Here is a 115,343-nt window from a genome sequence, read left to right as displayed (position 1 = left end):
TTTGATACATATATTATTAAATGTGCATGTAGGAGGAATATAATGTTTGTATTGATTAATGGAGCCTTCGGTAGTGGAAAACGCACTATAGCAGAACTATTGCTGGCTTTCTTTTTTTATTGAGCAGCAAAATAAATATTTTTTACATATAAAAAAGTAATGGAAACTAATAGATAAAAAAGTAATAAAAACTAACAGAGGGAGATTGAGATAATTATTTATGAATATTGTTTTAGAAAATGCAGGTACATTCTTTTTAATTATTTTTCTTGGATACATATTTAAAGCAAAACATATTTTAAAAAAAGAAGATAGTAAAAAAATAGCAAAAATTGTTCTAAATATTACTTTGCCATGTGCTTTACTATCTAGTGTTTCAAAATTGGAAGTTGGACCAACAATGTTTTTGCTAATTTTAGCTGGGATTTGTTTTAATGTGATAATGCTAAGTATAGGTTACATTATGGCTAAAAAAAGAGATAAAGAAACTCAAGCAGCTCATATGCTAAATGTTTCAGGATATAATATCGGAAATTTTGCAATTCCTTTTGCTCAATATTTTTATCCAGGAGCAGGAATAGCATATATAAGTATGTTTGATATTGGAAACGCCTTTATGGGGTTAGGATTGACTTACTCCATCGCATCTAGTGTTGTAAATAGAAAAGAAAAGTTTAGTATAAAGGAAATTATTAAGAAACTAGTATCTTCTGTCGCTTTTGATACTTATATGTTTATATTTTTAATTTCCATCTTGAATATTGAAATTCCTAAGTTTATTCAGGATATTACCTTTAGAATAGGTAGTGCAAATACTTTTCTATCAATGTTTACTGTGGGACTTTTATTAGATTTTAAGATTAATCGAAATGAAATAAAGGATGTAATCAATATAATTATTACACGAAATCTTATGGCAGTGATATTAGCTATAATTGTTTGGTTTTATATGCCTATTCCAGACCTTGCTAAAAGGATGTTGATGATTTGTTTATTTGCACCTACAACTAGTATATCACCTATATTCTCTTTAAAATGTGGATATAAAAAAGATATGCCAGCTATGGTAGGTTCTATAAGTATATTGATATCTATTATAACTATGTCTATATTAATGGCTTATTAATATATTAAATGTATAGTTTAGCAAATGAATTTTTACTGTCTCAGATGATATATATAGTAATATTAATAATGAAGTAAGTAAAAAGTATCCTATAAGATAGAAAAAGAAGAAAGTCTATCTTATAGGGTACTTTTATATGTAATAGAAAAAATAAAATTAAAAAATTTTTAAAGAAACTTTTAAAATAGATTTTCACCTACGTATATAAGATATGAGGAGGTGATGATGATGGCAGCGAATTCGATATTAGTTGGAAATGCTTTAGGATTAAGCTATCAAGTAGGTGTTGATTCTAAAGGAAATGATGTTTTTAAGGGACAAAGCTTTAAAAACATTTCAGCTGACGCAACAGATGAGGATCTAGTTGCATTAGCAGATGGTATAGAAGGAATCTTAGAATATACGGTTTCTACTATAAAAAAGGAACAAACTTATATAGTAACTAGAGGATAATATTTATCCACTGTTTATTAGTAAGTAAATTATTTAGGGGAAGGAGGATGTAATATGATTGAAAGAACTGCAAGTATGAGTTTTAAAGATGTAGCTGGCAAAAAGCATACAGTATCTGTTAGAGATGTTAAAGAAAATGTAGATAACCTATCTGTAGGAGCTCTTATGGATACTATAATAAATAAGAAGCTTATTAAAACTGAAGCTGGTGATTTAGTTGAAAAGCAAGCAGCACAAATAGTAGTTAAGGATACTACTAAAGTTGAGTTTTAGACTTTAATTTTAGATGAGAGTCTAATATATATGACTATAGTACAATAAATACAACCTATAGAGTAGACAGTAAAAGTCTACCCTATAGGTTTTATGATTTTGAGAATAATTTAAAAAAAGTACAACTTTAATATCAATTTTAAAAATATTCAAAAAAATACAAAATTTTTTATGAAAACATTTGCATTTTGAAAATGTTGTGATATTATATAAACATAACTAATATATGCAATAAATATATAAGATGGAAATTAGAAAGTTTAATAATAAAAATTAAAAAGAAAGTTGGAAAGTAAAGTGAAAAAGACTTTAAAAGATAAGGCTTATGATATTATTAAAAAGAAGATTATTAGTTGTAAATATAAACCAAATGAGTTTTTAAGCGAAATTGAGCTAATGAATGAAATTGAAGTGGGTCGTACTCCTATAAGAGAAGCACTTAACAAACTGGAGCAAGAGCATCTCGTTAAAATAATTCCTAAAAAGGGTTCTTTAGTTTCAGGAATTGCTTATAGAGATGTTAAAGAAATTTATGAAATACGTGAGTTAATAGAACCATACCTTATAAGAAAATATGCTCATAAGGTTGATAAAGACAAGCTTTTAAAATTAAAGGATGAATTCGAAAAGCAAAGAAATAGTAAATCATTTGACTCAGAAGAAATGTATGTAAAGGATGATTATTTTCATGAAATTATTTTTGAAAATAGTGAAAATAAATATTTTATTAACTTATTTAATTCAATTAATAATCAAAATCAAAGGATAAGAGTTTTGTCTGGAGAAGTAGATAAGAATAGGATGAAAGAAACATACGATGAACATATTGAAATTATAAATGAAATACTTGAAGATAATATTGACGAAGCAGCTAAGATTATGGAACATCATCTAAAGATGGGTAAAGAAGCTGGCCTAAAATTATTTATAGAAAACTAAAAAAAAATTAAATATTTTTTTAAATCAACTTGCATGCAACACATATACAACAATAAAACATGCAAGTTTTTTTATAGAATCAATCTGTTAAGCAAATATGAAATATAGCTTAATAAATCCTATCTAATATATTCTTAGGAGGGAAACATGGATAAAATGAAACAAATTGTAATTAAGGAACCTAAAAAAGTAACTGTAGAAGAAGTAGAAATACCGAAGAAAAAAGATGGTGAAGCTTTAATAAAAGTTTTATACGGAGGAATTTGTGGATCAGATTTGGGAACATATAAGGGGACATTCCTATATGCAGGTTATCCAAGAATTCCTGGACATGAATTTTCAGCAGAGGTAGTAGAAGTTGATGAAAATGAGTATGGAATAAAACCAGGAATGATTGTTACTGGAAACCCATATTACAATTGCGGTGAATGTTATTCTTGTGAAAGAGGATTTCTCAACTGCTGTGAAAATAATCAAACATTGGGAGCTCAAAGAGATGGAATATTTAGGCAATATTTCTCTATACCAGTTGAGCGTTTATATTATGGAAAAGGCCTAGACGCAAAAGAGTTAGCGATGATAGAGCCTTTTTGTATTGGATATCACTCAGTAAAACGAGGAAGAGTAAAAAAAGGTGACAAGGTTTTGATAGTTGGAGCAGGAACTATAGGATTACTTGCTGCAATGGCTGCAATTGGACAAGGTGCTGAAGTTTATGTAAGTGATATACAAAGAAATAGGCTTCAAAAGGCATTAGAAATTGGGGCTGCTGGAATAATAGTAACCGGTGAAGAAAATTTTAATGAAAGAGTTACTAAAATTACAAAATGTAAAGGTTTTGATGTTTGTATAGAATGTGTAGGGCTTCCTGAAACATTTCAAAATTGTATAGATGCCGCTGCATTTAGAGGAAGAGTTGTTGTTGTAGGTGTAGGTAAACGTAACCATGATTTTGCTTATACAAGAATTCAGACCAAGGAGCTTGATATATATGGGTCAAGAAATGCTTTAAAAGAAGATTTTATAGAATTAATAGACAGAGTCTCTAATAAAGAGTTTGATTTGAAATTACTTTTAACAGGTGTATATGATTTAGAGAATGCTGAATCAGCCTTCGAAGATTTAGTGAACAATCAAGATAAAATGATAAAATCCTTGATAAAACTAAACTAAAGCATAGTTTGATAATCGTTATATTAAGCTATTCAAATAAAAGGATATTATTTAATTAATATAAATAATATAAAAATAAATATAGGGGGTTCAATGATGAAAAGTAAATTAAAGAAGAAGGCAAGTTTATTGCTTGCAGGTGTTTTGGGTGTTTCTGCTGTGTTAACTGGATGTGGGTCAGGTTCTTCTGATGAGGTAATTAAATTAGGTGGAACATTTACATTAACAGGTAACTTAAGTGCAAGTGGTGAGTTTTGTAATCAAGGGTTGGAATTATTTTTAGAGGACATGGAAGGTGTCGAGGTACTTGGTAAAAAAGTAGAAATAATAGTTGAAGATGCTGGTTCTGATCAACAAACTGTTATTAATGCCACTAATAAGATGATTGCGAGAGAAGATATATCTGCAGTATTTGGAGTTGGAAATACAAGTGCTGATGCATTAGCTGTTTCAGATGTTATTAAAGAATCTGAAATTCCTCATTTTGTATTTGGTAGTAGTGCAAAATTGCATGTGGATAACCCCTATATGTTACTTGGTAGAATGAGTGATGACCATTCAGGAAAATTGTTTGCTTATGCTGCTGTTGAAACTTTAGAAATGAAGAAACCAGCTATTCTTAATGTATCTGATGCATTTGGTACAAGTCTTAGGGATGAAGTTATGAAAAATCTTAAAGAAACTTATGGGATAGAACCAGTTTTAGTAGCATCTTATAACGTAGATGAAAAGAATTATGTGCCTCTATTAACACAAATAAAAGATAGTGGAGCTGATGGTTTAATTGCTATAGGTCAAAACTTTGATGCTGCTCTTGTTGCAAAAGCAGCTCAATCAATGGGATTATCAATTCCTAAATTAGGATCTGCATCTTATTGCTCAGTTATTACAGCTGAAGCTGCTGGAGATGCTATTAATGGATGGTATTCAATAGGAGACTGGTCTCCAAATCCAACTAATGAAAAAGGTAAAGAGTTTGTTGAAAGATTTGTAGAAAAATATGGTACAAAACCAGATAAAGCTGCTGTTATTACTTATGATGCATATAGCTTAATGGTGGAAGCTATAAAGATTGCAGGAGCATCTGATAAAGCTTCAGTTTTAGAAGGATTAAAACAAGTTAAAGATTTTGAAGGTGTAATGGGAACTTATTCTTGGCATGATGACCAAAGTTTAATAAACTCACAACCTCTAGTAATAATGGAAGCTGGAGAAGCACAAGTAGTTGAGCAAGTATATCGTTAATAGAAATTGAGATTTAGATAGGAGCTGCCTAGGCAGCTCCATTAATAAAATAGAGGGAGATGAGAAGTTATGTTAAATACAGTTGTTCAATTACTAGTTAATGGAATAGCTATGGGTATGATTTATGCACTTATGTCTATGGGATTAATATTATTAGTAAGAGCTGTAGGTGTTTTAAATTTTGCTCAAGGTGATTTGCTTATGCTAGGAGCTTTTGCTATATTTCAACTTACTATGCAAATGGAAGTACCATTATGGGCTGCATTTATTATAGCACTAATATTTTTCTTAATTGCTGGAGCAGTATTTATGTTTACTTGTTATTGGCCGGTGAGAAGTTCAAAATGGACAGTAGCAGTTACGGTATGTACTATAGGAGCATCTATGGTTATTAAAGAAGCAGCTAAATTAATATGGGGAGGTTCTCCATTACCAGTAGATCCCCTTGCCATAGGAGTATTTGAAATAGGTCCTATATCAATTGAAAAGCAATATCTTATCATAATTTTAGTAGCAGCCTTTATGATTGCTTTAGTATTTACTATATTTGAGAAACTCTATTCAGGAAAGCTATTACAAGCAGCAGCTCAAGACCCTTATGCTGCACAATTATTAGGTATTCCTCCAGTTATCACAACTATGGTTACATATATGATAGTTATGGTAATAGTAGGTTTCGGTGGTGCATTAGTAGCGCCAATATTCTTAGCCTCTGTAAATCTAGCATCATTACAGCTAAGAGCTTTCGCAGGTGCTATTATTGGTGGATTCGGAAATTTAAAAGGGGCTATTTTAGGAAGTTTATTTATTGGAATTATAGAAGCGTTTAGTATAGTTATTACTTCAACTTATAAAGATGCGATAGTTTTCTTGATAATGTTAATTTTCTTAGTGGTAAGACCTCAAGGAATATTTGGTGAAAAAGTAGCAGACAAGGCTTAGGAGGTGAATAGGGTGAAAAATTTATTAAAATCAAAGAATTTATTAATAATATTAGGAGCATTAATCTTTGCTATTATTACTCCGTTGATAACTAATAATTATAGTATGGGTGTAATGAACTTAGTTATTATTTATTTTATAGCAGCTTTAGGATTAACTATATTAATTGGAATGGCAGGACAAGTTTCCTTTGCAGTAGTAGCTTTTCTAGGTTTTGGTTCATACAGCTACGCTATACTTACTATAAACTTTTCTCTACCTCCAGTTCTAGCAATTGTTTTAGCAACTGCCTTAACAAGTATATTTGGATATATTTTAGGTATGATACTCTTTAGATTAAAAGGAACTTATTTTACCTTTGCAACTATAGGTTTTGTACAGATAATGGCTAATATTTACTTGAATTGGGAACCTGTTACTGGTGGACCAAATGGAATAACAGGGATACCAAATTTAACTATAGCAGGAATTGGACCTAAAACTCCTATTCAATGGTTTTACTTATTAATGGTAATTGGAGTTATTGTCTTATTCTTAGTTGAAAATATAAGAAAAACATCACTAGGTAGAGCTTTGGCAGCTGTAAGAGATAATGAAATTGCAGCTAAGTCTTTAGGTGTAGATGTGTTTAAAACTAAAGTTATAGCTTTCGCAATTGCAGCAGCTCTTGCTGGACTAGCTGGAGCACTTCTAGCACCACATAATAAGGCTATAAGTGCTTATCTATATACTTATGATTTAACTATTAACTATATAATTATGGTAATGCTGGGAGGAGTAAATAGTACAGTAGGAACTTTTGTAGGATCTTTCTTAGTTACAATGTTGCCAGAAACACTTAGAGTGTTAAACGAATACATGAGATTAATATATGGAGTTACTATTATTTTATTAATGATATTTATGCCTATGGGATTAGCTGGAGGTTTAAAGTCATTAAAAATTATGCTAAGTAAGAGGCAAATTAAAAAAACATTAGAACCAGAAATAGTAAAATTAGAGCCTGAAATAGCAAAATCAGAGCCTGAAATAATAAAATTAGAAAATGAAATATCAACATTGCAGAAGGAGGCTGATTAATTTGGCAACAAAACTTGAATTAAAATCAGTATGTAAAAGATTTGGTGGTGTTGTAGCCGCAAATAATGTTTCCTTCAAAGTTAATGAAGGAGAGATTTTAGGACTTATTGGTCCAAATGGTGCTGGAAAAAGTACTATTTTAAATTTAATTAGTGGTATTTATGATGTTGATGATGGACAAATAATATTTGATGGAAAAGATATAACAAAAGAAAAGGCACATAATATAGCAAGAATAGGGCTTGGAAGGACATTCCAAACTCCTCGTTTTTTAGAAAGATCAAATATTAGAGAAAATCTGATGTTAGGTCAAGATTTAAGGTATCAAACAGGATATTTAAAATCTTACTTCCATGCAAAAGAAAAAAGTCTAAATGATGAATTAGATGAATTACTAAAAATTGCAGGCCTTAAAATAAACTTAGATGATGATATTTCATCACTTTCTTATGGACAGATGAAAATATTAGAGATAGTTCGTTCTATGCTTGCAAATCCTAAGGTTATGTTAGTAGATGAGCCAGCAGCAGGATTAAATAATAAGGAAATAGAATATGCAAATGCTCTTCTTAATTTAGCAGCAAAGGAAAAAGGAATAGGTGTTGTTCTTATTGAACACCAAATGGATATGGTAATTAATATTTGTCACAATATTGTTGTATTAAATTTTGGAGAAATTATTGCTAGAGGAAATCCGGAAGAAGCATTAAGTAATCCTAAAGTTGTAGAGGCTTATCTTGGAAAGGAATTAAATTTAAGTAACTAATAAAGGGGAGGTGTAGCTATGCTTCAAATAAAAGATTTGCATGCATACTATGGTCAAATTGAGGCTTTAAAGGGAATTGATATAGAAGTAAAAGATAGAGGAATAAGCTGCTTGATTGGTAGTAATGGAGCTGGGAAAACCAGCACATTAAAATCAATTTCAGGTATGATTTCAAGAAAAGGAAGTATTCTCTGGAACGGTGAAGAGTTAATTAATAAGAGTCCAATATATATTGCAAAGTCTGGAATTATGCATGTTCCTGAAGGAAGACATGTTTTTACTGGACTAACAGTGGAAGAAAATCTGGAAACTGGAAGTGCAAATTGGGTAGGGTTTAGAGGTGGAAAGGATTATAGTGAAGACCTTAATGAAGTCTATGAAATCTTTCCAAGACTAAAAGAGAGAAGAAAACAAATGGCATGGAGTTTATCAGGTGGTGAACAACAGATGTTAGCGATTGGACGTGCAATGATGGGAAGACCTAAGATACTTTTATTAGATGAACCATCTATGGGACTTGCCCCTGTAATTGTTGCTGAACTTTTTGAAAAGATAGTAGAAATTAATAAAAATGGATTACCAATACTTTTAATTGAACAAAATGCAAAGCTAGCTATGGATATATCTGATGAAGCGTACATTATTGATCAGGGAAAAATCAGTTTCCATGGTCCTGCTAAGGAGATGAGAAATGATCCACGTGTTCAAGAAGCTTATTTAGGGAAGTTTGCAAAATCAACTAAGTAATAAATAAAGTTCAGAGGGGTGAGAGATTTAAATGAGATTGAGTAGTGAATCATATAAGGATTATAAACAATATAAAGAAAGAATTATTCAATTTGGCGAAGGTAATTTTTTAAGAGCCTTTGTAGATTGGATAGTAGATAAAATGAATGATGAAATAGACTTTAATACTGGAGTTGTAGTAGTCCAACCTTTAAAAGAAGGAATGGTAAAAGAGTTAAATGAACAAGATGGCTTATATTCATTATATATACAAGGAATAGAAAATGGAGAAGAAAAAAGGGAAGTAAAAATAATAAACTCTATTACAAGAGGAATTAATCCTTATATTGAATATGAAGAATACTTAAAGTTAGCTAAGAATCCTTATATGAGGTTTATAGTTTCTAATACAACAGAAGCAGGTATCTCATACAACAAAGATGATAAATATGCAGATGATTGCCCTACTAGTTTTCCGGCAAAGGTAGCTGTGCTTTTATACGAAAGATATAAAGAATTTAATGGTGATATAGAAAAAGGATTTATATTTTTACCTTGTGAACTTATTGAAGCTAATGGAGAAAAGTTAAAAGAAGTTGTAATAACTTATGCAGAAGAATGGAATCTTGGTCATGATTTTGTAAAGTGGATAGATGAAGCTAATATTTTCTGTAATACGTTAGTTGATAGAATAGTTCCTGGATATCCTAAAGATAAAATAGAGGAAATTACAAAAGAATTAGGCTATACAGATAAGTTAGTTGATGAAGGAGAAATTTTTCATCTATGGGTAATTGAAGGTCCTAAGTCAATTAGAGAAGAATTCCCTGCTGACAATTTAGGATTAAATGTACTCTTTGTAGATGATTTAAAACCTTATAGAAGTAGGAAAGTACGAATATTAAATGGGGCACATACTTCAATGGTAGCTCCAGCCTTACTTTATGGAATAGGAACAGTAAAAGAAGCGGTAGATCATGATATAGTTGGTTCTTTTATAAATAGATGTGTATTTGATGAGATTGTACCAACTCTTGATTTACCAGAAAAAGAATTAATAGATTTTGCTAATGATGTAATGGAGAGATTTAAAAATCCATTTATTAAACATTATTTAATGTCAATTTCATTAAATTCAATGAGTAAATTTGAAACTAGAGTATTACCTTCAATTTTGGAGTATAAAAATAGATTTGGAACATTACCTAAGAATTTAGTATTTTCACTAGCTGCTTTGATTTACTTATATAGAGGAGAAATTAAAGGGAGAAAAATTGAGCTTAAAGAAGAGCCGAGTGTTCTAGAAGCTTATAGTAGAATTTGGAGTGCATGGGATGGTAGCGATAGCGGATTAAATAGTATTGTTACAGAAGTTCTATCTATGGAAAGTATATGGAAGCAAAATTTAAATGAGATAGATGGACTTAATAATTTAGTGAGTAAATATCTTAATAATATTTCTAGAAATGAAATTGAAAATGCAATTCAGGAGGTGGATAAATGAAAGATTTCATAAGAATTAATGATAATGACAACGTAGTTGTAGCATTAAGAAACTTAAAGTCTGGCACAAAAATCCTTATAGACGAAAGTGAAATTATTCTTTCAGAAGATATCACAGCTGGTCATAAAATTTCTATATATGATATTAAAGAAGATGAAAATATAATAAAATATGGCTTTCCAATTGGGCATGCAACTGAAAATATTCCTAGAGGAAGCTGGGTTCATACACATAATGTAAAGACTAATCTTTCTGATAAAATAGATTATTCTTATACACCTAAAGAGACAAAAATATCACATTTAAAAGGCCCAAAAACTTTTAGAGGATATAGAAGAAAAAATGGAGAAGTCGGTATTCGTAATGAATTATGGATAGTTCCAACTGTAGGATGTGTAAATGGTATAGCTGATATTATTATTAGAGAGTTTAAAGATAATGTTGATGTAGTTAATGTTGATGCAATTGAAGTTTTTAAGCATAACTATGGTTGTTCACAGTTAGGTGATGATTTAGATAATACTAGAAAGATTTTAGCTGATATAGTAAAGCATCCTAATGCAGGAGGAGTACTTGTACTTGGATTAGGTTGTGAGAATAACACTATGAATTCTTTTAAATCAGCAGTAGGAAAAGTTGATGAAGATAGAGTAAAATTCTTGATTTGTCAAAATGTTGAGGATGAAGTTGAGCAGGGAGTAAGTTTGTTAAATGAAATATATAATTCTATGAAAAATGATGAGAGAGAAGAAGTATCAATTTCTGAATTGAAGATAGGACTAAAATGTGGAGGATCTGACGGATTTTCTGGAATTACAGCAAATCCTTTATTGGGAAAGCTTTCTGACTATATCATATCAGAAGGGGGAACAACTGTATTGACAGAAGTTCCAGAAATGTTTGGAGCAGAAACAATATTAATGAATAGAGCAGTTAATAAAGAAACCTTTGAAGATATAGTAGATTTAATAAATAATTTCAAGGATTATTTTATGCAATATAATCAACCAATTTATGAAAATCCTTCTCCTGGAAATAAAGAGGGAGGAATTACAACTTTAGAAGATAAATCATTAGGTTGTACACAAAAGGGTGGACGTAGCAAAGTAACTGGAGTAATAAAATACGGAGATAGACTTCAGAAAAATGGACTTAATTTATTACAAGGTCCTGGAAATGATTTAATTTCGACAACAGCACTAGGAGCAGCTGGATGTCAATTAGTATTATTTACAACAGGAAGAGGAACTCCATTTGGAAGCTTCATCCCAACTGTAAAAGTAGCCTCAAATAGTAATATATTTAATAAAAAAGCTAAGTGGATTGATTTTAATGCTGGAAAAATATTAGAAGAAAAATCTATAGATGAAGTTGCTGAAGAATTTATTGAATATGTTATTAATGTAGCTAATGGTGAGAAAACTAATAACGAAAAAAATAAGATTCATGAAATATCTATTTTTAAGAGTGGGGTTACTGAATAGAGAATATAATTATAGCCTTTAGTAGGAGATATCAAATACTCCTAATATTTATATAGTATCCTTTAGATAATGACATAACTCAATTTCCCTTTTAATATATGAGCCCTTAGCGGAATTAGTATTAGTTCTACTAAGGGCGATTTATTTATATATGAAAATTTCGTTTGAAATTAGTTTGAATTAATTAACATTTTTGAAATGCAAAGAGCAGCTCCACCTATAGCTCCATTAATATTATTGTAAGGCTTAAATATAATATCTTGTTTTTTTCCTGTTGATATAAAACTAATATTTTGATTTATTGATTCCATTAATAAATCTACTAAAAGGGGTTCAGTAAATAATTCCCCATGAATTATGATCTTACTTGCATCAATTGTAACAGACAAATTATTTATTGTAATTGAAAGGTATTTGATTGCAGAATGAAGTAGATTTATTATTGCTTCATCTCCTAATCTGTAAGCCTTTAAAATAGTATCTATAGTTATTTTATTCTTTTCTGTAACTAGCTGATTTAGATATGTAATTTCTGAACTCTCAAAAAGTATTTCGCATTTTTTTATAATCCATTTCTCACTTGCATAGGTTTGAAGACAACCTCTCCTACCACAACCACATGGACATAGTTCTCCATCTGGATGAATAATTATATGCCCAATTTCACCAACAACAGGATTATCATTGGAATAGAGCTCGCCGTTATACATATATGAAGAAAACATTCCTCTACTTACATGAAGAAATATAAAATTATCGTTTGCATTACTAAATGAAAATAATCTTTCGGATAATGCCATTGATTTAACATTATTTTCGAAGGTAATTGGTAAATCAACATTATCTAATAAAAGTTTAATATTGAAATTCATCCAAAAAGGATAATTACTAATAATTGATTTATTTTTATAATCAAAATGCCCAGGAAGTGCAACTCCAATTCCTTTTGGAGTATAGCTAGCGCAAGATTTTATAAACTCTTTTAGTTCGTGGATATAATATTCTTCAGACAAAGTATCATCTAAATAATTAGAGTTTAGCTCAATAACTTTATCTTTAAAGATATTACCTACATTATCTGTTAAACAAAAGGATAAATATTTTGTAGATAATTCAGTACCTATATAAAAGCTATGATTAGGGGATATACCTAATAATACTTTCTTTCTTCCAGATTTAATTTCTTCAGGAAGTACTTCTCCAATCTCATGAATAAGATTTTCACTAATCATAATACCAGTAATTTCGCTAACTGTAGCAGGAGTTATACCAGTTTCTCTTGAAATATCAATTCTAGAAATTGGGCCCTTCGAGTATATCTTATCTAGGATTTTAAATCTTAATTCTTGTTGTTTTCTTGTAAGCTTCATAATCTCACTCCTTTTTAACAATATCATTATACATTATTAATTATAATTTATAAACAAATATACGGAATTATCAATAAAATAACGTTGACACGTTATAATTTATAATATATTATTTAGTTAATAAATAATAATTTATAAGCAATTAACTATGGTAAATGTTTTCTTAGGGTATAATAAATTATTTTTTATAATTAATTATTAAGGAGAGGTTATATGAAAAAGCTAAATGAGATTCTCGAGGAAAAAATGCTACCTATTGCTGCAAAGCTAGGGTCAAACAAGGTATTAATGGCAATACGTGATGGTGTCACATTAAGTATGCCATTAATTATTATCGGTTCTTTATTTCTTGTAATATCAAGTTTTCCTATCGATGCTTGGAAAACTTGGTTAACTGACGTAGGAATTAAAGCTTACTTATCTAAAGGAGTAGACAGTAGCTTTGGATTAATGGGTTTAATAGCTAGCTTTGGAATTGCTAATAGTTTAGCACGTCAGCATAAAGTTGATGGTATTTCAGCAGGTGTTATAGCCTTATCATCTTTCGTTGTAGTTACACCTTTTTTGACTTCTGATGCAGGAGCAGGAATTCCAGTTGCATATATGGGTAGTAAAGGCTTATTTATGGCTATGATTATCGCCATTTTTTCTGCTTTAATATTCAAGTGGTTTATACAACATAATATTCAAATTAAATTGCCAGAGGCTGTACCCCCTGCAGTTTCAAGAAGCTTCAGTGCTTTAATTCCAGGTGCAGCTATTATAACTTTATGGTTAGTTTTATTTGCAGTTCTTGATAAGATTGGAGTTACTAATATTCATGCTCTACTAGGAAAAATTTTAGGAGGGCCACTATCATTATTAACAAATAATATTTTCGGAATACTTGTATCAATTCTATTAAATAGTTTATTCTGGTTTGTTGGTATCCATGGAGGAAATGTCGTAAATAGTATGATAAGTCCATTGTGGCTAATTAATTCAGATGCAAATCGTTTAATATTCCAAGCTGATAAATTTGCAGAACTACCTAATATTATTACTAAAGAGTTTATGGACAACTTTGTATATATGGGAGGTGGGGGAGCAACACTTGGTCTAGTAATAGTAATCACTATTATCGCTAGAAGTAAGAAATCTAGTAAGCTTAGTAAAGCTATGGCACCACTAACTTTAACACCAGGTCTTTTCAATATTAATGAACCAGCAATTTTCGGTATTCCAATTGTTATGAATATTTCATTCTTAATTCCATTTATTTTAGCACCAATGGCAAATGCAATAATTTCATATGTAGCAATGGCAACTGGACTAGTAGCTAAAACAGTAGGTATTGCTGTTTCATGGACTATGCCACCAATTATTAGTGGATTCCTTACAACGGGAGGTAAAATTAGTGGTGCAGTTCTTCAATTAGTATGTATATTGGTTGATGTCATAATATATTGGTTCTTCTATAAAACAGTTGAGAAGCAAAACTTAGTATTAGAAGCAGAAGAAATGGAAGCTGATGAGATAAATACTAGCTTAATGAGCTAAAAATTAAAAGTCAGAGATATTTTGGAGGAGTAGTTATGGGAAAAAGATTAATAAGTGCAAATGCTTCGGAGATATTGCAAATGACCGCAGCAGAATTAAAACAAAGTATTAAAGCAAGTGAAGGTAGAACCATTCTTTCTGAGAATGTAGCACCAAGAGAATCTTTTATAGGAGATATTACAAATTCTGAAATTGCTAGAGCTTTTGGAGCTGATTTAATACTACTTAATGGAGTAGATGTTTTGAATCCCAACGTTTTCGGATTACAAGGTAAAGAAGAATCTTTTCTTGAAGAGCTACACAGATTAGTAGGTCGTCCAATAGGAGTGAACTTGGAGCCTGTTGATTTAGATGCAGATATGCAAGAAAATCGTAGAACAATCAGCGAAGGTAGACAAGCCAATCTTGAAACAATTCAACAAATAGAGAAGCTAGGTTTGGATTTTGTTTGCTTTACTGGTAATCCTGGTACAGGTGTAACCAATTCTGAAATAGAAAAAACAATTAAATTAGCTAAAGATAATTTTTCAGGGTTAATTATTGCTGGTAAAATGCATGCTGCAGGTGTTGATGAACCAGTAGCAGATATAAAATCTATAAAAGGTTTCATTGAGGCGGGTGCAGATGTTATTTTAGTTCCAGCAGTTGGAACAGTACCTGGATTTGATGATGCAGATTTAAAAGAGGTTGTAAAAGTTGCACATAGTAATGGAGCACTTGTACTTACTGCAATAGGCACTAGTCAAGAAAGTTCAGATGAAGATACTATTAAACAAATTGCAATTCGCAATAAAATTTGTGGAGCTGATATTCAACATATTGGAGATGCAGGATATGGTGGGGTTGCTCCTTTTGAAAATATTTTTGCGATGAGTAAGGCAATACGTGGTGTTCGTCATACAGTATCAATGATTGCTAGATCAATTAATCGTTAATTATTAATAAAAAGAGATAAAGTAGAGGTGGGTTAAAATTTTGACCTACCTCTACTTTATATAAGCCCTTAGTAGAATGATATTAGTTCTACTAAGGGTAATAATTTATTTACTATTATTTTAGTAGAGCAACGATAACTATTTATCATTAATTCTAAACTAAGTGTATCCAAGTATCTTCAAAAATCATTTAGTAATTACAAAAGTATTAAAAATATATATATTATTTTAAAATATTAATTATTATTTAATAAAAAATATTGACAATTATACATTTAATGATTATTATAATAATAATTAATTTTTGGAAAAGTATAAAAAGTGAATATAGAAAGTAAATTCTTATCAAGAGAGGCGGAGGGACTGGCCCTATGATACCCGACAACCGATACTTAGTACACGGTGTTAATTCCTACAAAGCAGTAGCTTTGAAAGATAATAAGGTGGTGCGCAATTTTTACATTAGTTTAAAGTAAGCTACTTTCTTTTTGAAAGTAGCTTTTTTATACAATAAAAGCTGTTTTCAAAATAACAAAATCTATAGATACAAAGTCTTATTTAATAAAGTTTAAGAAAAGGCATAAGCTTAGAGGCTAGAAGTATTACGAAGAGTGACTAAAGAGGAGGTAAGATAATTGAGTGAAGAAAATAATAATGAATATATACTTCAGGTTCAGAATTTAAAAAAATGGTACCCCATTAAGAAAGGTATTTTCTCGAGGGCAACGGGAAATATAAAAGCAGTTGATGGAGTATCATTTAATATAAAACCTGGTGAAACTCTTGGAATAGTAGGTGAGTCTGGATGCGGAAAGTCTACACTAGGAAAAACATTAATAAGATCTATTGAGCCTACTTCTGGAAGGGTCATTTTCGACGGACAAGATATAACAAAACTTAATAAAAGGAAATTAAAAATTGCCAGGAAGAAGATGAAGTTAATATTTTATGATCCTTATGATTCTCTAAATCCTAGGATTACTGTCAAGGATATTATTGCTGAGCGAATAGATATTCAAAAGACTTATAAAACTAGTGAAGAGAGAGATAAAAAAATCGAAGAAGTAATGAAGAGGGTAGGATTAAATAAAGAGTGTATGAATGCGTATGCTAATGAATTTTCAGGTGGACAAAGACTGAGAATAAGGATTGCAAGAGCTATGATTTTAGATCCAAAGCTAGTTATATGTGATGAGACTGTATTTGCATTAGATGTATCAGTTCAAACTAAAATCATTGACCTTTTAAAAGAGCTTCAAAAAGAAAAGGGGGTAGCTTATATTTTTATATCCAATAACTTAAGTGTTGTAGAGCATATTGCAGATAGGGTGGCTGTAATGTACCTTGGTAAAATTGTAGAGATATCTGGTAAAAAAGAGCTGTATAGAAATCCTAAGCATCCTTATACAAAAGCTTTATTATCTGCAATTCCAAAGATTGATGGAGCTTCAGAAGAGGATTTAGATGATGAAAAGGTTATGCTTTTAGAAGGAGATATACCTAGTCCAGCCAATCCACCAAAAGGATGTAGATTCAATACAAGGTGTCCTAGTGCAAAAGAAATTTGTTTTTTAGAAGAGCCAGAATTAAAGATAGTAGAAGATGATCATTTATGTGCCTGTCATTTTGAAGGGATAGGACATATTATACAAATAGTATAGAAGAAGGATTAAAGAAAGCATCAAAAAATGCAGGTTTAGAATATCAATTAGAAGTTTATGCAGCAGGATAAACAGATGCATCTACAATTCAACCAGAAAGAGGGGGAATTGCTTCAGGGGGAATATGCTATGCAACAAGATATGTTCATAGCTATGAAGTAGCACCTATAGATGATATAGTTGAATGTGTTGAACTATTATATCATTACAGCAAAGAATTAGTTTAGTATTATAAAGCCCTTAGTAGAATTAGTTTTGGTTCTACTAAGGGCAATTTTTTTACTATAGAAATCGGATAAATATATAATATATTGATTCTAAATAATAGAACTAAACAAAGAAATTATAACAAAAAATATAAAGAGATTTAAAAAAAGAATAATTTATATCTATTTTTTTTAGTAAATATATTGACTACGATTTCAAAAGGTACTATTATAATATTAACAGGTTAACATGTTAAGTTATTAAGTTCTAGGGAGGAGGAGGGTAGGAGTTAAAATTACTATGAGATAATCTAAACACATTGTAGCTTAAAATAAAAAGTCTATTATATGTCTAAGCCCCGCAATACTATTAAAATAGGAAGAAATAATGACATTTTTATTTAGATGATGTGTGGATGAAGCATAACACATGAAAATGTGCATACTAGATATGTATTACTTAAGTAGATTAAAAGTATTTTTAGCATGAGGTGCTTATAGCTTTCTAAATTAACATATCTTATATGGTGATTTTAGATATGTGCATCTATAGGATAGCAACCAAAGTATACAATTATTCTTAGTTAAACTTGAAGCAGGGAATAATATAACCTATAATACTTATTATATTAACATGTTATATTATTAAGAGGTGAAATTATGGTTGCAAAATATGAGATTATAAAACAAGACATTATTCAGATGATTGAAGAAAAAAAGTTTAAGCCAGGGGATAAAATTTATTCTGAGGGAGAATTGAAGAAACTTTATGATGTAAGTAGTACAACTGTTGTTAGGGCTCTTCAAGATTTAGTTTTAAGTGGGTACCTTATTAGAAAACAAGGAGAAGGCACATATGTAAGGAAAAATTTCAAACATAGACGAGCTTTCTTTGATGAAGGAAGTCCATTAATTGAAGAGATAAAAAGAAAATATTCTGAGAGTAAAATAATTGAAAGTAAAAAAATGCTATTTGTTAAAGAAGTAAAAGATGAAGAAATTGCTAAGAGATTGAAAATAAGGTTAAATGAAACTTTAGTTCACTTTTGTAGAGTTAGTTATATTAATGAAACTCCATGGCAAATTCAAAACAGTTACATTCCTAAGAAGTATTTAAAGAATTTTGATTATAATAATCTAAAAGAAAATGATAGATTATCTGATGAGCTAAACAAAGCTTTAGGTGTAAACTTAATGACTTTACCTATGAAACAAAAAATTCAAATTGAATTTCCTATTTCAAAAAAGGATGTATGTGAAGCTCTAAAGATAGATGAAAAAACTCCAGTATATAAGGCTGAAAGAATATCTTATTATCCAGCTCAAACACCATTTGAATTCGCAAGAAGCTATGTACATTATAAATATTATTCTATAGAAATCCAAACTGAGGATAATGTCTAATAAAAAGAATAGACATTAAGGAGTTTTAAAATATGCGAAACATTATAAAAGAACCATTACTTCCTAGTGATAGTCGTTTGAATTATGGTTTTTTATCAAAGGAAACTGTTAAAGAAGCATTAGATACATGTATAAAGAAAATCGATAAAAATATTGAAATATTCGGAGCAGAGTTTCCTTGTCCAGCAACTAAAGATAATAGTTATGATTCTATGGATAACACAGAATGGACTAATGGATTTTGGACAGGAATATTATGGTTAGCATATGAATATTCAAATGACCCAAAATATAGAGATTTAGCAGAAAAGCATGTTGAATCATTTTATCATAGAATAGCAAACAATATTGAAGTTGATCATCATGATTTAGGTTTTCTTTATATACCTTCATGTATTAGTGCTTACAAATTAACAGGAAGTAAAATTGCATACGATGCGGCTATTATGGCTGCAGATAAGCTAATTAAACGTTACCAACCAGTAGGTGAATTTATACAAGCCTGGGGGGAGCTAGGTGCACGTGATAATTATAGATTAATAGTGGACTGTCTTTTAAATATACCATTATTATACTGGGCAACAGATGTAACTGGTGATGAAAAGTATCGAGATATTGCAAAGAAACATTTTAAAACAACAATAAACAATGCAATTAGAGATAATTCATCAGCATTTCATACATTTTACTTTGATCCAGAAACCGGAGAACCTATTGGAGGGAAGACTAGACAAGGATATTCTGACGATTCAAGCTGGGCAAGAGGACAAGCTTGGATAATATATGGAATAGCACTAAATTATTCTTATAATAATAATTCAGAAAATATTGAATTATTTGAAGCAGTATCAAATTATTTTATTAATAGATTACCAGAAGATTTAGTTTGTTATTGGGATTTAATTTTCAATGACGGTTCTAACCAATCAAGAGACTCATCTTCAGCAGCAATAGCAGTTTGTGGTTTTAATTTAATGGATAAATTTTTACCAGAAACAAATAATATGAAGAGTGAATATAGAAATATACAACATTCTATATTAGGTAGTTTAATAAAAAACTATACTGATGAATTAAGTGATGGTGCAACAGCGCTTATAAATCACGGAGTTTATTCATGGCATTCAGGTAAGGGTGTAGATGAGGGAAATATTTGGGGTGACTATTTCTATATGGAAGCCTTAATTAGATTCTATAAAGATTGGAAAATGTATTGGTAAAAAATTTAAAATGTTAGTTTCACGCTAATAGAGGAGGAAATATTATGGGAAATAAACCGAATATAAAGATGGTTCGTGTAGATGAAAGATTAATTCATGGACAAGGTCAAATATGGATCAAAAGCCTTGGGGCTAATTTAGTAATCGTTGCAAATGATAAAGTGTCAACAGATAAAATTCAACAAACTTTAATGCAATCAATTGCTCCAAAAGAAGTTGGAATGCGTTTCTGGTCAATTGATAAAACTAACGAGGTTATTTGGAAGGCAGCTCCACATCAAGTTATTTTTACTGTAGTTAAATCTTGTCAGGATGCATTAAGATTAGCTGAAGGTGGCTTTCCTATAGAAGAGTTGAATATAGGTAATATTCATGCTAGCGCAGGAAAAGAAAAAATTTCTCAATTTATTTATTTAGGAGAAGAAGACAAAGAAGCATTACGTATATTAAGAGATAAATATAAAGTAAAGTTTAATACTAAGACATCACCAGTATCAAGTGATGGGGTTCAATCAATAGAGGCTTTAAATAAAGTACTTTAATTAGGGGGAAGGAATTATGGATATATCAATAACTCAAGCTATTTTAATAGGCTTAATTACTGCATTTTGTTATGCAGGACAATTACTAGGTATTTATACAAACCGTTCATTAGTTATGTCATTCTTAGTTGGAATTGTCTTAGGAGATATTCCTACAGCATTAGCTTTTGGAGCTTTAGCTGAATTAGCATTCATGGGATTTGGTGTTGGTGCTGGTGGTACAGTTCCTCCAAACCAATTAGGACCTGGAATAGTAGGAACAATTATGGCTATTACTATGAAGAGCCAAGGTGTTACTCCTGAATCAGCTCTATCATTATCATTCCCATTTGCAGTGTTATTCCAATTAGTTACAACAGCAATCTATACTTCATTTTCAGGATCAACAGAAAATGCTAAGAAGTTAATAAAAGAAGGAAAGTATAGTAAATTTAATTTACTTGCTAACAGTACTTTCATAGCATTCTTAGTAGTTGGATTTATTATTGGTATTGCATCAGCTGTTAGTTTACCTGCTTTACAAGCTTTTGTAAATGTTTTACCAGCATGGTTAATTAAAGGATTCTCAGTAGCTGGTGGACTTATTCCTGCAATTGGATTTGCAATGATAATGTCAGTTATGCTTAAGAAGGAATTTATGCCATATGTTTTATTAGGTTATATATGTGTAGCATATTTAGCATTACCAACAATGGCTGTAGCTTTAGTTGGAGCAGTATTTGCTTTAATTATGTACAACTTACATTCAAATAAGGCACAAAATGCAGTAGCGACAGTTAACTCTGTTAATGTTTCAGATGAGGAGGACTTTTCAAATGGAATCTAGAAAACCAGTATTAAAACAAAATGATTATTTAAAGACGACTCTTAGAAGTTATTTCTTACAAAATGGATTTAATTATAATTCTTATCAAGGAACAGGTTATTTATATGTAATCCTTCCAGCTTTAAAAAAGATTTATAAGAATGAGCCAGAAAAGTTAAAAGAAGTTGCAATGGAAAACATTGAATTCTATAATACAAATCCTCATGTTCTACCATTTGAAACTAGTATGCATGTTGCAATGTACGATCATGGCGAAAGCATAGAAGATTCACGTAGTATAAAAATGGCATTAATGGGACCATTAGCTGGAATAGGTGATTCAATTGCACAATTTGGTTTAGCTCCATTATTCTCAACAATTTTTGCTGGCTTGGCACTAGATGGATTAACTTTTGCTCCAATTGGTTTCTGGATAACTATGATACTTTCATTACTAGCTATAAAATTAGTAATGGGTCATTTAGGATATAAGCTAGGAACTAGCATAATTGATACTTTAAGTGAAAAGATTGGTCAAATTTCTCATGCAGCCAATATAATTGGTGTTACAGTAATATCTGCATTAGCTGTTACTTTCGTAAAAGCAAAAATAGGTATTCAATATACAACTATTATTGCATCAGGAGAAGAGCAAATAGTTTCTATTCAAACGATTTTAGATAAAATACTTCCAAATATGTTACCTGCAATTATTACTATTGTTGTATTCACATTAGTAAAGAAATATAATTGGTCAACATATAAATTATTAGCTTTATTATTCGCATTAGGAATAGTACTTTCATACTTTGGAATTCTAGTTTAGGAGGTTTTTAAATGTATAAATTAGTGGTTTTAGGACATGGCAATTTTCCAAGCGGAGTTGTATCATCAGTATCTTTACTAGTAGGAAACAATGAAAATATAATTGCACTTGATTTAGATGCAAATGAAACTCATGAAGGCTTTGAAAAAAAATTAAAAGAAATATTAGATAATAATGATAAGGTTATAGTTCTTGCAGATTTGACTGGGGGAGCACCACATCAAATCGCTGGTAGATTAATTTTAGAATCAGCAAAGTTAAATCAATATATTCTTTCAGGGATAAATCTTGCTTTAGTTGTAGATTTAGCAATGAAGTTTTGCTTTAGCGAAGTTGTAGATGAAAATATTCAATCAGCACTAGTAGAATCTAGTAATGATTCTAAAGAATCAATGACAGTATTATCTAATAGAATGCTATAAAGCAATTTTATCTAATAGGATGGTATAAAAATGAAGACTGAAAATATAATTTTTGTAACAATAATTGTTTTAATATTCGTAGCTTATTGCATTATTTCATTAAAGCTTAGATATAAGGGGATTAAAGAAAATAATGAGAAGCATTCTAAATTTCTTGATGAACTTATTATTGGAGATGAGGTAGTTTTAAGTTCTGGAATTTTTGGAACCTTAAAAGAGAAAAATAAAGAAGAATACTCTATTGAAATCAGTAAAGGTGTCATCATAAAAGTTTTGCCAAGTAGTATTATAGGAAGACGGTCATAATATATCATGATAAATTTTGATTTAGTTAATAAATATAGTAATGATTTTTTGGCAAATAACTGGATACACGAAGTTCAAGAGTGCTGTGAAAAAGAAATAAAAAGGGCAAAATTCCAAGGAAATTTACTTTCTAATAATGTAATAATTTTTAATGATCCTATGGATATGGAAGCAACATCTATTCCATATGTATTTGATGGGGTAGATTGGAATAAAACCGCTAATTTAGACCCAGAATGGACATTTATGCTAAATCGTAATGGCTTTATGATAGATTTAGCAATTTCATATAGGCTTACGGGAGAGACAAAGTATCTAGAAAAATGGAAGGAGTATCTATTTAGTTTTATAAAGTATAATGGTATTCCTTCTGATTACAATAAGAATTCTTGGCGTAATCTTGATACAGGAATACGATTATCTAATTGGATGAGAAGTCTAATATATTTAGGTAGTGATTTAAAGTTATCAAAAGAAGAACTAGAAAAATTTGAAGCGTCATTAAGAATACACTTAGAATTTTTATATGAAGATTATAAACCAAAGCAATTGTTAAGCAATTGGGGTGTGCTACTTATTACAGGAGTACTTTCAGTATCAATTTTATTTCCAGATTTAGTAGATGATAAACATAGGAAATGGGCATGGGACTTGTTAGAAGACCAACTTGATATACAGTTTTATCAAGATGGAATACATTGGGAACAAAGTCCTATGTACCATCATGAAGTACTATTAAGCACTGCATATGTTATGATGCATGCTGAATACACAAATAATAATATACCATTTAATATTAGGAAAAGATTAGAGCCTTTAGTTGCCGCATCACGATTTTATCTTAAGCCTAATGAAAAGCTACTTTCTTTACACGATAGTGATAATGTTGACTTTTCATATGTTTACAGTATATATAGATGCATCGGTTTAGCAACTGAGGCTCCTTTTTATAATGAAAAAGGGATTTTGTTTGTTGGAAATATGTATAAGGATAAGTATAACAATTTTACAAGTGCCTTAGATACTGGATGTTTTAAACAAATAGATAGTGGCTTCTTAGCATATAAGGACAATAAACATCTAATAACATTGTTTAATGGTAGACATGGAAGTGCACATGGACACGCATCACTTGGAAGTGTAACTATTACTTTAAATAAAATTGACATAATAGGAGATCCTGGAAGGTTTACTTATAGAAATGATTCTCCATTAAGAACAGGTTTAAAAAAGCAATGGATGCATAACACTGTTGATGTTGATGATAAAGAGGATTTTAAGATTAGTGGGGATTCGTCATATGATGAAGTCCAAGATCCAATAGGAAATAGCTACAATCAAAAAGAAAATTATATAGCCTTAGAGGGTATATGGTCAGGAAAAGTTAGTATCACAGAAAAGGAAGACATTCAAAATTTAAATAAGAATTTATATACAATCAGAAGAACAGTTTGTATAGATAATAAAATGAATATTGTAATAGTATTTACAGAAATTGATTATCCAGGTTTTCATAAATGGCGTTCAATTTATAATATAGAACCAATATGTAGTTGCATCTATGAAGGAGAAAAAGCAGTTATTAAGTATGAAAGTGTTAACTTTGTGGCTGAGGTTTTAGAAGGCGATGCCTTTGTAAAAATGAAGAGTATTTTTTCTAATAAATATAATCAACTATGTAATAATGATAAATTGATTTCTACTTCTTCATTTATCGATAGAGGGGTTAAGGTGGAAGCATTTTATGAAAAAGATACTATTATAATTAAACCTTTATATGTTCATCAAAATGGTAAGACTGAACAAGCGGAAAAGGATAAGATGATTGGATATGAAGTTAAGAGTTTAAAGAATGATGAAGAGTTTTCCGTATTCTATTCTGGATTTGATACATTTAAGGGAGATAAAGTTTATTATAGTGAAAAAGGACATGGTATTTACGGAAAGTTAACTGTTTTCGATAAAGATAATAAAAGAATAAAACTTTTATAAAAATAAATATATGAGGTGGTATAAATGAATAATGGGTTTATAACGGGAGTTGCGCTTCTTTTATCTACGACATATATGGCTCCTATGGCTATTAATAATGTGAATTTTTCTAGTCTAAATTCTAAAATCTCTACTGTTATGACTTCCATAACAGATACAGCCAAGGTTACAGATGATTTTTCTATTATAAAGAATAATTATAAATTATTTTTAATAGGTAATGAAGAAAGTAATTCAAACCCTTTAGTAAATAAAAAAATAAGCAACATAATTAAGAATGGTAAATCTGCATTAGATGCTTATGTTAAATCAGGAGATACTTTATTTTCAAATATTCCATTGGACAATCAAGAGACATCTACAAACATTTATAATTCTTATGTAAAATTATATGATATGGCACTAGTATATAGCACTCCTGCTGGATCTAATAGCTATTATAAAAATGAAGATGTAAAAAATAAGATTATCGATGGATTACAATGGTTATATGATAATTATTTTTCTGATACTAATTCAGGATATTACGGCAATTGGTTCAACTGGGAAATTGGAATACCTCAAAATCTTACAAAGACTTTAATGCTTCTAGAAGAGGAAATTAATTCAGCTAAACCAGAACTTATAACTTCATATGTTGATATAATGGATAATTATATTCGTGGAGGTATAAAAGAAGGAAATACTGGTGAGGATATAGATTTAACAAATCGCTTTCATACTGGTGCAAATTTAGCTGATATTGCTTTCAATAGAATAATTCAAGGTACATTAATAAAAGATGAAGAAAGAATAGCTAAAGCAGTAAGCAATATGATGACTGTCTATGAAACTATTGACCCTAATAATATTAAAAATGGGGTAACTGATGGTTTCTATGAAGATGGATCTTTTATACAACATCATAGAGTTGCATATACAGGTTCTTATGGCAAAGGTTTACTTCAAAGATGTATGCAAGCTATTTCTACATTAAATAATACTAAATGGAAAGATGAAACTTTAGTTGATAAAATGAGTACATGGGTATATGAGGCTTTTGCACCTATTATGTATGAAGGATATATAATGGAGATTGTTAAAGGTAGAGCTCTTTCTAGAGTAAATACTGGATTTGCAGATCCAGTTATATTAGAAGCTATGACTCAATTAAGTGAAGCTTTGGGAAATCAAGATGGTCAGATATTAAAATCTTATATAAAGTATATCAACCAAACTGCAAGCGCTATAGATACAAGTGGATTTACTTCTTTCAAAGCGATAATAGACTATGATTCTATTATTAAAGATGAGAAAATAATTCCTGAAAATGCAGTTGAATCTTCAAAGCATTATGCATTTAATTCTATGGATAAAATAGTTCATGCTAGAGAAAATTACTCCTTTGCTCTTTCAAGAAGTTCAAATCGTATAGCAAAATATGAATATATGAGTGGTGAGAATTTGAAACCTTGGTTCCAAGGAGATGGGGCTTTTTACTTATATCAAAGTGGGAATGATCAAAATAATTTATTTGGTGCAAATTATTATGCAACTATAAATCCATACCGTTTACCTGGTACAACAACACCTAATGAAGTACGAAAGACCATACCAGAACTTTATGGTAGGCTCTGGTATGAGAATCCTGGACACGAACTTAATTTTACTTCATCATCAACTTCACAAAATGATTATGTTTATTTTCCTGTAGGAACTAATAATTATTCAGGTGGAACAACTCTTGATGAGTATGGTATTTCTGCTATGCAACTTGGTGATGATAATGCTTATAAGGATAAGCAAGCTGGAATACTACCAGAGGATTTTGTTGTTTATAAAAATAGTAATGCTAATAAATCTTGGTTTATGTTTGATGATGAGATTGTTGTATTAGGTTCAAATATAAGTGATGATCTTAAGAGAGAGGTTACTACTACTATAGATAATCCTATGTCTTTACAAACTGAAAACATAACTTTACAAGGGAAAAGTAAATCTTCTGATGATATTCTTAATCTTGTAAATGGAAAGTATGAAGATTTAGATTGGATAAGCTATTCTTCAGATTCATCTAATTCAAATGTTGGATACTATTTTCCAACAAGCAAGGAAATTACATTAAATAAAGAATTAAGGACAGGAAATTTAAGAGATAGTAGAACTTCAAATCCAGATAAGGAAGTAACTACACAATTTACGACATTAACTTATGAACATGGAGCTGATCCACAAAAGGATAGCTACTCTTATGTTATTTTACCTGATTTTGATAGCGAAAAGACTAATGCTTACGCTAAAAATCCTAAAATAAATATATTAGAGAATAAGGATTCAGTTCATGCAGTAGAGCAAACTGAATTAAATATTAAAGGTTATAATTTCTTCAATAATGAAGAGACAACTGTTGGAAATGTTACATCTTATAATCAAGCTTCTTTAATGTTGAGACAAGAAGGTAAGACAATTAAACTTTCTGTTTCTGATCCAACTTTTGATTTAGAAACAATACATTTATCATTAAACATACCTAATGCTAAATTGGTTTCTAGTGATGAAGAAATATCTACAACTATAAATGAAGCTGGAATAGACATTATAGTTAATACAGCAGCTGCGAATGGATCTACATTTGAAGCAACTTTTGAAATTGATACTTTAGGAGAATTAAAAGAGATTATTTCAGAAGCAAAAGGCTTAAATGAAAATGATTATACAGCTACAAGCTGGAATAATATGATAACAGCACTTACAGTAGCAGAAAATATTCCTAATGATGCATCTCAAGATGTCATTGATAAAGCAATTTCTGATTTAAGAAAAGCTATTAGTAATCTTGAAAAAGTTTCTAGAAAAGAAATTTTAGAATTAATAAAGAAGGCAGAAAAGATATCTTCAAAGGATTATACTAAGGAAAGCTTTGATGCTTTTGAGGTAGCTTTAAATAATGCTAGAAAAGTAAATGAAAATAGAGATTCAAAACAAAAAGAAATTGATGATGCTGTACTTCAATTACAAGCTTCAATAGACAAGCTAGTATTGAAAGATAAGGATAATGGAAATGATGATAGCGATGATAAGGGTTCTCCTAATGATAATGGGAATTTACCTAAAACAGGTGGAACTTCAACAGCGGTATTATCAGGAATTGCGGCATTACTTCTTGGAGCAGGAGCTGTACTAAGAAAAAGAAAATAGAAAAATTTAGAGGGTACTTAAAAGTGCCCTCTTAACTTATGTAAATCTTCATTACTTGAAGATATAATAATTTATGTATATGGTTAATTTTAAACTAATAACAACATATTCTTTTAAGTAGTGCCACCTTCTAGTAAAGATATTGGAATAACATGGTGAGTATTATCTATTTTTTCACCATTCATTGAGTTTAACAATAAATCAGCAGCTTCTAAAGCAAGAGTTTTTTTATCTTGATAAATTGTTGTGATGGTTGGATAACAATATCTAGACACAGATATTCCATCAAAGCCTACAATTTTAACTTTTTCAGGCACAGGAATTCCATTCTGATTTAGAGCTGTTAAGGCACCATAAGCTCTCCAGTCGTTACATGCAAATATTCCATCGAACTCTATTCCTTTTTTCAATAAATAAGTTATAGTATCACGAGATTCTTCAAAGTTTGAACGAGTACCAGCAAGTTTTATTATAAAATCATCATTAATAGGATAATTGTATTTTATTAATGCATCTTTATACCCAGCAAGTCTTTGATTATTAACTGATAAACTTTTAGATTTAGTTAGAATTATTATATTTTTACATCCTTTTTTAATAAGTTCTTCAGTAGCAATAAAACCTCCTAAATAATGATCTGATTCAACATATATGGCATCATTATTATGCTTAGGTTTTCTATCTATACAAACAATTGGTATCTTTCTTTTTATAGAATCAGTAGGTATATCTTCACGACCAGATATACAAATAATTCCATCAACTAGTTTAGAATCTAAACTTTTAAAATATGTTCTTTCTTTATTATCATCTTGACTAGTGTTACATATAAAAACAGAGTATCCAATATTGAAGAAAAACTTCTCTATTTCTAATACTATTTCAGAGAAAAATTCGTTATTAATATCTGGAACTATCACACCTATTGTCTTAGATTTACTACCTCTAAGACTTTTAGCAGCCATGTTTATTGTATAATCATATTCTTTTATAATATCCATAACTTTTTGCCTGGTAGCTTCAGAAAAACGACCATTATTATTTATTACTCTTGAAACAGTAGCAACAGAAACCCCACTAAGTTCTGCTATTTGTTTGATAGATATCTTTTTACCTTTTTCCATAAAAAATCTCCTTAAATTATGAGTAATATTTTGAGTAAATTACATTTTATATACTAATAATACCAAATTAAATAAAATGTGTAAATAATATATTGACAAATAAAAAAGAGTTTGAGATAATGATTTTACGAAAGGGTAACCGATTACTCTGAAATATTATAAATTAAAAATTAATAAGTTTAGTATATGTGAGTAATCGTTAACTCAAATTGAGAAGGGAGAGATGAAATGGAAAGAATAATTTGTCCATCATTAATGTGTGCAAACTATGACTCACTAAAAGATGAAATAATGAAATTAGATTCAGCTGGAATCGATATATTTCACATAGATATAATGGATGGGACCTTTGTTCCTAACTTTGGAATGGGGATTCAAGATGTACAAGCTATCAGAAGAAATACTAATAAAATGGTTGATTCACATTTAATGATAAGTAATCCTGGAGAATATGTTGATTTATTTGCAGATTTAGGAGTTGATTTAATATATATTCATCCAGAAACAGACATGCATCCAGTTAGAACCCTTGGTAAGATAAAAGCTAGAAATATACTTTCTGGAATAGCAATAAATCCTGGTACTTCAATAGAAAGTATAATCGAACTTTTACCTATAGTGGATTATGTTATGGTTATGACAGTTAATCCTGGTTTTGCAGGACAAAAATACTTAAATTTTGTAAATGATAAGATTGAAAGATTGGTAAAGTTAAAATTAGAATATAAATTCAAAATTATGGTTGATGGAGCAATATCAGAAGAAAAAATTAATAAGCTCTCAGATTTAGGTGTTGATGGCTTTATATTAGGAACATCTGCCTTATTCGGAAAGGAAGAAGAGTATAAGGATATTGTTAAAAGATTAAAAACTATTAAGGAGGAGGCTAACTAATGAAAATCGGAATAGGAAATGATCATATAGCTTATCAAATGAAATTAGAAATTGTTGATTATTTGAAAAGCTTAGGTCATGAGGTTGTAGATTTTGGACATCACAACGAAGAAAGAGTTGATTATCCAATATATGGGGAAAAGGTCGCTAATGCAGTTGTTAATAAAGAATTGGACTGTGGAATTCTAATTTGTGGAACAGGGGTTGGGATATCTATTTCGGCTAATAAAGTTAATGGAATTAGAGCTGTTGTTTGCAGCGAACCATATTCTGCTATGTTATCTAAACAACACAATAATACTAATATACTAGCTTTTGGAGCTAGAGTGGTTGGAATGGAAGTTGCTAAAATGATAGTTTCATCATGGCTTAATGCTTCATATGAAGGGGATAGACATGCTGAAAGAGTTAATATGATTAAGGAAATAGAAGAAAGACAAAAAGTATAAGCAATATTATTAGTAATATAAGTTTATCATATACCTTCAGTAAACGTTACCTAAGATGAAATTATAACTTTTTTAGAGAAAAGTTATATAAATAGGTGGAATTAAATGAAATTATAAATATGGAGGTCTTATTTATGAAAAAATCAATTTTCGGAGTTCTACAACGTGTAGGACGAGCATTTATGTTACCAATAGCATTATTACCAGTGGCTGGATTAATGTTAGGGATAGGGTCATCTTTTACAAATGAAACTACTATAGCTACTTATGGATTAGAATCTATCTTAGGTAATGGAACTTTATTAAATTCATTATTAACAGTTATGAGTAAAGCAGGTTCAATTATATTCTCAAATTTACCAATTTTATTTGCAATAGGTGTTGCAGTAGGTATGGCAAAGAGAGAAAAAGAAGTTGCTGGTATTGCAGGAGCAGTTGGATTCTTTGTTATGCATGCAACAATAAATGCCTTATTAACAATTAACGGTAAATTAGAACCAGGTGCAATGTTAGATGGTGCATTAGGGGCAGAAGTTGGTATTCAAACATTATCAATGGGTGTATTTGGTGGTGTAATAGTTGGATTAGGAGTAGCAGCATTGCATAATAAATTCTATAATATTGAGTTACCACAAGTATTATCATTCTTTGGAGGAACTCGTTTTGTTCCAATAGTTTCAGCACTAACATATATGTTAGTTGGTATAGTAATGTATTTCATTTGGCCGGTTGTTCAAAATGGAATTATGGCTTTAGGTGGATTAGTAAATAGTACAGGTTATGCAGGAACATTTATTTATGGAATTATCGAACGTGCTCTTATTCCTTTTGGATTACATCATGTATTTTATATGCCATTCTGGCAAACATCAGTTGGTGGTACTATGGAAATAGGCGGACAAGTTATTTCTGGAGCCCAAAACATATTCTTTGCTCAATTAGCAGATCCGACAACAACTAAGTTTAGTGCGGAAGCAACTAAGTTTATGGCTGGAAAATTCCCCTTCTATCTATTTGGTATTCCAGGAGCAGCCTTAGCATTATATAATTCAGCTAAAGATAGTAAGAGAAAACAAGTGGCTGGATTATTAATATCAGCAACTCTTACAGCAGTATTAACAGGTATTACAGAACCAATAGAATTCTCATTCTTATTTGCAGCACCATTATTATATGGAGTTCATTGCTTATTAGCAGGATCATCATTTATGTTAATGCATATACTTGAAGTTGGTGTTGGTCAAACATTCTCAGGAAGTTTAATCGACTTTGTATTATTTGGAGTAATGCAAGGTAATGCAAAGACTAATTGGCTTTATATTGTTATAGTAGGTGTATTCTATTTCCCTATATACTATATAATATTTAAAACTTTAATAGATAAATTTAACTTTAAGACTCCAGGTAGAGAAGATGATGATGAAGAAACTAAATTATATACTCGTAAAGACGTAGAAGCATCTAAGAAGAATAAATCTAAAAATTCTATTGAAGTATCACAAAATATAGAAGTAGGATTAGGTGGAAAAGATAATGTTGTTGATGTAGATTGCTGCGCAACTCGTTTACGTATAACAGTGAAAGAAATAGAAAAAGTAGATGAAAACTTATTAAAATCAACAGGGGCAAAAGGTGTTTTCAAAGTTGGAAACGGAGTTCAAGTAATATATGGGCCTCATGTTAACAAAATTAAAACAGATTTTGAAGATTATTTAGATAACGTATGATTTCATAAAATAAAGGTCGCTATGTTAGCGACCTTTATTGATTCACAATAGTTTAAAAGATTTTAAGTAATTTATTATATATCTAGTTCTTCATATTTAGAAATAACTTTATTTACTATTCCATAATCAACTGCCTCATTAGCATTTAACCAATAGTTTCTATCTGTATCGTGTTCTACTTTTTCTAAAGGTTGCCCAGTAGCATTACTAATAATAGTATTAATTCTCTTACGAACTCTTATAATTTCTTTTGCTTCAATTCCTATATCTGTTGCCTGACCTTGGAAACCCCCTAATGGTTGATGTATCATATATCTTGTATTTGGCAATGAATATCTATTTTCTTTTTCTGCTCCAAGGTATATTGTAATACCAGCACTTGCAACCCAACCAGTACCAATTACAATAACACGTGGCTTAACAAACTTAATCATATCATGAATTGTATCACCAGCCTCAACATGACCACCTTGGCTATTAATAAATATTTTTATTGGTTCATCACTCATTTCTTGAAGAATTAAAAGTTGTGCGGTTACCTTTTCAGCTAATGCTTGATTTATTTCTCCAGAAATGATTATGGTCCTAGACTTCAATTGTTTTTCTACAACTAAGTTTGGAGTTTCTTTTACCTTTTCTTGTTCTTGTTGTTCTTCTTGGTTATTCATAATATCGTTCTCCTCTCTAATTTATACACCATATTTAAATTATATACATTATTTGTAATTCTATAATAATTACTTTCTTATTCTGTAGTTTTTTATATATTTAATATGAACTTTTTATAATTCCAATTACTATAATGCCAAGTTGTGTAAAAGCTATATAATTGATATTTACTTTTTCATAAGAAGCTCTTCTTCATAATCCATATCATTATATAATTTTTCTAAATCCTCAATAACTTCGGTATCTGTATATTCATATACAGAAATATTTGTATTTTCATCGGTATAATCATAGATATATATTTGATTTTTAGAAAATCCTATTGAATATAGATAATTTTTTTCTTTATCCATATTATCTATTAATGAAATTTGAAAGTCAGGGTCTTTTTCTTTCTTATTGCTTGATATACAATTTATTGGTTTTAAATATTCTCCTATAGTTTTTATATCAATTTCATCAGTAACAATTTTACTCCTTCCTAACTCTTTTTCATCGCTCGTAATGATTAGGTTTGAAAATTCGATTCTTTTAGTTGAGTCTATTGGAATATCATTAAAAGGATTTGTAATCTGATTGTTCTCAGATTTAACACATCCAATTAATAAAATTAATGAGAAATAAATTACAACATTAAAAATAACTCTTTTTTTCAAAATATCACTCCTAATATTTGATACGAACTAATTGATAACCTATTCATAAATATATTTCTTTCAAATTTATCTTTCAAAATTTGATATTGTCTTTAAGAAATCAATAGATACAAAATAAGGATTATCAAGACCACCTATTTTTTCAATTATTATGGCCTCACCATCTGACTCGATAACTCTATATTTATCACCTACGCTTAATTCCAAGCCATCTTCACTTTTCCCATCCGTAGTAACTTCATAAATCTCATCTGTATTATAGTATTCTACTTCTTTTTTGTTCAAATGCTTTTTTGCTATTTTAACACATTTTCTTCCACCAGCTTCAACCACTCTAAAAAGTAAATACCCACTTCCAAGAGTTAAAATCATTAAATTTTTTGGGCCACCTACTTTTTTAGCAAGTTTAGTCATTACTTGATAACCACCTAAATTACTCATAATTTTCTCCCCCTTTTTTATAAATTTACATTCAAAAAATTCTGGTTTATTAAGCGGCTTAATAGCCAACCAACTAATACAATTGAATTATATACCAAATAAACAATATTTTACACATACGTTTTAAATACCATACTATTCAATTTTCAAAGATCAAGTTTTTTTAATTAGTTCGTGATAGATACATAAAGCAAACTAAATAGACATGAATTACTTTGTAGTAAATCACTACTTAAAATTGTTATTAAGTCTTGAATTTTAATCTTTGTCAATATTCTCACCCTTCAATACTTATACTTATTCACTATTATTTTTTACCTATCATCATAATAGCATTATTTTCAAATATATTCCATTTATTATTTAGCAAACTGAATTATTTATAATAAAAATAATTTTAAATCAAGATAGGTATAATATGTTGAGTTAATTATTCATATAATTAAATATTTAAATGTATTATATTTACTTTATTTAATAATATAAAAGTTAATTAACTTAATAGATTTAAAAATATGTGGAGAGGAGATTGTATGAAAATTGAGGAGCTAATTAATAAACATTATGACAAATTAAACTATAATGATAAATATATTTGGAATTATATTCAGAAGAATAAGAAGAAGTGCTGTAATTTAACAATTAATGAATTAGCAGAGAAATGTAATGTTTCAAGAACTACAATATTAAGATTTGCACAGAAATTATCTTTAAAAGGCTACAGTGAGCTAAAGGTTTATTTACAATGGGATGTTGATCAGGATGATAAAATTAAATGCAATTGCATAGATATTGTTTCAAATGATTTTATAAAGTGTATCAATGATTTAAGAGAAAAAGATTTTAGTCCAGTATGTAAGGTGATGAAGGATGCAAAGAGAGTTTTTATATATGGAACAGGAGCAGTTCAAAATGCAGTAGCTTATGAGATCAAAAGAATATTTTTATCAGCAGGTGAGTATTTTCATGTTATAGAAGGAGTAGAGGAAAGAGAGATGTTATTAAATATGATTACACCAGAAGATATAATAATTATTATATCTTTAAAAGGTGAGTCAAATAAAATAATAGATTTTGCTAAAAAGCTTAATATATTGAATATTCCTATTATATCTATTACAAGACTTAAAAATAATGAGTTAGCTAGATTAAGCAATCAAAATTTATATATAACAACATCAAGAATAAATATAGGAACAGATATCCCCTATGAAGCAACTACTTCATTTTTTGTATTAATAGAGATATTATTTTTAAATTATATAAAATATAAAAACAGTATTGATTAGATTAAGAATGAATAATTAATAAAGATAAAGGTAAGGTGTCTGTAATAATATATTTTTATAGACTATTAATTATCAATTAATTTATAGTGTGAAAATTCACGAATAATGAACTAAATCACTACTTAGGTTAATATTTCCAATATATCCAAATATTATTGATAACGTTTAAGTGAATTGGTAATATTGACATTGTAAATTATAAATATTTTTGAGAGAGGGTAAAAATATGATTCAAAAGGTTATGCAAAAAGTTCAACGTTTTGGTGGAGCTATGTTTACACCAGTATTATTGTTTACTTTTGCTGGTATTATGGTTGGGTTATCAATTTTATTTAAGAACCAAGAAATAATGGGGACATTAGCTAATGAAAATGGCACATGGTATAAGTTTTGGCTCTTAATAGAGGAAGGTGCTTGGACTGTATTTAGGCAATTACCATTACTATTTGCAATTGGATTACCTATAGGTTTAGCAAAGAAACAACAAGCTAGAGCTTGTATGGAGAGCTTTGTAATTTACTTAACTTTTAATTATTTCTTAAGTGCAATATTACAATTATGGGGACCAGCTTTTGGGGTTAATTTTGCATTAGAAGCAGGTGGTGGAACTGGATTAGCAACTATTGCAGGAATTAAAACCTTAGATACTGGTATGGTTGGTGCAATTTTAATTTCAGGTATCGTTGTATATATTCATAATAGATATTTTGACACAGAGTTACCAGAGTATTTAGGAACATTTAAGGGATCTACCTTTGTTTATATAATAGGATTCTTTGTTATGATTCCAGTAGCATTTGCTATAGCATTAATATGGCCAAAGGTGCAAGGACTTATAGCTTCATTACAAGAGTTTCTAAAATCCTCTGGAGGAGTAGGGGTTTGGACATATACATTCCTAGAGAGAATATTAATACCAACAGGATTACATCATTTTATATATTCTCCTTTTATGTTTGATTCAGCAGTAGTAGAAGGTGGAATAAGTGTATATTGGGCAGCTCATCTTAGCGAGTTTTCAACATCTGGTGCTAGCTTAAAAGAATTATTCCCAGCAGGTGGATTTGGATTATATGGATTATCAAAGGTATTTGGAGCTATTGGTATCTCAACTGCTATATACTCAACAGCTAAGAAGGAGAAGAAAAAGTTAATTGCAGGATTATTGATTCCGGCCACATTAACAGCAGTAGCTACTGGTATAACTGAACCATTAGAATTTACTTTCTTATTTATAGCACCTGTACTATTCTTCGTACATGCATTATTAGCAGCTACTTTATCAACAATTTCTTTCTCACTTGGAGTTGTTGGTAATTTTAGTAATGGTTTAATTGAATGGTCTGCATTAAACTGGATTCCTTTATTTAAGTATCATGCATCAACCTATATTACTCAAATTATTATAGGGTTGATATTTATATTAATATATTTCTTTGTATTTAGATTTTTAATACTTAAATTTAATTTTAAAACTCCAGGTAGAGAAGAGGAAGATGAATCTTCTAAGCTTTATACAAAGGCTGACTTTAAAGAAAAGCAAAAAAATTCCGGTAGTGAAAAGGCAAGACTATTTTTAGAGGCTCTAGGAGGAAAAGACAATATAGCTGATGTGACTAACTGTGCAACAAGATTAAGATTAACAGTTAAAGATGAAAATCTAGTTAAGGATGCAAGTGAATTTAAAAGAGCTGGAGCACATGGAGTAGTGAAGAATGGAAAATCTATTCAAATTGTAGTAGGACTATCTGTACCTAAAGTAAGGGATGATTTTGAATCTCTACTTTAAGATAGACGAGCATATATATTAATGAAATAACTATTTAAATAAAATTACGGAGGGCTAAATATGGAGAAGTTTTCTATAGTTATTGCTGGAGGGGGAAGTACATTTACTCCTGGGATAGTGATAATGTTATTAGATAATTTAGATAAGTTTCCAATCAGAAAAATAAAGTTTTATGATAATGATGAAAAAAGACAAGATACAATAGCAAAAGCCTGTGAGATATTATTGAAAGAAAAAGCGCCAGAAATAGAATTTTTAGCAACTATAGATCCAGAAGAAGCATTTACAGATGTGGATTTTGTAATGGCACATATTAGAGTTGGAAAATATGCAATGAGGGAAAAGGATGAGAAGATACCTCTAAAACATGGAGTTGTTGGACAAGAAACTTGTGGACCAGGAGGAATTGCTTATGGAATGAGATCCATAGGAGGAGTATTAGAACTTATTGATTATATGGAAAAGTATTCACCTAATGCATGGATGCTAAATTACTCTAATCCAGCAGCTATAGTAGCTGAAGCAACTAGGAGATTAAAACCAAATTCTAAAATAATAAATATCTGTGATATGCCAATAGGTATTGAAACGCATATGGCACAAATAGTAGGGCTGAAGTCAAGAAAAAATATGATAGTAAGATATTATGGATTGAATCATTTTGGATGGTGGTCAAGCATTACTGATAAGGAAGGTAATGATTTGATGCCGAAGATAAGAGAACATGTATTGAGATATGGATATGATGTACCTTCAGATGAAAATCAACAAATAGAAGCAAGTTGGAATGACACTTTTAGAAAAGCTAAAGATGTATTAGAAATAGATCCTACTCACTTGCCGAATACTTATTTAAAATATTATTTATTCCCAGACTATGTTGTAGAACATTCTGATAAGGAATATACAAGAGCAAATGAGGTAATGGATGGAAGAGAAAAGTTTGTATTTAGTCAATGTAATATGGTAATAGAAAATGGAACAACAGAAGGCTGTGAATTGCATATAGATGAACATGCATCATATATTGTAGATTTGGCTAGAGCTATAGCTTATAACACTAAGGAAAGAATGTTATTAATAGTAGAAAATAATGGAGCTATAGAAAACTTCGATAAAACTGCAATGGTAGAGATACCATGTCTAGTTGGTAGAGAGGGTCCAGAAGCTATAAGGATAGGAGAAATCCCTCAATTCCAAAAAGGTTTAATGGAACAACAAGTTTCAGTTGAAAAGTTAGTTGTTGAAGCATGGATAGAAAAATCTTATCAAAAATTATGGCAAGCTATTACTTTATCTAAGACTGTACCAAGTGCAAAGGTTGCAAAAGAAATATTAGATGATTTAATAGAAGCTAATAAAGATTACTGGCCAGAACTTAAATAAATATATTATGTTTTAAATATGATATAAAAGTATTACCCCTAGTGGAGCTATAATAGTTACACTAGGGGTTTTAATTCAAAATAGTTTAAAATTGCAAAGCAATTTATTAATGAAAGAATTATAAAATTAAGGAATGAAAAATTAAGGTGAAAAATCCTTAAGGATTTTTGAAAAATAGTGTTTTTCACAACTTAACTTAAGTTTTGCAAAGCAAAACCTCCTTAATTCTTTCATTTTTTCATTCTTTCATTTTTCATTATTAAATACAATTGCACCAAGAGATCCATTTCTTCTAATTTATTAATATTGCCATAAATTAAATCACATTCAACACAGTAAATTTATTATATGAACATCTAAATAGTTCTTTATCCATACGACGCTCCTAATACATAGGTTTTTGTATATTTAATTCACATCTAGACAAAATAATCTTGAAAGGTGGTTATTATAATGAAAAAATATATTTCTATGTTTTTAATTTCTTTTTCTTTATCTTTTTGTATATTTACTCAATCAGCATATGCTGTAAATATATTTGATGAAGGAGTTTATCAAGTTTCTGACTTTAACTTATCTCAAGAGAATAAATACATAATTCAAAATATTTCTGATACTGAAAGTATTTATTTGCAAGTCTTTGATGAAAATCAAATAATCCTTCAAGCAATTCGTCTACCTCCTAAATCTGATAAGTTTAATTTAACTTCTTTAAAACCAGACTATAGAATTGTAATAGTCGGCAAGGGCAATATTTATATTTCTTAATATTTTCCTATTTCCAATAAAATTTATAACTATATAGAGTGGATTTTACAAGCAATCCACTCGTAATACTTCTAAATTACAAACTAAAAAATACCGCATATTCTTTTTGAATAGTACGGTACTAAAATAATTATTTAGTTTTATCATGTATTCTATTTAAGTACTCTAAGGAATGTCTCTCAGCTTCTACTCGTTTTACAAAATCATCAGTTGCAAAGTATTCTCTTAAGTCCAAATATAATGTATAATAAGAATATAAATTATTATGCAATATTTTTAAAAGGCGCACTTTATAATAAGCCTAATAAAAGGCTTTTAAAAAATTAATTATTCAGTTTTCTTTAGCTCAAATAAATGCTTACCAGTTCGTCCCGATTGGATTTTTCTATGCATTTTATTTATGTTGTGAGCCATAGCATGTAGTGTACTCTTCGTTAAAACATTTCTTTGACCACGACACATAAATCTTCTTTTCTTTCACGATTAAATTTTCTCGAGATTTCAAATTCGTAGTTCTTTTTTCTAAAGATGTTTTAAAATTAATTCCCTTAATGAATTTGCTTTTATAGTTGCAATTACTGCAATCTTCACATTCTTTTACAATGTCGGCTGTTGGCTAATTTAATTGCTAGGCTTTCCATATTCTTTATAACAGCTTTTTTCCAAACAGAAGCATATTTATTTGTTTATCAGAAAATGAGCTGTTCATTAATTTTTAGTACAAAAGTCCCATTTAAATTCAAAAAAGGAAAAAATGACCATAATTTTCCATTTCCCGATAAAAAGGAAATAAAATGTTATTTTTAAAAAAAGATAATTATATTAATATGATTATATTATAATTAGTATATAACAATAACAATAATATTATTAATCTCGTACAAGTTGTATATTAAATAATATTAAATACTATCATTAAATAATAAATACTACTTTAACAAGGCTTTTAATTCTATTAATAATAGGTTTATTAGCACATACTTTAAGAAGAAAAAATCACAGGTAATTAACAACTATTATGGTTAAACTAATATAAAATATATTGATTTTAAATATTGTAAGTCTTAAATTGATATATTCATATATAAAAATATAATTATATATAAATATATCAATAGTGAAAATGGGGGGGAATAGTATTGAATATAAGGTATATAGAAATATTAAATTTATTAAGTAATTCTAAAAGCGATATAAGCGTTGAGAATTTAGCTAAAAGGTTTAGTGTTTCAAATAGAATGATCAGGTATGATATTGATGTAATTAATAGTTATTTAAGGGAAAATAATATTAAAGAAATAGATAAAAAACCTAATTCGTCATTAAAGTTTTTTTTAACTCAAGGGGAAAAAGAAAAAGTAGTAAAGCTAATAAATAGTATAGGTATTAAAGGTTATATATTCTCAACTGAAGAGAGAATTGGAATAATACTATATGAAATATTAAGCTCAAGTAAGGGATTTAGTTATAATTATTTTGAAGAGAAGCTATCTGTAAGTAAGACAACTTTATCAAATGATATGAAAAAAGTGAAGTTATGGCTCAAAGATTTTAATATAGAAATTAATAAGGTTTCAAATAAGGGCTGTGGAATCAAAGGAACTGAAAGAGACATAAGGAAAGCTATGATTAGTTTACTTATTGATACAAATATAAATAATATTATTGATAACTTACATAAGATATATAATTATAAAAATAGTAAAACTTTAACTAGAATTAATGGATTATGTACGAATGAAGAAAATATGGAGTTTATAAGAGATATTATTAAAGATTTAGAAAAAGAAGTTGGAGTGTTTTCTGAAGAAGATTTTTTTTATCTAGTTGTTGCTTTATTTGTAATCATACGTAGATCCGATAAAATGTCAGTTAGTAAAGAAAATAATAATTTATGTTTAAATTATAAAAGGGAATATGAATCAGTTGTAAAACTTGCAGATAAAATAAAAGATAAGTTTTCTATAGTTTTGGGATATGAAGAAATTAATATGCTTACTAGAAAAATATTATCTGCAAGCAAAATTGAAGGAAATATACTTAAATCAAAAGATTATTTAGAGGCTTGTCATATAGCAGGAACGATTATGGATAATTTAAGAATAACCTTTGGTAGTGATTTTAGAATGGATGATAAATTATTCGAAAGTTTTATTAATCATTTGAAAAGTTTAATATTCAGACTTAAATATAACGTAATATGTAAAAACCCTTTATTATTAACTATAATGAGTAATTTTGAAAAAGATTTTAATTTAGTAAAAGAAGCGACTATTTTTTTGGGGGACAAGTATAATTGTGTATTAAGTGATGCTGAGGTAGGTCATATAGTAATGTATGTTGAAGCAACTATAGAAAAAACTAAAAATGAAGATATTAGAAAAAATAAAAATATATTGATAGTTTGTTCTGATAGTTTTGCTACTGGAAGATTATTAGAAGCCAAATTAAGAAGAAGTTTTGATATTAACATAGTCGACTTTACATCTATACACAATATAAGTAGTGTATTAAAAGGTAAAGAGAAAATTGATTATATAATTTCCACAGTTGATATAGAGCAAGATTACAATACACCTATTATAATGGTATCTGAGTTCTTAGATAATGAAGATAAAAGGCGTTTGAAAGAATACTTATATATAAAAGATCTTAAAATATATAAAAATTAGATCAATAAAGGATAAATAAAAAATATATGTGTGGTATATATGGAGGATATTGGAAAAAATGGTTAATTTAATAAGAATATTGATAAGTGTGTAATTGCCTTAGTGGAGAAATTACTCTATTAAGGCTTTTAATTAAGAGCTTTATTTTTTTAATAAGAATGGAATAATTAATATTAAAAAGTTATAATTATCTAAATTAAAATATTCAGAATATTTGGACAATATAAGATTGAAGCTTTACATAATCTTATTAAATATTTTAATATTTGTACTATTCATTGGAGGAGATAAGGGTGGAAGACCAATTTATGAGCTTAGAGCAATTTTTAGGTATATTAAGAAAAAGAATAAGGCTAATATTGTTAACAATATTAGTATTTACAGTGATTTCCATAGTGCTTAGCTTTTATGTAATAAATCCTAAGTATGAAGCAACTACTAAATTTTTTATAGGAAAAGAATTTAGTGAAGAAGAAAAATATTATAACCAAAGTGATGTAATAATGTATCAAAATTTAATTAAGACTTATTCAGAAATAATAAAAACACCAGATATTATATTGAATAGTATAGAAAAATCTAAAATAAGTTCAGAGGTTAAAGATGTCACTAATAGATTAGAGGTTGTAGCTATTGCTGATACACAAATATTAGAAGTTAGGTATAGAAGCATAGATCCTACAGAATCTAGAAAGTTAGTTAATAATCTTACTAATGAATTTATTAAGATATCAAGAGAGCTAGTTCCTAATGGAAGTGTAAAGATTATCCAAAAGGTAAGAGTTTCAAACGAACCAGTAACACCAAATAAACCAATAAATATTTTAATTGGAGTATTTTCTGGAATAGTTGTAGGTTTATTAATAGCCTTTATTGCTGAAAGCTTAGATAAGAAAATAAGAAGTAAAGAGGAATTAGAAAATATTATAGATATACCTATTATTGGAATACTTCCTTTGATAGAAAAATAGGGAGGGGTATATATGCTTGAAGTAGAAAAGAAATCTACATCGATAATTGCAGAAAGTTTTAGAAAGTTAAAGACTAATATTCAATATTCATCCTTAGATAAAAAATGTAAGGTTATAGCAATAACTAGTTCAAAACCTGGAGAGGGTAAGACTTTTGTATCATCAAATTTAGCATTAACTTTATCAGAAGGAAATAGAAAGGTTATATTGATAGATTGTGATTTTAGAAATCCAAACATCCATAGAAAATTCAATATATCTAATATTACAGGCTTATCAGAGACATTACTAGATAAAGAAAATTTTAATATAGCTATTAGAAAATATAGTGAGAATTTTGTAATAATAACTTCTGGAAATATGCCACCTAACCCATCAGAAACCTTAGCATCAGAAAGAATGGCAGAGTTTTTAGAAGAACTTAAAGAAAAATATGATTATATTATTTTAGATACTCCTCCATTATTAGTAGTAAGTGACCCACAAGTAATATCAATTAAGGCTGATGGAACTATTTTAGTTGTAAGAGTAGGAAATACTAAAAAATATGAAATTCAAGAGTCTTATAAAATATTGAAGAGTATTAATGCAAATGTTGTTGGAACTATATTAAATGGAATGAAGAATGAGGATAAAAAATATTACGGAAAGTATTACGTTAAGTAGGAGAGTTGTTTATGTATATAGCAGTTGTTGGGGTTGGCTATGTTGGATTAGTTACAGGATTATGTTTAGCTGAAAAAGGACATAGTGTAACTTGTATAGATATAGATAAGGATAAAATAGAAGATTTAAATAAAGGTAGAGTTCCTATTTATGAAGAAGGCTTAGAAGAATTATTATATAGGAATTTATTATTTGGAAGAATTAAGTTTACCACTTATTATAAAGAGGTTTACAAAGAAGCTGAAGCTGTATTTATTGCGGTTGGAACACCTGAAAGAGAAGATGGGTCTGCTAACTTAGAGTATGTATTTAATGCATGCTTGGATATAGCTGAAAATTTAGAGAAGGATTCATTAATTGTTGTTAAATCTACAGTACCTATAGGAACTAATGATAGGATAGAAAATCTTATAAAAGAGAATTTAAAAAAAGATGTACAAGTTATTGTAGCATCTAATCCGGAATTTTTATCTCAAGGGACTGCCATAAAAAACACTTTATATGGCGATAGAATAATAATTGGAGTTGAATCTAAGAAGGCAGAGGATATATTAACAGAGATATATAGACCTTTTAATCAACCTATAATATGTGTTAATAGAAGAAGTGCAGAAATGATAAAATATGCCTCAAATGATTTTCTAGCTCTAAAAATAAGCTTTATTAATGAGATAGCTAATATATGTGAAATAGTTGGAGCGGATATAGGAGAAGTTGTACAAGGCATGAGTTATGATTCTAGAATTGGGAATAAATTTCTTAATGCTGGAATCGGCTATGGAGGATCATGTTTTCCAAAGGATACAAAAGCATTGCATTGGTTAGCAAATGATAATGGATATGAGATAAAAACAATAAAGGCAGCAATAGAGGTTAATGAAAGTCAGAAATTGAAATTATTTAGACTAGCTAAAAATCGGTTTAAATCATTAAGGGGAAAAAGAATTGCAATTCTTGGTTTAGCTTTCAAACCTAATACTGATGATCTAAGAGAAGCACCATCAATATTTAATATAAGAAGGTTATTAGAAGAAGGGGCGATTATAACAGCATTTGACCCAATTGCAATAGATAATTTTAAGAAGATTATAAGTGAAGGTATTATATTTACAACTAAGATTGAGGAAGCGTTAATGGGAGCTGATTTAGCATTTATTTTTACAGAATGGGATGAAATTAAAGCTATAACATTAGATACCTATAGAGAGTTTATGAATGAACCTATTATTTTCGATGGCAGAAACTGCTATGACTTAGAAGAGATAATCAGTAAAAAAGTCGATTATTATTCAATAGGAAGAAAAGTAATTTTAAATTATTCTTCCAAGCAATTAATAAATAAGTAAATAAAGTTGGTGGTTATATGAAAAAAATTTGTTTTATAGCTTCAACAGGGGGGCATTTAGATCAACTTATGATGCTAAGCGTAATTATGGAAAAATACAATAGCTTTATTGTTACTGAAAAAACTACGTATAGTACCATAAAAAGTATAAATAAAATGTATTATATACATCAAGTAAATAGAGCAGAAAAGCTATGGACATTTAAGATGATGATTAATACATTTATAAGTATATATATATTCCTGATTCAAAGACCTGATTTAGTAATTTCTACTGGTGCCTTAGCTACTATTCCAATGTGCTTAATTTCAAAGGTATTTAGAAAGAAACTTATATTTATTGAATCTTTTGCTAAGATTAATACTCCGACATTGACAGGGAAATTACTCTATAAATTTGCAGATGAATTTTATGTTCAATGGGAAGATATGATTAAGGTTTATCCAAAGGCAGTGTATAAGGGGGGGATATATTGAAGCGGCTTTTAAGAAGGGTTTGTTGTTATTTACCAGATATGATTGTAATGCAATTAGATAACTTAAGAACCTATGGCAGATTATTAAATCTTGAAAATCCAAAATATTATGGAGAAAAAATTCAATGGATAAAGGCTAGAGGGAATATTGAGAGGTATAGGGATTTAGTAGATAAATATTTAGTTAGAGATTATATAAGGGATACAATAGGCGATGAGTATTTGCCTAAAATAATTGGTGTATATGATAAAGAGGATGAGATTGATTATAGTAAGTTACCACAGAAATTTTTTTTAAAGCTAAATGATGGCTCAGATAGGAATATTGTTTGTAGGAATAAAGACTTACTTGATATAAAAAAAACTAATAAGAAGCTTAGAGCGTTATTAGAAGAAGATTATTATAAATATACTAAAGAACCTCAATATAGAGGAATAAAGAAAAAAATTATATGCGAGGAATATCTAGAAGATAAAAATGGGAAATTAGTAGAATATAACTTACATTGTTTTTCAGGTAAAGCAAAGATAATAGAAGTTCATATTGATAGAAATACAGACTATAGTGAAGGATTTTTTTCAATTGATTGGGAAAAACTTGAATTTAAAGGAAAAGCAAAGAATGTTTCAAGGGAAATAGAAAGACCAAAGTTTTTAGAAAAATTAATTAGTTTTGCAGAAATTTTAGCTAAGGACTTAGAATATGTAAGAGTTGACTTTAATGCAGTTGATGAAAAACTATATTTTAGCGAATTAACTTTTACTCCTGCAAATGGTACTGATAGGTTTCATCCTCTAGAATATGATTTAAAAATTGCTGGACTTATAAATTTAAATAAATACAATAAACCTTTAGTATTAGGAGGCAATAATGAGTAGAAGGAGTGAAGATTAGTGAGCATCCCTAAAATAATACATTATTGTTGGTTTGGTGGAAAGAAAAAGCCAGATTTAGTAGAGAAGTGCATTGATTCGTGGAAATATTATTTAAAAGATTATGAAATAATGGAATGGAATGAGGAAAATTTTCCTATTAAAAATTTTAAATTTGCAAATGACACTTATAAGGATGGAAAGTGGGCTTTTCTAGCAGATTATTGTAGACTGTGGGCACTATATAACTATGGTGGAATATATTTAGATACTGATATGGAGGTACTGAAACCTTTAAATGATTTCTTAGAGCATTCTTCTTTTGGAGGGCTAGAGGATTACGAGATTAACATGGCAATTTGGGGATGTGAAAAGTATGACAGGTTTATTTCAGAAGTTTTAAAGTATTATAATAATCTGAATTATGAGGATTATAAAGAAAAACTTAGTGAATTAGCAATTCCAATTCATCTTACTATAATTGCAAAACATCTAGGGTATAAAGCAATTAACAATAAGGTCTCATATTTTTATGATGGGGTAGCAATTTACCCTAAGGAATATTTCTATCCTAAAAGACATTCTTGGCAAGAACCAATAATTACTGACAATACCTATACTATTCATCATTATGAAGGCACTTGGAGAAAACCACATCAGATATTTAGATCTAAGTTAAAAGGAAAAATATTGAGTTTTATTAGAGGTTTTAAATGAGTAAAGTTATGATTAGCATTATTTTACCTATATATAATGTGGAAAAATATTTACAAGAGTGTCTAGAGAGTATTTTAAATCAAAGTTATAAGGATTATGAGCTTATTATTGTAGATGATGGCTCTAAAGATAACAGCCTTAAAATTGTAAACTCTTATAAGGAGAAATTTAAAAACTTAGTAATTTTAACTCAAGAAAATAAAGGGGTATCAGTAGCAAGGAATTTAGCTTTAAGCTATGCGAATGGAGATTATATATCATTTGTTGATTCTGATGATTTTTTAGATGAAAAGATGTTAGAGAAAGTAATGAAAATAGCTTTAAAAACAGATGCAGAGATAGTTATTACTAATTACTATCTTTATTATAACAAAGAGAATATTATTAAGTTTTTGAAGGACATGCCTTATTTTGGTTTTTATGATAGCTCTGAAATAATAGACATGATGCTTAAATATAAAATTCAAGGACAACTTTGGAATAAGATATTTAAAAGAAGTTTACTAAATGATAATGGTTTTGAATTTGAGAGAGGAAGATATATTCAAGATATATTTCCAGTTTTTAAAATCATTTATAATGCTAAGAAAATAGCTTATATTGATAAAGCATTATATTTTTATAGGCAAAGGGAAGGATCAACCGTTCATAAAAAGAATGAAAAACTTACAGAAGATTATTATTATGCAATGCAATGCGTTATTAATTATATAGAAGAAAAACAAATTAATGTTAGTAAGAATAGCCTTAGGATATTTAAAATTTATGTATTGTCCTATTTTATTTATCATTATACTAATGAAAATATAAGAAACAGCTATAAGACGTATAAGAAATCACATTATAAAGATTTAAATATTTGTATAAAAGAGTTTTTATTTCTTAAGGAAGTTTATGTAAGGGATAAGTTAAGAATAGTTCTATGGAAATTAGGAATATTTAATTATTTAAAGAAAGTAAAGAAAAGTTATGAGTAATAAAAAAATTTTAAAAAATTATCTTTATAACATTGTATATGAATGCCTAATATTAATATTACCATTTATAACGGCTTCCTATATTTCTAGAGTACTAGGAGTTAATGGCGTAGGGGGAAGTGACTATACTTCATCCTTTGCAGTACTGTTTTCTTCTTTTGCAAAGTTAGGAATAGATAGATATGGAAGTAAACATATAGCTTTTAAAAGGGAATCTAAAACAACAATGAGTGAAACCTTTTGGAATATATGGAGTTTACAAGTATGCTCAAGCTTGATAGCAACAGTAGTATATATCATATTTTTTCTTACCTTAGGTAAATCATTAAAACTATTATTTTTACTTCAATTACCAATATTATTATCAGCCATTTTAGATATAAGTTGGTTTTATATAGGTCTTGAAAATTTTAAAAAGATAGTAGTTAGGAATACAGTAATTAGAGTTATATGTGTAATTTTAATTTTAACTTTTGTAAAGAGCTATGATGATATTGGAATATATATTTTAATAAATTCTACAGCAAGTTTTTTAGGTAGTCTTACTTATTGGATATCTATATTTAAACATGTTAATAAACTTGATATTTCAAGGCTTAACATAAAACCCTTTATAAAAGAATCCATTGTATATTTTATACCACAAATATGCATACAGCTTTATACTGTGGCAGATCAAATTATTGTAGGTTCATTAACTAGTATAACTGAAATTGGATACTATTCTCAAAGTTTAAAGGTCCCTAGGATGTCATTAGCTTTTATTACATCTTTAAGTACCGTCTTAATGCCTACAATAGCAAATTTATATGAGAAAAATAATACTGAGAGGATAGAAAGGTATTTAAAAAAGTCCTTACAAATTACTATTTGTATTGGAGTATTTGGAGCAAGTTCTATGGCAGCAGTAGCTAATAAGTTTATTCCATTATTTTTTGGAGAAGAATTTACTTTAATAACTCCATATATGATGACAATTAGTTTAATAGCCATAATTATACCTGTGGGATTAGTATTTTCTAATCAATATATAGTACCTACTAACAAAAATAAAGAGTATATCATTCCAATTATTTCTGCGGCTTTAGTAAGTTTGATTTCAAACTTTATACTAATACCGATAATTGGAATAACAGGGGCTGTAGTTGCAGTTATCTTATCAGAGTTAACTTCTACAACCTTAAAAGTAATTTTAGTACAGAAGTACTTGGATATAAGATTACTTTTTAAAAAAAGCAATATTTATTTTTTATTTGGGTTAGTTAATTTTATTTTGGTAAATTTTATTACTTCTTTACTTAAGACTAATATAGTGTCTTTATTAATTAGTTGTGGATTATGCTTTGTATTTTATGGAACATTAATGATTATTATTAATAATCCTATTAAGGAGGAGTTATATGATATTTATAACAGTTGGCACTCAAAGATTTCAATTCAATAGATTACTTATCGAAATAGATAAGTTGATTGAAGAAAATAAAATAAATGAAGAGGTATTTGCACAAATAGGATATAGCACATATAGGCCTAAAAACTATAAGTTTAAGGAATTTATAAATAAAGAAGAATATGAAGAGGCTCTAAAAAATTCTGATATAGTTATAACTCATGGAGGAACTGGAACAATAATTAAAGCTATAAAATTAAGAAAAAGAATAATAGCCATTCCTAGGCTTAAGGATTTTAAAGAACATGTAGATAATCATCAAATAGAAATAATTTCTGAGTTTAGCGAGATTGGATTCTTAAAGAAGATTAAAGACTTAAAGGATTTATGCTTTGAGATTGAAGCAATAAAAAATTTTGAAATTAAAGATTATATTTCTAACACAAATAATATAATTTCTGAAATTGAAAAGTATATAGAAGGAGAAGTTTAGTTTGAACATTTTATATGTAAATAGTTCAACTCACTTAGGTGGAGATACTAAATGTATTTTAAAACTTTGCAAAGAGCTTAAAAATAACAATAAGCTAGTGTTAGCAAGTGCTGGAGGTAAGCTTTTGCAAGAATTTCTTAAGATAGGAGTTAAGCATTATAAAGTAAAGGATCCAAGCTTAACTAATATTTTCAGTATATTATGGAATATTGTTAAGACAATAAAGATAGTAAGAAAGGAAAATATAGAGTTAATCCATAGTCATCATAGATTAACTACTCTAATTTCTAAGATAGCTTCATTTTTTACAGGGGTAAAGGTCATACACACTCAGCACCTATGTATAGAAGATAAGTTTTTTTTTACTAGATTAGCTCTTAAAAATATTGATGTTATTTCAGTTAGTAATTCTGTAAAGAAAGTTTTAGTTGAAAAGTGTAAGTTAGATAAAAAAAGAATTACAACAATATATAATACTGTAGAAATAAAAGAAGAGAATAAAAGTGTAGATAAGGTATTAGTGGATAATAAGAAGAGGTTTTTCACAGTAGCTCAAATTAGCAGAATTGTTGATTATAAGGGAGTATATGATTTTGTTGATGTAGCAAAAGAAGTTACTAAAACTAATAAAAATATTAAATTCTTCTTAATTGGAGAGGGTGAAGAATTGGAAGGACTAAAAGAATATATAAATAATAATAGCTTGAATGAAGATATATACCTTTTAGGTAGCAAGGATAACATAATAGACCATTTAAAATATATAGATGTAGTTTTATTATGTTCATATGTTGAGGGGCTTCCGCTAGTGCCTTTAGAATCATTTTCTCAAAGGGTTCCTGTTATAGCAACTAATATTCCAGGCACCAATGAGGAAGTAATTAATGGATTTAATGGATATTTAGTTCCTTTGAAAGATATAAAAGCTTTTAGTAGCAGGATAAATCAGCTATATGAGGATAAAGTTTTATATAAATCCTTGAAAAAAGGTGCTTATAGAACTTTTGCTATAAATTTTACAAAAGAAAAATACATTTTATCTCACTTAGAGATTTATAAGAAAATTTTAAAAAGTAGTAGATAGTATGTTGTCATATAAAAGAATAAGTGAGGAATGTTATGGATAAAGATGCCTATGCTAAAGCTATTTTAAACATTAATGAAAAACTAATATTATTTTTATTCTTTTGCATAGTTATTATAAGCCAAGGAATAAGAGGTTACTTAAATAATTTGACAGGTACAATCATACTTAATTATCATATAATTCCTATAGCAATAATTATCTTTATATTCGTAAGTAAAAACAATAAATTTAGTAAGAGTAGTATTATTATTTTTATATCTATAGGATCTATTATTTTTATAGGATATATAAAAAATAGATATAGCCTTTCAGATTTATTTAGAACTGTAATAGGCTTTATAGCCCCATTAATTATATTGTTACTAGATTATAGACAGATAAGAATGAATTTAATTTTTCCTAAAATAGTTAAAAGTTTAAATATATTTATTTATGTAGCTTTTATTGCTCAGGTTTTTATGTCTATAAATATAGGGCGAACTGGTGGTATTATTGGACATCCATTAACTGCAGGTTGGTATTATGCAATATTTATAAGCTTTAATATAATCTTCAATAAATTTTTTAAAAGGAAAAGTGATGCTTTAATAATTCTAGATATAATTATTGCTTTAATTGGAACAGTTTTGGCAGCAGGAAGGATATCATTATTCTCAGTTCTACTATTAAGTGTAATATATGCATTTTCATGTTGTAGAAGAAGAAGCATCCCTTATTTTATATTACCACTTATCATTATAATATTTTTAACGACTCCAATTGTAGATAAATATATATGGGATAAGTTTAAGGAAGCAGCAGCTTGGGGAGACGTAACTAATGGACGCTTGCTTGGCATTAGAGAAATGCAATTCTACAATAGGTATCCTTCCTTTCTAATAGGAAGAGGGATAGGAAATTCAAATTATGTTAGTCAATATGTTTTGGGAGTAGTTAATTTTGAAAATCCAATTTTAATGTTTTCTTATGATTATGGAATTTTTTCAACTATATTATTAATAATATTAGTAATCTTAAAGCCTATTATTAACTTTATAAGAGAAAGGAACTATATTATAACAATTGCTTTTATTCCACTACTTATTATACCTTTTACTTATAATGGCCTGGCAGAAACTGTTGGGATATTCATTATATTGATATTTATTATATATATATTTCTATCTCTAAACTCTTATATTTCTACTAAAAAACATATTAGATAGAAATGCTTCATAATTTATAGCACACAAGTTTAAAAACTGTCCATTAGTATATAAGGAGATGTATGATATTAAAATCACAAGTTATTAATAATAATTATGATGATGGAGAAGCAATGTAAAATTTGGAGCTGTCGCACAATGTAAAATAAATAATTAAAAATGATTTAAATCTGTATAAAAAAAATATAAAAAATATTTAAAAAATATTTAAAAAATGATTGACTATTGGAAATGTTTACGTTATCATAATCAATGTAAACGTTGAGTGTAACTGTTAATTCAGGCAAGATCAATGTCTTATTAGGCATTGGTCTTTTTATATTCAAAAACTAAATTTACAAAAAATAAAATAGGAAGGAGAATTAATTTAGAGAGTATAAAAACAAAAGATATATAAGAAACAAATGTTAAAGTTTTGGTGTACAAGTCACTTGTACATTAAAAAGGGTGAGAAATTGCAATAGCAATATTAAAAGACAATTTATTTTTAGAGAGGATAGAAAGAATGAGAAAATTAGGCAAGATAGTAACTACTTATTTATTAGCTATATGTTTTGTTTTTAATATGGCTACAACTGCTTTTGCAAGCACATTAAATGGAATCCAAGCAAGAATTATAGATAGAGTCACTGCTTCTCAAGAAGTAAAGAATATAATTGGTGAACTTATAACTCTTTATTCAGAAGGATATAGAGTAGATGTTATTGGACACTTAGAAAAATTAAAAGTAACATCACCAGAATATTATGAAATATGGAATTCAGTTATTGAATATTGGGACTGGATTGAAAGTGATATGATTGAAAACATTGGAGTTGCTCCAGATGGAATTGAAAATCCAGACAAGCATGCTTTCATAGTTTTAGGATTTGCATTAAATGAAGATGGAACTATGACAGATGAGTTAATTGGAAGATTAGAAGTTGCTAAGGCTAGCGCTTTAAAATATCCAGAAAGTTATGTTTTAGTAACTGGTGGAGTAGAAAAGAATGGCTGGACAGAAGGACGTAGAATGCGTGATTGGTTAGTAGCTAACGGAATTGATGAAAGCCGTATCATTGTAGAAGAGGCAGCTCCAGATACAGCAGGTAATGCAACAAACAGCTTCCAAATGCTTTATAATGATTATGATGTTGATAGCGTATCTTTAATTACATCTCAATATCACTTAAAAAGAGGAAGTCTTCTTTACTATGCAGAATCTTTATTAAAAGCAGAAGAATTAGGAGTAGAACCTATTGAGTTTATTGGTGAAGCAAATGCAGGATGGTACAGAGAAGATAAAACTTATGAACCATTATCATTAAAGGCTTTAAGCTTAAGATTAATTGGAAGAGTAGATACTATTGAAGTTTCAGATATAGTAGCAGGGCTTAATGGTATAAAAGTTACTGGTAAGACTGAATATGTTCAAGGTGAAGAACTTGATATTAAAGTTACATCTATAGACAACAATAACTATAATGTAGATTTAACTGATTATGTAACTGTAAAAGGTTTTGATACTGAAACTATTGGTGAGCAAAATGTAGAAGTATCTTATATTGAAAGAGGTACTACTTATAAAACAATATTTAATGTTAACGTTTCAGAACCAGAAAAAATAAACAGAGATACTGCAACTCAAAAAGTAAAGGATATCATTGGTGAACTTATAACTTTCTATTCAGAAGGATATAGAGTAGATGTTATTGAACACTTAGAACAATTAAAAGTTGCTTCTCCAAAATATCATGAAATTTGGAATTCAGTTATTGAATATTGGGACTGGATCGAAAGTGATATGATTGAAAATATTGGAGTTGCTCCAGATGGAATAGAAAACCCAGAAAAACATGCTTTCATAGTTTTAGGATTTGCATTAAATGAAGATGGAACTATGACAGATGAATTAATTGGAAGATTAGAAGTTGCTAAGGCTAGTGCTTTAAAATATCCAGAAAGTTATGTTTTAGTAACTGGTGGAGTAGAAAAGAATGGTTGGACAGAAGGACGTAGAATGCGTGATTGGTTAGTAGCTAATGGAATAGATGAAAGCCGTATCATTGTAGAAGAGGCAGCTCCAGATACAGCTGGTAATGCAACAAACAGCTTCGAAATGCTTTATAAGGATTATGATGTTGATAGCGTATCTTTAATTACATCTCAATATCACTTAAAAAGAGGAAGTCTTCTTTATTACGCAGAATCTTTATTAAAAGCAGCAGAATTAGGAGTAGAACCTATTGAATTTATTGGTAATGCAAATGCAGGATGGTACAGAGAAGATAAAACTTATGAACCATTATCATTAAAAGCTTTAAGCTTAAGATTAATTGGAAGAGTAGGTACTATTGAAGTTTCAGATATAGCAGCAGTAATTGAAGGTATAAAAGTTACTGGTAAAACTGAATATGTTCAAGGCGAAGAACTTGATATTACAGTTACATCTATAGATGATATGAACTATAATGTAGATTTAACTGAATACGTAACTGTAGAAGGCTTTGATGCTAATGTTATTGGTGAGCAAAAGGTAGAAGTATCTTATGTTCAAAGAGATACTACTTATACTGAAATATTTACAGTTAATGTATCAGAAGCAGTAGCTGATGAAGAAACAGACACAGAAACAGACACAGAAACAGATGCTGATACAGAAGTAGATACTGAAACAGATACAGATACAGAATCAGATACAAACAATAAGAATGAAGAAAATTCTGATTTAGTAGCTACATCAGATTCAAATAATATGGGAGTTCTAGCAGTTGCTTTAATGGCAAGCTTAGTTGGAATAGCTGTATTAACATATAGAAAGAAACAAGCAGTATAATATTAATACTAATAAAGCTAATTATAAAATTAAAAATATTGATTAAGAGGCATTTATATATGCCTCTTATAAACAATAATTATGCTGAATAAGATATGTAAAAAACAGTTTAAATTTTATTAATGAGTATATGTGTTTATTGGTAGAATACCAATAAATTGACAATTAGCAAGAAATCTATTATTATATTGTTATGATATTGTATAAAAATGTTAATTTAAAAGATTAAAGTCTATCAGATTTTAATCTTTTTATGATTTACATAAGAAAAAGGTAGTAAAGAGATTTAGTTTAATTAGGTATAAGAGAATTACAAAATAGCATTATAAAGAAGGGAAAGAAAAGGAGAGTTATGAGAAAAATATTATTTGTTTTATTTTCAGTGTTTTGTTTTTTATTTAATATGACTACAACTACTTTTGCAATAACAAAAAATAGTATTATAAATATAGGAGAAAATAATACAATCTTATTATTACTTATAGCTATAGGCTTAATTGGAATAGAGATTTTAATAATAGACAAAAAGAGAGAAATAGATTAAGGAGATGAATTTAATATCTTCTTAATCTATTTTTTTAATAACTATAAAGATGTATAATAAATACAAAAATAATTATAGAGTAACTAGGGGTCAAGTAAATTGAATTGAATATAAGATATTTAGAAATATTAAAATTTTTGATTAATTCTAGAACTTATATAAGTGTTGAAGATTGTAAGTAAAAATATATTGATAGTTTGTTCTGCTGGCTTTGCTACAGGAAGATTATTAGAAGCTAAAATTAAAGGAAGTTTTGATGATAATATAGTTGGAGTTACATCTATACATAATATAAGCAGGTTATTAGAATCAAAAGAAAAAATACTTATACTCAAGTGGTCTAAACATAGATAATATTAAAAATTTTGGAGCTAACTATTAGTTAGGTCTTTTTTATATATGAAGAAGTTAAATCTAAAAAAAGTCCTAAAATCTAAAAATAATATAAGTATTATAAAAAAGTAGAAAAGCAAATCTAAAAATATTAAAAGTTTTAATAAATATTTTTCTAAAAAATTCTTAAAGCCATATGTTACTATTAATACAGAAGTTGTAAAGCATTACAATATATTAAATAGGGATAATTATATATATGGAGGGGTTTAAATGAGAATTAAAAAATTGACATCAATTATCATGGCAGCAGTATTATCTTTTGGACTAGTTGCTTGTAGTGGAAATACATCAGGCGGGACTGATGAAAATACAGGAGATGCCGCAAGTGAAAAGATTACTATTTGGGCTTGGGATGAAGCCTTCAATATAGTAGCAGCAAATAAGGCAAAGGAAATATACTTAAAAGATAATCCAGATGCTGAAATTGAAGTAGTTACTATGGCTCAAGATGATATTGTAGCAAAATTAAATACAAGCCTTTCATCAGGTTCATATGAAGGACTTCCTAACGTTGTATTAGTAGAAGATTATAGAATACAAGGATACTTACAAGCTTATCAAGATGAATTTGCAGATTTATCTTCAGTAGCTAAGCCAGAAGATTTTGCAGAATATAAAACTGGTGTTAATTATATAGATGGAAAGTTATATGGAATCCCATTTGACAGTGGAGTAGCAGCTACCTTCTATAGAACAGATTTAATTGAACAAGCAGGTTATACAAAAGCAGATATGGAAAACCTAACTTGGGAAAAATATATTGAAATAGGTAAGGCAGTTAAAGAAAAGACAGGAGCTTATATGTTAACATTAGATCCAAGTGATTTAGGACAAATTAGAATGATGTTACAAAGTGCTGGATCATGGTACACAGGTGATGATGGAAAGGTAACTGTAGCAGATAATCAAGCATTAAAGGATGCAATTAAGATATATCAAGATTTAACAGAAGCAGGGATTGCAAAACAAACAGCAGATTGGGATCAATTTGTAGGTGCATTTAATAATGGTGAAGTTGCTTCAGTAGTTACAGGATGTTGGATTACGCCTTCTATAAGAAATGCAGAAGATCAAAGTGGTAAATGGGCTATAGCAGCATTCCCTAAAATGTCTAACAATGCAGATTCAGTAAATGCTTCATCTATAGGTGGAGCTGGATGGTATGCACTTAAGAATGTAGGAAATACAGATATGGCAGTAGATTTCTTAGGTAAGACTTTTGCATCAAATGTAGATTTAATGAATGATTTAGCTGATGCTATAAATTTAGTTAGTACTTTAAATGCAGCATCAGGAGCACCTAATTATTCAAAGGGAAATGATTTCTTCGCTGGACAAGAAATATTCGGAGATTTCGCTAAATGGACAAGTGAAGTTCCATCAGTAAATTATGGATTACACACTTATGCAGTTGAAGATATTATGACAGAAGCTGTTCAAGCTATATTAGGTGGGGCAGATGTTGATGAAACATTAAAATCATATCAAACTCAAATTGAAGCAGCAGTAGCTCAATAAAGAAAGAAGATAAATATTATATTCCTTGCTCCGTCGTAAACTCCAAGTCGCCGTCATATAATATTTATCTCTTTCAAAACTGAAGGTAATAATTCCTCATTTCATTCGGAATTATGAAAAATAGGGATTAATATTATATTCTTTGTGACCTCGCAGGCTCCAAGTTACCAGAATACAATATCTATCTCCTAATATACTGAAGGAAAGGAAATTATAAAAAATTATATACAGGGTAATATTTTTATAAATTTATAAATAATAAAAAATAGTCATTTATTAAAAATTAAATTAGTAAATGGCTATTTCTTTTAAAAGAGGTGATTAGTTTTTGAAAGGCAGTAGTAAAAATATATCTTTAAAAAATAGATTAGATAAAAAAGCATGGCTATTTATTGTGCCAAGTGTAATTTTAATAACAGTATTTGTGTTTTATCCTATGATTCAGGCCTTTATTATTTCGCTAAAAAGTGGGATGGGTAATAATTTAAGCTTTACGGGCTTAGATAATTATAAGAGATTGCTTACAGATTCTACTTTTAAAAAGGCATTATTTAATACACTTATGTATTTGATTATTCAAGTTCCATTAATGATAATTCTAGCTCTTGCTATTTCAGCCTTATTAAATGATAAGAAATTAAAGGCAAGAGGATTCTTTAGAACGGCAATATTCCTACCTTGTGTTACATCTCTAGTTGCATATTCTATCATCTTTAAAAGCTTGTTCGCTACAGATGGTTTTGTAAATGCAATTTTAATGAAGATTAATCTTATTGCAGAACCAATTGCATGGATAACACATCCTGTTTGGGCAAAGGTATTAATAATTATAGCTATAACATGGAGATGGACAGGATATAATATGGTATTTTACTTAGCGGGTATGCAATCTATTGACGATTCAATATATGAGGCAGCAGAAATTGATGGAGCAAGTGCTTTTATGAGATTTAAAAGCATTACTCTTCCATTATTGAAGCCAATAATTTTATTTACAACAATTAATTCAACGATAGGAACACTGCAATTATTTGATGAAACTGTAAATATAACTAATGGTGGACCAGCAAATGCAACTATAACTATTTCTCAATATATATATAATTTATTGTTTAAATATTCACCAAATTTTGGATATGCAGCTGCAATTTCATATATAATAGTTATAATTATAGTAGTATTATCCTTTATTCAATTAAAAGCTGGAGGTGATAAGGATGAATAAAAAGTTTAGTATAGTTAGTTTCTTAAAGTACACTTTTCTAAGTATAGTATCATTTATTTCTATATTTCCATTCATTTGGATGATAATTGCAATAACAAATAAATCAGTAGATGTAACCAGGGGGACACTAATACCTGGAGGATATTTTATACAAAATTTAAAGAACTTATTAGCTTCAGATTTGAAATACATTACTGCATTTAAGAATTCTTTTATAATTGCAATTGTTACAACTTCAATAGCTATGATAGTTTCATCTCTAGCAGGATATGCATTTGAAGTTTATAAAAATAAAACTAGAGATAAAGTGTTTAATTTCATATTACTTTCTATGATGGTTCCTTTTGCAGCACTGATGGTACCATTGTTTAGATTATTTAGTAGTTTTAAAAACTTTGGACCTTTAAAAGCAATAGGACTAAATACTAATGGTTCAGTAATAATCATAGCTGTTGCAACAGCATTTTTAATATTTTTCTTTAGGCAAAACACAAAAAGCTTTCCTAAGGATTTAATAGAAGCAGCTAGAATAGATGGACTTGGAGAGCTAGGGATTTTCTTTAAGATATATATCCCAACAATGAAGTCAACTTATGCAGCAGCAATTATAGTTACATTTATGGCAAGTTGGAATAGTTATTTATGGCCACTTATTGCACTGCAATCTCCAGATAAAAGAACATTACCGTTAGTTATTTCAGCTTTGGGTTCATCTTATACTCCAGATTATGGAATGATAATGACTGCTGTAGTTATAGCAACATTACCAACTGCAATAATATTTTTCTTAATGCAAAAACACTTTGTAGCTGGTATGACAGGCTCAATAAAGGGTTAATAATTGGTCCCCAGGGGAAAATCCCCAGGGGATTTTCCCCTGGGGATTATATAAAGGAGGAGGAAAATGTCAAAAGATATTAAGCCAACATTAGAATGGCTAGAAAACCCAGAAGTATTCAGAGTAAATAGATTAGATGCACATTCAGATCATTTATTCTATGAAAATTTAGGAGATATATCATTAGGATATGATATGCCATTAAAGCAAGATTTAAATGGAAAATGGAAATTTTCTTATGCTGTGAACCCAGAAAGAAGAGAAAAAGATTTTTACAAGGAAGATTATGATTGTAGAAGCTTTGATTATATAGATGTTCCAGGACACATTCAAATGCAAGGCTATGATAAGCGTCAGTACATTAACACGATGTACCCTTGGGATGGAGTAGAGGAGCTTAGACCTCCCCATATCTCAAAGGAGTACAATCCTGTTGGAAGTTATGTGAAGTATTTTAATTTGAAAGATGAATTAAAGGGAAAGAAGGTATTTATATCATTTCAAGGAGTGGAAACTGCTTTTTATGTATGGATAAATGGAAAGTTTATTGGATATAGTGAAGATACTTTTACACCTTCAGAATTTGAAATTACTGATTATATAAAAGAAAATGAAGAAAATAAATTAGCTGTAGAAGTGTATAAAAGAAGTAGTGCAAGTTGGATAGAAGATCAAGACTTCTGGAGATTTTCAGGAATATTTAGAGATGTTTATTTATATGCAATTCCAGAAGTTCATATAAGGGATATATTCATAAAATCAACTTTAGACGAAATATACGAAAATGGGAATCTAAATGTAAATTTAGAATTAATGTCTTCTTTAGATAATTATAAAAATTATAAGATTAAATCTTATCTTAAAGACGCTAATGATAATTTAGTTTATGATTTTGGAGATGTTAAACTTGAAAAATCTATAATATATTTTAATTCTGTAATTAAAGATGTAAAGCCTTGGAGTGCAGAAAAACCTTATTTATATACTTTATATATTGAAGTTTTAGATGAAGATAATAAGTTAATTGAAGTAGTACCTCAAAGAGTTGGATTCAGAACTTTTGAAATAAAGAACAATATTATCCATATTAATGGTAAAAGAATAGTTTTTAAAGGTATAAATAGACATGAATTCAACTGTAGAAAAGGTCGTGCAATAACTAAGGAAGATATGTTATGGGATATTAAATTTATGAAGCAGCATAACATCAATGCTGTAAGAACATCACATTATCCAAACCAAATTTTATGGTATGATCTTTGTGATGAATATGGAATTTATTTAATTGATGAAGCAAATCTAGAAAGTCATGGTTCTTGGCAAAAGATGGGGGCATGTGATCCAGAATGGAATATTCCAGGCTCATTACCAGAATGGAAGGAAGTAGTTTTAGATAGGGCAGAATCAATGGTTGAAAGAGATAAAAATCATCCATCTATATTAATTTGGTCTTGTGGAAATGAATCATATGCAGGAGAAAATATTTTAGAAATGACAAAATACTTCCATAAGAAAGATGATACAAGATTAGTACATTACGAAGGGGTATTCTGGAATAGAGAATTTGATGATGCTAGTGATATGGAAAGTAGAATGTATGCTAAACCTAAGGATATTGAAGAATATTTAAGTAATAATCCAAAGAAACCATATATTAGTTGTGAGTATATGCATGCTATGGGAAATTCCTGTGGAGGAATGAAGCTTTATACAGATCTTGAAAATAAATATCCTATGTATCAAGGAGGATTTATTTGGGATTATATAGACCAAGCTATTGAAGTAGAAAAGGATGGAGTTAAGACCTTAGCATATGGTGGAGACTTTGATGATAGGGCAACAGACTATTGTTTCTGTACAGATGGAATAGTATATGCTGATAGAACTATATCTCCAAAAGCACAAGAGGTTAAGAAACTTTATTCTAATATAGAAATTATTCCAGATAAAAATGGAGTAACTATAAAAAATAATAATTTATTTATAGGAACAAAGGATTATTATTTTGTTGCTTATATAGAGAAGAATGGGGTAAGAATTTTTGATGAAAAATTAGATAATGTAGATGTTGGAGCTGGAGAAAGCAAATATACAACTATAAATTACCCATTAATTGAAAGTGAAGGGGAATATAGTTATAATGTAAGTATGAGATTAAATGATGATAAATTATGGGCTAAAAAAGGTTATGAATTAGCTTTTGGACAATCTGTTTACAAGATTAACTGTAATGAATGTAAAGGTTATAATAGCATTGATGAACAGGAATTTAAAGTTATTCATGGAGATGTAAATATAGGGGTTGTAGGTAAAGACTTTAGGATGATCTTTTCCATCCAAGAAGGGGGATTAATTTCTCTTTGTTATGATGGAGTGGAATATATAACAAGAGCTCCAAGAACTTCTTTCTTTAGAGCTACAACTGATAATGATAGAGGAAATGCTCATAATTTTAGAACTGCAGATTGGCAAATAGCAGGATTACATCAAAGGTTAGTTGACTTTAAATTTGAAGAAAGTGATAAAGAAATATCATTAATTTATAAATTTGATCTGCCTACAAGAGTTAAAACTAGTAATACAGTTAAATATACTGTAACTCCAGATGGAAATATAAAAGTTGATATACATTATGATGGAGTAGAGGGATTATCAGAGATACCTTTATATTCTATGGACTTTAAATTGAAAAAGAATTTAAGCAATTTTGAGTACTATGGTTATGGACCAGAGGAAAATTATATTGATCGTAATAATGGTGCAAGACTTGGAATATTTGAAAGCACATCTAGGAATAATTTATCAAAATACTTAATTCCTCAAGAGTGTGGAAATAGAACTAATGTCAGATGGCTAAAGGTAAAAGATTCTCAGGGAAAAGGGCTTAAATTCACTTATACTGATAATCCATTTGAAATAAGTGTATTACCATATAGTGCTTATGAGCTTGAAAATGCAATGCATATATATGAACTTCCACCTATTAATTACACATGGGTTAGAATTATAGCTAAGCAAATGGGTGTAGGTGGAGATGATAGCTGGGGAGCTTTAGTGCATGATGAATTTACTATTTCATCTAAAGAAGATATAGATTTAAGTTTTATAATATCTAAGTTGTAAAAGGGTAATTATCCTCCTGGGATAAATCCCCTGGGGTAAATCCCCAGGGGATTTACCCCAGGGGATTTAAGAGGAGGTATAATGGGTAAGAAATATTGTAAGGTTCTGATTGTGGAAGATGAATTTATAATGCGACAAGGTATGAAGCATATGATTGAGTGGGAAAGAGAAGGATTTACAATAGTTGGAGAGGCAACTAATGGTCAAGAAGCATTAGAGTTAATTGAAACTTTAAAACCTAATATAGTAATATCAGATATAGTTATGCCTATTTTAAATGGGGTGGATTTTTCTAAAGTAATTCAAAGAAAATACCCAGAGGTTCAAATTATAATTTTAAGCAGTTATGATAATTTTGAATATGTAAAAGATACACTTCTTAGTGGAGCAGTAGATTATATTTTAAAACCTACCTTAAATCCAAATCAGTTATTAGTTACCTTAAATAAAGCTGTTGATAGAATTCCAGGATTAGAATTAATTAAAGATGAAGATATGTATTATAGTAATATACTTGAAAGGTATATTCTTGGCTTTGATGATTTCATTGATAATAATAGTTTTTATACCATTTTCCCTAATACATGCTTTAGACTTTTAGGAATAAATATTAAACAAGCTTATGGTAAAAATAGAGAAACTGTAAAAGAAGTAAAAAGTATAATTGAAGAATATTTGATAAATCATGACTATGCATTTATTAAGTTTATATTAAATGAGGAAGTTTTATCATACTTAATTAATTATAGAATGAATGAGGATAAGAAAATAGTTAGTGAAATTGAAAAATATATAGAAAATAAAATAATTCACAAAAATATGTTTTTTGTAATTACTTCAAAGTTTGATAATTTAGCTAATGTTAGAGAAATATATAATAAAAAATTAATTCCTTACTTATCATTGAAGTTTTACTATGAAAATAAAATTTTATTATACTCAGAAAAAATTTCTTTAGAAGAAAAAATAGAAAAGTTTGATTCAAGTAAGTATGATAACTTATTAAAGCGAAAGGATTTTACTTCTGCAATAAGCTTTATGGAGAACTATATTGATTTAGCAATATCATCTAAAATGGATGAATATAAGCTTAAAAATCTAGTTAAAAATTTACTTTATAATTTAATAGTAAACTTAGAGAGCTATGATTTAGAAGCAGAGGAATTAAGGCAAAACTATTTTAAAAAGATTGATAAGCTTCAGTATTTAGAAGAATTTAAAAGGGTAATTGAAGAAATAGTTTTGGAATTAAATGAGTTTATTAATAAGAATGTGAACTTAGATGAAGATAGAATTAATGTAATTTTAGAATATATAGAGGCGAATTATGATAAGACTTTGGAATTAAGTGATTTATCAAAGGCTTTTAATTTTAATTACTATTATTTATCATATTATTTTAATAATCATTGCAAGGAAGGGTTTTCAGAATACTTAAATAGGATTAGGATAGAAAAGTCTTGCGAATTATTAAAGGATAGTAAACTATATGTATCAGAAATTAGTTCAAGGGTAGGATATTCTGATCATAGTTATTTTTGTAGAGTGTTCAAAAAGATAACAGGGCATACACCTAGTAACTACAGAAGATTAGTTTGCAAACAGGGAGTGATAGAGAGTGATAAGGAAGCTGAAGCTAAATAGTTTATTTGCAAAAATATTATTGGTAGTAGTTATTGGAGTAGTATGTGTTTCATTTTCAGTGGGATATATTATTATTAATATTTCAAGAGGAATATTTACTGATAACTACAGTGAATCTCAAAAGAAAATATTTGATCAAGTAAATGATGAAATCTATGATTTTCATAGTGAAATAGTTAAAACGATAGACTCAATAAACTCTCATAAAGCATTTAGAACATATTTTACTGAGGGAAATTTATCTACAAGGGAATTATCTAAGACAATTTATGAATTAAAAAAGCAGATGAAGTCTGCATTAGCTTCGAACTCTTATGATATGAGTGTTTTAGTAGTTGGACTAAATGGACAATCTTACTTAAATAGCTCAGAGCTTCTAAAAATAGATGCTAAGGAAATAATAGACCTAGAAATAAATAAAAAATCTATTGAAAATAATAAAACTATAACTTATGAGTACCTTGAAAGAGGTATAACATCTTCAACTATGAATGAACCTGTAATAATTATATCAAAGGCATTGAATTTACAAGATGAAAAGCCTTATGGAGTTATTAATTTTATAATTAAAGAAAGAAGCTTCCAGAAGTTTTATGATTATTTTACAGTTGAAATAAATGATATAGTCTTGCTTGATGAGAAAAATACAGTATTATCTTCAAATAAGAAAGGTAATCTTGGAAAAGTTCAAGAAGACTTTAGAGAGAAAATAAATGAATTAATTGAAAATAAGCAGTTGAATAAAAGTTATGAAAGAAATGGCAATACTATATTTATTCAAAGATTACCTTATTGTAATTTAACTATATGTGGGACATTAGATAATACTAAGGCTTTATCAAAAATATATGATGTTAGGAATATAGTTCTCATATGTGTTTCCATAACCTTATGTATTTTAGCAGGTATATTTTTACTAGTAAGACAAATGACAAGGCCTTTATATTTATTGGCAGATAAGATGTCAAAAGTTAAGAATGGAAATTTTGATGAGTTTATAGAGGTTAGCGGACCAGAGGAAGTAAAAGAATTATCATCAACGTATAACTATATGATAAAAGATATTAACAAGTATGTAGATGAACTAGTAAAAGTACAAAGAGAAAAGAGGAAGGCTGAAATTCATGCACTCCAAATGCAAATAAATCCACATTATATTTTCAATACTTTATCTAGTATAAAGTGGCTAATTTGGCAAGGAAGTAAGGACAAGGCTGTAAGTGCAATAGATGCGTTTATTAATATGATTAGAAATACTATTAGTAAAACTGATGAATTTATTACTATTGAACAGGAAGTAGAAAACCTTAAAAACTATGTACTAATTAATAATATAAGATTTGGAGATAGGATAAAGGTTGAATATTTTATAATGCCCAATTGTTATAAATATTTAATACCAAAGCTAATATTACAACCATTTATAGAGAATTCATTCTTTCATGCCTTTCCTTCAGATGAAGAAGGAGAAATTCAAGTTTTTATCAAAGAAAATGACGATGATAGTATTAAAATTGAGATATATGATAATGGAGTTGGCATAGATGAAGAAAAGCTTGATGAGGTAAAAGAAAAGAAGGAAAATAAAAGCCAGCATTTTAGTGGAATAGGAATTAATAATGTAGACAGTAGAATAAAACTGATTTACGGAAATGATTATGGAATTAGTTTAAAGAGTAAATTAAACAAAGGGACAACAATAACCATTATTATTCCTAAAAAAGAAATTAAAAGCTAAAATAGGTTGAATAAAAGTATAGAAATAAAGACTAGCTGAGAAGGTGTTATTAGACTTTCTCAGCTTTTTATATGTTTTTTACAAATTAAGGAATAAAAATATTTATGAGGTAAATAATTAGCATTGATGGGAAGTTATGTAGGATAAATTATTTAAGACCAATTTGAAGGAGTACAAGTATGAGCACACCTAAAATTAAATGGCAAAATGGAGCCATATATCATGTTGGAACAAGGGGGAATCATAAAGAAAAGTTATTTAATGATTTAGAAGATTTCAATGTTTATTTAGGAAAATTAGAAGAAAGCTTAATATACTATAAGGAACTAAATTATACGGTAGTTGCTTATTGTTTAATGAGTAACCATGTTCATCTATTAATAAAAACAGATAAGGCGCCATTAACAAGTCTAATGAGGAGATTAAATTCTACTTATGCACTTTATTACAATCTAAAATACAAGTGTGTAGGACATTTATTTGAAGGAAGATATTTCTATGAAATGATAACTGATTATGGGCACTTACTAGAGCTTAGCAGATATATTCATTTAAATCCTGTAAGAGCTAATATAGTTGATCATCCTAAGAAATATAAATGGTCCAGTTATACAATGTTTGTTGGTAATAGAAAGCTTAATATTATTAACCCTGAAATAGTGCTTGATAGATTTGTTAGTAAAAAGAGATATAAAGAATTTGTTGAAAATGCAATAATTTCTAATAAAAAAATACCTATAATATAGGTTCCCCTGGGGAACCTAATAAAATAAATTTTCAAAAAACTCTTGAAAATGTATTCATAACATGTTACTATAAATATACAAAATATTGTACATTCACAAGGGAGTGATATAATGGATGTTCAAAGTAAGCTTATGCAGAAACTTGGAATTGCAATTACTTCTTTAGCAGTAGAGTTTTTACCTTTAAACAAGGGAGACAGGATAAAGACAGTTGCAGAGCTTGCTGATAGTTATCAAACAGCTAGGGGAACCATTCAATCGGCTATAAAGTTTTTAAAACAAGAAGAGGCTGTTACCTTAGAATCTAGGGGGCATCTTGGAACATTTATAAAGGAAATAGACTATATAAAACTTTTAGAGCTAACTGGTATTAAATCCTTAGTAGGGGTAATGCCATTACCTTACTCGAAGAGATATGAAGGTCTAGCAACAGGTATTTATAAGTGCTTGAATGATAATGGAGTTAATACTAACCTTGCTTTTATGAGAGGATCTAATCATAGATTAAAAGCTTTAGAAGATGGCAGGTATGATTTTGCAGTTACTTCTAGACTAACAGCAGATTATTATTTGGAAAATAATAAAAATATCCAAATAGTCAAAACCTTTGGTGATTTTAGTTATGTTAATGAGCATATTATAGTAGTAGCAAAAGATTTTAATGGAAAGTTCACTAAAGGAACTAGAGTTGGAATAGATACATCTTCAATAGATCAATTTATGCTAACTAAAACATATTTTAAAGATTTAGAAGTTCAATATGTTACATTAAACTATAGTCAATTTATTAATGCAATTAAGGAAAATGAAATTGATGTAGCTATCTGGAATTTAGACGATATCCAAGATAGGAAAGATGATATTAAATTTCTACCTCTAGATAGGGAAAAAAATAATATTAAAGATACTGAAGCTGTAATAATCGCAAATAAGGAAAATTCAATTGTTCCCGTGCTTTTCTCAAGAGTATTAGATACGGAAGAAGTTAAGGAATATCAAGAACTAGTTATGGAAAAGAAAATAATGCCTCAATACTAAGAGGTATTTACAATATGAAAATACAAAAAAATGTACATTGGAGGTTTGTCATGGAATTAGATATTAGATTAAATATTTTCAAGGAATCGGGAATGTTATCAGAAGAAAATTATAATAAGGTATTAAAGGTTATAGAGTATTTTAATGATATAAAGAATATAAAACTTGTAGAAGAAAATGCTGCAATGTTCATAACTCACCTATGTTCAGCATTGGGAAGAATGGACAAGAATGAAATAGTAAATGATATTGATGAGGAAATACTTGAATCTCTTAAATTAGAGGAAAAATACAATGAGTCCATGCATCTTGTAAAGGATTTAAAAGAAGTAATAGGTGAAATTCCAAAAGAAGAAATGAATTTCTTAGTAATGCATGTTTGCACATTATTAGCACAAGTTTAAAAATTAATTAAATAAATCATACATAAATAATTTAAATATGGAGGAATTAAAATGAAAAGAATAGTTATTGGTGGACAAATAGACAAGCAAAAAGTTGCTGATATTACAGCTAAAATTGCAGGCGATAGAGCAACAATAGAAATAAAAAGTGATATAGAAGCTGCAATGGCTATAAAGACTGGGACAGCAGATTTTTATTTAGGAGCTTGCAACACTGGTGGAGGTGGTGCTCTAGCTATGGCAATTGCATTACTTGGAATGGGAAATTGTGCAACAGTATCAATGCCGGGTCACATTAAAACAGAAGCAGAAATTAAGGCAGAAGTAGATGCAGGTAAAAAAGCTTATGGATTTACAGCACAACATGCAGAAGAAGTTATACCAGTAATTCTTAAATATATTCTTTAAGGTAAATGATAAGGCCAAAAAATAAACAAATTATAAAGATGGTATAAAGAAAAATATTAGGATTAGTTATTTATTAAATTTAAATAAAAAAATATAAAATTTTGGGAGGAATTATATATGCAATATCTTCAATATGTAGTAGTTGCACTATTAGGAGCACTAGCAGCAATCTTATCTAACACAGGAGTAGCCGTATTTAATGATGGTTTTAGACCAATCGTTCCTGAGTATTTAGATGGAAGAATGGATAAAAAGGCTTTAGCAGCAACATCATTTGCAATCAGTTTTGGATTAGTTATTGGTTTTGGTATTCCAGTTTCAATAGCTGCATCAATCATTTTAATTCACAGTATTTTATTAGGAACAGATATCATTGGAGCTTTTTGCCCAAGTGGTAAAAAAGGCACTATTATTTCAGGTGTAGTAGGAGCTATATACGGAATAGGTATAGTTTACGGATTACAATTTATAGTTGATTTATTTGCAATGTTACCAGTTAACTTCTTAGAACCATTAAAACAAGTTGGAACTCCAATTACTGTTGCTTTTGCAGTATTCCCAGCTCTAGTTGTTGCATATCAATTTGGAACTAAAAAGGGTTTATTAACAGGTATAGTTGCTTTAATAATTAGACAAATAACAGAAATATATGGAAAATTTACTTTGAGTAGTGGGGCAACAATTACATTAGATAAAGAAGGTATGGCTTTACTTGCTGGTATGATAATTATGATTATATTTGCAGTACAAGAAAAACCAGATCCAAATGCACCAAAGATTGATTTAGTATCAATATTCCAAGATAGAGTTAAGAGAATTAAAAAGAACTTACCAATATTAGCATTAATGGGTGGATTAATTTCAGCAGCAACTAGTTTAAGTTTAGTAGCTGGAGACCCAATAAGTTTAAATCTTTTAGCAGAAGGAAAAAATACTGAAGCTGCTATGACTGCTTTTGCAAGAGGTATAGGATTTATTCCTCTAGTAGCTACAACAGCAATTTCTACTGGAGTTTATGCACCAGCAGGTATGACATTTGTATTTGTAGTTGGATTCTTAATAGGAAACCCAATACTAGCTTTTGTAGCTGGAGCTGCAGTTATGGCTATAGAAATATTCTTCTTAGACGGATTAGCTAAATTAATGGACAAGTTCCCAGGAGTTAGAAAATGTGGAGATAATATAAGAACAGCAATGAGTAAAGTTTTAGAAGTTGCTTTATTAATAGGTGGTATGATGGCTGCACAAGCTATGGCACCAGGACTTGGACTATTCGTAGTAGTTGGCTTATATGTATTAAACAAGACTTCAAAGAAACCAATAGTAGATATGGCAGTTGGTCCAGTTGGAGCAATTGGAGTAGGAATATTAATAAATGTACTTTACTTAGTTGGATTATATGTAATACCAGCGTAAGTTAATGGATAATGCATAATGGATAATTAATGAAATAACTCGGCTTTGGCCGAGTTATGAAAAAATGAAGGAATGAAAGAATGAAGAAGAACAAGTAATGGATAATGCATAATGCAAAATGCATAATTAGGGAATAAACTCCTGCGGAGTTTAGGAAAATTAAAGAATTATAAAATGAAAGAATGAAAAAATAAATGATTAAATTCCTTCGGAATTTATAAATTTCATAATTCAGCTTTAGCTGAATTATATCTACAATTACGCATTATGCATTATCAATTATGCATTAGCAAAAAGGGGGGGGTTTAGATGGAGAAGGAAATAATTTATGCTCATGAGCATATAACAATAGATTTATCTGGTGTAAAGAAAGATAAGGATTGTTTCTTAAACAATAAGAATCAAACTATAGAAGAGTTTAAGGAATTAAAGAATAAAGGTGTTTCTACTATTATAGATGTTACTAATAGAGGCATGGGGAGAAATACAGAGTATGTAGCAGAAGTTATAAGAGAAACTGGTCTAAATATCCTTCAAGCAACTGGATATTATAAGGAGCCTTTCTTACCTGAAGAGGTTTATAGAATTAATGAGAAAGAAATGGCAAGGATATTAGTTGATGAAATTGTAAATGGAATTGATGGAACATCTACAAAGGCCGCTGTTATAGGAGAAGTTGGAACTAGCTTAAAAAGAATTGAAGATATGGAACTTAAGGTTTTTGAAGCATCTTCAAGAGCTCATATTGAAACTGGAAAACCAATAATTACTCATACGACTTTAGGGAAATTAGGTCTTGAACAAATTGAAATATTTAAAAAGTTTAATGTAGATTTATCTAAAGTAACTTTAAGTCATATTGATTTAAGTGGTGACTTAGAATATATGTTTAGATTGCTAGATACAGGTGTTAATATCGCCTTTGATACAATAGGGAAAAATAATTATCAACCAGATGAAGATAGAGCAAACTGGCTAAAGGAGCTTTGTGATAGAGGATATAGTAATCAAATAGTATTATCCATGGATATTACAAGGAAATCTCATTTTAAGGATAATGGAGGACTTGGTTATAGCTATTTAATAGATAGTTTCTTACCAAGATTATATGAAAAAGAAATCTCTAACAAGCATGTAGAAAATATGTTAGTTAATAATATAAAAAATATTTATGGCCTTAAATAGGAGGATATTTATGAGAACTTACCCATTACATTCGATAAGTTTAGAGGAAGCAAAGAAATTACAATTTAAAATAATAGATACTATAACAAAGCATTTTGATGGTAGAGAGATATTATCACTAGGTGATTTAGGGGTAGTAAAGGGATTAAATAAGCCTACCTATACTAAGAAAGTAGAAAATGTTTTTGCTGAAGTATTTGATGCAGAAGCTGCAATATTAGTAAGGGGAGCAGGAACAGGAGCCATAAGATGGGGGCTTATAAGTTTTATGAAAAGCGGGGATACAATTTTAGTTCATGATGCACCAATTTATCCTACTTCTAAGGTTACTATTGAAACCATGGGACTTAATGTTATTACTGCTAATTTTAATGATTTAGAAGATATTAAAAATGTAATTTCTAAGCATCCTGAAATTAAAGGAGCTTTAGTTCAAAATACTAGACAAAAGATAGATGATTCTTATGAGTTAGAAGAAGTAATAACAACAATAAAAGAAGGTAATGAAAATATAAGAATAATTACTGATGATAATTATGCAGCTTTAAAAGTAAAAAAGATAGGTAATCAATGTGGAGCTGATCTTGGAAGTTTTTCTTGCTTTAAGATATTAGGACCAGAAGGTGTTGGAGTATTAATAGGTAAGAAGGATTTAATAGATAAGGTTTATTCATTAAATTACTCAGGTGGAAGCCAAGTGCAAGGTCATGAGGCTATGGAAGCGTTAAGGGGATTAGTATATGCACCAGTTTCTTTAGCAATTCAATCTGAAGTTAATGAGGAGTTAGTAAGAAGATTAAGAGAAGGAGAAATTCCAGAAATAAAGGATGCCTTCCTTGCAAATGCTCAATCTAAGGTTCTTTTAGTAGAGTTTAAAGAGGAAATTGCGGAAGAAATCTTAGAATTAACTACTAAGTATGGAGCAGCTTCTCATCCAGTAGGCTCTGAATCAATATATGAATTTGTTCCAATGATGTATAGAGTTTCTGGAACATTTAGAGCAGCAGATCCAACTCTTGAAAAGAGAATGATTAGAATCAACCCAATGAGAAGTGGGGCAGATACTATAATCAGAATTTTAAAGAGTTCAATAGAGGAAGTAAGAAAAGATAAGTAAGGGGGAGCAAAGGTGTTTCTTGAAAAGACTGTAGAAAGAAATAAAGAATTAGTTCAAGCTGCATTTAGTCTCCATAGAGAAGGATTAATTTTACCAGATACTTATGTCATAGATCTAGATACTTTAATAGAAAATGCAAGGAAGATAAAAGAAGAAGCAGATAAGTATGGAATCAAGCTTTATTTTATGACTAAGCAAGTAGGAAGAAATCCTATTATATCTAAAGAATTTATGAAGCTTGGATATGAAGGTGCTGTAGTTGTTGATTTTAGAGAAGCAGAAGTTATGCTTAATAATAATATTAAGATTGGACATGTTGGGCACTTAGTTCAAATACCTAAGGCTTTAGTTGAAAAGGTAGTTAAATCTAGGCCAGACTATATTACTGTTTACACTATAGAGAAGGCTAAAGAAATTAATGAAGCTTGTGAAAAGCTTGGTCTTAAACAAAATATTATGTTAAGAGTATTAGGTGAAAATGATAATTTATATTCTGGTCAATATGGTGGGTTTAAATTAGAAGAACTTAAATCTGTTGGAAATGAGTTAATTAAACTTAAGAATATTAATATAGCAGGAGTAGCATCATTTCCATGTTTCTTATATGATACAGAAACTAATGAAATTAAGAGAACAAATAATATTGATACTATTAAAGAAGCAAAAGAAATTCTTGAAAGAGAATTTGATATAAAGATAGAACAGCTCAATATGCCTTCTGCAACCTGTGCAAATTCTATTAAGAAAATATATGAAGAAGGTGGTACTCATGGAGAACCAGGACATGGTTTAACAGGAAGTACACCATATCATAAATATAATAATGGGGTAGAGCTTCCAGCTATGGTTTATGTAAGTGAAATATCACATAACTTATTAGATAAAGGATATTGTTATGGGGGAGGTCATTATAGAAGATCTCATATGGAAAATGCATTAGTTGGAGAAAGTATAGATAATTCAAAGTTTGTTAAGGTGAACCCTCCAACTGATGAAAGCATAGATTATCATTTTGAGTTATCAGAAAATTGTAAGGTGTCTGATACAGTAATAATGGCATTTAGAACTCAAATTTTTGTAACGAGAAGTAATGTGGCTTTAGTTAAGGGAATACAAAAGGGAAAGCCAGAGATTATTGGTATTTATGACTCACAAGGGCAGTTAGTTAGAAAGTAAGTAATAGGTAAGAGTGAAGAGTTAAGAGGGAACAGCGAATAGTGAACAGTTCAGTGAGTTTTGATGTGCAAAATTAGGCTTGTTGAATATTTTATTAATTCATCTTAACAATTAAATTAATATTTATAGAAATAGAAATGGATGATAGAGGATGGCTTATGTTACGACTCTGCTGAAATTTCTTTTTTTTATATTGTGTCCCCAGGGGAAAATCCCCAGGGGATTTTCCCCTGGGGACACACAAAAAAAAGGAGGTTATTAAATGAATAAGTTTATAGTTATAGTTCTTGATGGTTTTGGGATAGGAGAAATGGATGACGTGAAAGATACAAGACCTCAAGATATTAATTCAAATACTTGTATGCATATATTAGAAAGAAGAAGTGATTTAAAGCTACCTAACTTAGAAAGATTAGGTTTAATAAATATACTAGGTAAAGAAATAAATGGGATGAAGAAAAATCCAAGTGCAACTTATGGTAAGTCTAATTTAACTCATTTTGGAGCAGATACTTTCTTTGGGCATCAAGAAATAATGGGAACTAAACCAAAGATGCCTTTTAGAGAGCCTATAAAAAATAAAATTGAAGAAATTTATATGGCATTAAAAGATGCTGGATATAAGGTTCAATATAAATATGGAAATAAAGAAAAATATCTTGTTGTAGAGGATGCTCTTACTGTAGCAGATAATATAGAATGTGATTTAGGTCAAGCTTTTAATATAACTTCTGCTTTAGATTTAATTCCTTTCAATAAGGTATTAGAAATAGGATATATAGTTAGATCAATAGCAAGAGTACCAAGAGTAATTACTTTTGGTGGAAGAGAGATAACTTTAGAAGATATATTAAATGCAGAAGAAGAAAAAGTTGATGGATATATTGGGATAAATGCACCTAAGTCTGGAGTTTATAATACTGGATATGAGTGTATTCATTTAGGCTATGGAGTTAACCCTAAAACACAGGTATCAACTATATTATCAGAAGAAAATGTTCCAGTTTACTTACTAGGAAAAGTAGCTGATGTAGTTATAAATGAAAAAGGTATAAGTATTCCTATGGTAGATACAGAGAAAGTTTTAAAGAAAACTATTGAAGTATCAAAGGAAGTAGATAGGGGATTTATTTGCTGTAACGTACAAGAAACTGATTTATCTGGACATGCTGAAAATGTAGATAGATATGCAGAGAAATTACAGATAGCAGATAGATTAATTGGTGAGCTAATGGAAACTATTCATGGGGATGATATTTTATTAATAATGGCAGACCACGGAAATGATCCTACTATAGGACATAGTAAGCATACAAGGGAAATGGTTCCAATAATGATCTATGGAGAAAATTTAAAGAAAGGCTATATTGGCGAAAGAAAGACTCTTTCAGATGTAGGAGCAACAGTAGCAGACTATTTTAATGTAAGAAGTCCAGAGAATGGAGAAAGCTTTTTAAAAAATATTATCTCTAAAGAAAGGCAGTAGGAATATGGATAAAGATACTAAGATTTTTAGGGCAAAGGTATTAGCAGAACAAAATTTATATAGGTCAGTAGTATCAATAAATAATAATTTAGAAATTGAAGCAAAAGAAAAAATTGAGGATGTTTTAACCTTTGGTGTAAAAAATACTGTGGATATCCCAGTATCAATAGTGGATAAATTGATGAAAAATTCAAAATATTTATTCTTATCTGTCGATAAGATGTCTCACTTAGGGAGAAGTATAGATACAGATTTAGTAAATCCCTTAACTTATAGATGTATGACTGGCTCAAGTAGTGGCACGGCGATTAATATAATTAAGGGAATAAATGATTTTGGAATAGGTACAGATGGTGGGGGCTCAGTTCTAGCCCCTGCCATTAGTACGAATTTATATTCATTTATTGGATCAGGAGTTAATTTAGTTACAGGTAAAGGAAGTTTATCCACAGATAACATATCCTTTAGTGGTGGAATTGGAATAATATCTAAGAATTTACTTATATTAAAGGAAGTAGTAGAAGATATATTAGAAGAAAAAATAAAAAGTATGGATGAAGTTATTAGAATTGTAATTCCAAAAGAAAACTCATTGAAACTACCTGATGGTTCAGATATGAGAGAAGAAATAGATAAGGCAATAGAGAATCTAGATAATATAAGATTTCAATTTATAGACTATAATTTTGATAATATATATGAAAGAAGTATTTCTATTAAAGAAATAAATAATATTTTTGATAATGATCTAGCAGATATAATATTAACCTATGAAGGACCAATAGATGTTTATGGTTATGATGAAACTATACAAAGAAACTTTAAGGGGATAGCAGAAAAAGAAATTACATCTGATGGTGGAAAAGCCTTAGTTAAAGCTATTAATATGTGTAAATGCACAGGAATAACAATTCCAGGAGAAAAATTAGCAAGTGGCTTTGTTATTTGTGGAAAGCATGGAAGAGAAGGTATGTTTAAGGCTTTTGATTTAGCAGAGGAATTAGATTCATTAATAGAGAAAAATCAAATTTTTCAAAGGTATTTTATTAGAAGAGATAAGTTTGTTGAACCTATAAAATTATAAATTTTAATACCCTAAGGAGTGATTTACCTCCTTAGGGTAATTTGCTTTAGATATTAGTAGATTATTTGTTTTATATTATATATATGATATAATTTAAAATGTTAATACTTAAATAAAGTTTACTTATGTATAAGGAAAACTTTGTAGGGGGAGCATTATTTTATGAATTCATATATAAAAAAGCTAAAAGGTTTAAGCATTAAAAAAATTAAAACAAGATTAAAAATAATTTTAGACGAAATTTTATTTTATTTATTTAGAATATTTCCTATAAAATCTAATAAAATAGTTTTTAGCAACTTTATAGGGAGAGGCTATGGAGATAATCCTAAGTATATTGCAGAAGAAATAATAAAACAAAATTTGAATTACGATATGGTTTGGTTAGTTGATAAAGAAATAGGTGATGTAAAGACAATTCCATCAGAAATAAGAGTTGTAGAATATGGAACTTTTAAAGCTATTTATGAGTTAGCAACAGCAGGAATATGGATAGATAATGTTAGAAAATCTGAATATATTAGAAAAAGAAAAAATCAATATTATATTCAAACATGGCATGGTGGGCTTGGAATTAAAAAGATAGAAGGCGATGTAGAAGAGGCCCTAAGTAAAGGCTATTTAAATATGGCAAAAAAAGATTCTAAGATGATAGATTTAATGATATCTAATTCTACATATTTAACTGACTTATATAAGAGAGCTTTCTGGTATGATGGGGAAATTCTTGAGTGTGGGTGTCCTAAAAATGACATACTTTTTAATTATAATAAGAACATATCTGAGAAAGTTCATAAATATTATGGAGTAAGTAAAGATAAAAAGATATTATTATATGTACCAACATTTAGGGTAGATGGATCAACTGACTGTTATAATATAGATTTTAAATCTGTACTAGGCACTTTAAAAGAAAAAACTAAGAGTGAATGGGTAGCAATTATTAGACTTCATCCTAATTTAATTGATAAAGTTGACTTTATAAGTTATGATGAAAATATAATAAATGGAACATTGTATCCAGATATGGTTGAGCTTGCAATTGCCTCTGATGCATTAATATCTGATTATTCAAGTTGTGTATTTGATTCAGAAATGCTTGGAATACCAACATTTATATACGCTTCAGATAAAGAAAGCTATATGAATGATAGAGGATTCTATTTTCAGCTAGAAGAATTACCATTTTTAATAGCTGAGGATAATGAACAACTCATGAATAATATTATAAACTTTGATATGGAAAAATATAAGTTAAAGATTGAAGAATTTCATAATAAAGTAGGGTTAAAGGAATCAGGGAAAGCAGCTAAATTAATAGTTGAAAAGATTAAAAGTTTAAACAATGAGGTGGAAGATTAATTATGAATATAGCACTTATAATAGCTGGTGGCGTAGGCCAACGTACAAACCAAGATATACCAAAACAATTTATTAATGTTAATGATAAGCCAGTAATAATATATACATTAGAGGCCTTTCAAAATCATGATGAAATTGATGCGATAGAAGTAGTATGTTTAGAAGGATGGCACGATATATTATCAGCCTATGCTAAACAATTTAATATTACAAAACTTCACAAAATAGTATCAGGTGGAGATAATGGGCAATCATCAATAAGGAATGGAGTATATAGCATAAGTGAAAGTTTTTCTCCAGAGGATATTATTTTAGTACATGATGCAATTAGACCTATGCTATCAAATGAAATAATTTCTGATTGTATTAAGACCTGTAAAGAATATGGCTCTGCAATAACATCAATTCCTTGTGCAGAGGCAATGTTATTTACGCCAGATAAGCTACAATCAGATAAGATAATTTCTAGAGATGAATTATTAAGAACCCAAACTCCACAAGCTTTTCCAGTAGGTAAGTTAAAACAGGCTCATGAAGAAGCTTTAAGAAGAGGTATAACTAATTCAGTAGCTAGCTGTACATTAATGATAGAGCTTGGAGAAAAAGTATATTTTTCTAAGGGGTCAGAAAAGAATATAAAATTGACAACTGCAGATGACTTTGAAATCTTTAGGGCTTTATTAACAGCTAAGAATGCTGATTGGTTTAAGTAGGAGGAGCTTATGTATATAAATATAGATTTATATAAAGAAGAGCTTGAATCATTATTTACGGCTAATCTTCCTTGGGAAAAACTTGATAATAAAAAGATTTTAATTACAGGAGCAAATGGATTAATATGTTCTTATCTAATAGATTTACTAATGTATAGAAATATAAAGCTAAATAGTAATATAAAAGTATATGCTTTAGGAAGAAACGAAGAAAGATTAAAAGCTAGATTTAAAAGTTTTTTTGATAGAGAAGACTTTGTGTTTATTAAACAAGATATTTCTAAAAAGTTAAATGTAGAAGATAAAGTAGACTATATTATCCATGGAGCTAGCAATGCAGTACCAGCGGAATTTTTAAAGGATCCTGTAGGAACTATGACTGGTAATATTTTTGGCGTGTATAACTTACTAGAGTATTCTAAAGATAATAATGTTGAAAAGTTATTATATATATCTTCTTCAGAAGTTTATGGCGATGATTTATCAAAAGATAGCTTTAATGAAACGGATAGTGGATATGTTAATCCTTTAGATGTTAGAGCATGTTATCCATCAAGTAAACGTGCGGCGGAAACTTTATGTGCTACTTACTTAAAGCAATACAATATAGATTTCTGTGTTGCTAGACCTGGACATATATATGGACCAACTTATACAGAAAAAGACAATAGAGCTTTATGTCAATTTATCAATAATGTTTTAAACAACAATGATATTATTATGAAAAGTGAAGGTAGTCAAATAAGATCTTATTGTTATCTTTCAGATTGTGTTATGGGATTATTGTATATGCTTTTAGTTGGTAAATCAGGAGAAGCCTATAATATTTCCAATAAGAATTCGAATGTCTCAATAAGGGAAATGGCGGAAACTATAGCAGAGTTATCAGAGAAGAAGGTTATTTTTGAGTTACCAAGTAATACTGAAAAAAGCGTATTTACTAAAATAAATAAAGCGATTTTAGATTCATCAAAATTAGAATCACTAGGATGGGAAGCTAGTGTATTACCAAGGGATGGAATAAGTAGAATATTAAATATTAAGAAAGAACTTAAAAGGGAGTAAAAGAATATGTTAGAAAATTTAAAAGAAGAAGTTTTTAGAGCGAACATGCTTTTACCTAAATACAATCTTGTAACTTTTACATGGGGAAATGTTTCTGGAATTGACAGAGAAAAAAATCTCATTGTAATTAAGCCATCAGGAGTAGAATATGATAAGATGACTAAAGATGATATGGTAGTTGTAGATTTTGATGGTAATGTAGTAGAAGGAAATTTAAAACCATCTTCTGATACTATGACACATATTGAATTATATAAAAATTTTAAAGAAATAAATGGAGTGGTTCATACTCACTCCACATATGCTACTATTTGGGCACAAGCAGGAGTAGATATTCCTGCATTAGGAACTACACATGCTGATTATTTTTATGGTGATATTCCATGTACAAGAAAAATGACTAAAGAAGAAATAGAAACTGATTATGAGAAAGAAACAGGAAAAGTCATTGTAGAAAGATTTGATAATATTGATCCTAAGGATATGAAGGCAGTATTAGTAAATTGTCATGGACCATTCACATGGGGAGAAAGTCCTTTAAAAGCTGTTGAAAATTCAGTGGTATTAGAAGAAGTAGCTAAAATGGCTTTAAATAGTAAATTAATTAATAATACATTAAAAAGTATGGATCAAGTTTTATTAGATAAACATTTTCTTAGAAAACATGGGAAAAATGCTTATTATGGGCAAGATTCAAAGTGACAAATAAGGTAGGTTTCTATAGTAGAAATCTGCCTTATTTATTAGAAGTATATGATATATGAAAAAGAATAATAAATTATTTTTGAAAGATTAAGAAAGGTGGACAAGATGAAAAAAGTTTATATTGGTAAAATATTATTATTTATATTAATTATTATATTACCAATAGTTAATATAAATTTGAAAAATAATGAAACTTCAAAAATAGATAATAGAATGTTGTTAGATTTTGAAGATATATTTGAAGATACAGATGATACTAAAAGTATTTTTAGTAATATTGAGAAGTATATTAATGATAGGATAGGCTTTAGGGAAGAAATAGTGAACATATATACTGTAGCTATGGACAAAGTATTTAAGGAAATGGTTCATCCAACCTATCAGTATGGGGAAGAGGGATATGTATACCTTAAATTACCAGAAAATAAAGTAGATTTAAGATTTCAAGAGATTTTTTCTAGCTTTATAAAAGACTTTGAAGAATATTGTAAGGAAAGAAATATAAAATTTTTATATACTTTAGAGCCAAGTAAATCAACTATTTATCCAGAATATTTACCAAATGGATATAATAATAGTAATGAAAATCTTGATTATTTTATAGAACTTTTAAATGAAAAAGGTATTAATTACTTAAGTAATGTTGATACATTATTAGAAGCAAAAGAAAATCCCTTATTAAAGGATATTTTATTATATGATAAAAAGTTTGATGCTGGACATTGGAATGAAACAGGGGCCATAGTTGGTATCTCAGCAATAATAGATAGGCTTAATGAATTAGATAGTAGAGTTGGAAGATTTGATATTAATAAGTATGAATCAGAAAGTATTATTAATGAAACATTACTTTCATCTAATTTTAGAATTAATGAAGAAACAAAAACATATAGTTTAAAAGAATATAACCTAGAGTATATCCAGGATTATGAAGATGAAATATATAGGCACGAGAATTTTAGATACTTTACTCATTATAAAAATTTAACTAATACTGAAGCACCTAGATTATTAATATTTGCTGGAAGTTACTTTAATAATAAAGAGAAATTTATTACTGGAAACTTTTCAGAAGTAATGAAGATACACAATTATAGAAATGTAATTGATTATGAATACTACATTAATATTTATAAGCCAGATATAGTTTTATTCGAATCGACTGAATATACTAATACAGGATATCATTATCCAATAACAATGATGGAAGAAAAAAAATATATCAAAAACCTTAGAAATTATGATGATCTAACAGAAGATAACTTTGTAAAGGCTGATATCAACAATATTGAGTCTTCAGGTGAAAATATAACAAATATTACAATACCTATTGAAAGTGATGACTTATTATATGCTTATGCAAATGTTAATAATAGGATATTAGATGGTAAAGTAATTGGTGATGAGGACAACTTATATGTAGAATTTTCAGCAATTACTTCAGAGTTATCTAGTGTAGATAATATTGAATTATATTTCGTATCTAATGATGAAGAAAGATATCAAAAGGTAGAGATTTAGATATAAGAAAGTGCATCTAATAGAATAACTAGTTAGATGCACTTTATATTTATCATTTATTCATTGTTAAATCTTCTGATTCTAATTTTATAGCTTTAGGAACTGAAATTTTTATAGAAATTACTATAGCTAATATACCAGCAACTAATTTTCCAATCATAATAGGTAAAATTAAATTTGGCTGAAAGTTTGCCGTAAAGGCTAAGTGGTCACCTATAAGGAAGGCACAGCATACTGAAAATGCTATAGTTTTTACTTTATCTTCTGCTTTCATATCTTTAATCATTGCAAAGAGTGCTAGTACATTTGCAGCAGCAGCAAGAAGACCTGTTGTAGCATCTGTAGATAAACCAAACTTTTTCCCAATTTTATTTAAAGGATTTGATAAATATTTTTTTATCAGGTAAACCATAGGGAAAGCACCACATAGCATTATTCCTACAGCACCAGATACCTCAAGAGCTCTCACTTGATCAACGGAGTCAGCTATTATAGGATCAAAGCCCCATACACCAAATATTTTACTAAAGAATCCAGTAAAGTATTCTACTACACAAAATACAAAAATTAATCTTAGTGCTGAATCCATAGTTTTACCAAAAATAATAAATCCTTTTATCATTGAGTCTGGTTTTAATAATAATCCAATAGCAATTGCCACACAAATAATTATTAATGGGATTAAGTTTTTAAATATCTGTATATAACTTAACATTAATTGATAAGTTGCAGCAGAATCAGTACTTATTACTTCCCTAATATAAGGCTTACTTATAGCAATAAATAAACTGGAAACTAGGACACCTACAGGAATAGTTAATACACCAGACATAATTCCTAGGGCTAAATATTTTTGATCTTTTTTTTGTATCATTTTTAGTCCAACAGGGATACTAAATACAATAGTTGCACCTGCCATATAGCCAGTTATCATCGCCATTATCCAGCTCTCCTTTGTAGAAGCTAGGGCATTGGCTAATTGATAACCTCCCATATCCACAGCAATAAAAGTAGTGGCAGCCATTGCGGGGTCAGCACCTACAGCTTTGAATATTGGACCAAAAATGGTGGAAACAAATTTTGTTATAAATGGAGCAGAAGCCATGATTCCAGCAACAGGTAAAAAAATTGCTCCTATTGAATTTATTCCTTCTAAAAATTGATTTCCAAGTTCACTATCTTCTTTAACAATTGATGCAATGGCACCAATTATTGCACAAATCATAATAATATATACAACAATATTGCCTAATATGTTCATAAGTAATACCTCTACTTTACATTTTTATATAAATTTAATGCAATATTGCTATAAGTAATTGAATAGTTATACCATAAGTTTAAATAGTACTCTAAATTGTCACCAATAGATTTTTTATATAGAGCCCAGATAAACCAATAGTAAGAACAAATAGCAATGTATGCAACGTAATGGCGCTCTTCAATAGGGCTTAGTTCTCTACCAAAATAAATTCTTAGAACCTCCATTGCTTCATCAGTTGTATATTCAGAACAACATATAAATGTACCAATATCACAAGCAGGATCAGAATTGCCTGAGTATTCCCAATCTATTAAGTACATGCTTTTACCATCTGTTAAGAAATTCGTATCATAACAATCAATATGGCACAATCTTTTTTCTATTCCATCGCACTCTGAATAATTATATAATTCCTCTATTTTTCCTCTTATATTGTCTATTTTATAAGTAGAAGGTATTTCAAGATTTCTTAATGCTAGATTTAAAAGTGTATCTGATTGAGTAAATAGATTAACTTCCCAAGTAGATTTAATATTACTATCGTGAAGCTTTTTTACTATAGACATTGCTTGTTTTAAAAGCTGTTTATTATTATAATCAAAATCAACACTGTTATCTAGATAATGTGAAATTTTCCAACCATCAGTAGGGCACATATAAATAAATGTCTTATCTAACCCTAACTCTTTAGCTATGTTTTGTGAGTAACATTCACTTTCTCTATTTATTATATCCTTTGTTCCATCACCAGGGTGTCTATATATATATTTGTTATTATTAACTTCAAATAATAGAGAAACATTAGTTAAGCCTTTTTTTATTTGTGTGAAGTTACAAGGAGCAGTCTCATCACATTCTAAAATTTTACAGATATTTTTAATTATTTTAGACCTGCTATCAGTAATATAAGATTCATCAAATTTTCTTAAGTCTTCTAATGAGTCAAATTCTAAAATTTCATTACTTTCATATCTCTTAATTTTCATTTTTAATTCATCCAGATGATTAATGTATATTTGTTCCCATAACATTTGGTCAACTCCTGGATTATTATATTCTCTTTCTAAAATTTCAACAAATTTTTTCGAAAATTCCTCTGAAAAATAAACATGTCCTAACATTACCCATGAATTGCTTCCACCTATAGTGACATCCGTTATAATGTCATCACTATTAGTAGTAATGCAATATTCATCAGTAGGACCATTTTCATAAACAGCTGAATAATATGAATAAGGAACATAACTTTCGAATACATTTTTCGTGAAATAGTTATCAGAGGAACATATATATGTGTTTTTTAACCTTTCTTTTACAGCATATAAAGTTGAATTATTATTTCTTATGTTATAGTCATTGTTGACAACTATATCTACATCAAATTTGTCTTTTAAGTAGTAGAACATTTCTTTCTTATAACCAACTACTATGGTTATATCTTTAATTCCAGCTTCTTGTAATTGTCTAATTTGCCTTTCAATAAGGATTTCTCCCTTTACTTCTAAAAGTCCCTTTGGCTTTTCAAAAGATAAGGGAGCAAAACGTGATGAAAGACCTGCTGCCATAATTATTGCATTATTAACATTATTTTTATTAGAATTATCCATAAAGCACACCTCATTTACCGTAAAATTAATACATTCAAAAAATGAACATATCTAATTATATGTTAAATGTAAAAAAAATACAATGAATTATTTGAATTTATAAAATACGTGTTTTAAGAGATATTCAAAAAAAGTTGTATTAAGATGCAATTAAATCTTAATACAACTTTTTAATTAGTTTTCTATTGAGAATAAGAATTTACTAAGCTCTTTAGTAGTTTCTTCAATATCTATATTAATATGATACATATCAGTAAAGCCTGCACTAATAATATTTGAATCAGAAGGAAATCTTCCTTGTTCTATATTGTTTAAGCCCATACCTAATGCTTTAGTTGAAATAGAAATTATTTCAGTATTAGTTAGATTTGTAGTAACTAAAGGAAGGATATTATTTACCATTCCAGGTATCTCAGTTAAGCTTATATCTTTAAATTTAACAAATAATGCATTTAGAACATCTCTTTGTCTTTCAGTTCTTTTAAAATCCCTACCTTCAGTATATCTTATTCTACAATAGGCAGTTGCTTGAGTTCCATTTAGTAGTTGTGTACCTGCAGAATAAATATGTTCTGTTTCTGTACCATTCTTTTTATCAATGTGATCAATATATCCATTAATATATTGTAATTCATCTTGAGTTATATCAATTTCTACACCACCAAGAGCATCTATTATCTTAGGTAATCTTTCTAAATCAACTTGTACAAACTTATCAATTTTCAAATTAAAATTATAATTTATTGCCTTTAATATTGAACTTGGACCACCATCTAAAATAGTATAGTTTAAATTCATTTTTCCACCATCAGGTAAGTCAAGATAAATATCACGCATTAGTGAACAAAGTTTTATTTTATTATTCTTAGTATCAATTGCCAGAATCATAGTGGCATCAGCAGAACTAACATCATAGTAATCAGAATAGTCACTTCCAAATAAAGCTATGGTTATAACATCATCTGCTTCTTTTGGTGCTTCTTTTCCTGTATTAGTTACCTCATCTCTATCAACTTCAACTCTTTCTACTTTGCTAGAAAGATAATATGTATATGCTGAAATTGAACCTAAAATAATTACAATAACAGCTAAAATAGATAAGAATATTTTTTTCTTTAATGAGAATTTTTTCATAGGGTATCCTCCATTGCAATAATCGTTTTAAATACTGATATATTATATCAGAAATATGATAATATTGGAAATGTATAAAATATTATATTTAATCTCAATTATTCAGATTGATTTGATATATATAATAATCACAATGTACTTATAAAGATTATATATTAAAATAATTATTTAAAACTTGATTAATATAGAAAATAATGGAAATAATTTAAGCGATGAATGATGTTGTTGTAAGTATATTTTGGAAAAAAATAATATTAAATTCGACAAACTAGATTAATAATTTATTAATTTAAGTAACTAATATAAATGTAAATGTTAAAGAAAAAAGTGTATTTAATATAAACTTTAAATAAATAAAAGAAATAGATATAAATTAACAAAATTATAGGAATTGCATTTATTATGACGATTTGATTTACAAAATATATATGATATAATTGTACATGCTTAAATGCGAATTTTTTGATAATTTACATAATAATGACGAATAAAACATTAGAATGCAATTAGGGGGAGATGTATGGATAATATTAATTATAATATTAATTCAGCAGTTGAAGAAAAAGAAAGTAGATTCTTATATAATCTAGCCAAAAGGTCACTTGATATTATTGGATCTGCAATTGGATTGTTAGTTTTAAGTCCTATTTTAATTATTGTAGGAATTTTAATTAAATTTGAATCAAAAGGTCCTATTATTTTTGCACAAAAAAGAATTGGATTAAATGGTAAAGAGTTTAAAATGTATAAGCTTAGATCTATGGTGTCTAATGCAGAAGAGTTAAAAGAAAAATTAGCTGAGCAAAATGAAATGTCAGGACCTATGTTTAAAATAAAGGATGATCCTAGGATAACAAAAATTGGTAAGTTTATAAGGAAGACAAGCATTGATGAACTACCACAGCTAGTTAATGTATTAAAAGGAGATATGAGTTTAGTCGGACCGAGACCTAGCTTGCCAAACGAGGTTAAAAAATTTGAACCTTGGATGTTAAAGCGCCTTAATGTAAAACCGGGACTTACTTGTTATTGGCAAGTAATGGGGAGAAATAGCATAGATTTTGAAGATTGGATGAGGCTAGATGTTAAATATGTAAATGAAAGAAGTTTTTGGTTAGATATTAAACTTATATTTAAAACTTTTTTTGTACTATTTGGAGATGAAAACGCAAGATAATATATAGGAAGTTCGAGGTATGATTATGAATAATATATTTATAATAGGATCAAAAGGTATTCCTGCTAAATATGGTGGGTTCGAAACTTTTGTTGAAAATATAACAGAAAAAAAAATATCGGATGATATAAACTACCATGTGGCTTGTATGGGTGATAATAATACCGAGTTTGTTCACAATAATGCAAGGTGTTTTAACATCAATGTACCTAACATAGGACCAGCAAAGGCAATCTATTATGATGTCAAAGCTTTAAGTACATGTTTAGATTATATAAATGTAAATAAGAAAGAAAATTCAATTATTTACATACTAGCATGTAGAATAGGTCCTTTTTTAAATTGTTTCAAAAGAATTGCAAAGAAATTGGGAGTAAAAATATATATTAATCCAGATGGACATGAATGGAAGAGAGATAAGTGGAATTGGATTACTAGGCAATATTGGAAGTTTTCTGAAAGGTTAATGGTAAAGAATTCAGACTTAATAATTTGTGATTCTATAAATATAGAAAAATATATAAATAGAGATTATAAAAAGTACAATCCACATACGACTTATATAGCTTATGGGGCAAATGAACTTAAAAATGTTAGTGAAGAAACCTTAGAAAAATTGGACAAATGGTATTTAAGTAATAGAATATCAAAAAATTCATACTATCTAGTAGTAGGTAGATTTGTTCCAGAAAATAATTATGAGTTAATGATAAGAGAGTTTCTTTTGTCTAATACGAACAAAGACTTTGTTTTAATATGCAATGTAGAAAATAATAAATTTTATAATAATTTGAAAAGAACAACAGGATTTGAAAATGACTCAAGAATTAAATTTGTAGGAACTGTTTATGATAATGATTTATTACAAGAAATAAGAAAAAATGCATATGGATATTTCCATGGACATGAAGTTGGCGGAACTAATCCATCATTACTAGAAGCTTTATCAACTACTAAATTGAATATGTTACTAGATGTTAGCTTTAATAGAGAAGTTGGTAAAGATGGCGCATTATATTTTAATAAAGAAACATGCAACTTAACAAATTTAATAAACAGCGTAGATTCATTAGATGAACGTTCAATATTAGCATTAAGTGAAAATGCAAAGAAAATAATAAAAGAAAATTATACTTGGGACAAGATAGTAACTGATTACGAAAATATATTTTTAGATGAAAGGTAGAAATATGAATATATTAATTTTACATGCAGGAGCGGAACTATATGGAGCTGATAAAGTTTTACTTGAGCTTCTTAAAAATATTGATAAAAATAAATTTACTCCATTTGTTATTCTTCCTTCTGATGGAGATTTAGTTAAGGAGTTGAAAAAAAATAACATTAATGTAGAAATACTAGCTTATCCTATACTAAGAAGAAGATATTTTAATATAAAGGGTATATGTAAATATTTTTTTGATTATATTAAATATTCTGCAAAATTAATAAGATTTGCAAAAGAAAAAAGCATTGATTTAATACATACAAATACTTCAGCAGTTTTAGAAGGGATTATTATAAAATTCTTTTTGAGAATACCTCAAATTTGGCATATTCATGAAATAATAGTCAGACCTAAATTATTGAATAAGGTTTTAAGTTATATAATAGCAAAGTCTTCAGATGAAGTGGTTACAGTTTCAAATGCAGTATCAGATCATCTAAAAGATTCTGGATATTTTAATAAAAATATAAATGTTATATATAATGGAGTAGATAATAATAAATTTAATGAATTAAACGATTGTAACTACTTGAGAGTTGAGTTTGGTATTCCAGAAGATGCTATAATTGTTGGAATGATAGGTAGAGTTAATTCTTGGAAAGGGCAAGATGATTTTGTAAAAGCAATGGACATTCTAATGGGTAAACAGGAGAATGTTTATTCAATGGTAGTTGGTGGAGTTTTTGAAGGCGAAGAATGGAGAATGGATGATTTAAAAGAAAATATTAAAAAGTTAGATAATAATGATAGAATAATATTAAGTGATTATAGAAATGATACAGCTAATTTATATAATTTATTTAATATCTTTGTATTACCTAGTATTAATCCTGATCCATTACCTACAGTAGTCTTAGAAGCTATGGCCACTGCAAAACCTATTGTAGCATATAATCATGGAGGGGTATGTGAGATGGTTGTAGACGGAGTCAATGGTTTTTTTGCAAATGTGAGAGATATAAATGATTTAGCTAGCAAGATAGAGATATTAGTTGAAGATGAGCAATTAAGAAAGAAGTTCAGCCAGAATTCTATTGATAGACAAACTGAAGAGTTTTCTTTAGAGAGCTATGTTTATAATTTTGAAGAGTTATATGAAAAATATTATAGATAGATGTTGAGGAAGAATAGTGAGTAGGGTAGCAATAATAATATTAAATTATAATACATGGGAATATACGAATAATTGTATAGATAGTATCATAAAACAAGATTATAAAAATTATGATATGTTTTTAGTTGATAATGAGTCGAGAAATGATTCTTTAGAAAAAATATGTGCACATTTAAAAGAGATATGTAAAGAACATACAATAATTGAAGAAAATCAGGAAGTTGATTTAGAATCTCGAATTATTGTAATAAAAGCGAAAGAAAATAATGGTTATGCAGCTGGAAATAACATTGCAATAATGAAAGCAATAGATACAAAAAAGTATGATTTGTACTGGGTTATAAATAATGATACTGTAGTTGAAAAAGACACATTAAATTTAATGGTAGAATGTATTGAAAATGATAAATATAGAAGACCGGTAGGAAATTTTGTTTTCTATTATGATCAAAAAGATATTATGCAAATGGCTGGTGGACTTGAGATAAGTAAGTTCAATTTCAAACCATATTTTTCCAATAAGAAAGAAAGAATTGATTATTTAGGTGGAGTATCATATTTAATTGATAATAAATTTATTTCAAAATATGGGTTGATGGAGGAAGAATATTTCTTGAACTCAGAGGATTTAGAATACTTTTATAAATATAAACTTGATTTTATAAAGAGTAATAAAAATGAGTTACCATTCAATGTTATTGGGAAGATATATCATAAAGAATCTGCTACTCAAGGTAAAATTTCTCCAATGTCAAATTATTATTATAGTAGAAATTTATTATATTCATGTAAGAAGTTAAATCCAAAGATTATGATTAATTTATATATATTTTTTATAATAAGAATAATAAAATGGTCTATATTGAATAAAGAAATGGCAAAAAGTATCATTTTAGCTATAAGGGACTATAAAAGATGTATAAAAGGTAAGGTTGGATATTTTAACAAAAAGGAGAAGTAGATTTGTTTAAAGAAAAGATTTTTCAAAATAAAATATACGTTAGTTTTATTATAATAGCTTTAATTATATTAACTTTATTTATGATTCCTGATATTTCAATATTATCCATATATTTCTTATTATTGGTACAATCATACAAGTGGTTAAAGAAGGATTTTTTTAAGGTCTGGGCTTATACTATAGTACTGATTTTCTGCCAGTTCTTCATATTAGACAATATTCTCACATACATATTTAATCTTAAGGAAATAACAATGACATTATTAAAGTTTTGGAAAGAAATAATTATTATAGAATCAATCTATATATTGTTAATAAAAAAAAGATTCACAGATATATTAAAAATAGATATGAAAAAAAATAGAGATATTATATTTTTGGGAGTAAGTATATTATTATTTATTATTTCTATGCTAATAACAATAAATAAGTCTGAATCTTTATTTATAGCCATTTATGGAATGAGAAATTATATAATTGGATACATTGTGTTATTGATATTTATGCTTAATAAAGCTTCTGAAAAAGATATATATCTATTTATTAATAGAATATCAACAGCGTTTGTATATTTAAGTATATGGGGAATATTTCAAGCAGTATTTTTAGGTGATAAATTTTTATTAAAGTTAGGATATGGAGTAAATGGAGTTTTAAGTAGTAGTTATTATATTAGTGGATATTTTGGGAGACAAAGAGTTGTTTCTACTTTCGCGAGCCCAAATACCTTTGGGCTAATAGCAGCTATGTTTGCAATATTTTTCGTTTATAAAATATATAATGATGTTAAGAATAATAAAGATAGTACACGTAGCATTATATATTTTCTTATAGTTTTTATAGCTCTAGTATTAAGCTATTCACGTAGTGCTTATGTTGCTTTTGCTATAGGATTTATTATTTTTGTTTTCATTGAATTAAATAAAAAAGTTAAAGTAGTTTTTACTATTAGTATAATTATTGTATCTATATTAGTTGTAGTGCTATCTTTTTTATTAGTTGACAAGATTGATAATATGTTCATTAACCATATATTTAGAACTATTACATTAAGGGATACATCTGCATTAGGGCATATAGATTCTACGGTATATGCAATTGAAGTAATGAAAAAATATCCTTTTGGAGTAGGTGTGGGAATGTCAGGACAAAAGTCTCTACAATTTATAAATAATGCTCTGCATGCAGAAAATTCTTATTTTATAGTTGGATTTGATTTGGGTTTCCTCGGATTAGCAATATATATTATAAGTTTAATTATTTTAGCATATATAATAATTAAAATTTGTAGAAGTAAAATCATTAAAACATCTATTGACAAGCTTGTGCTTATAATGTTTGTGGAAATATATGTTTCATATATGTTTTTACCTACAATTCAAGAACTAGAGGTGGCATATTTATTTTTTTCAATAGTAGGGTTGATCATTGGTTTTTATAATAGAAAGATAGAAAAGAGTGGATTTTATGAATAAAATTTTATATATATCTTTGGTAGATTGGTTTTGGATAAAACAAAGACCACATCATTTTGTTGAATTTTTATCTAAGGATAATAAAGTAGTATATTTTTGCATGCAAGCTTGGAAAAGAAACCCAAACACTGTAGTTTTAAATGATTCTTCTAAAAGGGAAACTAGTAAGTCGATAATAGACAAGGGAACTTTGTCCATATTCCGAAAAAAAGTAATTCCTTTTCATAGAAAATATAAATTTATAGAGAATATAAATGATAAGCTATTATCTAAAAGGATAGAAAAATTAGAAGATAAAAATAATTTTGATATAATAATTTTTACACACCCTATGCAATTGAAATATTTTCCGGAAAAGTTATTAAAAAATAAAACAATAGTATATGACTGTATGGATAATTATGAAGAGTTTAATTATTATGATAGAAAAGAGTTATTAGTGTATGAAAGTAAATTATATGATATTTCGGGTAAAATAGTATGTAGTAGTGATAAGTTAAAAAACAAACTATATAATAAATATTCACATAAGAAAGCAATAAAAGTAATTAATAACGGAGTAGATATAAAAACATTTGATATAAATAAAGTGGGAAAATCTACCGTAATTGATGGAGATAAAATGAATAAAATTGCGTATATTGGAGCTATAAGTGAATGGTTTGATTTTGATTTAATAAGAAATGTATCATTAAGAAACCCTACTATATATTTTTATATTATTGGGCCAATTGAAAAAGGTGTCGATATAGAAAAAATAAGTAACTTAAAAAATGTTGAAATTGTAGGAAGTATTCCTTATGATGAAGTACCTAAAGTATTAGCAAGTATAGATATTGCTATAATGCCATTTAAGCTAAATGAGTTAATAAAATCAGTAAATCCAGTAAAAATATATGAATATCTATCTATGGGAAAAAAAGTACTATCTATTAGATATGATGAAACTGAAAAGTTTTCCAATTATATTGAACTTTATAAAAATGAAGTGGAGTTTGAAGAAAAACTTAAAAAATTATTAAAGGAAGAATGTAGCATAGATTATAAAATTGATTACGCAAAGAAAAATAGTTGGTCAAAAAGAGTAGATGAATTCTACGAATATATAACCACTTAAATTAAGTTTTATAAATTAAATAAGGAGAAGAAATGAAAAAATCAAAAGTTATAATTCTAATATTAAATTATAATGGATATTTAGATACTATAGAATGCGTGGATAGTCTATTAAATATTTCTTATGAAAACTTTGAAATAATTATAGTTGACAATAAATCAACTGATGATTCTATAATTAATTTTAAAAAAAAATGTTGGTGTGATAATGTTAGGATATTAGAATTAGATAAAAATTATGGCTACGCAGCAGGAAATAATATAGGTATAAAAAATGCGTTAGACAATGGGGCTGAATATGTTTGTATAATGAATAATGATGTAGTTGTAGATAAAGGGTTTCTAGATATATTAGTAGATGAATATGAGAAGGATGATAATATATCAATTATTGGGCCAGCGATTTGTGAATATTATGATAAGGAATATATTCAATCAACAGGTGCTAATATAATTATCAAAAAGGGCCAAGTTCCTCCTATAAATACAGGAGTTAAATTAAAAAACATTAATAGAGAGAATATAAAATGCGATTATGTTGGCGGAGCATGTATGTTGTTTAGTGGAGATACTATAAATAGTTATGGGTATATGCCTGAAAATTATTTCTTGTTTTTTGAAGAAACTGAGTGGTGTTATAAAATTAAAAAAGCTGGAAGAGACATTGTGTGCAGCACAAAATCAGTAATTTATCACAAAGGATCAAATTCAATAAATAAAATTGGTGGGCTTAGTAAATATTTTATGGAAAGAAATTTAGTTATTTTTGTTAAAAGAAACGGAAGCTTATTAGAAATAATATATTTTTATATTTTTATTATATTAAGAAGTATAAAAAGAGTGATAATGAAAGAAGAAGGTTTAGACACAGTAAGAAATTATTTAGATGGTTTTTTTAATAGAATAAATAAAAGGTATAAGTTTGCTTATATAAAGAAGAAATAGGAGAGGGATATGAAGAAAATAGCTATTTTAGCTACATATGTAGGTGAAGTTAATAGAGGAGCAGAAACATTTGTAATAGAATTTGTAAAAAGAATGAAAAAACATTATGACATAGACGTATTTTCACTTAATAGTTGTCATGAAATAGAGCAAAATATTAATACTGTTAAAGTTAAAGAAGATATGATATTGAAAATTAATAGATTTTTATATAAAAAAAATTTTTTATATAAAAAAATGGCTGATAAAATATATTATTTAATACCTGATGTAGCATTTCAAAAAAAATTTACTAAAGTGGTTTTTAAAAAGTATATATTAAATAATGAATATGATATTATTTTCCCTAATAATGGGATATGGGGAGCTAAATTTTCAAATAAATTAAGGGAGTATAAAGGAATTCCATATATTTATACTGGGCATGGTGGTATAGGTACAGGAGAAAGGCTTATATTAAAAACAAATCCCAATATATATATAGCGTTAACAAACAAACATCTAGAATGGGCAAAAAAATATTCTGGAAATGTTGCGAAAATTTATAATGGAATTGATATTAATAAATTTTTAATAGAAAATGAAAGCTTATCAAAAGAGAAAGTTATTTTATCAGTTGGTGCATTAACAGAATTTAAGAGACATGAACTAACTATAGATGCTTTATCAAATCTTGATTCATCATATAAGTTAAAAATAGTTGGAGATGGTGAATTGAAGAAAAAAATTGGTGAGTACGGATTAAAAAAATTAGGTGATAGATTTGATTTAATTAAAGTTCCATATGATCAAATAAATAATATCTATAGAGAAGCAAATCTGTTTGTTTTACCATCGTTGGATGAGCCTTTTGGGATTGTATATTTAGAAGCTATGGCTAGTAATTTACCAATTGTGGCACCAGATGATGATACAAGAAGGGAAATAATAGGTGAAGCAGGGTTATATTGTAATTGTGAAAATTCTAATGAATATTCTAATGCTATCATTAAAGCAATAAATAATGAGTGGGGAAATTTGCCGCTTGAAAGAGCTAAGATTTTTAATTGGGATAATATTATTATTAGTTATAAAGAGGTAATTGAGGAGATTTTAAATGGAAATTCGAAAAGTAGTAAATAGAGTAAAACAAGAATATCAAAATATAAAATATAATATTTTTAATAAAATTTTCAAGAATATTTCTTACGTATTATTTGCTAATATAATCTCTCAAATAGAATCTATGATTTTTGTTACTATTGCAGCAAGAATATGGGACGTTGAGACATATGGTGTATATTCAATAGTTGCTATGATTTTAAGTCTAGCAATTGATTTATCTGATATGGGAATGAATGGTGCCGTAATTAGATTTTCAGCTGAATATAATGCAAAAGGAGAATTAGAAAGAGAAGAAAAATTAATAGATTTAGTAGTTAAAAGAAAAATAAGAAATTCTATAATTACATGTATAAGTATTTCGATATTTTCTCCACTAATAGCATTAATGTTTTTGGATAGCTCCAGTTATTATATGTATATAATTATTTCTTCAATTGCAATAATATTTGCATTGGTATATTCCCTTAATAATTCAGTTTTACAAGGAAGACAAGAATATAAGAACTATTTTAAATCAATGATCTGTTTTAACTCTTTATTATTTATAATGATAGTTTTGTTATTTGTATTTAATAAATTTACTGTAATGAATGTAGTAATTGTAAATGTTATAAACTACTTCTTATCAATGTTATATTCCTTAAAGTTGATAAAATTTGATTTAAAATCTATTTTTATTAAAAAGAAGGTTGAAAGAGAAGTAAATAATAGATTTACGAATTATAGTAGATGGATGGTGCTATGGTCTATTTTATCTATTTTACAATCAAGATTAGATATTTTAATGCTTGCAAATCTTACTACAACTGTTCAAGTAGCATATTATGATATTGGAATGAAATTATCTAAGCCATTTTTTATGATTTTTAATTCAGCAGGCCAAGTGATTAATCCTGTTTTTGCAACAATATTAACAAAAGAAGAATTGAAAGATAAGTTTGCGAAGGTAAGAAAAATAAGTATAGGATTGAGTGTTTTAATTATCATTTCAATATTAATATGTAGATACCCTATAATAATTATCTTTGGTGATAAGTATATTGATTCGATAATTCCACTACAGATTATTTTAATGTCATTAGTATTCTTTATATGTACTATGCCATTTAATGCCGTATTATATTCTTTAAATAAACCGCATGTTTTTGTAATTGCTTCGGGGTTAGGTCTAATTGCAACTTTTATAGGCAATTTATATTTATTACCTATATATGGAGCTATAGGAGCTGCAATAACATATTTAATTGCTCAGATAATAGGATTTATTATAAGTTATTTATCATATAAGTATTATGAAAAAAAACTAATTAGAGAGATCTAATAATTGAAAATTTTTATTTAGATGTTTGAAGTTAGACTTTTAAAAACAAAATCTGTAGTGCAATAAATATATATTAAAAAGGAAAAAAATCTACTTGGAGAAAATATTTTAATACGTAGAAATTCAGCGATAAGTGCAACTATTTTGGGGAGTAATAACAGGAAAGGATTGTGTTATTGGATTAAATACAGCTATTACAAAAGAAATATTGGATCATTCAGTTGTATGTGGTTCATAAGCTGGGGGAATTAAAAAATATAATTTATCACTTCAAGAAAAGATAAGGATTTAATAACTTTAATTAATATTGGAGAGGAGAAGTTATGGAAAGTAAAATCACTGCACATATGATAGTTAGAAATGAAGATAAATGGATTTGGTTTAGTATTATGTCTATAATAAATTATGTTGATAAGATTATTATATTTGATACTGGATCTGAGGATAAGACTGTAGAAATAATCAAAAACTTTCTTATCAATGAGATTTATAAAAATAAAATTCATTTTGAAGAAAAAGGTGAAGTTTCAAAAGGTAATTTTTATAAATTAAGGCAAGAACAAATTGATATGACAGAAACTAAATATTTTATGGTTGTCGATGGCGATGAGATATGGTTTGAAGAATCCATGAAAGAACTTCTTCAGTTAACAAGAACTGAAGAATTCGATTTAATAGCAACAAAATTCATTAATGTTGCTGGTGACATATATCATTATAGGGACTTTAATAGAGAGACATATAAGATAAAAGAAGTATGTGGTAGTATAACTATTAGAGTGTACTCCATGCAGATTAAAGGTATAAAATGTGCTGGAGAATATGGTGTTGAAGGATATTATGACTATTTAAATATTCCAGTTCAAGAAGGTAGCTGGAGTATAGGAGTTATGAAGAATCAGTATTTACATACATCTTTAATAAAAAGATCATCAACAGTTACAGGAGATTTAAAGATAGGCTATCGTAGAAAAAAAATATTTGCTGATTATGATTATAGGTTTTCCTCTGATTTTAAATATCCAGAGGTGTTTTATTATGAAAGGCCTAAAATAGTTGATTCTCCTTTTAACAATAAAATGGATGTATTAAGAAAATTAATTAATAGATTAAGAAAAATTAAAAGAAAATTATTTAAAGAAAGAGGTATTATATGAAGGGAATAGTTTTAGCTGGTGGGTCAGGAACCAGATTGTATCCTGTAACAAAAGCAACGTCAAAACAAATGGTGCCAATTTATGATAAACCCATGATTTATTATCCAATGTCTGTGCTTATGTTAGCAGGGATTAGAGAAATATTAATTATATCTACACCAAGAGATATAATTAATTTTAAAGAATTATTTAATGATGGGTCAGAATTAGGATTGAAAATTGAATATGCCATTCAAGAACATCCAAATGGATTGGCGGAAGCTTTTATAATTGGTGAAGATTTTATTGGGGATGATAATATTGCTATGATTTTAGGCGATAACATATTCTATGGTCAAAGTTTTTCTAATCATTTAAAGGAAGCTTCATCTATAGAAAAAGGTGCTATGATATTTGGATATTATGTACAAGACCCAAGATCATTTGGAGTTGTTGAGTTTGATGAAAATAATAAAGTTATTTCTTTAGAAGAAAAGCCTGAAAACCCAAAATCTAAATATGCTATTCCAGGACTTTATTTCTATGATAATTCTGTAGTGAAAAAAGCTAAGGTATTAGAACCATCAACTAGGGGTGAAATTGAAATTACTGATTTAAATAAAGTGTATATGAAAGAGGGAAATTTAAAGGTAAATTTATTAGGTAGGGGAATGGCCTGGCTTGATACAGGAACTCATGGTTCAATGTTGCAAGCATCTAATTTTGTAGAGGCTGTTCAAAATACACAAGGAACTTATATAGCTTGCTTGGAAGAAATATCTTATAGAAAAGGTTGGATAAGTGCAGAAGAAGTTAAGAAACTGGCGGAACCTTTAATGAAAACTGGATATGGAAAATATTTAGTAGATGTAGTTGAAGAATTAGAATCTAAGAGAAGGTAAATTAGGAGAGGTATTTATGGGAAATTTCAATTTTATAGAAACAAAAATTAAAGATTTATACATAATAGAGCCTAAGGTTTTTGGAGATAAGAGAGGTTACTTTATGGAAAGTTACAACAAAAATGATTTTGTTGAAGCTGGATTGACAATGGGATTTGTTCAAGATAATGAATCAAAGTCTAAAAAAGGTGTTTTGAGAGGAATGCATTTTCAAACTAAGCATACTCAAGGAAAGTTAGTTAGAGTAACTGAAGGCGTGGTTTATGATGTTGCTGTAGACTTAAGAAAGGGCTCACCTACTTTTGGAATGTGGGAAGGTGTTTTATTAACTTCAGAAAATAAAAAGCAATTTTATGTTCCAGAAGGATTTGCTCATGGGTTTTTAGTTGTTTCAGATACAGCCACATTCAATTATAAGTGTACAGATTTCTATGCACCAGAATATGATAGTGGACTCCTTTGGAATGATCCAGAAGTGGGAATCGAATGGCCATTGGATGGAATTGAAGAAATTCTTTTATCAGAAAAGGATAAGAAACAAAAGACTTTAAAAGAATTAGATTTACCTTTTGAATATAAGTAAGGAGCAAAATATTTGATTTAGTTATTTAAAATTGACTGACAATCAAAATTTTATATTTATTATTGTGCAATCTATATATGTATTTACTCCTATGATTTATTGATAGGGGTTTCATTAAAGAGGAGTTAGAATTATGAGAATATTGATAACGGGTTCCAAAGGACAATTAGGAAATGAACTTCAAAAAATAATTAAAATTGGTGAAGCAGAAATAGGAAAAGTTAGTGAAAATATTAAGAATTTAGAAGTGTTTGCTTTAGATGTAGAAGAATTAGATATAATTAAATTATCAGATGTTAAAAAGGTTCTAAATGAAATTAATCCAGATGTTGTAATAAATTGTGCTGCAGCAACTAATGTAGATGGTTGTGAAAGTAATCAAGATTTAGCTTTTAAAATAAATGCCATTGGACCAAGAAATTTAGCAATGGTATGTGAAGAAATAGGAGCAAAGTTAGTTCAAGTTTCAACTGATTATGTTTTTAGTGGAGTTGGTGAAGCACCTTTAACTGAATTTGATTTAACAGCACCTTATAGTGTTTATGGCAAAACTAAGCTAAAGGGTGAAGAATATGTTAGAGAGTTTTCTTCAAAATATTATATAGTAAGAACAGCATGGCTTTATGGATATGTTGGTAAGAACTTTGTTTATACTATGATGAATTTAGGCGCTCAAAAGGAATCTTTAAGTGTAGTAAATGATCAACTTGGAAATCCAACAAATGCTAATGATTTAGCATATCACATATTAAAACTTATAGAAACTGAAGAGTATGGAGTATATCATTGTACAGGACAAGGGGAATGTAGCTGGTATGACTTTGCAACAGAAATAATGAAGCTTTCAGAAAAAGATTGCAAAGTAAATCCATGTACTTCAGAAGAATATAAGAATATGTATCCAAATTCAGCTAAGAGACCTGAGTATTCATCTTTAGATAATATGATGCTTAGATGTACTGTTGGTGATGAAATGAGAGATTGGAAAGAAGCACTTAAAAGTTTTTTTCAAAACTTATCTAATGCATAATAAATTAAGAAACTCTAAAGAGTTTCTAAAGATAAAGTTTTGCTTCTTAATCAAATTTAACTGTAAGGGGAGAATTATTAATGAAAATTTATTTAGTAACTGGTGGAGCTGGGTTTATAGGCTCAAACTTTGTATTATATATGCTTAATAAATATGAAGATATAAGAATTATAAACTTAGATAAATTAACTTATGCAGGTAACTTAGAAAATTTAAAGAGTATTGAAAATGATTCAAGACATATATTTGTTCAAGGAGATATATGTAATGCAGAATTAGTATCATCATTATTTGAAAAATATGAAATAGATTATGTAGCTCACTTTGCAGCTGAATCTCATGTTGATAGAAGTATAAAAGAACCAGAAGTATTTGCTAAGACTAATGTAATGGGAACAGTAAACTTATTAAACTGTGCCAAAAATGCATGGGAGACTGAAAATGGATGGAAAACTGGAGTTAAGTTCTTACATGTTTCAACAGATGAAGTTTATGGATCTTTAGGTGAAACAGGATACTTTATGGAAACTACTCCACTAGATCCACATAGTCCATATTCAGCAAGTAAAGCTGGATCTGATATGATGGTTAAGGCATATGGAGACACTTATAAAATGCCGGTTAACATAACAAGATGTTCTAACAATTATGGACCATTCCAATTCCCAGAAAAATTAATACCACTTTTAATTAATAACTGTATTCAATTAAAAGATTTACCTATCTATGGTGATGGATTAAATATAAGAGATTGGTTATATGTAGAAGATCATGCTAAGGCAATTGATATGGTTATTAATAATGGAAGAGTTGGTGAAGTTTATAATGTTGGTGGACATAATGAAAGAACTAATATTCAAATAGTAGATACTGTTATTAAATATATTAATGAAAATGTAGATAGTAGAGTAACAGAAAGTATAAAAAGGTTTGTTGAAGATAGAAAAGGTCATGATAGAAGATATGGAATAGATCCAACGAAGATAAAAGAAGAGTTAGGATGGTATCCAGAAACTACATTTGAAGTTGGAATAATTAAGACTATTAAATGGTACTTAGATAATAAGGAATGGATGAAGAATATAACATCCGGGGATTATCAAAAGTATTACGAAAAAATGTATTCTGTTAATTAGTATTAATTTATATTAAAACAAATATTTAAAAAAAGTATTTGTTTTAATAATTATATATGATAGAGGAGAGAAGATGAGATTTGTAACATTTTTCCCAGAATTAATGAATTATCATTTGAAAAAAGATGTAGGATTAATACCAATATTATTAAAAAAATACCATAAATATGATGTTAGAATAGTTAGTTATAAAAATGATAAAAGTTATTCATATGATACTAATGAATTAGATATTGAATTTATAGATAAAAAATATGGTGTAGTAATTGATTTTTTAATATATTTAATAAAAAATTCTAAAAAAATAGATGTTTTAAATTTATATCATATTACATCAATAAGAAATTTTAAATGGATTTTTCTCTATAAAATATTAAATAGAAAAGGAACAGTTTATTTAAAATTAGATGCAGATAGAAATATCAGTTTATATGATTTTCATAAGAAATCATATAAACAAAAAATAAAGAATTATATTTTGAAGAAAATAGATTTAATAACAGCTGAGAATTATGTTATCATAGACCTAATTAAAGATGATTGGAATCTAACTGTAGATTTTTTACCAAACGGTTTTTATGATGATGATAAGAGAGTTGAAGAGATAGGATATAAAAAAAATATAATTTTAACCGTTGGGAGAATTGGAAGTTATCAAAAAGCTACAGATGTATTGTTAAAAGCTTTTTCAAAAGCAAGTAAACATTTAAAATCTAATTGGGAGTTAGTTATTGTTGGGGAAATAGAACCTGAATTTAAGGATTACATAAATGAGTATATAATAAAAAATAGTGAAATAAAAAATAAAATAAAATTAACTGGAAATATAAATAATCCTAATGAATTAAGAAAGTACTATAGAGATAGTAAGATTTTTTGTCTTCCATCAAGATATGAAAGTTTTGGATTAGTATTAGTAGAAGCCCTTATGGAGGGATGTTATATACTTACGTCAAATCATGAATCAGCTACAACTATAGTGAAAAATGATGATATTGGGTTAGTATTTGAAATAGACAATATTGAAGAATTATCCGATAAGTTAATCGATTTATGTAATAATAAAGAGTTTAATAAAGAAAGATATAGGAATATTATAGATTATGCATATGATAACTTTTATTGGAAAGATATTATAGATAAATTAGATTTTTTAATAAAAAGTAGATTATAGACTTTTTGGAGGAGTATTTTATGAAAATAAAAGTTATGTCTGTTTTTGGAACTAGACCTGAAGCAATAAAGATGTGTCCATTAGTAAAAAAACTTGAAACAGATGAGAGGTTTGAATCAATTGTATGTGTTACTGCACAACATAGGGAAATGTTAGATTCGGTATTAGAAATATTTAAAATTATGCCTCGATTTGATTTAAATATTATGAAACATGGGCAAAGTATTATCGATGTTTCTAATAAGGTTTTAAGTGGAGTGGATAAAGCAATAAAAAAATGTAATCCAGATATCGTTTTGGTTCATGGAGATACATCAACTACATTAAATGCATCTTTGGCGGCTTTTTATAATAAGATTCCTATTGGGCATGTTGAAGCTGGATTAAGAAGTGGTGATATATATTCCCCATTTCCCGAAGAAGCTAATAGAAGACTAACAGGAACTCTGTCTACTCTACATTTTGCACCTACTATGAGAAATAAACTGAATTTAAATAAAGAGGGTATTGTTGAAAATGTATTTTTGACTGGAAATACAGTAATTGATGCACTTTTTAGTGTAGTAAAAACATCTCATATATTTATGAACGATGATTTAAATGAAATAGATTTTGTTAATAAAAGGATTATTTTATTAACAACTCATAGAAGAGAAAATTGGGGAGAACCTATGAAAGAAATATTTGAAGCTACTAGGAAATTAGTAGAAGAAAATGATTCAGTAAGAGTTATATTCCCAATGCACAAAAACCCACTAGTTAGAGATTTAGCTATAAAGAGTTTTGAAGGCGTTGAAGATAAAGTAAAATTAATAGAACCTCTTGAATATGTTGACTTCGCAAATCTTATGTCAAAATGTTATTTAATAATGACAGATTCAGGTGGAATACAAGAAGAAGCACCAGCTCTAGGAAAACCGGTGATAGTTTTAAGATCTGAAACAGAAAGACCAGAAGCAGTTGAATCAGGAACTGTAAAAATATCTGGGATTGATAAAGAAAATATATTCAAAATAGCAAATGACTTATTAAATAATAAAGAATTATATGAAATAATGGCTAATGCAACCAATCCATATGGAGTAGGTAATTCTTGTGATATCATAGTTGATTTAATTAGTGAATATTTTTTGAAATAAGATATATCTTAATTAATATAAACTATTAAATTTAGTATAATAAATGTAAATATATTCTTATAATAAAATATCCCAGAAATTTCCTGGGATATTTTACGGTTTAGAGTTATTATATATCATTAAATATATAATCTCTCATTTGCTGTTTAGCCGTTTCTATATCAAAGGTTAAATAATAAACTCCATTTATCATAGCACCTTCACCATAGCCATCTCTAGGGAATCTATCTTGTTCTAAGTTAGCACCACTACTTAATACCTTAGTTCCTAATGAAAGGATATCTCCTGCATTTAAGTTAGTTTGAACATAAGGTAAAACTTCATTTAGTAATGAGTTAAATGAACCTATAGATGCAGAAGTTAGCTTAGTAAATAAAGCTTCAAGTACTGTTCTTTGTCTTTCAGTTCTCTTATAGTCTCCACCGGAAGTATATCTTATTCTTGAATAAGCAAGGGCTTGAGTACCATTTAAGTGCTGAACACCTGCATAAGTAATATGTGATGAAGAAGTTCCTTCTAGTGAATTAATATTGTCTATATAGCTATTTATATATTCCAATTCTTCTTCAGTAATTTCTATATCGACACCACCAAGGATATCAATTATTTTAGGGAGTGATGAAAAGTTAACTGATACAAAATCTTCAATATTTAAACCAAAGTTTTCATTTATCGTTCTGATTGATAGTTCAGGACCGCCATAGGCATAGGCATGGTTAATTTTATCATTTCCATAGCCATCAATATAAACGTAAGAATCTCTCATTATTGAAGTTAGCTTAAGTTTATTGTGAACTGGATCAATAGTTGCAATCATAATAGCATCTGAACGCCCGCTTGAACCATCAGTTGAATCTATTCCAAATAGAGCAATATTTCTTATTTTACTTACATTATCATAATCTTTTAAATCATCTTCTACAATTCCTAAATTATCTTTATTTAAATCTACATTATCCATTTTATTTAATAGACCTATAACATATCCACCACCTACAACAGCTACTGCAAGTAATATACATAGGAAGCCCATAAATATTTTAAAACCAATGGATTTCTTTTTACGAGTCTTACTTTTTTTAGTTTGAGACATATTCACACTTCCTTTCATTACTACATATTAACATATGTGAAATATAATTTTCAATAATAAAACTTTGATTGTAATAAGTTATTAATAATATCAATATAATATTTAAAAATTAATAAAAAATATAATAATATTAAAAAAATATAAAAAGTGAGAGGAAATAAGATATAATTAAAAGCAAAACAATAAACATAGGAGGGATTTATGGTATTTAGTTCATCAATATTTATTTTTCTATTTCTTCCGCTAGTAATTTTTATTTATTATATTTCTAGTAAGAAATTAAAAAATTATATTTTGCTTTTTGCAAGTTTATTTTTTTATGCATGGGGAGGATTAGATTATTTAAAAATATTAATAATTTCAATAACTATCAATTATACTTTAGGTATATTAATTGATAGTTTAAAGCAACGTGGTAAACTTAAAAGTATATGTTTAGCTGTAGGGATAATTTTAAATTTATCCATATTATTTTACTATAAGTATTATGATTTTTTTGTGAATAATGTAAATAGTGTTTTCAATACTGACTTTGATTTGAAATATATTGCACTGCCAATAGGGATATCATTTTTTACATTCCAAGGAATATCCTACATAATAGATATTTATAGAAATGATGGAAAGGTTAATAAAAATATATTTTCAGTTGCATTATATATATCTTTTTTCCCCCAACTAGTAGCAGGTCCAATAATAAAATATAAGACTATTGATAAAGAAATAAGAAGTAGAAAAGAATCAATAGAAAGTTTTTCATATGGGATAGATAGATTTGTAGTTGGATTAGCAAAAAAAGTTATTCTAGCAGATATACTAGGGGGAGTAGTTAATGATATTATACCTTACCATGTATATGGAATAGATACTCCTACTGCATGGCTTGGAGCAATTTGTTATACATTTCAGATTTATTTTGATTTTTCAGGTTATTCAGATATGGCAATAGGACTAGGATATATGTTTGGATTCTCATTTATGGAAAATTTCAACTATCCTTATATTTCAAAATCTATAACTGAATTTTGGAGAAGATGGCATATATCTTTATCAACATGGTTTAGAGAATATTTATATATACCTCTAGGAGGAAATAGAAGAGGAAATGTATATTTTAACCTTTTTATAGTTTTTGTTGTAACTGGATTATGGCATGGCGCAGCTTGGAATTTTGTTGTTTGGGGTTTATGGCATGGATTATTTATAATAATTGAGAGAGCAATAAGAAATAAAGAGTTTTATAAAAGAATTCCAGCGTATGTTAAATGGGGAGTTACTATTCTTATTGTCTTAATAGGATGGGTTTTATTTAGAGCTAGTAGTCTTCCAGAAGCTATAGAATATATCAAAATAATGTTTGGTATAGTTAGACATGATAATATTTCCTTTAGTATAAGATATTTTCTTAATAGAAAACTTATTTTTTGGATAGTACTTTCTATCATTGCTTCTACACCTATGACTACAATTATTATAAATAAATATAGAGAAAACAAATATTTTGAGATTATTAAGTGTATATCTATATTAATGTTATTTGTTATATCTATTATTTTTGTAGTTAATTCAACCTATAGCCCATTTATATATTTTCAATTTTAAGAAAGGTAATGTTATATGAAAAAGCTTTATATAGTTAAGATTATTTTATTCTTATTTATAATTTTAATACCTGTTGTTGGTATTAATTATAAAAGTAATCAAGTTTCTGAAATTGATAATAGGATGCTAATTGATGCTAGTGATATTCTTTCTAGTGGAGATATAACGGAGAATATGGAAAGCTATATTAATGATCGTATTGGATTTAGAAATAAAATGGTAAGTTTATATACTAAAGGAATGGATATCTTATTTGATGAAATGGTTCATCCAATTTATCAATATGGCAAGGACGGATATATTTTCCCTAAGGTATCAACAATGACATTAAATAAAGAGTTTAATGAAGTGTATTCTGATTTTATAGCAGATTTTCAAAAGTATTGTAATGATAGAAATATAGATTTTGTTTATGCTATTGAACCTAGTAAAGCCACAATATATACTGAATATTTACCAGAAGGATATGTATATAATACAGAAAGTGTTGATTATTTCATAAGCCTATTAAAAGAAAAAGAAGTCAATTTTGTTAATAATATAGAAGTTTTGCTGGCTGCTAAAGAATACGCCCAAGTTTTTGATCCTATGTTTGACGCTGGTCATTGGAATGAAACGGGGGCAATAATAGGAATATCAGCTATATTAGATAGAATTAATGTATTAGATCCTAGAGTAGAAAAACTTGATATTAATAATTTTGAAGCAAAGGATTATGTAAATACTAAACTTCCATCTTCAGATTTTTCTATAAATGAAACGACTACTAGATATAGCTTGATAGAAGATAATTCGGATTATATAGAAGACTATGAAGATGAAATTATTAGATCAGAGCAGTTTCCCGGATATAGTCATTATAAGAATAATAATAAAATAGATGGACCGAGAATTCTTGTTTTTTCAGGGAGTTATTTTAACAATAAAGAAAAATTTTTTACAGAGAATTTTTCAGAAGTTATGAAAATACATAATTATCATAATGTTATAAACTATGATTATTATATAGATATATTTAAACCTGATATAGTATTGTTTGAATCTACTGAATATACTCATACAGATTATTATTTTCCGATTAAAGGTATGATAGATACTATTAATAATGACTAGAAAAGGTGATGCAAACTATATGATTTTTCAGAAAAACTTCTAAGATAGATAATTTTAAGAAAAGTTTAATTAAATTTTATATATAAATATAAAAAAGATGCAAAATGAATAATTATTTGATTTAATAAGTTAAAAGTAAGGTGAAAAAATATTTAAGCTCCTTACTTTTACTTATTTAATTATTTTATATTTTTATACTATAAAAAATGTGTATAATAATTCTATAAAATGTAACTTTTTATAGACTATTATTTCATAGAAATGTATAATTATAATTGAATTAAAAGAAAGGAGGGGAAGTAGTGAGAAAAAAGAAAAAGAATTCCATATTATCATTAATAATTATTGTAATGATGTTATTTCCTCAATTACCTACTAGGGCAGTGACTAACTTAGATGTAGACACTAAAAATGAGAATGTAATTAAAGAGGATAATGTAGATGAGGTAGTTGAAACAAAACCTGATAATAGTAATTCAAATAATATTATTGATGGAGATAATGATACTGAAGAAAAGAACCAAAATACACAGAATTCATCTATAGAAATTCAGGATGAAAATACAAATGAAAATAATGAAGATATATCATTAGAAAATAAAGATCTTTTTGGAGAGGCATATGAACAAAAGAGTAGCATAGCAACTTATTCTTCTTTTGAGCCTCAAGTGTATGAAAGAGAAGAGTTTAATTTAAAACAAGAGAGCTTTAATGACGTAGAAGAGCTTCAACCCAAAACAGATGCAAATTATGAAATTGCTTTAGCACACAGTGATGGAACATATACTTATGTAGATTCAGCTGAAAATATTGAAGAAGCAATTGATAAAGTAGAAGAGGTAAGTGCAGGAGAAGTTTCTAATAATGGACAAGCACTTAGTAGGTCAAATAGCTCTTATTCGGTAGTATCATTAAAATCAACGAATACATCTAATTCAGATGATGAAGCCATACCTGTTATACTAAATAGTGATGGAAGAGTTGTTTCCTCTAATAAATCTATGGGAAGAATATTAAAGCATATAAATGGACAAGTATATGGATATTTTGATAAAAATACCAATGTATATCCAACATCTTCATTGACGGGTTCAGCATTTACGTATATCAATCAAGGATTTGTGGATGATGTGCCTATAATTGAAGATAATGGTAAAAGTGCTAAAATATTAGTCAATGGATATCAAGGATGGGTTAACAGAGATGTTAGTAGTTCAGAATATGATATGATTATAGTACCTATTAATCAAGTTACTAATCCAAGTTATTATTTCACTGAAAATGGAATTTTGAAACATTTTATAAGTTCAAATTTAAGGTCTAATAGTAGAACTGGTACAACATTAGAAATAGGGGTTGCACCTTCATATTTAAAGGCGGGTGTAAGATATCTAAGTTATGATGGAAATTACTTTTATGATGGAAGTAACATAACAAATGGCTTAGATATATTAATAACAGATTTACAGAACGGAAATTATGCAAATGCAGTAAATTCAAATAATCCTTATTATAATTATTATAATTACCTACCATTTAGGAGTACAACTACGCATAATTCAGGCGATTTAAATAGATTTATTGCTAATTATATAGCAGAACTAAATCTAGGAGAGTCCAAGCTTACAGATAGTGCTTCAGCATTTATTGATGCACAAAATAGATATGGAGTTAATGCACTGTTAGCATTAGGAGTAGCAATTAATGAATCATATTGGGGAACATCTGTTATAGCTAAACAAAAAAATAATATCTTTGGAATCAATGCTGTAGATTCAAATCCTGGACAGTCAGCTGATAGCTATGCAACTGTAGCTGATAGTATATATGAGTTTGCAAAAAATCAAATTTCAAGAGCTTATGCAGATCCAGCGAATTGGGCTTATTATGGTGGATACTTAGGAAATAAGAAATTAGGAGCAAATGTGAAATATGCATCTGATCCTTTCTGGGGAGAGAAGGCAAGTCAATTTGCTTTTAAAGCTGATTATTTTATTTCAGGAAGTAATATAAGTAACCTTAAAGATTATAATAATTTTCAACTAGGAATTTTTACTTCAGCAACGCAAGTTAAGAATTCTAGTGGTCAATTACTATATAATGTTATAGATAACTTTACACAATATGCTGGCTATGTAGGAACGTCAGTTGTAATAAACTCTAATAATAGTGGAAATTATGAAATAAATCCAGAAAGAAATACTCCAGTTAATACTGGAGGAACAAGTAATAAATATCATGGAAACTATAGTTTTTCTGATAAGGGATATGTTAATTCATCTAATATTATGCTTATTAATACTAAAAAGAATGGTGTTATTAAAAAAGGTTGGGTTAAAGAAAATAATAATTGGTATTACTTTAATAGTAATGGAGAACCATCAATTGGTTTAGTTCAAATAGATGGTCATAATTATTTCTTTAACAATGATGGAACTATGGCAACAGGCTGGAAGAATATTAATGGCAATTGGTATTATTTCTGGGGCGGCGGCTCAATGGCTATAGGTTGGGTTAAGTCTGGAAATGCATGGTATTATATGGATACCAATGGAGTGATGGTAACAGGTTGGAAGACTATAGGAAATGGTAAATACTATTTCTGGGGTGGTGGCTCTATGGCAACAGGTTGGGTCCAAAATGGAAATAATTGGTATTATTTCTGGGATGGTGGCTCAATGGCAACTGGTTGGGTTAAATCTGGTGGATATTGGTATTATATGAAGAGTGACGGAGTAATGGCAACTGGATGGCAAACCATAGGTAATTCTAAATATTACTTCTGGGGCGGTGGCTCAATGGCAACTGGTACTATTTATATAGATGGAAAATCATATTATTTTAGATCAGATGGTAGTTTAGCATAATTTTATAAATGAGATAAAAAACCTTTAAATTAGAAATCTAATTTAAAGGTTTTTTGTTATATAGAGTATATTAAAAGACCATATCCCGTTAGTATGGTTGATTTATATTATGTTAATATGCTATAATGAGTAAGATTTAAATAGAAGTATTTAGTAGATTATTATTAATAATAAAGAGGTTAAGGAAGTGGTATTATGAAAATTCCTTTTTCACCACCTGATATAACAGAGGCTGAAATTAATAATGTAGTTGAAGTTTTAAAATCAGGTTGGGTAACAACAGGACCAAAAACTAAAGAGTTTGAAAAAAAGATAGCAAGTTATTGCAATACTGAAAAAGCTGTTTGTTTGAACTCTGCTACTGCATGTCTAGAACTTACATTAAGGCTTTTAGGAGTAGGAGAGGGCGATGAGGTAATAACTACTGCATATACATATACAGCTACTGCAAGCGTAATTAACCATGTGGGAGCTAAGATAGTATTAATAGATACTGCAGAAGATTCATTTGAAATGGACTATCAAAAACTAGGAGATTTAATAACAGATAAAACAAAAGCAATTATACCAGTAGATTTATTTGGTAAGATGTGTGATTATAATAAGTTGTTTGAAGTTATAAATATGAAGAAGAATTTATTTAATCCATCTAATAAGATACAAAAATCTATTGGAAGAGTAGCTGTTATAGCAGATGCTGCACATTCATTTGGTGCAATCTATAATGGAAGAAAAAGTGGAGAAGTTGCTGATTTTACTTCATTTTCTTTTCATGCTGTAAAGAACTTGACTACAGCAGAAGGTGGAGCTGTAACATGGAGAAATATAGATGGGATTGATAATGAAGAAATATATAAAAGGTTTATGATATTATCTTTACATGGTCAAACTAAAGATGCTTTAGAAAAGAGTGGAGTAGGCTCTTGGGAGTATGATATCTTAGAACCAGCTTATAAGTGCAACATGACAGATATTATGGCTGCTATTGGATTAGCTCAATTAGATAGATATGAAGAAATGTTGAATTATAGAAGAGAATTAATTGGAATATATGATACAGAGCTTTCTGAAATAAGTGCTTTAGAGACATTTAAGCATTATAAAGATGATAATAAATCAAGTGGCCACTTATATATTGTTAGGTTAGTTGGTAAGGATATAGAATATAGAAATATGATAATTAATAAGCTTGGAGAAAGAGGTATTTCTGCAAATGTTCATTATAAGCCTCTACCACTATTAACGGCATATAAAAAATTAGGATTTGATATTAATAATTATCCTAATGCTTATAATATGTATAAGAATGAAATTACATTGCCACTTAATACAATTTTAACTAAAGAAGAAGTTAAGTATATTTGTAATAATCTAAAGGAATTATTGAGTTAGAATGTGTTTTAGGAGTATATAATATGAAAAAAGATACATTAGTTAGTTTTATTGTCATTGCATATAATGCAGGTAATAAGCTCGCTTCATTATTAGAAGATTTAAAAAAGCAGAGCTATAATCATAATAATATTGAAATAATATTAGTTGATAGTTCTTCAAGTGATAATACAAAGGATATAATGAATAACTTTAAAAATTCAGTTAATGATTTTATGAATATTAAAGTATTAGATAATCCTAAAAAGGTATTACCAAGTGGATGGAATGTAGCATTAAAAGAGGCAAAAGGTGAAATTATTCTAAGAGTAGATGCACATTCATCATTACCTGAAGATTTTATAGAAAAAAATGTTAAGTATATAAATGAAGGGGAAAAAATAGTTGGTGGACATAGAATAAGTATAATTGATGAAGATAATAAATGGCAAAGAGTTTTATTAACTGCTGAAAAATCACTTTTTGGAAGTGGAATTGCCGCTTATAGAAGAAGTGAAAGTACCAAGTATGTTAAAACTTTAGCTCATGCAGCATATTCAAAAGAAGTATTTGATAATGTTGGTATGTATAATGAAAAATTATTTAGAACTGAAGATAATGAAATGCATTATAGAATGAGAGAAAAAGGATATAAGTTTTACTTTAATCCCGACATAGTATCGTATCATCATGCTAGAAATGAATTTAGTAAGATGTGTAAACAAAAATATCTTAATGGATATTGGATAGGATTAACTATGGGGGTTTGTCCGAAGTGTTTTTCTATTTATCATTTAGTTCCATTTGCTTTTGTGATAGCATTAATTATTTTCAGCTTATTAGCAAGCATAGGTGGAGTAGTTATGCCATTAGCATTATTATGTGGAGCATATGCAATTGTAAACTTAGGGATTTCTTTAATTGAAATTGTAAAAAATAAGTTTTTAATAGAGATGTTTGCTTTACCATTTATATTATTATCTCTTCATATTTGTTATGGAGTTGGAACATTAGTTGGGTTTATAAAACTTCCAAGTTTTTTAAAAAATTTCAAATAGATTAAAGGTTAGTTAAGACTAACCTTTTTTAATAATTGTTAAATAGTGCATAAACAAAATAGAAGTAAATAATATTTGAGTTTGGAGAGGAAATATGAATGAAATAGATTTAAAGAGATTACAAATATATCAATTAGAGATGTTAAAAGATGTAGTTAAAGTATGTGAAAAAAATAATATTAATTATTTCTTAACATGGGGTTCTGCTTTAGGAGCTGTAAGACATGGAGGATTTATTCCATGGGATGACGATATAGATATATCTATGACTTGGGATAATTATAAAAAATTTGAAGTGATAGCGCAAAAAGAATTAGGAGATAAGTATTTTTATCAAAGTCAAGAAACTGATGAATATTGTTTTACTAATTGGAATAAAGTTAGAATTAATAATACTACATCTATGGAAAGCAATTTAAGACATATAAAGTGTCACTATGGAATTTGTATGGATATTTTCCCTATAATAGGAATTCCTAATAATAAGTTTAAAGCTTTGATTCAAAAGTTAGAAATATTATTATATAGATTTTTAAGGTATGAAAGATATCTAACTAATAGAAAGCCTGAAGGAAATACTATATTTAGAATTTTATATGGAATTATACCTGCTAAAATTAAGAAGTTCATTGAACATAAACTGATTAAGAATATAACAAAATATGATTTACAGGATTGTGATTTAGTGATTGAGTTTTTATCAGGAAATTATAACAGTATGATTTTCAAGAAAGAGTTTTTCGGAAAAGGAACTAAAGTAAAATTTGAAGATTTTGAAGTGATTATTCCAGAAAAATACGATGATTATCTAAGGTATGCATACGGAGATTATATGACATTACCTAAGGAAGAAGATAGGGTAGGACATGGAGATGCAATTATAGATTTTGATAGGTCCTATGAGTATTATTGGGAAAAATAGATTTTAAGAATTCTAGATAAAGTACTGAGAGGATAAATATATGAATATAAAAAAAATGCTTAAAAGTAATAGTATGATTAATTCAGCAGTTTGGTACACTATAGGTTCATTTTTCTTAAAGGGTGTTAACTTTTTTACAGTTCCTATTTTTACAGAGTTATTATCTACGGCCGAAATGGGAAGAGTTACAATATATTCTACTTGGGGCGCTATAGTTGCAATAATTGTAGGATTAGGAATTGAAGGGACAGTAGGAAGTGCTAAAGCTAACCTTAAAGATGATGAGTATACTGAATACTTATCTAGTGCTTTAATTTTAGGCACAGTGAGCTTTATTGCAATATTTATATTATGCTTTATATTTAAGGGTAGTCTATCTAATTTAATGGGATTAGACATTAAATTGATAATATTATTATTGATACAAAGTTTCTTCTCATTTGTAATTAGTTTTGTTCTATCAACCTATACTTTTGCTAGAGATCATAAGATGTACTTAACTGTATCATGTTTTTCTACAATACTAAATATCGTATTGTCTATTGCTATAATATTATCGATGGATAGTAATAGATATTTAGGTAGAATATTAGGTTGGGCTATTTCTACAATATTAATTGGTGTTGTATTATATATAAAAATAATTATTAAAGGTAAGGTATTCTTTAGCTTAAAATACTGGAAGTTCTGCTTACCAATAGCATTGCCTTTAATTTTTCATAATTTATCACATTTGTTACTTAACCAAGCTGATATCTTAATGCTAGAAAATTTTACTGATGAATCAACAGTTGGTATTTACGGTGTATTATATATGATTGGTTCAATATTAAATATAATACAAATTGCTATTAACGGTGCATGGGTACCTTGGTATTACGAAGCTTTAAAAAAAGGTGATAAGGATGAATTAAGAAAAAAGTCAGGAGCATATATAATTATATTTACTATATTAACAACAATGTTTATGTTAGGAGTTCCTGAAGTCATTAAGCTATTTACGGATAGAGCTTATTGGGGTGGAATCCCTTTAACCTACATAGTAATAATGGGGTATTATTTTGTGTATTTATATACTTTCCCAGCAAATTTTCAGTTTTACAGTAAACAAACAAAATTTATTGCCATGGGAACAGTTACTGCAGCTATTGTAAATGTTGGATTTAATTATATTTTTATACAACAATTTGGAATGTATGGTGCAGCAATAGCAACTTTAATTGCATATATAATACTATTTTCAATACATTTTATTATTGTAAAGTATAAGTTTAAGCACCAAGATTTTCCGTTTGCATTTAATATTTATGGGGTTGGAGTGGCTCTTTGTAGTTGGATTATAAGTTATCTATTATTGGACTACTTTATTATAAGATGGATTATAATAATTATAATATTCATTGTTAGTGCAATTATAGTACTTAAGGAAGTTAAAAAGTTAGAAAGTTAGAATGTTGATTTTAGGGTATATCTTAATATAATAAAAGAGGTGTTTTTATGGCTAAAATTAGTGTAATAGTGCCTGTTTACAATTCAGAAAAGTGTTTAGGTAGATGTATTGATAGTATTTTAAATCAAACTTATAGTGATTTTGAGTTGATATTAATTAATGATGGATCGAATGATAAGAGTTTAGATATTATAAAAAAATATGAAGCATTAGATAGAAGAGTAAAGGTTATAGATAATAAAAATAATGGAGTATCTAAAACTAGAAACATAGGAATAACTTTAGCTAAGGGAGATTACATACAATTTATTGATTCAGATGATTTTATTGATAAAGATATGCTTAGCTATGAAGTAAATATGCTTGAATCTAACAAAGCTGATATGGTGATGACGGGATTATTTTTAGATATTGAATCTAAAAATAATATAGATACATCTATACAAACTTTTGAAAATAATATTTCAAGAGGGGAAAAAGACATAGCGGAAAATTTAATTAAAAGACTTAATGGTACTTATATTAATTCACCAGTTAATAAACTTTATAAGAAAGAAATAATTATTGACAATAATATTTTCATGAATGAAGACATAGATTTAGGTGAAGACTTAGCTTTTAACTTAGACTATATGAAACATTGTAATAGTATTGTGTTTAGTGAAAAGAGCTTTTATCATTATTGTATGAGAAATGAAGATAATTTAACATCTAAATTTAGAGAAGATAAACTAGATATTATGGAAATTCTATATAATAAATGTAGGGAGTTTCTTATATATTGTAATAGTGAAAAATATCTAATAAATGAACTTAACTCAATATTTATTAAGTGGATGTATTATTGCTTTATAGATCTTAATAGTAAAGGATG

General features: G+C 28.2%; 100 protein-coding genes, 1 pseudogene and 1 riboswitch. Of the genes and pseudogenes, 92 read left to right on the top strand and 9 right to left on the bottom strand.

Features of this window, described 5'->3' with window-relative positions:
• The first annotated feature begins 220 nt into the window (after positions 1–220).
• The 12 genes from QK892_RS06445 to QK892_RS06390 all read left to right on the top strand — a co-directional run bounded on the left by QK892_RS06445 (position 221) and on the right by QK892_RS06390 (position 11,711).
• Positions 221–1,126: an AEC family transporter gene (locus QK892_RS06445; protein ID WP_317272715.1), complete on the top strand. Its 906-nt coding sequence runs from the start codon at positions 221–223 to the stop codon at positions 1,124–1,126.
• A 228-nt stretch (positions 1,127–1,354) separates the two neighbouring features.
• Positions 1,355–1,579, top strand: coding sequence for a DUF1659 domain-containing protein (locus QK892_RS06440; RefSeq protein WP_317272714.1), 225 nt, complete (start codon positions 1,355–1,357; stop codon positions 1,577–1,579).
• Positions 1,580–1,633: 54 nt separating this feature from the next.
• Positions 1,634–1,852, top strand: a complete 219-nt coding sequence (locus tag QK892_RS06435) for a DUF2922 domain-containing protein (protein WP_317272713.1) — start codon at positions 1,634–1,636, stop codon at positions 1,850–1,852.
• A gap of 297 nt (positions 1,853–2,149) precedes the next feature.
• Positions 2,150–2,791: a GntR family transcriptional regulator gene (locus tag QK892_RS06430; protein ID WP_317272712.1), complete on the top strand. Its 642-nt coding sequence runs from the start codon at positions 2,150–2,152 to the stop codon at positions 2,789–2,791.
• A 147-nt stretch (positions 2,792–2,938) separates the two neighbouring features.
• Entirely contained in the window at positions 2,939–3,964 is a 1,026-nt protein-coding gene (locus QK892_RS06425) for a zinc-binding alcohol dehydrogenase family protein (protein WP_394855007.1), read from the top strand.
• A gap of 93 nt (positions 3,965–4,057) precedes the next feature.
• A complete protein-coding gene (locus tag QK892_RS06420; RefSeq protein WP_317272711.1) occupies positions 4,058–5,209 on the top strand; it encodes an ABC transporter substrate-binding protein in 1,152 nt (383 codons plus the stop codon).
• Positions 5,210–5,278: 69 nt separating this feature from the next.
• Positions 5,279–6,151 (top strand): branched-chain amino acid ABC transporter permease, encoded by an 873-nt coding sequence (locus QK892_RS06415; protein WP_317272710.1) that lies wholly within the window; start codon positions 5,279–5,281, stop codon positions 6,149–6,151.
• 12 nt (positions 6,152–6,163) lie between these two features.
• Positions 6,164–7,231: a branched-chain amino acid ABC transporter permease gene (locus tag QK892_RS06410; RefSeq protein ID WP_317272709.1), complete on the top strand. Its 1,068-nt coding sequence runs from the start codon at positions 6,164–6,166 to the stop codon at positions 7,229–7,231.
• A 1-nt stretch (position 7,232) separates the two neighbouring features.
• On the top strand, positions 7,233–7,997 hold the full coding sequence (locus QK892_RS06405) for an ABC transporter ATP-binding protein (protein ID WP_317272708.1): 765 nt from the start codon (positions 7,233–7,235) through the stop codon (positions 7,995–7,997).
• Between the two features lie 18 nt (positions 7,998–8,015).
• Complete coding sequence (locus QK892_RS06400) at positions 8,016–8,744, top strand: ABC transporter ATP-binding protein (RefSeq protein ID WP_317272707.1); 729 nt, start codon at positions 8,016–8,018, stop codon at positions 8,742–8,744.
• Between the two features lie 31 nt (positions 8,745–8,775).
• Positions 8,776–10,227 (top strand): tagaturonate reductase, encoded by a 1,452-nt coding sequence (locus QK892_RS06395; protein ID WP_317272706.1) that lies wholly within the window; start codon positions 8,776–8,778, stop codon positions 10,225–10,227.
• The gene (locus QK892_RS06390; protein WP_317272705.1) at positions 10,224–11,711 is read left to right on the top strand and encodes a UxaA family hydrolase; all 1,488 of its coding nucleotides are present in this window, start codon (positions 10,224–10,226) and stop codon (positions 11,709–11,711) included. Before QK892_RS06395 ends, QK892_RS06390 begins: the two co-directional genes overlap by 4 nt.
• Positions 11,712–11,881: 170 nt before the next feature.
• Here QK892_RS06390 and QK892_RS06385 read toward each other — a convergent pair whose 3' ends face one another.
• Entirely contained in the window at positions 11,882–13,081 is a 1,200-nt protein-coding gene (locus QK892_RS06385) for an ROK family transcriptional regulator (protein ID WP_317272704.1), read from the bottom strand.
• 213 nt (positions 13,082–13,294) lie between these two features.
• Here QK892_RS06385 and QK892_RS06380 point away from each other — a divergent pair, with 213 nt between their 5' ends.
• The 13 genes and pseudogenes from QK892_RS06380 (at position 13,295) to QK892_RS06325 (ending at position 28,116) form a co-directional block, all read left to right on the top strand.
• Positions 13,295–14,620, top strand: a complete 1,326-nt coding sequence (locus tag QK892_RS06380; protein ID WP_317272703.1) for a PTS sugar transporter subunit IIC — start codon at positions 13,295–13,297, stop codon at positions 14,618–14,620.
• A 35-nt stretch (positions 14,621–14,655) separates the two neighbouring features.
• Positions 14,656–15,555: a DUF7916 family protein gene (locus QK892_RS06375; protein ID WP_317272702.1), complete on the top strand. Its 900-nt coding sequence runs from the start codon at positions 14,656–14,658 to the stop codon at positions 15,553–15,555.
• Positions 15,556–15,894: 339 nt separating this feature from the next.
• Positions 15,895–15,997, top strand: a riboswitch (SAM riboswitch).
• Between the two features lie 193 nt (positions 15,998–16,190).
• Positions 16,191–17,216 carry an ABC transporter ATP-binding protein gene (locus QK892_RS06370; RefSeq protein ID WP_317272701.1) on the top strand — a complete coding sequence of 342 codons (1,026 nt, stop codon included), beginning with the start codon at positions 16,191–16,193 and terminating at the stop codon, positions 17,214–17,216.
• Positions 17,217–17,299: 83 nt separating this feature from the next.
• A pseudogene (locus QK892_RS18415) lies at positions 17,300–17,443 on the top strand (hypothetical protein); the annotation flags it as partial.
• Positions 17,444–18,082: 639 nt separating this feature from the next.
• Positions 18,083–18,826 carry a GntR family transcriptional regulator gene (locus QK892_RS06365; RefSeq protein WP_317272700.1) on the top strand — a complete coding sequence of 248 codons (744 nt, stop codon included), beginning with the start codon at positions 18,083–18,085 and terminating at the stop codon, positions 18,824–18,826.
• A gap of 32 nt (positions 18,827–18,858) precedes the next feature.
• Positions 18,859–20,046, top strand: a complete 1,188-nt coding sequence (locus tag QK892_RS06360) for a glycoside hydrolase family 88 protein (protein WP_317272699.1) — start codon at positions 18,859–18,861, stop codon at positions 20,044–20,046.
• A 44-nt stretch (positions 20,047–20,090) separates the two neighbouring features.
• Positions 20,091–20,588, top strand: a complete 498-nt coding sequence (locus QK892_RS06355; RefSeq protein WP_317272698.1) for a PTS sugar transporter subunit IIB — start codon at positions 20,091–20,093, stop codon at positions 20,586–20,588.
• Between the two features lie 16 nt (positions 20,589–20,604).
• Positions 20,605–21,414: a PTS mannose/fructose/sorbose/N-acetylgalactosamine transporter subunit IIC gene (locus QK892_RS06350; protein WP_317272697.1), complete on the top strand. Its 810-nt coding sequence runs from the start codon at positions 20,605–20,607 to the stop codon at positions 21,412–21,414.
• Entirely contained in the window at positions 21,404–22,219 is an 816-nt protein-coding gene (locus tag QK892_RS06345; RefSeq protein ID WP_317272696.1) for a PTS system mannose/fructose/sorbose family transporter subunit IID, read from the top strand. The genes QK892_RS06350 and QK892_RS06345 overlap by 11 nt, the downstream gene beginning before the upstream one ends.
• Positions 22,220–22,230: 11 nt before the next feature.
• The gene (locus QK892_RS06340) at positions 22,231–22,641 is read left to right on the top strand and encodes a PTS sugar transporter subunit IIA (protein WP_317272695.1); all 411 of its coding nucleotides are present in this window, start codon (positions 22,231–22,233) and stop codon (positions 22,639–22,641) included.
• Positions 22,642–22,671: 30 nt separating this feature from the next.
• The gene (locus tag QK892_RS06335; protein ID WP_317272694.1) at positions 22,672–22,947 is read left to right on the top strand and encodes a preprotein translocase subunit YajC; all 276 of its coding nucleotides are present in this window, start codon (positions 22,672–22,674) and stop codon (positions 22,945–22,947) included.
• 6 nt (positions 22,948–22,953) lie between these two features.
• A complete protein-coding gene (locus tag QK892_RS06330) occupies positions 22,954–24,939 on the top strand; it encodes a heparinase II/III family protein (protein ID WP_317272693.1) in 1,986 nt (661 codons plus the stop codon).
• Positions 24,940–24,963: 24 nt separating this feature from the next.
• Positions 24,964–28,116, top strand: a complete 3,153-nt coding sequence (locus QK892_RS06325) for a polysaccharide lyase family 8 super-sandwich domain-containing protein (protein ID WP_317272692.1) — start codon at positions 24,964–24,966, stop codon at positions 28,114–28,116.
• A 113-nt stretch (positions 28,117–28,229) separates the two neighbouring features.
• Here QK892_RS06325 and QK892_RS06320 read toward each other — a convergent pair whose 3' ends face one another.
• Positions 28,230–29,240 (bottom strand): LacI family DNA-binding transcriptional regulator, encoded by a 1,011-nt coding sequence (locus QK892_RS06320; protein ID WP_317272691.1) that lies wholly within the window; start codon positions 29,238–29,240, stop codon positions 28,230–28,232.
• A gap of 228 nt (positions 29,241–29,468) precedes the next feature.
• Here QK892_RS06320 and QK892_RS06315 point away from each other — a divergent pair, with 228 nt between their 5' ends.
• From QK892_RS06315 to QK892_RS06305, 3 genes are all read left to right on the top strand, one after another.
• Positions 29,469–30,134, top strand: a complete 666-nt coding sequence (locus tag QK892_RS06315) for a ribulose-phosphate 3-epimerase (RefSeq protein WP_317272690.1) — start codon at positions 29,469–29,471, stop codon at positions 30,132–30,134.
• Positions 30,134–30,583 (top strand): ribose 5-phosphate isomerase B, encoded by a 450-nt coding sequence (rpiB, locus tag QK892_RS06310; protein ID WP_317272689.1) that lies wholly within the window; start codon positions 30,134–30,136, stop codon positions 30,581–30,583. The genes QK892_RS06315 and rpiB overlap by 1 nt, the downstream gene beginning before the upstream one ends.
• A gap of 134 nt (positions 30,584–30,717) precedes the next feature.
• Positions 30,718–32,310 carry a PTS transporter subunit EIIC gene (locus QK892_RS06305; RefSeq protein WP_449508593.1) on the top strand — a complete coding sequence of 531 codons (1,593 nt, stop codon included), beginning with the start codon at positions 30,718–30,720 and terminating at the stop codon, positions 32,308–32,310.
• Between the two features lie 74 nt (positions 32,311–32,384).
• On the opposite strand, the gene QK892_RS06300 is transcribed toward QK892_RS06305, so the two are convergent.
• The 3 genes from QK892_RS06300 to QK892_RS06290 form a co-directional block, all read right to left on the bottom strand.
• Entirely contained in the window at positions 32,385–32,978 is a 594-nt protein-coding gene (locus tag QK892_RS06300) for an ATP-dependent Clp protease proteolytic subunit (RefSeq protein ID WP_317272688.1), read from the bottom strand.
• 168 nt (positions 32,979–33,146) lie between these two features.
• Entirely contained in the window at positions 33,147–33,635 is a 489-nt protein-coding gene (locus QK892_RS06295) for a hypothetical protein (RefSeq protein ID WP_317272687.1), read from the bottom strand.
• A 66-nt stretch (positions 33,636–33,701) separates the two neighbouring features.
• Positions 33,702–34,076, bottom strand: coding sequence for a hypothetical protein (locus tag QK892_RS06290; protein WP_317272686.1), 375 nt, complete (start codon positions 34,074–34,076; stop codon positions 33,702–33,704).
• 533 nt (positions 34,077–34,609) lie between these two features.
• Here QK892_RS06290 and QK892_RS06285 point away from each other — a divergent pair.
• The 40 genes from QK892_RS06285 to QK892_RS06090 all read left to right on the top strand — a co-directional run bounded on the left by QK892_RS06285 (position 34,610) and on the right by QK892_RS06090 (position 81,447).
• Positions 34,610–35,365, top strand: coding sequence for a MurR/RpiR family transcriptional regulator (locus QK892_RS06285; protein WP_317272685.1), 756 nt, complete (start codon positions 34,610–34,612; stop codon positions 35,363–35,365).
• 226 nt (positions 35,366–35,591) lie between these two features.
• Positions 35,592–37,154: an alpha-glucoside-specific PTS transporter subunit IIBC gene (locus tag QK892_RS06280; protein WP_317272684.1), complete on the top strand. Its 1,563-nt coding sequence runs from the start codon at positions 35,592–35,594 to the stop codon at positions 37,152–37,154.
• Between the two features lie 60 nt (positions 37,155–37,214).
• Complete coding sequence (locus QK892_RS06275) at positions 37,215–38,540, top strand: 6-phospho-alpha-glucosidase (RefSeq protein ID WP_317272683.1); 1,326 nt, start codon at positions 37,215–37,217, stop codon at positions 38,538–38,540.
• 453 nt (positions 38,541–38,993) lie between these two features.
• Positions 38,994–39,308 carry a hypothetical protein gene (locus QK892_RS06270; protein ID WP_317272682.1) on the top strand — a complete coding sequence of 105 codons (315 nt, stop codon included), beginning with the start codon at positions 38,994–38,996 and terminating at the stop codon, positions 39,306–39,308.
• Between the two features lie 1,139 nt (positions 39,309–40,447).
• Complete coding sequence (locus tag QK892_RS06265) at positions 40,448–41,980, top strand: BglG family transcription antiterminator (RefSeq protein ID WP_317272681.1); 1,533 nt, start codon at positions 40,448–40,450, stop codon at positions 41,978–41,980.
• 293 nt (positions 41,981–42,273) lie between these two features.
• On the top strand, positions 42,274–42,951 hold the full coding sequence (locus tag QK892_RS06260) for a YveK family protein (RefSeq protein WP_317272680.1): 678 nt from the start codon (positions 42,274–42,276) through the stop codon (positions 42,949–42,951).
• Positions 42,952–42,963: 12 nt separating this feature from the next.
• Complete coding sequence (locus QK892_RS06255) at positions 42,964–43,617, top strand: CpsD/CapB family tyrosine-protein kinase (protein WP_317272679.1); 654 nt, start codon at positions 42,964–42,966, stop codon at positions 43,615–43,617.
• A gap of 11 nt (positions 43,618–43,628) precedes the next feature.
• Complete coding sequence (locus tag QK892_RS06250) at positions 43,629–44,963, top strand: UDP-glucose dehydrogenase family protein (protein ID WP_317272678.1); 1,335 nt, start codon at positions 43,629–43,631, stop codon at positions 44,961–44,963.
• Between the two features lie 17 nt (positions 44,964–44,980).
• Positions 44,981–45,439 (top strand): PssD/Cps14F family polysaccharide biosynthesis glycosyltransferase, encoded by a 459-nt coding sequence (pssD, locus tag QK892_RS06245; RefSeq protein ID WP_317272677.1) that lies wholly within the window; start codon positions 44,981–44,983, stop codon positions 45,437–45,439.
• Positions 45,436–46,317: an ATP-grasp fold amidoligase family protein gene (locus tag QK892_RS06240; protein ID WP_317272676.1), complete on the top strand. Its 882-nt coding sequence runs from the start codon at positions 45,436–45,438 to the stop codon at positions 46,315–46,317. Before pssD ends, QK892_RS06240 begins: the two co-directional genes overlap by 4 nt.
• A gap of 15 nt (positions 46,318–46,332) precedes the next feature.
• Positions 46,333–47,028, top strand: a complete 696-nt coding sequence (locus tag QK892_RS06235) for a glycosyltransferase family 32 protein (RefSeq protein ID WP_317272675.1) — start codon at positions 46,333–46,335, stop codon at positions 47,026–47,028.
• Complete coding sequence (locus QK892_RS06230; protein WP_317272674.1) at positions 47,025–48,005, top strand: glycosyltransferase; 981 nt, start codon at positions 47,025–47,027, stop codon at positions 48,003–48,005. Before QK892_RS06235 ends, QK892_RS06230 begins: the two co-directional genes overlap by 4 nt.
• A complete protein-coding gene (locus QK892_RS06225) occupies positions 47,998–49,449 on the top strand; it encodes an oligosaccharide flippase family protein (protein ID WP_317272673.1) in 1,452 nt (483 codons plus the stop codon). Before QK892_RS06230 ends, QK892_RS06225 begins: the two co-directional genes overlap by 8 nt.
• Complete coding sequence (gene pssE / locus QK892_RS06220; protein WP_317272672.1) at positions 49,406–49,888, top strand: PssE/Cps14G family polysaccharide biosynthesis glycosyltransferase; 483 nt, start codon at positions 49,406–49,408, stop codon at positions 49,886–49,888. The genes QK892_RS06225 and pssE overlap by 44 nt, the downstream gene beginning before the upstream one ends.
• A gap of 1 nt (position 49,889) precedes the next feature.
• On the top strand, positions 49,890–50,972 hold the full coding sequence (locus tag QK892_RS06215; RefSeq protein ID WP_317272671.1) for a glycosyltransferase: 1,083 nt from the start codon (positions 49,890–49,892) through the stop codon (positions 50,970–50,972).
• Positions 50,973–51,007: 35 nt separating this feature from the next.
• On the top strand, positions 51,008–52,180 hold the full coding sequence (locus tag QK892_RS06210; RefSeq protein ID WP_317272670.1) for a hypothetical protein: 1,173 nt from the start codon (positions 51,008–51,010) through the stop codon (positions 52,178–52,180).
• A 505-nt stretch (positions 52,181–52,685) separates the two neighbouring features.
• On the top strand, positions 52,686–54,995 hold the full coding sequence (locus QK892_RS06205; protein WP_317272669.1) for a YdcF family protein: 2,310 nt from the start codon (positions 52,686–52,688) through the stop codon (positions 54,993–54,995).
• A 352-nt stretch (positions 54,996–55,347) separates the two neighbouring features.
• Complete coding sequence (locus QK892_RS06200) at positions 55,348–55,539, top strand: hypothetical protein (protein WP_317272668.1); 192 nt, start codon at positions 55,348–55,350, stop codon at positions 55,537–55,539.
• Between the two features lie 162 nt (positions 55,540–55,701).
• Positions 55,702–55,893, top strand: a complete 192-nt coding sequence (locus QK892_RS06195; protein WP_317272667.1) for a PTS sugar transporter subunit IIB — start codon at positions 55,702–55,704, stop codon at positions 55,891–55,893.
• Between the two features lie 252 nt (positions 55,894–56,145).
• Positions 56,146–57,453 carry an ABC transporter substrate-binding protein gene (locus QK892_RS06190; protein WP_317272666.1) on the top strand — a complete coding sequence of 436 codons (1,308 nt, stop codon included), beginning with the start codon at positions 56,146–56,148 and terminating at the stop codon, positions 57,451–57,453.
• Positions 57,454–57,781: 328 nt separating this feature from the next.
• On the top strand, positions 57,782–58,678 hold the full coding sequence (locus QK892_RS06185; protein ID WP_317272665.1) for a carbohydrate ABC transporter permease: 897 nt from the start codon (positions 57,782–57,784) through the stop codon (positions 58,676–58,678).
• Entirely contained in the window at positions 58,671–59,516 is an 846-nt protein-coding gene (locus QK892_RS06180) for a carbohydrate ABC transporter permease (RefSeq protein WP_317272664.1), read from the top strand. Before QK892_RS06185 ends, QK892_RS06180 begins: the two co-directional genes overlap by 8 nt.
• A 66-nt stretch (positions 59,517–59,582) precedes the next feature.
• Positions 59,583–62,639 (top strand): glycoside hydrolase family 2 TIM barrel-domain containing protein, encoded by a 3,057-nt coding sequence (locus QK892_RS06175; RefSeq protein WP_317272663.1) that lies wholly within the window; start codon positions 59,583–59,585, stop codon positions 62,637–62,639.
• A gap of 81 nt (positions 62,640–62,720) precedes the next feature.
• Positions 62,721–64,283, top strand: a complete 1,563-nt coding sequence (locus QK892_RS06170; RefSeq protein WP_317272662.1) for a response regulator — start codon at positions 62,721–62,723, stop codon at positions 64,281–64,283.
• Positions 64,258–66,021, top strand: coding sequence for a sensor histidine kinase (locus tag QK892_RS06165; RefSeq protein WP_317272661.1), 1,764 nt, complete (start codon positions 64,258–64,260; stop codon positions 66,019–66,021). The genes QK892_RS06170 and QK892_RS06165 overlap by 26 nt, the downstream gene beginning before the upstream one ends.
• Positions 66,022–66,200: 179 nt before the next feature.
• A complete protein-coding gene (locus QK892_RS06160; protein WP_317272660.1) occupies positions 66,201–66,767 on the top strand; it encodes a transposase in 567 nt (188 codons plus the stop codon).
• Between the two features lie 111 nt (positions 66,768–66,878).
• Positions 66,879–67,805 carry a GntR family transcriptional regulator YhfZ gene (yhfZ, locus tag QK892_RS06155; RefSeq protein ID WP_317272659.1) on the top strand — a complete coding sequence of 309 codons (927 nt, stop codon included), beginning with the start codon at positions 66,879–66,881 and terminating at the stop codon, positions 67,803–67,805.
• A gap of 50 nt (positions 67,806–67,855) precedes the next feature.
• Complete coding sequence (locus QK892_RS06150; protein WP_317272658.1) at positions 67,856–68,209, top strand: PRD domain-containing protein; 354 nt, start codon at positions 67,856–67,858, stop codon at positions 68,207–68,209.
• 51 nt (positions 68,210–68,260) lie between these two features.
• Positions 68,261–68,617 carry a DUF2620 domain-containing protein gene (locus tag QK892_RS06145; RefSeq protein ID WP_317272657.1) on the top strand — a complete coding sequence of 119 codons (357 nt, stop codon included), beginning with the start codon at positions 68,261–68,263 and terminating at the stop codon, positions 68,615–68,617.
• Positions 68,618–68,734: 117 nt separating this feature from the next.
• Entirely contained in the window at positions 68,735–70,033 is a 1,299-nt protein-coding gene (locus QK892_RS06140; protein WP_317272656.1) for a YhfT family protein, read from the top strand.
• A 309-nt stretch (positions 70,034–70,342) separates the two neighbouring features.
• On the top strand, positions 70,343–71,218 hold the full coding sequence (locus tag QK892_RS06135; protein WP_317272655.1) for a phosphotriesterase family protein: 876 nt from the start codon (positions 70,343–70,345) through the stop codon (positions 71,216–71,218).
• 10 nt (positions 71,219–71,228) lie between these two features.
• Positions 71,229–72,335, top strand: a complete 1,107-nt coding sequence (locus tag QK892_RS06130) for an aminotransferase class V-fold PLP-dependent enzyme (RefSeq protein WP_317272654.1) — start codon at positions 71,229–71,231, stop codon at positions 72,333–72,335.
• Positions 72,336–72,347: 12 nt separating this feature from the next.
• Positions 72,348–73,511 carry a YhfX family PLP-dependent enzyme gene (locus QK892_RS06125; protein WP_317272653.1) on the top strand — a complete coding sequence of 388 codons (1,164 nt, stop codon included), beginning with the start codon at positions 72,348–72,350 and terminating at the stop codon, positions 73,509–73,511.
• Between the two features lie 262 nt (positions 73,512–73,773).
• Positions 73,774–74,997: a phosphopentomutase gene (locus tag QK892_RS06120; RefSeq protein WP_317272652.1), complete on the top strand. Its 1,224-nt coding sequence runs from the start codon at positions 73,774–73,776 to the stop codon at positions 74,995–74,997.
• 4 nt (positions 74,998–75,001) lie between these two features.
• A complete protein-coding gene (locus tag QK892_RS06115) occupies positions 75,002–76,081 on the top strand; it encodes an amidase (RefSeq protein ID WP_317272651.1) in 1,080 nt (359 codons plus the stop codon).
• Positions 76,082–76,243: 162 nt separating this feature from the next.
• Entirely contained in the window at positions 76,244–77,443 is a 1,200-nt protein-coding gene (locus QK892_RS06110) for a CDP-glycerol glycerophosphotransferase family protein (RefSeq protein WP_317272650.1), read from the top strand.
• Between the two features lie 2 nt (positions 77,444–77,445).
• Positions 77,446–78,156, top strand: coding sequence for an IspD/TarI family cytidylyltransferase (locus QK892_RS06105; RefSeq protein ID WP_317272649.1), 711 nt, complete (start codon positions 77,446–77,448; stop codon positions 78,154–78,156).
• Positions 78,157–78,165: 9 nt separating this feature from the next.
• Positions 78,166–79,221: an NAD-dependent epimerase/dehydratase family protein gene (locus QK892_RS06100; RefSeq protein ID WP_317272648.1), complete on the top strand. Its 1,056-nt coding sequence runs from the start codon at positions 78,166–78,168 to the stop codon at positions 79,219–79,221.
• Positions 79,222–79,227: 6 nt separating this feature from the next.
• A complete protein-coding gene (araD, locus tag QK892_RS06095) occupies positions 79,228–79,923 on the top strand; it encodes an L-ribulose-5-phosphate 4-epimerase (protein ID WP_317272647.1) in 696 nt (231 codons plus the stop codon).
• A gap of 108 nt (positions 79,924–80,031) precedes the next feature.
• On the top strand, positions 80,032–81,447 hold the full coding sequence (locus QK892_RS06090) for an alginate O-acetyltransferase (RefSeq protein ID WP_317272646.1): 1,416 nt from the start codon (positions 80,032–80,034) through the stop codon (positions 81,445–81,447).
• A gap of 52 nt (positions 81,448–81,499) precedes the next feature.
• Here the strand turns inward: QK892_RS06090 and eutH are convergent, their stop codons facing one another.
• From eutH to QK892_RS06075, 3 genes are all read right to left on the bottom strand, one after another.
• A complete protein-coding gene (eutH, locus tag QK892_RS06085; RefSeq protein ID WP_317272645.1) occupies positions 81,500–82,708 on the bottom strand; it encodes an ethanolamine utilization protein EutH in 1,209 nt (402 codons plus the stop codon).
• 11 nt (positions 82,709–82,719) lie between these two features.
• The gene (locus QK892_RS06080; RefSeq protein ID WP_317272644.1) at positions 82,720–84,318 is read right to left on the bottom strand and encodes an NTP transferase domain-containing protein; all 1,599 of its coding nucleotides are present in this window, start codon (positions 84,316–84,318) and stop codon (positions 82,720–82,722) included.
• A 174-nt stretch (positions 84,319–84,492) separates the two neighbouring features.
• The gene (locus QK892_RS06075; protein ID WP_317272643.1) at positions 84,493–85,452 is read right to left on the bottom strand and encodes an LCP family protein; all 960 of its coding nucleotides are present in this window, start codon (positions 85,450–85,452) and stop codon (positions 84,493–84,495) included.
• A 520-nt stretch (positions 85,453–85,972) separates the two neighbouring features.
• Between QK892_RS06075 and QK892_RS06070 the strand changes: the two genes are divergently transcribed.
• The 16 genes from QK892_RS06070 (at position 85,973) to wecB (ending at position 102,993) form a co-directional block, all read left to right on the top strand.
• Positions 85,973–86,629, top strand: a complete 657-nt coding sequence (locus tag QK892_RS06070) for a sugar transferase (protein ID WP_317272642.1) — start codon at positions 85,973–85,975, stop codon at positions 86,627–86,629.
• Between the two features lie 25 nt (positions 86,630–86,654).
• Positions 86,655–87,815 (top strand): beta 1-4 rhamnosyltransferase Cps2T, encoded by a 1,161-nt coding sequence (cps2T, locus tag QK892_RS06065; protein WP_317272641.1) that lies wholly within the window; start codon positions 86,655–86,657, stop codon positions 87,813–87,815.
• A gap of 4 nt (positions 87,816–87,819) precedes the next feature.
• Positions 87,820–88,971, top strand: coding sequence for a glycosyltransferase family 4 protein (locus QK892_RS06060; RefSeq protein ID WP_317272640.1), 1,152 nt, complete (start codon positions 87,820–87,822; stop codon positions 88,969–88,971).
• Between the two features lie 16 nt (positions 88,972–88,987).
• Positions 88,988–89,932, top strand: coding sequence for a glycosyltransferase family 2 protein (locus QK892_RS06055; protein ID WP_317272639.1), 945 nt, complete (start codon positions 88,988–88,990; stop codon positions 89,930–89,932).
• 2 nt (positions 89,933–89,934) lie between these two features.
• Positions 89,935–91,407, top strand: coding sequence for an O-antigen ligase family protein (locus tag QK892_RS06050; protein WP_317272638.1), 1,473 nt, complete (start codon positions 89,935–89,937; stop codon positions 91,405–91,407).
• Positions 91,400–92,524 (top strand): glycosyltransferase, encoded by a 1,125-nt coding sequence (locus QK892_RS06045; protein ID WP_317272637.1) that lies wholly within the window; start codon positions 91,400–91,402, stop codon positions 92,522–92,524. Before QK892_RS06050 ends, QK892_RS06045 begins: the two co-directional genes overlap by 8 nt.
• A gap of 32 nt (positions 92,525–92,556) precedes the next feature.
• Positions 92,557–93,468, top strand: a complete 912-nt coding sequence (locus QK892_RS06040) for a glycosyltransferase family 2 protein (protein ID WP_317272636.1) — start codon at positions 92,557–92,559, stop codon at positions 93,466–93,468.
• Between the two features lie 9 nt (positions 93,469–93,477).
• Positions 93,478–94,590, top strand: coding sequence for a glycosyltransferase family 4 protein (locus tag QK892_RS06035; RefSeq protein WP_317272635.1), 1,113 nt, complete (start codon positions 93,478–93,480; stop codon positions 94,588–94,590).
• The gene (locus tag QK892_RS06030; RefSeq protein ID WP_317272634.1) at positions 94,565–95,893 is read left to right on the top strand and encodes a lipopolysaccharide biosynthesis protein; all 1,329 of its coding nucleotides are present in this window, start codon (positions 94,565–94,567) and stop codon (positions 95,891–95,893) included. The genes QK892_RS06035 and QK892_RS06030 overlap by 26 nt, the downstream gene beginning before the upstream one ends.
• Positions 95,894–96,216: 323 nt before the next feature.
• Complete coding sequence (locus QK892_RS06025) at positions 96,217–97,050, top strand: glycosyltransferase (protein WP_317272633.1); 834 nt, start codon at positions 96,217–96,219, stop codon at positions 97,048–97,050.
• Positions 97,047–97,931: a glucose-1-phosphate thymidylyltransferase RfbA gene (rfbA, locus tag QK892_RS06020; protein ID WP_317272632.1), complete on the top strand. Its 885-nt coding sequence runs from the start codon at positions 97,047–97,049 to the stop codon at positions 97,929–97,931. Before QK892_RS06025 ends, rfbA begins: the two co-directional genes overlap by 4 nt.
• A 16-nt stretch (positions 97,932–97,947) precedes the next feature.
• Complete coding sequence (gene rfbC / locus QK892_RS06015; protein WP_317272631.1) at positions 97,948–98,514, top strand: dTDP-4-dehydrorhamnose 3,5-epimerase; 567 nt, start codon at positions 97,948–97,950, stop codon at positions 98,512–98,514.
• 133 nt (positions 98,515–98,647) lie between these two features.
• Positions 98,648–99,544, top strand: a complete 897-nt coding sequence (rfbD, locus tag QK892_RS06010; protein ID WP_317272630.1) for a dTDP-4-dehydrorhamnose reductase — start codon at positions 98,648–98,650, stop codon at positions 99,542–99,544.
• Between the two features lie 80 nt (positions 99,545–99,624).
• The gene (rfbB, locus tag QK892_RS06005; protein ID WP_317272629.1) at positions 99,625–100,680 is read left to right on the top strand and encodes a dTDP-glucose 4,6-dehydratase; all 1,056 of its coding nucleotides are present in this window, start codon (positions 99,625–99,627) and stop codon (positions 100,678–100,680) included.
• A 73-nt stretch (positions 100,681–100,753) separates the two neighbouring features.
• Positions 100,754–101,854: a glycosyltransferase family 4 protein gene (locus tag QK892_RS06000; protein WP_317272628.1), complete on the top strand. Its 1,101-nt coding sequence runs from the start codon at positions 100,754–100,756 to the stop codon at positions 101,852–101,854.
• 20 nt (positions 101,855–101,874) lie between these two features.
• Positions 101,875–102,993 (top strand): non-hydrolyzing UDP-N-acetylglucosamine 2-epimerase, encoded by a 1,119-nt coding sequence (gene wecB, locus QK892_RS05995; protein WP_317272627.1) that lies wholly within the window; start codon positions 101,875–101,877, stop codon positions 102,991–102,993.
• Between the two features lie 109 nt (positions 102,994–103,102).
• Here wecB and QK892_RS05990 read toward each other — a convergent pair whose 3' ends face one another.
• The gene (locus tag QK892_RS05990; protein WP_317272626.1) at positions 103,103–104,086 is read right to left on the bottom strand and encodes an LCP family protein; all 984 of its coding nucleotides are present in this window, start codon (positions 104,084–104,086) and stop codon (positions 103,103–103,105) included.
• A gap of 201 nt (positions 104,087–104,287) precedes the next feature.
• On the opposite strand from QK892_RS05990, the gene QK892_RS05985 reads away from it, so the two are divergent.
• From QK892_RS05985 to QK892_RS05950, 8 genes are all read left to right on the top strand, one after another.
• Entirely contained in the window at positions 104,288–105,688 is a 1,401-nt protein-coding gene (locus tag QK892_RS05985; protein ID WP_317272625.1) for an MBOAT family O-acyltransferase, read from the top strand.
• Positions 105,689–105,703: 15 nt separating this feature from the next.
• Positions 105,704–106,801, top strand: coding sequence for an alginate O-acetyltransferase AlgX-related protein (locus QK892_RS05980; protein WP_317272624.1), 1,098 nt, complete (start codon positions 105,704–105,706; stop codon positions 106,799–106,801).
• Positions 106,802–107,103: 302 nt separating this feature from the next.
• Positions 107,104–109,668: a glucosaminidase domain-containing protein gene (locus QK892_RS05975; RefSeq protein ID WP_317272623.1), complete on the top strand. Its 2,565-nt coding sequence runs from the start codon at positions 107,104–107,106 to the stop codon at positions 109,666–109,668.
• A 195-nt stretch (positions 109,669–109,863) separates the two neighbouring features.
• The gene (locus QK892_RS05970; RefSeq protein ID WP_317272622.1) at positions 109,864–111,060 is read left to right on the top strand and encodes a DegT/DnrJ/EryC1/StrS family aminotransferase; all 1,197 of its coding nucleotides are present in this window, start codon (positions 109,864–109,866) and stop codon (positions 111,058–111,060) included.
• 23 nt (positions 111,061–111,083) lie between these two features.
• Positions 111,084–112,097, top strand: coding sequence for a glycosyltransferase family 2 protein (locus QK892_RS05965; RefSeq protein ID WP_317272621.1), 1,014 nt, complete (start codon positions 111,084–111,086; stop codon positions 112,095–112,097).
• 94 nt (positions 112,098–112,191) lie between these two features.
• Positions 112,192–113,019: a LicD family protein gene (locus tag QK892_RS05960; RefSeq protein WP_317272620.1), complete on the top strand. Its 828-nt coding sequence runs from the start codon at positions 112,192–112,194 to the stop codon at positions 113,017–113,019.
• Between the two features lie 40 nt (positions 113,020–113,059).
• Positions 113,060–114,469, top strand: a complete 1,410-nt coding sequence (locus tag QK892_RS05955) for a lipopolysaccharide biosynthesis protein (RefSeq protein ID WP_317272619.1) — start codon at positions 113,060–113,062, stop codon at positions 114,467–114,469.
• Positions 114,470–114,516: 47 nt separating this feature from the next.
• The coding region (locus tag QK892_RS05950; protein WP_317272618.1) for a glycosyltransferase family 2 protein at positions 114,517–115,343 on the top strand (827 nt) is incomplete at its 3' end.

The organism is Clostridium lamae (assembly GCF_033043255.1).
In the GTDB taxonomy this organism is placed as follows: domain Bacteria; phylum Bacillota; class Clostridia; order Clostridiales; family Clostridiaceae; genus Clostridium; species Clostridium lamae.
This window is presented reverse-complemented; position numbering and strand designations above follow the sequence as displayed.

What these genes read in the sequence shown, in the direction of transcription:
- QK892_RS06445 (WP_317272715.1), top strand. Translation starts at nt 221, where the DNA reads ATGAATATTGTTTTAGAAAATGCAGGTACATTCTTTTTAATTATTTTT.
- QK892_RS06440 (WP_317272714.1), top strand. Translation starts at nt 1,355, where the DNA reads ATGGCAGCGAATTCGATATTAGTTGGAAATGCTTTAGGATTAAGCTAT.
- QK892_RS06435 (WP_317272713.1), top strand. Translation starts at nt 1,634, where the DNA reads ATGATTGAAAGAACTGCAAGTATGAGTTTTAAAGATGTAGCTGGCAAA.
- QK892_RS06425 (WP_394855007.1), top strand. Translation starts at nt 2,939, where the DNA reads ATGGATAAAATGAAACAAATTGTAATTAAGGAACCTAAAAAAGTAACT.
- QK892_RS06420 (WP_317272711.1), top strand. Translation starts at nt 4,058, where the DNA reads ATGATGAAAAGTAAATTAAAGAAGAAGGCAAGTTTATTGCTTGCAGGT.
- QK892_RS06415 (WP_317272710.1), top strand. Translation starts at nt 5,279, where the DNA reads ATGTTAAATACAGTTGTTCAATTACTAGTTAATGGAATAGCTATGGGT.
- QK892_RS06400 (WP_317272707.1), top strand. Translation starts at nt 8,016, where the DNA reads ATGCTTCAAATAAAAGATTTGCATGCATACTATGGTCAAATTGAGGCT.
- QK892_RS06395 (WP_317272706.1), top strand. Translation starts at nt 8,776, where the DNA reads ATGAGATTGAGTAGTGAATCATATAAGGATTATAAACAATATAAAGAA.
- QK892_RS06390 (WP_317272705.1), top strand. Translation starts at nt 10,224, where the DNA reads ATGAAAGATTTCATAAGAATTAATGATAATGACAACGTAGTTGTAGCA.
- QK892_RS06385 (WP_317272704.1), bottom strand. Translation starts at nt 13,081, where the DNA reads ATGAAGCTTACAAGAAAACAACAAGAATTAAGATTTAAAATCCTAGAT.
- QK892_RS06380 (WP_317272703.1), top strand. Translation starts at nt 13,295, where the DNA reads ATGAAAAAGCTAAATGAGATTCTCGAGGAAAAAATGCTACCTATTGCT.
- QK892_RS06375 (WP_317272702.1), top strand. Translation starts at nt 14,656, where the DNA reads ATGGGAAAAAGATTAATAAGTGCAAATGCTTCGGAGATATTGCAAATG.
- QK892_RS06365 (WP_317272700.1), top strand. Translation starts at nt 18,083, where the DNA reads ATGGTTGCAAAATATGAGATTATAAAACAAGACATTATTCAGATGATT.
- QK892_RS06360 (WP_317272699.1), top strand. Translation starts at nt 18,859, where the DNA reads ATGCGAAACATTATAAAAGAACCATTACTTCCTAGTGATAGTCGTTTG.
- QK892_RS06355 (WP_317272698.1), top strand. Translation starts at nt 20,091, where the DNA reads ATGGGAAATAAACCGAATATAAAGATGGTTCGTGTAGATGAAAGATTA.
- QK892_RS06350 (WP_317272697.1), top strand. Translation starts at nt 20,605, where the DNA reads ATGGATATATCAATAACTCAAGCTATTTTAATAGGCTTAATTACTGCA.
- QK892_RS06345 (WP_317272696.1), top strand. Translation starts at nt 21,404, where the DNA reads ATGGAATCTAGAAAACCAGTATTAAAACAAAATGATTATTTAAAGACG.
- QK892_RS06340 (WP_317272695.1), top strand. Translation starts at nt 22,231, where the DNA reads ATGTATAAATTAGTGGTTTTAGGACATGGCAATTTTCCAAGCGGAGTT.
- QK892_RS06335 (WP_317272694.1), top strand. Translation starts at nt 22,672, where the DNA reads ATGAAGACTGAAAATATAATTTTTGTAACAATAATTGTTTTAATATTC.
- QK892_RS06330 (WP_317272693.1), top strand. Translation starts at nt 22,954, where the DNA reads ATGATAAATTTTGATTTAGTTAATAAATATAGTAATGATTTTTTGGCA.
- QK892_RS06325 (WP_317272692.1), top strand. Translation starts at nt 24,964, where the DNA reads ATGAATAATGGGTTTATAACGGGAGTTGCGCTTCTTTTATCTACGACA.
- QK892_RS06320 (WP_317272691.1), bottom strand. Translation starts at nt 29,240, where the DNA reads ATGGAAAAAGGTAAAAAGATATCTATCAAACAAATAGCAGAACTTAGT.
- QK892_RS06315 (WP_317272690.1), top strand. Translation starts at nt 29,469, where the DNA reads ATGGAAAGAATAATTTGTCCATCATTAATGTGTGCAAACTATGACTCA.
- rpiB (WP_317272689.1), top strand. Translation starts at nt 30,134, where the DNA reads ATGAAAATCGGAATAGGAAATGATCATATAGCTTATCAAATGAAATTA.
- QK892_RS06305 (WP_449508593.1), top strand. Translation starts at nt 30,718, where the DNA reads ATGAAAAAATCAATTTTCGGAGTTCTACAACGTGTAGGACGAGCATTT.
- QK892_RS06300 (WP_317272688.1), bottom strand. Translation starts at nt 32,978, where the DNA reads ATGAATAACCAAGAAGAACAACAAGAACAAGAAAAGGTAAAAGAAACT.
- QK892_RS06290 (WP_317272686.1), bottom strand. Translation starts at nt 34,076, where the DNA reads ATGAGTAATTTAGGTGGTTATCAAGTAATGACTAAACTTGCTAAAAAA.
- QK892_RS06285 (WP_317272685.1), top strand. Translation starts at nt 34,610, where the DNA reads ATGAAAATTGAGGAGCTAATTAATAAACATTATGACAAATTAAACTAT.
- QK892_RS06280 (WP_317272684.1), top strand. Translation starts at nt 35,592, where the DNA reads ATGATTCAAAAGGTTATGCAAAAAGTTCAACGTTTTGGTGGAGCTATG.
- QK892_RS06275 (WP_317272683.1), top strand. Translation starts at nt 37,215, where the DNA reads ATGGAGAAGTTTTCTATAGTTATTGCTGGAGGGGGAAGTACATTTACT.
- QK892_RS06270 (WP_317272682.1), top strand. Translation starts at nt 38,994, where the DNA reads ATGAAAAAATATATTTCTATGTTTTTAATTTCTTTTTCTTTATCTTTT.
- QK892_RS06255 (WP_317272679.1), top strand. Translation starts at nt 42,964, where the DNA reads ATGCTTGAAGTAGAAAAGAAATCTACATCGATAATTGCAGAAAGTTTT.
- QK892_RS06250 (WP_317272678.1), top strand. Translation starts at nt 43,629, where the DNA reads ATGTATATAGCAGTTGTTGGGGTTGGCTATGTTGGATTAGTTACAGGA.
- pssD (WP_317272677.1), top strand. Translation starts at nt 44,981, where the DNA reads ATGAAAAAAATTTGTTTTATAGCTTCAACAGGGGGGCATTTAGATCAA.
- QK892_RS06230 (WP_317272674.1), top strand. Translation starts at nt 47,025, where the DNA reads ATGAGTAAAGTTATGATTAGCATTATTTTACCTATATATAATGTGGAA.
- QK892_RS06225 (WP_317272673.1), top strand. Translation starts at nt 47,998, where the DNA reads ATGAGTAATAAAAAAATTTTAAAAAATTATCTTTATAACATTGTATAT.
- pssE (WP_317272672.1), top strand. Translation starts at nt 49,406, where the DNA reads ATGATATTTATAACAGTTGGCACTCAAAGATTTCAATTCAATAGATTA.
- QK892_RS06210 (WP_317272670.1), top strand. Translation starts at nt 51,008, where the DNA reads ATGGATAAAGATGCCTATGCTAAAGCTATTTTAAACATTAATGAAAAA.
- QK892_RS06205 (WP_317272669.1), top strand. Translation starts at nt 52,686, where the DNA reads ATGAGAAAATTAGGCAAGATAGTAACTACTTATTTATTAGCTATATGT.
- QK892_RS06200 (WP_317272668.1), top strand. Translation starts at nt 55,348, where the DNA reads ATGAGAAAAATATTATTTGTTTTATTTTCAGTGTTTTGTTTTTTATTT.
- QK892_RS06190 (WP_317272666.1), top strand. Translation starts at nt 56,146, where the DNA reads ATGAGAATTAAAAAATTGACATCAATTATCATGGCAGCAGTATTATCT.
- QK892_RS06180 (WP_317272664.1), top strand. Translation starts at nt 58,671, where the DNA reads ATGAATAAAAAGTTTAGTATAGTTAGTTTCTTAAAGTACACTTTTCTA.
- QK892_RS06175 (WP_317272663.1), top strand. Translation starts at nt 59,583, where the DNA reads ATGTCAAAAGATATTAAGCCAACATTAGAATGGCTAGAAAACCCAGAA.
- QK892_RS06170 (WP_317272662.1), top strand. Translation starts at nt 62,721, where the DNA reads ATGGGTAAGAAATATTGTAAGGTTCTGATTGTGGAAGATGAATTTATA.
- QK892_RS06160 (WP_317272660.1), top strand. Translation starts at nt 66,201, where the DNA reads ATGAGCACACCTAAAATTAAATGGCAAAATGGAGCCATATATCATGTT.
- yhfZ (WP_317272659.1), top strand. Translation starts at nt 66,879, where the DNA reads ATGGATGTTCAAAGTAAGCTTATGCAGAAACTTGGAATTGCAATTACT.
- QK892_RS06150 (WP_317272658.1), top strand. Translation starts at nt 67,856, where the DNA reads ATGGAATTAGATATTAGATTAAATATTTTCAAGGAATCGGGAATGTTA.
- QK892_RS06145 (WP_317272657.1), top strand. Translation starts at nt 68,261, where the DNA reads ATGAAAAGAATAGTTATTGGTGGACAAATAGACAAGCAAAAAGTTGCT.
- QK892_RS06140 (WP_317272656.1), top strand. Translation starts at nt 68,735, where the DNA reads ATGCAATATCTTCAATATGTAGTAGTTGCACTATTAGGAGCACTAGCA.
- QK892_RS06135 (WP_317272655.1), top strand. Translation starts at nt 70,343, where the DNA reads ATGGAGAAGGAAATAATTTATGCTCATGAGCATATAACAATAGATTTA.
- QK892_RS06130 (WP_317272654.1), top strand. Translation starts at nt 71,229, where the DNA reads ATGAGAACTTACCCATTACATTCGATAAGTTTAGAGGAAGCAAAGAAA.
- QK892_RS06120 (WP_317272652.1), top strand. Translation starts at nt 73,774, where the DNA reads ATGAATAAGTTTATAGTTATAGTTCTTGATGGTTTTGGGATAGGAGAA.
- QK892_RS06115 (WP_317272651.1), top strand. Translation starts at nt 75,002, where the DNA reads ATGGATAAAGATACTAAGATTTTTAGGGCAAAGGTATTAGCAGAACAA.
- QK892_RS06110 (WP_317272650.1), top strand. Translation starts at nt 76,244, where the DNA reads ATGAATTCATATATAAAAAAGCTAAAAGGTTTAAGCATTAAAAAAATT.
- QK892_RS06105 (WP_317272649.1), top strand. Translation starts at nt 77,446, where the DNA reads ATGAATATAGCACTTATAATAGCTGGTGGCGTAGGCCAACGTACAAAC.
- QK892_RS06100 (WP_317272648.1), top strand. Translation starts at nt 78,166, where the DNA reads ATGTATATAAATATAGATTTATATAAAGAAGAGCTTGAATCATTATTT.
- araD (WP_317272647.1), top strand. Translation starts at nt 79,228, where the DNA reads ATGTTAGAAAATTTAAAAGAAGAAGTTTTTAGAGCGAACATGCTTTTA.
- QK892_RS06090 (WP_317272646.1), top strand. Translation starts at nt 80,032, where the DNA reads ATGAAAAAAGTTTATATTGGTAAAATATTATTATTTATATTAATTATT.
- eutH (WP_317272645.1), bottom strand. Translation starts at nt 82,708, where the DNA reads ATGAACATATTAGGCAATATTGTTGTATATATTATTATGATTTGTGCA.
- QK892_RS06080 (WP_317272644.1), bottom strand. Translation starts at nt 84,318, where the DNA reads ATGGATAATTCTAATAAAAATAATGTTAATAATGCAATAATTATGGCA.
- QK892_RS06075 (WP_317272643.1), bottom strand. Translation starts at nt 85,452, where the DNA reads ATGAAAAAATTCTCATTAAAGAAAAAAATATTCTTATCTATTTTAGCT.
- QK892_RS06070 (WP_317272642.1), top strand. Translation starts at nt 85,973, where the DNA reads ATGGATAATATTAATTATAATATTAATTCAGCAGTTGAAGAAAAAGAA.
- cps2T (WP_317272641.1), top strand. Translation starts at nt 86,655, where the DNA reads ATGAATAATATATTTATAATAGGATCAAAAGGTATTCCTGCTAAATAT.
- QK892_RS06060 (WP_317272640.1), top strand. Translation starts at nt 87,820, where the DNA reads ATGAATATATTAATTTTACATGCAGGAGCGGAACTATATGGAGCTGAT.
- QK892_RS06045 (WP_317272637.1), top strand. Translation starts at nt 91,400, where the DNA reads ATGAATAAAATTTTATATATATCTTTGGTAGATTGGTTTTGGATAAAA.
- QK892_RS06040 (WP_317272636.1), top strand. Translation starts at nt 92,557, where the DNA reads ATGAAAAAATCAAAAGTTATAATTCTAATATTAAATTATAATGGATAT.
- QK892_RS06035 (WP_317272635.1), top strand. Translation starts at nt 93,478, where the DNA reads ATGAAGAAAATAGCTATTTTAGCTACATATGTAGGTGAAGTTAATAGA.
- QK892_RS06030 (WP_317272634.1), top strand. Translation starts at nt 94,565, where the DNA reads ATGGAAATTCGAAAAGTAGTAAATAGAGTAAAACAAGAATATCAAAAT.
- QK892_RS06025 (WP_317272633.1), top strand. Translation starts at nt 96,217, where the DNA reads ATGGAAAGTAAAATCACTGCACATATGATAGTTAGAAATGAAGATAAA.
- rfbA (WP_317272632.1), top strand. Translation starts at nt 97,047, where the DNA reads ATGAAGGGAATAGTTTTAGCTGGTGGGTCAGGAACCAGATTGTATCCT.
- rfbC (WP_317272631.1), top strand. Translation starts at nt 97,948, where the DNA reads ATGGGAAATTTCAATTTTATAGAAACAAAAATTAAAGATTTATACATA.
- rfbD (WP_317272630.1), top strand. Translation starts at nt 98,648, where the DNA reads ATGAGAATATTGATAACGGGTTCCAAAGGACAATTAGGAAATGAACTT.
- rfbB (WP_317272629.1), top strand. Translation starts at nt 99,625, where the DNA reads ATGAAAATTTATTTAGTAACTGGTGGAGCTGGGTTTATAGGCTCAAAC.
- QK892_RS06000 (WP_317272628.1), top strand. Translation starts at nt 100,754, where the DNA reads ATGAGATTTGTAACATTTTTCCCAGAATTAATGAATTATCATTTGAAA.
- wecB (WP_317272627.1), top strand. Translation starts at nt 101,875, where the DNA reads ATGAAAATAAAAGTTATGTCTGTTTTTGGAACTAGACCTGAAGCAATA.
- QK892_RS05990 (WP_317272626.1), bottom strand. Translation starts at nt 104,086, where the DNA reads ATGTCTCAAACTAAAAAAAGTAAGACTCGTAAAAAGAAATCCATTGGT.
- QK892_RS05985 (WP_317272625.1), top strand. Translation starts at nt 104,288, where the DNA reads ATGGTATTTAGTTCATCAATATTTATTTTTCTATTTCTTCCGCTAGTA.
- QK892_RS05980 (WP_317272624.1), top strand. Translation starts at nt 105,704, where the DNA reads ATGAAAAAGCTTTATATAGTTAAGATTATTTTATTCTTATTTATAATT.
- QK892_RS05970 (WP_317272622.1), top strand. Translation starts at nt 109,864, where the DNA reads ATGAAAATTCCTTTTTCACCACCTGATATAACAGAGGCTGAAATTAAT.
- QK892_RS05965 (WP_317272621.1), top strand. Translation starts at nt 111,084, where the DNA reads ATGAAAAAAGATACATTAGTTAGTTTTATTGTCATTGCATATAATGCA.
- QK892_RS05960 (WP_317272620.1), top strand. Translation starts at nt 112,192, where the DNA reads ATGAATGAAATAGATTTAAAGAGATTACAAATATATCAATTAGAGATG.
- QK892_RS05955 (WP_317272619.1), top strand. Translation starts at nt 113,060, where the DNA reads ATGAATATAAAAAAAATGCTTAAAAGTAATAGTATGATTAATTCAGCA.